Raw genomic sequence first — 113,006 nt, 5'->3', positions numbered from 1 at the left:
GTCAGGCAGGCGGTGATCGACGCGCTCACCTCGGATCCCGGCCTCGACGCCGCCCATATCGGCGTTGCGGTGGATGCCGGCATCGCGACCCTCACCGGCCATGTCGCCTCCTATGCCGAGCGAGAAGCCGCCGGGGCCACCGCCCGCCGGGTGCCGGGGGTGCGCGGCGTGGTGGAGCAGGTGACGGTGCGCCTGCCGGCCGCGCGGCGTCCCCGTGACGAAGACCTCGCCCGCCGGGCCGCCCAGATCCTCGAATGGACCATGGCGGTGCCGCCGGACGCGATCCGCGTGAAGGCGCGGGAGGGCTGGATCACGCTCACCGGCACGGTGGCCGGGCCATCCCAGAAGACCGAGGCGCAGGCGGCCGTCGCGAAGACGCCGGGCCTGCTCGGCCTCATCAACCTGATCGAGGTTGTCTGAGGCCCAAAGGACATCCGCCCCGGCAGGGCCGGGGCGGATCGGAACGCGCGGGTCGTGGCGGACGGGCTTACTCGGCCGCGTGCAGGACCGGGGCGGCGGCGGGGACCGGCTTGGTGCCGAGCGTCGCGGCGAGCTTGGCCTCGTCGACCTCGCCCTCCCAGCGGGCGACGACGACACAGGCGACCGCGTTGCCGATGAAGTTCGTCAGCGCGCGGCACTCGGACATGAACCGGTCGATGCCGAGGATGAGCGCCATGCCGACCACCGGCACCGAGGGCACCACCGCGAGCGTCGCGGCCAGCGTGATGAAGCCCGAGCCGGTGACGCCGGCCGCGCCCTTCGAGGAGAGCATCGCCACGAGGAGGAGCAGCGCCTGCTCGCCGAGCGACAGCGGGGTGTCCGTCGCCTGGGCGATGAACAGGGCGGCCATCGTCATGTAGATGTTGGTGCCGTCAAGGTTGAACGAGTAGCCGGTGGGAACCACGAGGCCGACGACGGGCTTCGAGCAGCCGGCCCGCTCCATCTTCTCCAGCAGGGACGGCAGCGCCGATTCCGACGACGAGGTGCCGAGGACGAGGAGCAGCTCTTCCTTGATGTAGCGGATCAGCCGGATGATCGAGAACCCGTTGTAGCGGGCGACGAGGCCGAGCACGCCGAACACGAAGATCGCGGAGGTCAGGTAGAACGCGCCGACGAGGTAGGCGAGGTTGGCGAGCGAGGAGATGCCGTACTTGCCGATGGTGAAGGCCATCGCGCCGAACGCGCCGAGCGGGGCGACCTTCATGATGATGTTGACGACGCCGAAGATGGCTTCCGACAGCACCTTGATGATGTCGAGCACCGGCTTGCCGCGCTCGCCCAGGAAGGCCAGACCGAAGCCGAACAGGATCGAGAAGAACAGCACCTGAAGGATCTCGCCGCCCGCGAAGGCGCCGACCGCCGTCGAGGGGATGATGTTCATCAGGAAGTCGACGATGCTCTGCTCCTTCGCCTTGCCGGCGTAGGTGGCGATCGCCTTCGGATCGAGGGATTTCGGATCGATGTGCAGGCCGTTGCCCGGCTGAAGCACGTTCGCGACGATCAGGCCGACGATGAGGGCGAGCGTCGAGAAGGTGAGGAAGTAGATCAGCGCCTTGCCGCCGACCCGGCCGACCTTCTCGAGATTCGTCATGCCGGCGATGCCGGAGACCACGGTGAGGAAGATCACCGGGGCGATGATCATCTTCACGAGCTTGATGAACGCGTCGCCGAGCGGCTTCAGGTCCGCGCCGAGCTGCGGGTAGAAATGGCCGGTGAGGATGCCGAGCGCGACGGCGACGAGCACCTGGAAGTACAGCGTGCGGTAGAACGGCTTCGGCTTGGCCGGCGGATGCGGCGCGGTGAGCGGGGACGGGACGACAGCCATCGAGGCGTTTCCTCCAATGCGGGAATCGGGACGCTTCGGTTGGCCTCGGCTGACGCGCCCAGGCTTCCGTCGCACTTGCTTTTGGCCCCGGGGGCGGCAGTCATGCGCGGATGGCAGGACTGCGTTACGTCCGGGGAATGGCAACGGGTGTGCCAGTGGCCGGACACGCGGAAGGAATTTGTAAACCATTGTGATGGCTGCGTTTTCTGCACGAACGGCTGAGACGCCGGAAACACCCGTTCCGGGATCCCGCACGGGCGGCTCGAAACCTTTCCGGGGTTTCGCACCGGGAACTGTCCCATGAGTGCCGCGCCGAACACCGGAACGGGGCGCGTCCTCGCCCTCCTCGCCGGCTTCGCGGCGATGGTCCTGGCGGCGTGGCTCGCGGGGCGGACGGCCGAGCGCTCGGCCCTCGCCGACCTCGGCCGGCAGGCCCGCGCCACGCTGACCCTGCAATCCGGGGCGCTGCGATCCGAGATGCAGCGCCAGACCGCCCTGCCCCTCGCCCTCGCCTCCGATCCCGAGATCGTCGACGCCCTGCGCAAGGGCGCCGCCCCCGAGATCGCGCAGCGGGTGAGCACCCGCCTCGCGGAGATCGCGACGGCGACGGGGGCGGCGGTGATCTACGTCATCCGGCCGGACGGCCTGACGGTCGCGGCGAGCAACGCCACCGAGGAGCGCGGCTTCGTGGGCCGCAACTACGCCTTCCGCCCGTATTTCCGCGATGCCATGGCCGGGGGCTCCGGCTCGCAATTCGCTCTTGGCACGGTGAGCGGGCGACCGGGCTTCTACCTCTCAAGGCGGGTCGGGGACCGGCTCGGCGTGGTGGTGGTGAAGATCGAGTTCGACGGGGTGGAGGCCGCGTGGCGGGCGGCGTCCGAGGCGGTGTTCGTCACCGATCCGCGCGGCATCGTGCTGGTGGCGAGCGACCCGTCCTGGCGCCTGCGCAGCCTGCGCCCTCTCGATGCCGAGGCGGAGGCCGAGATCCGCGCGGCGCAGGATTTCGGCGACGCGCCGCTGAGCCTCCTGCCGCTCTTCCCGGCGCAGGACGGGCTCGTGCGGGTCGGCCGGGGGGCGCAGCCCGCCGCGCTCGCGCTGCTGCGCGACGCCCCCGTGGGCGACACGCCCTGGCGCATCCACAGCCTCACGCCGATCCCGAAGGCGGTGGCGCGGGAACGGGCGCAGGCGCAACTGATCGCCGTGCTGGCGACGGGCCTCGCCGGGTTCGGACTCACCGTCTGGCTCGCCCGCCGCGCCCGCACCCGCACCCGCCTCGCCGAGGCGGCGGCGCGGGGGGCCGAGTTGGAGGCGCGGGTGGAGGAGCGGACTCGCGCCCTCAGCGCCGCCAACGGCCGCCTGCGCGAGGAGATGGCCGAGCGCGAGCGGCTAGGCCGCGAACTCGCCCAGGCCGGGCGCCTCACCGCGCTGGGCCAGTTCGCCGCGAGCATGGCGCACGAGATCAACCAGCCGCTCGCCGCGATCCGCTCCTATGCCGACAACACCGGCAAGCTGATGGAGCGCGGCCGGGTGCAGGACGCGGCGGAGAACGTCGCGGCGATCGGGCGGCTCACCGACCGGATCGGCGGCCTGACCCGCCAGTTGAAGGGCTTCGCCCGCCGCGCCTCCGGCCGCCGCGAGCCGGTGCCGGTGGACGCGCTCCTGCGCGGCGCCCTCGAAGTGGCGGCGGCGCGGGCCGAGGCCGACGGCACGCCCCTCACCGTCGAGGCCGTGCCCGACCTCGCGGTGATCGGCGACGCGTCCCGCCTGGAACAGGTTCTCGTGAACCTGCTCCAGAACGCCCTCGACGCCGTGGCCGCGCGGCCGTCCCGGCGGGTCGCGGTGTCGGTCGCGGCGGAGGGCGAGCGCGTCGGCATCGAGGTCCGCGACGACGGGCCGGGCATCCCGGAGGCGGCGCGAGGGCAGATCTTCGAGCCGTTCTTCACCACCAAGGCGGATGGGCTGGGGCTCGGCCTCGCCATCAGCCGCGGCATCGTCGAGGAGTGCGGCGGCGCGCTGAGCGTGCGAGACGCCCCCGGCGGCGGCACGGTGTTCCGGGTGGAACTGGTGCGCGCGGCGCCGGCCGAGAGCCGCGCCGAGGAGACGGAGGCGAGCGCATGAGCGGGGACGGAGCGGAGCGCGTCGTCTTCATCGACGACGAGGAAGATGTGCGCCGCGCCAACCGGCAGAGCCTGGAACTCGACGGGTTCGCCGTCGAGACCTTCGGGGATGCCGAATCGGCGCTCGCCGCGATCCTCGCGGAGGCGCCGGGCGTGGTGGTGAGCGACGTGCGCCTGCCCGGCGCGGACGGGCGCGCCCTCCTCGAACGGCTGCACCGGATCGACCCCGACCTGCCGGTGATCCTCATCACCGGCCACGGCGACATCTCCATGGCGGTGGCGGCCCTGCGGGGCGGGGCGGTGGATTTCCTCGCCAAGCCCTACCCGGCCGACGCCCTGGTCGCCTCGGTGCGCCGGGCGCTGGAACGGCGGCGGCTCGTGGTGGAGAACCGCCGCCTGCGGGCGCGCCTCGACGCGGCCCTCGACGAGGACCCCGCCTTCCTCGGCCTCTCGCCGGAGATCGTGCGCCTGCGCCGCCTCGTGCGCGACGTGGCGGCGGCGGATGTGGACGTGCTGGTTCTGGGGGAGACCGGCTCCGGCAAGGAGGTGGTGGCGAGCGCCCTGCACCGCTGGAGCCGCCGGGCCGAGCGCAACTTCGTCGCCATGAATTGCGGCGCCCTGCCCGACAGCGTGGTGGAGAGCGAACTCTTCGGCCACGAGGCCGGCGCCTTCACCGGGGCCCTCAAGCGCCGGATCGGGCGGATCGAGCACGCGCACGGCGGCACGCTGTTCCTCGACGAGATCGAGAGCATGCCGCTGCCGCTTCAGGTGAAGTTCCTGCGGGTGCTGCAGGAGCGGACGGTGGAGCCGTTGGGCACCAACGAGGTCCGCCCCATCGACATGCGGGTCGTGGCCGCGACCAAGGTCGATCTCGGCCTTGAGGCCGCCCAGGGCACGTTTCGCGATGACCTCTACCACCGGCTGAACGTCATCACGATCGCTATCCCGCCGCTGCGCGACCGGCGGGAGGACGTGATGCTGCTGTTCCAGCACTTCCTGGCGAAGGCCGCGACCCGCTTCGGCCGCGAGCCGCCCCCGGTGACGCGGGCGGTGCGCGACCATCTCCAGCGCCACCCCTGGCCCGGCAACGTGCGCGAGCTCGGGCATTTCGCGGAGCGCTGCGCGCTGGGCTTCGCGCCGGAGGACAAGGCGGCCGAGGCCGCGCCGACCCCGACGCTGGCCGAGCGCGTCGAGCGGTTCGAGCGCGACCTGATCCGCGACGAGCTGATCGTCGCGGGCGGCGACGTCCGCCTCGCCGCCGAGGCGCTGGGCGCCCCGCGCAAGACGCTCTACGACAAGATCGCCCGCTACGGACTCGTGCCCACCGATTACCGGTAGCTGGAACGGCACCGCCCCTGGCCGGTTCTGTCCTCGCTTCGGCCGAGGAGAGACCCGTGCAAGCACCCGTTCGCTATAGCCCGGACGTCGAGACTGTTAAGCCCGACGAAGACAAGACCATCGAAGGCCTGTGCCAGACCTTCGACACGATCCTTCAGCGGGTCGCCGACGATTCCGGCCACGCCGTCCGCTCGGTCCACGCCAAGTCGCATGGCATCCTCGAAGGGACGATGCGCATCGAGGCCGGTCTGCCGCCCGAGCTGGCGCAGGGCCTGTTCGCCACCCCCGGCGATCACAAAGTCTACCTGCGGATGTCCACCAATGCGGGCGACATCCTGCCGGATTCGGTCTCCCTGCCGCGCGGCCTCGCCCTCAAGGTGCTCGACGCAGCCGGCCCGCGCCTGCCGGACGCGGAGGGGACGACGCAGAACTTCATCATGGTCAACGGGCCGGTCTTCCAGGCGCCGAGCGCCGACAAGTTCCTCGGCAGCCTGAAGCTGCTGGCCGCCACCACCGACCGGGCCGAGGGCCTGAAGGTGTTCGGCTCCACCGTGCTGCGCGGGGTCAACAAGGCGCTGCAGGCGGTGGGCGTCGAGAGCACGACCCTCGCCTCCCTCGGCGGGGCGCCCAACGTCGATCCCCTCGGCGAGACCTATTACAGCGTCACGCCGTTCCGCTACGGCGACTACATCGCCAAGTTCTCGGTGCGCCCCGTCGCCCCGGCGCTCACCGCCCTCACCGGCACCGAGATCGACGCCTCCGGCCGCCCGAACGCCATCCGCGAGACGGTGCAAGCCGAGATGCGGGGCATCCAGGGCGTCTGGGAGTTCCGCGTGCAGCTCTGCCGCGACCTGGAACGCCAGCCGGTCGAGGATCCGACCGTGCAGTGGGACGAGGAGGAGGCACCGTTCCAGACGGTCGCCACGATCACCGTCGGCCCGCAGGACAGCTGGGACCCGGCGCGGGTCCAGGCGGTGGACGAAGAGATGCGCTTCAGCGTCTGGACCGGGCTCGACGCCCACCGGCCCCTCGGCAACATCAACCGCGCCCGCAACGCGCCCTACAAGCACTCCGCGCAGTTCCGCGAGCGCTTCAACGGCTGCCCGATCCACGAGCCCGCCGGGCGATAGATCCCCCAGGGGACCGACGACCTCGCGGCTTCGAACGTGCTTCTCCGTCTTTGCGAGCGCAGCGAAGCAACCCAGGGCAGCGGGACCTGACCGGATGTGGCGGATCCCTGGATTGCTTCGCTCCGCTCGCAAAGACGGGAGACACGGCATAAGCCGCCTCTCCCCGGCAATGCCCTACCCGGACCAGCCGAGCGCCCGGCTGATCGTCCGGGCGGTGGCGCGCACTTCGCCGGTCAGGTGCTCCATCCGCTCGGCATCCATGTATTGCGCCGTGCTCGACACGCTGAGCCCGGCGACGATGGCGCCCGAGGCGTCGCGGATCGGCGCCGCGACGCAGCGCACCTCCGGCTCGTTCTCCTCGTGGTCGAAGGCGATGCCCCGCTCGGCGTAGTCGCGCATCCGCGTCAGCCACGTGTCGAGGTCGCGGGGCGGATGCGCGCCGCGCGCCTCGCCGACCCGGTAGAAGTCGCGCCAGCGCGCCTCGCCGAGATCGAGGATCAGCGCCTTGCCCAGGCCCGTCGACCAGACCGGCTGGCGCTCGCCCACCCGCGAACTGATCTCGACCCGCCGCCGCCCGGGGATCTTGTCGAGATAGAGGGCCCATTCGCCGTCGAGGACGCCGAGATGGATCGTGTCCTCGCAGGTCTCCGACAGGCGCTCCAGATGCGGCCGGGCCACCTGCGCCACCGCCATCGTCGCCTGGGCGCGGAAGCCGAGTTCCATCAGCTTCGGCCCCAGCCGGTAGCCTTCGCGCGGCACGAAGGTGAGGTAGCGCCGCTCCACCAGGGCCGCCGCCAGCCGGTGCGTGGTCGAGCGCGTGGTGCCGAGTGCCGCCGAGAGCGCCGGCAGATCGCTCGCCCCCGCCGCCACCGCGTCGAGCACGTCGAGCCCGCGCAGCAGGGTCTGGCTGCCCGATGCGGGCTTGGACATTGACGCCACGCCTCTCTCGCCATTATCGTCCCATATAGAAAAACGCTATCCCACATTATGGGATTAGGCAAGGACAGGGAGAGACGCGATGAAGCTTCTGCGCTACGGCCCGGCGGGCCAGGAGAAGCCCGGCCTGCTCGATGGCGAAGGCCGCATCCGCGACCTGTCCAGCCATCTGCCCGATATCGATGGCCGCAGCCTCGGGCCGGACGCCCTCGCCAAGCTCGCGGCTCTGGCGCCGGAGAGCCTTCCCGTGGTCGCGGGCGAGCCGCGCCTCGGCGTGCCGGTGGCGGGCATCGGCAAGTTCATCGCCATCGGCCTGAACTATGCCGACCACGCCGCCGAATCGAACCTGCCGATCCCCTCCGAGCCGGTGATCTTCACCAAGGCGATCTCGTCCCTCAACGGGCCGAACGATCCGGTGATGCTGCCCAAGGATGCGGTGAAGGGCGATTGGGAGGTCGAGCTCGGCATCGTCATCGGCCGGCGCGCGGCTTACGTCTCCGAGGCGGAGGCGCTGGATCATGTCGCCGGCTATTGCCTCGTCAACGACGTGAGCGAGCGCGAATACCAGATCGAACGCGGCGGCACCTGGGACAAGGGCAAGGGCTGCGACACGTTCGGGCCGGTCGGTCCCTGGCTCGTCACCGCCGACGAGGTCGGCGACCCGCAGGCGCTCGACCTCTGGCTCGACCTCAACGGCCGGCGGATGCAGACCGGGAACACCCGGACAATGATCTTCACCTGCGCGCACATCGTCAGCTACGTCAGCCGCTTCATGACGCTGATGCCCGGCGACGTGATCACCACCGGCACGCCCCCCGGCGTCGGCATGGGCATCAAGCCGAGCCCGGTCTACCTGAAGCCCGGCGACGTCATGACCCTCGGCATCGAGAAGCTCGGGCAGCAGCGCCAGGACGTGCTGGCCTGGCAGCGCCGGGAGGCCTGAGCCATGGCCTTCGCGAACCGCTTCCAGGGCCGCAGGGCCATCGTCACCGGGGGCGCCTCCGGCATCGGCCTCGCCGTCGCCGCGCGCCTGCGGGACGAGGGGGCGCAGGTGAGCCTGTGGGACCTGAACGCCGAGGCCCTGGCCAAGGCGAAGGACGCGACGGGGGCCGCCGACGTGCAGGCCCTCGACATCGCGGAGGCCGACGCGGTGGCGCGGGCGATGGAGGCGAGCCTTGCGGCGCTCGGCGGCCTCGACGTCTTAGTGTGCAGCGCCGGCATCACCGGGCCGAACACCACCGTGAAGGCCTACCCGGCGGAGGCATGGCGCCGGGTCATCGACGTGAACCTGAACGGGCTATTCTATTGCAACCAGGCGGCCGTGCCCGCCCTGGAGCGGAACGGCTACGGGCGGATCGTCAACGTCGCCTCCATCGCCGGCAAGGAGGGCAACCCCAACGCCTCCGCCTATTCGGCCTCGAAGGCGGCGGTGATCGGCCTCACCAAGTCGCTCGGCAAGGAGCTCGCCAGGACCGACATCCGCGTGAACTGCGTCACCCCGGCGGCCGTGCGCACGGCGATCTTCGACCAGATGACGCAGGAGCACATCGACTTCATGCTCTCGAAGATCCCGCTCGGCCGGTTCGGCGGCATCGACGAGGTCTGCGCGCTGATCTGCTGGCTCGCGAGCGAGGAGGCGTCGTTCTCCACGGGCGCGGTGTTCGACGTCTCGGGCGGTCGCGCGACCTACTGAGAGCGGATCCCGGTCAGGCGGCCTCGGCCGCCCCGGCCGGGACCGGCACCAGCCGACCGCCGCGCACGGTGAGCACCCGGTCGGCATAGGGCAGGACGTGGCGGCTATGGGTGACGAACACCTTCGCCGCCGGGAAGCGCAACAGCGCCTGCACCAGTTCCGCCTCCGAGGCCGGGTCGAGATTGGCCGTCACCTCGTCGAGGAGCAGCAGGCGCGGCCGGCGGCACAGGGCGCGGGCAAGGATCAGCCGCCGCCGCTGCCCGGTGGAGAGCAGCGGGCTCTCGTCGGAGAGCATCGTCGCGAAGCCCTGCGGCAGGCCGTAGACGGCATCGAGCAGGCCGACCTCGGACAGGGCCTCCTCGATCTGCGCCTGGGTCACGTCCGGCGAGTAGAGCGCGACGTTCTCGGCCACCGTGCCGGCGAAGAGCTGGTCGTCCGCAAAGACGCAGCCGATATTGGACCGGTATTCGTGGACGCCGAAGGCGTCGAGGGCGCGCCCGTCCACCAGCATCCGGCCCTTCGGCACCGGGTGCAGGCTCGCCAGGATCCGCAGCAGCGAGGACTTGCCGCAGCCCGAGGGGCCGACGATCGCCAGGGTCTCGTGGCGGGCGATGTCGATGGTGAGGTCGATGTCGGAGATCAGCGGCCCGTCGTTGGCGGCGAATTGCACCGAGAGCCCTTCGAGGGCGACGGAGCGGCGGATGGCGCGGGCGATGTGGACGCCCTCGCTCGCGGGCTCGGGCGCCTCGTTGAGCACGTCGTCGAGCCGGCCGAAATGCACGCGCATCACCGAGAGCTGCAGGAGGCTCATGATCAGCGTGTTCATGGTGGTGAAGAACGAGCCGCGCAGGGCGAAGAAGGCGTAGAGCACGCCCACCGACAGGGTGCTCTTCATCACGTCGGTCACGCCCATGTAGAGTGTCGCCACGGTGCCGAGCGTGAAGATCAGGTGCAGGTAGAGGTCGGCGTCGATGGAGAGCTTCTTCGAGCGGTAGCTGAAATTCGCGAAGCGGGTGAAGCTTTCGAGCCATTTCAGCGCGAAGAAGCTGCCGGTGTTGCTCACCTTCAGCGTGGCGATCTGCGCGAGCCCGTCGAGGAGCCGCGCCTGCTCCTCGGACCGCGATTCGAGGGAGAGCGTCGTGGCGCGGGCGATCTCGGGGTAGGTCGCGAAGCGCACGAGGATGGCGAGAAGCAGCGTCAGCACCGACACGCCGGCCATGGCGGGCGCGTAATAGTACATCATGCCGACGAGCAGCACCGACATGATCCCGTCCGCGATGGACGAGACGAAGCCGGTGACGAGGAAGGTCTTGATCTGGTCGATCGAGGTCAGCCGCGTGACGAAATCGCCGGGATGGCGGGTCTCGAAGAAGGAGACCGGCAGCCGCATCGCGTGGCCGATGATGTTGCGGGTGAAATGGATCTCGAACATCGTCGCCGCGCGCAGCGTGATGAGGTCGCGCAGCCACCGCGACACCGCCTCGAAGGCGGTGAACAGCAGCAATCCGATGATGACGACCGTCAGCAGGTCGAGGTCGTATTGCGGGATCACCGTGTCGATGGCCGTCTGCAGGAAGATCGGCGTCGCCAGGGCGAACAGCGTCGCGGCGAGCGACATGACCGCGATGAGCCCGACCGTGTGCTCGATGCCCCGGCAGGAGCGATAGACGCTCCAGAACAGCGATTTGCGCGAGGCCTTCACCGCCTTGAAGTCGAGGCGCGGCTCGAATTCCAGGGCGACGCCCGCGAAGTGGCGTTCCATGTCCTCGCGGGCGTAGGTGCGGGGGCCGAAGGCCGGATCGTGGACGTGGAAGGTGCCGCGCACGACCTTTTCGAGCACGACGAAATGGTTGCCGTTCCAGTGCAGGATCGCGGGGCCCTTGAGCCCGGCGAGTTCCTCCACCTGCGAGACCGCGAGCCCCTGCGCGTCGAGGCCGATCTGGCCCGCCACCTCGACGATCTCGGCGAAGGACATGCCCCGCCGCGAGGGCGGGAACAGGGCGCGCAGGTAAGGCAGGTCGAGGTCGTGCCGGTGGGCGTTGGCGACCATGGCGAGGCAGGCGAGCCCGCATTCCATGGTCTCGCTCTGCAGCACCGTGCGCACGGTGCGCTTGTGCAGTCTTCCGCCGAACATCGGGGGCGCTCCGGGCAATCCTATCAGCGGCCGCGCAGGGCGCGGATTGGGTCGAGCATCCAGTCGATGAGACGGCGGCGCTCGACGATGATGTCGGCCGAGAGGGTCGAGCCGATCTTCACCGGCACGCGCTCGCCATAGGCATCGACATCCGGCCGGTCGGGGGCGATCTCGATGCGGTAGGTCGATTGGCGCACCACGGGGCGCGGGTCGAGCCCCGAATCCGATTTCGCCTCGGGCGAGCGCACGGCGGCCTCGGAGATGGAGGTGATCGTGCCGTGGTAGATGCCGAACGTCTTGTAGGGGAAGGCATCGTATTTCAGGATCACCCGCTGCCCGACCTTGGCGAGGCCGATGGCGCGGGCCGGCGCCTCCACCACGATGAGCGGGGCGGCGTTGGGATCGCCGATGGCGGCCAGGAACTGCCCGGCCTCGACCGAATCCCCCACCTTTCCGGCGAGCGCCAGCACCGTGCCCGCATTCTGGGCCTGGATTTCGAGCGCCGATTCGGTGCGCAGGGCGGCGAGGCGGCTGTCGGTGGCCTCGATCTGGTTCTGGGCGGTGACGCGCTGCGATTGCTTGGCGGCGATGAGGTTGCGGAAATCGCGCGTGCGCTCGGCATCCTGGCGCTGGAGATCCATGCGCTTGAGCCGGAGGTCCGAGGTCAGGCGCTCATAGTCGAAGGTCGTGCGCTCGTGCGCTTCGAGCAATTCGCGGGTGGCGTCGCCCTGCCGGACATAGGCCGCCACGCGCTTCACCGTGGCGCGGCTGCGCTCGGCCGCCGATTCGGACCGGCGGATCTGGTCGGCGAGGCCGCTGTAATAGGCCGTCTGGTCCGCTTCCATCCGCGCCTGCTGCCGGGTCGCCTCGTCGATGAAGGCGGTGGCGCGGTCGACCTCCTCCTTCAGCGCCTTGCGGGTGAGGGTGAGGGTCCGGGTCTCCGCCTCGACGGCCGATTCGCCCCCGGCGGTGGCGGTACCCATGCGCAGGGCCAGGATCGGCTGGTCCACCCCCACCGCCTCGCCCTGGCGCACGGCGAGGCGGGTGATGACGCCCGCGCGGGGGGCGTCGATGCGGGCGAAGCCACTGGTGGCGGCCACGATCCCGCGCACGCTCTCGGTCTGGGCGAAGCGGCCGAACCACAGGCCGGCACACACGGCCACCACCACCGCGACCGTGAGGAGTCCCGCGAAGGTCGCGATGCGGTTCTGGCGCAGGTCGATGGTCTGGAGCACGCGCGCGCTCGGCAGGGCCGAGGCGACGCGTTCCGGCTCGGCCTCCGGCGCGGCCTGCTCCTCGACGGGCTCCGCCATCGCCTCGTCCGTCTCCCGTTCGGACAGCGTCATCCCACGGCTCCCCAGGTGACGGGCTCGCACAGGTACTCTTCAAGGCGCGGCCACATGAACCACTGCTCGGGCGCGCGCAGGATCGAGCGCTCGATATGTCGCCGGACGCCCTCCGCGACCCGGTGGCGGGTCTCGGGATGACTGTCCGCGACCTCGAAGGGCTGGCCGACATGGATCGTGTCGCCCGCCAGCGTCGAGGTGATGGCGAGCGGGACCACCGTCGCCTCGGTCAGGCGCGCGAGCTGGTCGATGCCCATCGCGATCCGGGCCGGCTGGCCGAACAGGGTCGTGTCGAACGGCGCGCCGTAGCTCCCGGGCAGGTCGATGAAGCTCACGATCACCGCGCCCTCTCGGGCGAAGCGGATCGCTTTCAGGAAGTCCTGTTTCCGGTTGACGTTGAGGAAGCGCATGTCGACGCCGACCTCGCGGATGCGCTGCATCACGGCGGTCTCGACGGGCCGGTCCTCACGGTTGCGCAGGATCAACATGCGCCGCCCGGCGAAGAGCGTGTCGATGATCGCGGCGAAGGCCAGGGCGAAGCAGCCCATGTGCATCGGCGCGAGGATGACCGGCTTGTCGCCGGAAGCGATGGATTCGATCAGCCGGCGCTCGGGCATCGCCACGCGGCGCATGTCGGCGCGGATGGCGCCATGGGAGCGCACGAGAAGCGACAGCCATTCCAGCTGGACGAGGCGATCGGAGAACAGGGCCTCGGCATCGAGGCTTCGCGCCTCGGCGCGGGAGACCCGCAGCGTGCGCTCGAAGACCGGAGCGAGGCCGAGGGTGGGGCGCCCATGCCGGAGGCGCCGTGCCGGCCAGACGGCCTTGAAGGCCCGGCGGCGGATGGGCAGGGGCAGCCTCGCCGCCATGGCTTGCGAGCGCGGCACCTCGATCATCGTCAAGCCCCCAGCGCCTGCAAGGGGCGGCACGAGGGGCGGCACGAGGGGCGGCACGAGGGGCGGACCACCGGGCTGAACCGGGCCCGGCGGTCCGTTCCTGCTCGGCTTACGAGCAGCAGGAATTGCAGCTCTTGGGAGCCGGGGCGCAGGGCGCGGGCTTGCAGGGCGCGCAGGGGATGCAGCAGCCGCCGGAAACGGTCTTCAGGGCCTTGAGGTCGAGCTTCTTCACGAGATGCCTCCTTGATGCGGCGCGGCGCCGCCCCCGCTTCAAGGGTGCAACCCGGCCGTGAGGCGACGGTAGGTTTACACAACCTTACCAACAAGCGCGGAAAACTACGGATAAGCACTGAATCTGCTCAAGAACGGACCTATGGCGCTTACTATCAACAACATTCATGGGTTAAATTTCGCTGAATGCCCCTGTTGGCATTCAGCCTAATATCGAAAGTGTTGATAGCGTCAGGACCAAAGGCTTCTCATGATTGTGTTGGTAGCGGTCCGTGAGTCGTCGGCTCGGTTGGAAACAATCGTTTCCGAGATCTTTCGTCTTAACCTCGCGACGATCCCTTCCTCCCATGCGGGGGCGTCCCCTTGAGGCGCCCCCTCGTCATGATGGTTGCCCTCGTCTCCTTCCTCGCCGTCCTCTACCTCGCGGCAACGGCGGGGTTGGTCTTCGTCCAGCGCGCGATGCTGTACCGGGCGGAGGATCTCGACCTCCCGCCTGAGACCTTGGGCCTGCGCGGCGTCACGGTGGAGCGGATCACCGCCGAGGACGGCGTCCGCCTCGTGGCCTGGGACGCGCACGGCAAGGGTCGGCGGCTGATCCTCTATTTCCACGGCACAGGCGGCTCGCTGGTGCGGCGGACCGAGCGGGTGGAGCAGTTGGCGCGGTTCGGCCGGGTCCTCGCCATCGATTACCGCGGTTTCGGCGGCTCCGAGGGAAGCCCGAACGAGGACGGGCTGCTGCGCGATGCCGAAGCGGCCTATCGCGACGCCCTCGCCAAGGGCTACGCCCCCGCCGACATCGTGGTGCTCGGCGAATCCCTCGGATCGGGAGTAGCCCTGAAGCTCGCTGCCCGGCATCCCGTGGGTGGGGTGGTTCTCGCGGCCGCCTACGATTCGGTGCGGGCCATCGCGGCGGAACGGTTCTGGCTGTTCCCGGTGCGCTGGGTCCTGCGCGACCCCTTCGACGTCGAAGCCGAGATCCGGCGCATCGCCGTGCCGATCCTCGTGCTCCACGGCACGGACGATCCCGTCATCCCGATCCGCCATGCCGAGGCGCTGATCGCCGGGGCCGGGACGAACGTCACCTTCGTCCGCGTCGAGGACGGGCCGCACCTGATCCTCTCCGATCCCGATGCGGTGCATAGCCTCGCGGACTGGCTCAGCCACCTGCCGTGAACGATTTTCGGCAGTGATCGTGCCGCCCCGCTCCGGCCGCCGGCAATGTTCGGCGCATGACGGCCGCCCCGGATCTGCACATCTAGGCACAACCGCTAATTTATGCGGTTCACACCGGCTTAACCCAGGGCGAGCATTGATAACCTTAACAGCGTTGAGTCGAGAATAGCAGGATAGCCTCCATGAAGCCGGAGCGCCCCGGTTTGCGGCCAGGACCATCCCTGGCAATGCTCTCGCTGGCGGCCCTTCTCGTCGGCGTCGCGGGGCCGGAGACCGGTGGGGCCATCGCCCAAACCCTCAACGAGACGATGCATTGGGCGCTGCGCTCCAGCTTCGACAAGAAGGCCGACGACGAGAGGCAGGCCGCCGTCGAGGCGCGCGTGGTGAGCAGCTACGAGGCGTTCCTGCCGAGCGTGGGCTACGCCCTGAACCACCGGCTCGACAGCAAGATCACCTACACGCCCGACATCTACACCGATCCCTCGAACCCCACCGGCTCCGATACCGTGGCCCGGCGCGCCCCGCATAGCGACGGGTTCCAGCTGACGCTGCCGATCTTCGACGGGTTCAAGCGCTACAACGACGTGCAGGCCGCCCGCAGCGCCGCCGCCGCCGGGCGCGGCCTCCAGGCCGAGAAGACACAGCAGATCCTGCTGGAGACCGCGAGCGCCTACCTCGCGGTGCTGCGCGACCGGATGGTGGTGCGCCTGCGCGAGGCGGCCATCGCGGACGTGGCGAAGGTTGCCCGCAGCGTCGCGGCGCGGCGGGAGACCTACGACGCCACCAACGCGGAAGTGGCGCTCGCGCAGTCGCGGGTGATCGCCGCCGAGGCCGCGCTCGAACAGGCCAAGGCCAACCTGCTGGCCTCCGAGGCCGAGCTGGAGCGTCTCGCCGGCCCCGCCGCCAACCCGAGCGGATTGCCGGACGTGCCGAACGGCCTCCTGCCCAAATCCCTCGACGAGTTGCGCGCCGCCCTCCTCGGCGAAAGCCCGAAGCTCATCGCCGCGCGCCTCGATGCCGAGGCCGCGGATTACAACGCCAAGGCGGCCTATGCCCGGTTCTCGCCGCAGCTGAACCTTCAGTTCAACCACACCCGCCGCGGCTGGGTCTCGAACACGCCCTACAAGACGACGGACACGACAACGATGCTGCAGGCGGTGGTGCCGATCTACCAGCCCGGCGAATTCGGCGACCTCGCTCGCGACCAGGCCCTGGCCCGGCAGAAGAATTACCAGACCCTCGACCTCGAGCGCCGGGTGGTGGCCGAGGCCACGGTCGCCTTCACGCAGCGCCGCTCCTCGCTGCGGCAGGTGGCGCAGGCGAACGAGCGCGTGCAGAAGCTCGTCCGCGCCATCCAGGGCCGGCAGATGGAATTGCGGCTCGGCACGATGACCCTCGTCGACGTGCTCAACACGGTGAGCGAGCTCGCCGAGGCGCGGGTCGCCAAGATCAACCTCGAATATTCCCGCGACCGGGCGACCTACGCGCTGGCGGCGGCGATGAACCGCCTGCGCGTCTGAGCGCCCCTCCCCTCAGCGTCTGGCCGGAAAGGTCGCGTCCGCCTCCGTCATTGCGAGGAACGAAGCAATCTAGGGACGCGCCACGGTCGTAAGCGGCCCTCCCGCCCCTGGATTGCTTCGCTCACGCTCGCAAAGACGGTGAGGTGTGAGGCGCCGTCGCGACGTTTTCGGCCGGGCTCTTAGGTGGTGAACTCGTAGGCCCGCTCGCCGTGGCTCGCGAGGTCGAGCCCATCGTGCTCGGCCTCCTGATCGACGCGCAGCGGGGTCGCGAGGCCGACCGCCCGCCCGAGCCCGTAGGTGAGGACGCCCGACCACAGGGCCACCACCGCCACCGCCAGCGCCTGCACCGCGAACTGGCCGAACACCGTGCGCCCCTCCGCGAGGCCGATGCCGCCGAGACCGGCGGGGAGGAAGACCGGCAGCAGCAGCGAGCCGAGGATGCCGCCGACCCCGTGCACGGCGAAGACATCGAGGGAATCGTCAATGACGAGGCGGTGCTTCACGAACAGGGTCACGAAAAAGCAGACCAGCCCGCCCGCGAGGCCGATCGGCAGGGCCGCCGCCGGCGAGACGTAGCCCGCCGCTGGAGTGATCGTCGCGAGCCCCGCCACGCAGCCGGTGACGATGCCGATGGAGGTGGGCTTGCGGATCTTCACCCATTCGGCCGCCGTCCAGGCCAGGGCGCCCGCCGAGGCCGAGAGATGGGTGACGAGGATGGCGTTGCCCGCGCTCGCATCCGCCGCCAGCGCGCTGCCGCCGTTGAAGCCGAACCAGCCGACCCAGAGCATCCCTGCGCCCATCATCGTCATGCCGGGGCTGTGCGGCGGGGTGAGCGTCGTCGGGAAGCCCCTGCGGCGGCCCACCATCAGGGCGAGCAGCAGCGCCGAAACGCCCGCCGTGGTGTGCACCACGATGCCGCCCGCGAAATCGAGGGTCCCGAGCCCGGCGAGCCAGCCGCCGCCCCAGATCCAGTGCGCCACCGGCACGTAGACGAAGAGCAGCCACAGGGCCGAGAACAGGGCGACGAAGGGAAAGGCCACCCGCTCGGGGATCGCGCCGACGATCAGCGCGGGCGTGATGATTGCGAAGGTCATCTGATAGAGGGCGAACACCGATTCCGGCAGCACCGTCGCCGACCGCACCGGATCGAGATGGGCGAGGAAGGCCTTGTGCAGGCCGCCGAGGAGCGCGCCCTCGCCGTCGAAGACGAGGCTGTAGCCGCAGACCGCCCACAGCACCGAGACGATGCAGCAGATCGCGAAGCACTGCATCAGCACCGACAGCACGTTCCGCGCGTGGACCAGCCCTCCGTAAAACAGGGCGAGGCCCGGCAGCGTCATGAACAGCACGAGCGCCGAGGCCGTGAGGATCCAGGCCGTGCTGCCGGCCTCCGGCGCGGCGGCGGTGGCGGCGAGCGCGGGGGAGGCGGACAAAGCGAGGAGCGTGACGCCGGACAGGATACGCGCGGGCAACGGCAACATGCGGGGCAACCTTCGACTGGACTGCCGCGCTCTCAAGCAGGTTGCCTAGCGATGAGGCAAGCGCGCCGATGCCCGCAGGAGCGCGCCGCTCAACACAATCGCGTGCCGCCGGTGCCTAGGGCGGCATCCGATCATGTTGGTTCAGCCAGCCTTCTCCAGATCGTCCCCTCATCCTGAGGTGCCGTCGCAAAGCGGCGGCCTCGAAGGCCTCATCCTGAGGTGCGGCGAAGCCGCCTCGAAGGAGGGCTCCAGGGATCGCGCGGCAGGCTGGAGCCCTCCTTCGAGGCCCGCTGACGCGGGCACCTCAGGATGAGGTGAGAGGGTTGGAGCCGCCTCACCGTGATCGGTCGCTGCTCTAGAAATAGGCGCGCGTCGCCTCGTGCCCGCGCAGGGCGTCCGGCCGGTACGGCTTCGTCACGTCGTATTGCTGCACGCCGGGCGCCGGCAGCGCGAGGCGTTCGAGGACGGAGGGGTGCAGCGGGGCGTCATGCGGGATGTGACGCACCCAGGGTGGCCAGCCGAGGGTCTCGCGCGCCCAGACGCGGGTGTGCAGCCAGACGAACCAGCGCGGCCAGCCCGCGACCGTCGCCTTGCGCTCGTCGTGCTGCATCCCGGCCGCCGCCGGCCAGAGGCTCAGCACGGAACGGTCAACCAGCAGCGGCTCCGGCAGGTCGGCGGCTTCGTCCACCATCCACCGCAGGGCGATGTCCGACAGGCGCGCCTCGGTCTCGCCGTAGCCGCCGCCCACGTCGGAATGGACCCCCGCGAACCAGAGTTGCGCCAGCCAGATCCGGCCGTCCTTCCGCTCGACGGCGGCGAGGTCGGCGTTCACCGTCCAGGGCACCCGGTCGAAATCCTTGCGGTTCTCGTCGATCGCGAGGGCGTGGCGGGCGTGCTGGACATGGGTATCGAGCGCGGTGTCGTAGAACTGCATCTGCCAGCCGGTGACGTGCAGGGTCTCCCACCAGGGCCGCGCCGTCTTCGTCGTCCACTTCACGTAGGTGCGGAACCACGCCACCGCCGCCACGGCGGCGCCCGCCAGGAGGACGAACAGGCATGCCCGCCAGTAGGATTCGGCCGTGAACCGGTCCTCCGGCACGGCGAGCGCGCGGAGCAGGTTGCCGACGAAGGCGATGAGAGCCACCACCACCGCGAGGACGAGGCCGAGCCGCAGGGTGCGCTTCGTATTGAGGCCGAGCGCCGCCACCGTGTCCCACACCCCGATGAAGTACGGGTAGGCGTTCGACCGTTCGAGGTCGCCCGGCGCGGCCGAGGCGTAGCGTTCCCGGAACCGGCGGGCGAGATCGAGGCGCACCGGCCGCAACCGGTCGCCCTTCAGCGCGGAGCCGAACTGGTAGACGTCTTTCACCGCCTCCCTGGCCAGGGCCTCGGCCGAGGCGGGATCGCGCTTCAGCAGGCCGCCATCGGCGCTCCGGGTCGGGATGCCGCAGAGCTTCAGCACCCCCGCGACGCAGCGCACCGTGTAGGCGCCCCGGCTGAACCCGATCAGGTAGATCCGGTCCCCCGGCTCCCAGACGCGCAGGATCGCCGCGTAGCAGTCCATGATGTTGCGGGTGATGCCAAGCCCGGTCGCCTGGCTGAGGATGGAGTAGATCCGCCGCCACCACGCGAGCTTGATGCCGAGGCTCGCCGCCTGCGAGCCGAGGCCGGGATCGTAGAAGGCGACCTGCCGGGCCGGGTCGATCCCCATCTCCGGGCCGACCCGCGCCGCCCGGAACAGCTTGTAGACGTTGCTCCGGGTCTCATCCGGGAGCAGTCCGCCGCCCTGCCCGGTCCCGTCGGAGAATACGACGATGTTCTTCGCCACGATCCCCTCCCCGACTCGACTGAGTCGCGGCGGTCAGTATTGCACCGTCGCGCGCATCCCCAGCACCACGGCGTTCTTCACCCGCCCGCCCGTGGCGTCGCGGGGGTTGGCGATGCCGCCGCCGGGATGGAGCACGAGCTGCGCGTCGGGCTGGAGGGTGAAGCCGGGGACCACCACCGCCTGATAGGTCGCCTCAACGATGCTCTCCGCGCGGCGGCGCGGCATCGCCTGCCCGGTGAAGCGGATCATGTCATTATCGGCGCGGCGGGCGTCGTCGCTGAGGCGGGCATAGGCGACGCTGAGGCCGACGGTGTCGTCGTCGCGGCCGGGGATCAGCCCCTTGTAGGCGAGGCCGGCGTCGAGATACGCGCTCACGAGGCTCGACGGGGTGGGGGAGTAGGCGGCGCGCACGAAGAAGCCGAGGCCCTCGTCGTCCTTGCCGGCTTCCCGGTAGAGGGTCTGGTCGTAGATCGCGTAGATCCCCGCGTTGCCGCGCAATTGCCGCCCGATGCCGGTGGCGTTGGGATCGGCGAGCGAGAGCCCGGTGATGTCCGTCCGCAGGGAATCGAACCGCCCGAAATGCTGCCAGCCGCCGAGGGTGATGTCCCCCGGCAGGTCCCGCGAGCCGGCCTCGGTGTTGTAGGCGTAGGTCGCCTCCGCCACGACCAGGGCGGGATCGCCCAGGCGAAAGTTCGTCCCGGTGCGGTTGAGGCGCTGGGCCTCGGGATCGTCGCCGGGGCGGTTGGCCCCGGCGGGATCGCCGTCATAGAGGCCGACCTGCAGGGAGAAGCCGTTGCCCGGCACGTATTTCGCCCGGATCGCCGGGGTCGCCAGGGGATAGGCGGGGCCGCCGCTCGGCAGGTCGAGACCGGTGATGGCGGGCCAGCCGAAGGTCGAGTTCACGAACAGCGTCGCGGTCTGGCTGACGAAGAACTCGGTGTCGGCGGCCTGCTGGCCGATGCGCAGGCCGAGGGTGTTGTCGAACAATTGCTGATCGAACCACAGCACGTAGAGGCGGCTCGACGGCAGCGCCTCGATCACGCTGACCGGCAGCAGGTTGCCGACATAATACCGCGACAGGCCGGTGCCGTGGATGAAATAGGCGTTGGCGTGGATGGTGGCCCCCTCCCAGCCCGCCAGCCGCTCCAGGTCGAGGTTGAGCCGCAGGTTCAGCCGGTCCTCCACCGCCGCCCCCCGGCGCACGCCGCCGACCGGATTGCCGAGGACATCGGCGACGTAGGTCACGCTGTACTCGATGCCCCTTTGCTTCAGCACCGGGCGCAGGCCGAACGGATCCCCGAGCGGCCCCAGGGAGGGCTCGATGGAGCGGATGTAGCCGCCGGAGGCTTGGCTCGTCGTCTCGGGTTGCGACACGGAGATGCGCGGGTCGCCGCCGGCCCCCTCGAAGACGGGGCGACTCTCTTCCGCCTGCGGTGCGGCAGCGGCGAGACAGAGCCCGAAGGCGCCGCCGACGAGGGAGACCCCACCATGTGCGCGTGCGACGCGCCGGTTGGGCATGACGACACCCTCGCCCGTTCCGAAACGGGAGATCCTTAGCGCGCGACGGGAATCTTGCCTATCGCGCCTGTACCACAGCTTGCACGGCCGACGCGTTCGACGCGCCCCGCGCGGGACGCGACGCATTGAACGGGGCGAAGGCCGGATAGATGCAGACCGAGACCGCCAGCACGAGGAGGATCATCTCCGGCAGGGTCAGGCTGCGGGACAGCGCCTTCGGAGAGGGCTTTTCGGCTTGCACGAAACTCCCTCCCGGCGGCCTGGCGCCCTGAGTTAATCGACCGAAAGTTAATCCTCTCTTTCAGAGCGTATCTGCGGTTGCATCAGCGCCCGCGCGAGAGGGCCTCGTCACGGATGGCATCGAGGGTCCGGGTCGGGGTGAGGGCCTGCGGATCCACGAGGCAATGGAGCATCGCGGGCAGGCCGGAGGCGAGGGCGCGCTCGAAGGCGGGGGCGAAATCCTCGGTGCGCTCGACTCGCTCGCCGTGCCCGCCGAAGGCCATCGCCAGGGCGCGGAAATCGGGGTTCCTGAGGCTCGTCGCCGAGACGCGGCCGGGATATTCGCGCTCCTGGTGCATGCGGATCGTGCCGTACATGCCGTTGTCGAGCACCACGACCACGATGGCCGCGCCGTATTGCACGGCGGTGGCGAATTCCTGCACGCACATCATCACGTCGCCGTCGCCCGCGAAGGCCACGACGATCCGCTCCGGGTTCATGCGCTTGGCCATCACGGCTGCGGGCAGGCCGTAGCCCATCGAGCCGGAGGTCGGGGCGAGCTGGGTCCCAAAGGCGCGGAAGCGGTGGTAGCGGTGGACCCAGGTCGCGAAGTTGCCCGCGCCGTTGCAGATGATCGCCTCGGGCGGCAGGCGCCCGCGCAGCCACAGGATCGCCTCGCCGTACTGGAAAACGCCGGGCTGGGGCGCGGGCGTCTCGGACCACGCGCGATAGGCCGCATGGGCCTGCGCCGCCCGCCCGCCGCGGCCCTCCGGCGCGTCGAGACCGGCGAGCGCCGCGCAGAACGGGCCGGGGGCCGACTGGATGGAGAGAGCCGGCTGGTAGACCCGCCCCAACTCCTCCGCATCGGGATGGACATGGACGAGGGGCACGCCGGGCTCGGGGATGCCGAGCAATGTGTAGCCCTGCGCGGGCATCTCGGAGAGCCGCCCGCCGACCATCAGGAGCAGGTCGGATCGCCGGATGCGCTCCAGAAGTGCGGGGTTCGGGCCGATGCCGAGTTCGCCCGCGTAGTTCGGGTGATCCGCCGGGAACAGGCCGGCGCGGCGGAAGGAGTTGGCGACCGGCAGGTCGAACCGCTCAGCGAAGGCCGCGAGCGCCGCACTATCGGCGGCCGTCCAGCGGGAGCCGCCGACCAGCACCAGCGGCGCGCGGGCCTCTGCCAGAAGGGCGGCGAGCCGTTCCATGTCGGCGGGGGACGGCGCCGGCGCGGCGGGCTCGACGCGGGGGGCGTCGCCGACCTCGGCTACCTCGTCCAGCATGTCCTCCGGCAAGGCGACGACGACGGGGCCGGGCCGACCCTGCATCGCCACACGGAAGGCGCGGGCGACGATCTCCGGGATGCGCGCGGCCTCGTCGATCTCCACCGCCCATTTGGCGAGGTCGCCGAAGGTGCGGCGGTAATCCACCTCCTGGAACGCCTCGCGCCCGCGCATCGACCGGGCGATCTGGCCGACGAACAGGATCATCGGCGTCGAATCTTGGCGGGCGATATGCACGCCCGCCGCCGCGTTGGTGGCGCCGGGTCCGCGGGTGACGAAGCAGATGCCCGGCCGCCCGGTGAGCTTGCCGGCGGCCTCGGCCATGATCGCCGCGCCACCCTCCTGCCGGCAGACCATCACGTCGACGGCGGCATCGTGCAGAGCGTCGAGCACCGCGAGGTAGCTCTCACCCGGCACGCAGGTCAGCCGCTCGACCCCCTGGGCGACGAGCTGGTCCACGAGGATGCGGGCACCGGTGCGGGGACGATGGGCCGTCATGGATCCCTCTCAACCTGTCTCGATCCCTCGCTGCCACCGCCCGTGCGGCAAAGCAATGCGGGCGGCGCGACTTCGCGAGAGCGGTATTGTCTCGCAGTTGCGAAGAGAAAGCGTGACGGAATGACCGACCGGGAAACGTCATCGAAAACGCGATCAGGCTCTTGCATCCCACAACGGAGGGTTTCACACAGATCGCCAAAATAAAGAATGACGACGTAGTTCAGGGGAAGCGCCATGTTCGACAAGGTCGGGCGGATTCTGTCCGCTGCGGTGACGGCGACGCTCGTTCTCAATGCGTCCGCGCAGGCGGCGGACCCGATCAAGATCGGCGTCATCGCCGAGGCGCAATCGGTGGCGGGCGCCTCGATCCCGCAGGCGGTGCAACTGGCCGCCGACGAGATCAACGCCAAGGGCGGCGTCGACGGCCGGATGATCCAGGTCGTCACCTATGACGACAAGAGCTCGGCGGCCGACGCGGTGCGCGCCTTCCAGCGGGCGGTGAGCGAGGACAAGGTCCAGGTCGTCATCGCGAGCTACATCTCGGAAGTCGTGCTGGCGCTGATGCCCTGGGCGGCGCGGCTGAAGACCCCCCTGATCACGCCGGGCGCGGCCTCGAACGAGATCAGCGTGAACGTCCACAAGGACTACGCGCGCAACAAGTACACCTTCCACGGCTACCTGACCTCGCACGCCCTGGCGCAGGCGGTGTGCGATTCCGCGAAGGAGACCCTGGTGGGGCTCCTGAAGGCGAAATCGGCGGCGATCATGAGCGAGGACGCGGCCTGGACCCGGCCGCTCGACGCCGCCTACCAGGAATGCCTGCCGAAGGCCGGGCTGAAGGTGGTGGAGCATGTCCGCTTCTCGCCGGATACCGGCGATTTCACCCCGATCTACAACAAGATCGAGGCGGCCAAGCCCGATCTCATCGTCACCGGCATCGCCCATGTCGGCGTGCAGCCCACGGTGCAATGGCAGAACCAGCAGGTGCCGATCGCCATGACGGGCATCAGCGGGCAGGCCACCTCCTCGACCTTCTGGGCCAACACCAACGGCGGCACGCAGGGCGTGCTGTTCGACAGCGTGGCCCTGCCCGACGTGGCCCTGACGGAGAAGACGATCCCGTTCACGCAGACCTTCACCAAGCGGTTCGGCGGCGCGCCCTCCTACGCGGGCTACATGGCCTACGACGCCACCTACTACACGGCGGAAGCGGTCAAGCGGGCGGGCTCCACGGAGACCGACAAGCTGATCGAGGCCCTGGAGAAGACGGATTATACCGGCACGGTCGGCCGCATCACCTTCTACGGCAAGGACGAGACCTTCACCCACTCGATCCAGTACGGGCCGGGCCTGATGACCAGCGTCCTCGGGCAGTGGCAATCGGGCAAGCAGGTGGCGATCTGGCCGGCGAACGTCGCCACGGGCAAGATCGTCCTGCCGCCCGCCGTCAAGCCGGCGGTCCAGTAGCGGGGCCGCACCGATGATCGGCCTCCAGATCCTCGTCGACGGCTTCGCGATCTCGGCGCTCTACGCGCTCGGCGCGATGGGCTTCACCCTCATCTTCGGCGTCTCGGGGGTGCTGAACCTCTCCCACGGGGCGCTCATGGTCACGGCGGCGGTGGCCGCCTGGGCGGCGTCCGCGCAATACGGCTTCGGCTCCTATGCCGGCGCCGCCATCGGCGTGGTCTGCGGCTTGCTCGGGGCGCTCGTCACCTATTTCGCGGTGGTCGCGCCCATCGAGCGGAGCAAGGCGATCCCCCGCGCCGAGAAGGAGATCTTCATCCTCACCGGCACGCTGCTCTGGGGGATCATGATCCAGCAGCTCGTCGCCTATTTCTACACCGACAACCCCAAGACCGTGCTGCCGCTGATCGAGGGCGTGGTGGAGTTCGCGGGCGTGCGGACGCCCCGCAACGAGTGGTTCACGGCCCTCGTCTGCTGGGTGGTGATCGCCCTGCTCTGGGCCTTCGTGAACAAGGCGAGGGCCGGCAAGGTGCTGCTCGCGGCCTCCATGAACCCGCGCGGGGTGACGCTGCTCGGCCACGACATGGGCCGCATCTACATCGCCGTCTGGGCGATCTACGGGCTGCTGGCGGGGATCGCCGGGGTGCTGCTGGGCATGTTCCTCGGCGTGTCGTCCTATTCGGTCGGGCCGCTGACCGCGAGCGCCTTCTCCATCGTGGTGCTGGGCGGGCTCGGCAGCGTCACCGGCTCGCTGATCGCGGCCTACGTGGTGGGCTACCTCGAAACCGCCACCGCCTACCTCGTCTCGCCCGCCTACCGGGTGATCCCGGCGCTCCTGCTCCTCGTGGCCGTCATGTACCTGCGCCCGCAGGGCTTTTTGGGGAGGCGGTGATTATGGGCCGATCTTGCTACTCCTCCGTCTTTGCGAGCGCAGCGAAGCAATCCAGGGCAGCGCCACGCTCGCAGAGGTCCCGCATCCCTGGATTGCTTCACTCCGTTCGCAATGACGGCGGTGGCGTAGGCACGTCTTCGCGGAGGCCGTTCACCGCATGACCTTCCCCTTGCGCGGGCTCCTGCTCATCCTCCCCCTGCTCGTCGTCGCGGCTTTGTTGCCGCTCGGCGTCTCCGGCTACATCCTCGGGCTGCTGACGGTGGCCTATTACTTCGCCGTGTTCTCCATGGCCTGGGACCTGCTCTTCGGCTTCGCGGGCGAGGTGAACTTCGGACCCACCTTCCTCATCGGCCTCGGCGCCTACGGGGCGGGCATCCTCAACAACCGCTACGGGCTCGACATCCCCCTCTGCCTGCTCGCGGGCACGGCGCTCGCCGTGATCGGCGGCCTCGCCCTGGCGGTGCCGGCGCTGAAGCTCAGCGGGCCGTATTTCGGCCTCGTGACGTTGGTCGCCGTGCTGCTTCTGCAGAACCTGATCGTGGTCTTCTCCGACCTGACGGGGGGCGAGATCGGCCTCACCGTGCCCGACGTCATCTCCATCGACGCCGACACGAATTACTGGATCGCGCTGGGCTTCATGGCCGTCTCGGGCCTGATCCTCACCGCCATCGCCCGCTCGCCCGCCGGACTGATCCTTCAGGCGGCGGGGCAGGATCCGGTGGTGGCCGGGGCGCTCGGCTTCAACGTCGCCAAGCACAAGATCGCGGCGTTTGCCGTCAGTGCCGCCTTCTCCGGCCTCGCGGGTGGGCTCCTCGTCTTCTACATGGGCACCGCCTCGGTCGGCACGCTGATTGACACGGCGGTCGGCGTGCAGATCATCATCGCCGCCGTGCTCGGCGGACGGCGCACCATCGTCGGTGGGGCGCTCGGCGCGGTGTTCCTGATCGCGGCGGGCGAATTGCTGCGCCCGCTGGGTTCGCTCTCGACCTTCGTCGTCTCGGCGGCGGCGCTGGCGGTGATCCTGTTCGTACCGACCGGGCTGCTCGGCCTCGCATCCCTGCGGAGGGCGTCATGACGGTGGCCGTGAAACCGCCCGCCGCCGCGTCCGTCAGGGCCGAGCCCTGCCTGACCGTGCGCGGCCTGACGAAGCGCTACGGCGGCCTCGTCGCGGCCAAGAACGTCGATCTCGACCTCCGGCCCGGCGAGATCCTGGGGCTGATCGGCCCGAACGGCTCGGGCAAGTCCACGGTGATGAAGCTGGTGATGGGGCTGGAAAAACCCAGCGCCGGCTCGATCCGCCTCGACGGCACCGAGATCGCCGGCTGGCCCGCCCACAAGGTCGCCCGCGCCGGGATCGGCCTCGTCTTCCAGCACGCGAGGCCGCTGATGCGCCAGACGGTGCTGGAGAACATCGTTCTCGCCCTGCTGCCCGACAGCCTCCTGCGGCTCACGCCCGATTCCTCCGTGACGGACAGGGCGCGGGCCATCGCCGAGCGGGTCGGCCTCGGCGCCGTCATCGACCGGCGGCCGGGGACGCTGGCCTTCGCCGACCTGCGGCGGCTCGAACTCGCCAAGGCCATCGCCCGCGATCCCAAGGTCGTGCTGGTGGACGAGCCCTTCGCCGGGCTCACCGGCCCGGAGGTCGCGACCTTCTCGGCGCTGATCCGGGGCTTTCGCGATGAGGGCAAGGCGGTGCTCCTCGTCGATCACAACGTGAAGAGCGTCGCCGCCCTCGTGGACCGGGTCTTCGCCCTCTATCTCGGCGAGCGCATCGCGGAGGGCAGCGCCGAATCCGTGATGGCCGACCCGACCGTGCGGCGGGTCTATCTCGGCGGCAGCATCGAGACGGCGGCCCGGCCGGAGGCGGCCTTCAAGACGGAATCACTCCTCACCGTCGAGGGCGTGGACGTGCTCTACGGCAAGGCGCAGGCCCTGCGCGGCGTGTCGATCCATGTCCATGAGGGCGAGTTCGTCTCGGTGGTCGGGCTCAACGGCGCGGGCAAGACCACCCTGTTCAACGCGGTCTCCAACCTCGTGCCCCATGCGGGCACGATCCGCTTCGGCGGACAGGACCTCGCCCGCATGACCCCCGCCGCCATCGCGCGGGCCGGCATCGTGCAGGTGCCCGAGACCCGCGAGCTGTTCGGCGACCTCAGCGTGCTCGAAAACCTCGACCTCGGCGGCCATCACCTGTCGAAGGCCGACGCCGCCAAGGAGCGGGAGAAGCTCTACGACCTGTTCCCGATCCTGAAGGCCCGCGAGGGGCAGAGCGCGCGCACGCTGTCCGGCGGCGAGCAGCAGATGCTGACCATCGCCCGCGCCCTGATGATGCGTCCGCGCCTCCTGATCCTCGACGAGCCGACGCTGGGCCTCGCGCCCGTCATCCTGGAGCAATTGTCGAAGGCGCTGGAACGCCTGCGGCAGACCACGCCGATCACCGTGCTCCTCGGCGAGCAGAACGTGACCTTCGCCCTGCCCCATGCCGACCGGGTCTACGTGCTGGAACAGGCGAAGATCGTCTGGGAAGGCCCGCCGGACCGGTTCGCCACGGAGATGGGGGCGGCCTACTTGTGAGGGCCGAACCTCCCTCCCCCCTCTGCGGGGGAGGGTGGCCCCCGCCAGGGGGTCGGGAGAGGGGAGCGACGGCGCAGAACGTGGCTCTGGCCCACACGGCTGTCGCGCCCTCTCCGGACACCGGGTTCCCCTCTCCCGACCCCGGCTCACGCCGGGGCCACCCTCCCCCGCAGAGGGGGGAGGGAAAACGCCGCGCCAGGAAGAGGAAACGAGCCCTTGGATTTCACCCCCTCGCCCACCCAGCGCCACTGGCTCGACCGCGTGCAGGCCTTCATCGCGCGGGAGATCGAGCCGGCCCAGGGCGCCGTGGCGGTGGAGCGGGCGACAGGCCCCTCCCCCACCATGGAGCGGCTGAAGGACAAGGCCCGCGGCGAGGGCCTGTGGAACCTGTTCCTGCCGCCCTCGCCTGAGCACGACACGCCGGAGTATCGCGGCGCCGGGCTCACGAACCTCGATTACGCTTTGTGCGCCGAGGCGATGGGCCGGATCGGCATCGCCTCCGAGGTGTTCAACTGCGCCGCGCCCGACACCGGCAACATGGAGGTGCTGCACCGCTACGGCACCGACGCCCAGAAGGCGCGCTGGCTGAAGCCCCTGATGGCCGGCGAGATCCGCTCGGCCTTCCTGATGACCGAGCCGGATGTCGCGTCGTCAGACGCCACCAACATCGCCACGTCGATCCGGCGGGAGGGCGACGAATACGTCATCGACGGCCGCAAGTGGTGGTCGACCGGCGTCGGCGATCCCCGCTGCCACATCGCGATCCTGATGGGCAAGACCGACCCGGAGGCCCCGCGCCACCAGCAGCAATCGCAGATCCTCGTGCCCCTCGACACGCCAGGCCTGCGGGTGGCGCGCCTGCTGCCGGTCTTCGGCTACGAGGACACGCCCAAGGGCCACGGCGAGGTGGTGCTGGAAGGCGTGCGAGTGAGCGCCAACAACCTCATCCTCGGCGAGGGGCGCGGCTTCGAGGTGGCGCAGGGGCGCCTCGGGCCGGGGCGCATCCACCATTGCATGCGCACCATCGGCGTCGCCGAGGCGGCGCTGGAGGCCATGGCTCGGCGGCTCGTGTCGCGGGTCGCCTTCGGCAAAAGGATCAGCGACCAATCGGTCTGGGAGCAGCGGGTGGCCGAGGCCCGCACCGACATCGAGATGACCCGCCTCCTCTGCCTTAAGGCGGCGGACATGATGGACAAGGTCGGCAACAAGGGCGCCAAGCTCGAAATCGCGATGATCAAGGTGGCCGCGCCGCGCATGGCGCTGAAGGTCATCGATGACGCGATCCAGGCCCACGGCGCGGCGGGCGTCAGCGAGGATTTCGGCCTCGCCCACGCCTACGCCCATATCCGCACGCTGCGCCTCGCGGACGGGCCGGACGAGGTCCATAACCGCTCCATCGCCCGGCTCGAATTCGCCCGCCACACCAATGCGAGGGCGGGGGCGTGAGCGCGGCCCTCGACTTCACGGGGGTGAAGCCGGTCGAGCCCCGCCACCGGATCGACGAGGCCCGCCTCGCCGGATGGATGGCCGAGCATGTGAAGGGCTTCGCCGGCCCGCTGACCGTGATGCAGTTCCGGGGCGGCCAATCGAACCCGACCTACCGATTGGAGACGCCGGGCGCGGCCTACGTGCTGCGTCGAAAGCCCTTCGGGACGCTGCTGCCCTCGGCCCACGCGGTGGAACGCGAGTTCCGGGTGATCGGCGCCCTCTACGCGGAGGATTTCCCCGTGCCCCGCCCCTTCGCCCTGTGCGAGGACGCGGGCCTCATCGGCGCGGCCTTCTACGTGATGGAAGCGGTGGCGGGCGCGGTGCATTGGGACGGGGCGCTGCCCGGCCTCGACCCACACGCCCGACACCGGCATTACGCGGCGATGATCGGGACGCTTGCCCGGCTTCACGCCATCGACCCGGATTCGGCCGGGCTCTCGGATTACGGCAAGGCCGGCAACTACTTCGCCCGGCAGGTGGACCGCTGGACGAAGCAGTACCGCGCCGCCGAGGACGGGCGGCTCACGGATGTCGAACGGCTGATCGCGTGGCTGCCCCGTACCGTGCCGGAGCAGGCGGGCACGTCCATCGTCCACGGCGACTATCGCCTCGACAACCTCGTCTATCGCCCGGACGGCACGGTGGCCGCCGTCCTCGACTGGGAACTCTCGACGCTCGGCGACCCGCTCGCCGACTTCAGCTACCTGCTGATGCAGTGGGAACTCCCCGCCGACGGCCGCAGCCCGCTCGGCGGGCTCGACCTGAAGGCGCTGGGCATCCCCGACCGGGCCGAGGCGGTGGCGATCTATTGCCGGGCGGCGGGCCGGGCCGACATGCCCGCCCTCGACTGGTACTTCGCCTACAACCTGTTCCGGCTCGTGGGCATCCTGCAGGGCGTGGCGGCCCGCGCCCGGGCCGGCAACGCCGCGAGCGAGCACGCCGCCGCCATGGCCGCGCGGGTGCCGACGCTCGCCGCCGCCGCGTGGGCCTTCGCCGAGCGGGCGGGGGCGTGAGGGAGGATCGATGTCGCTGTTCGACCTGACCGGCAAGGTCGCCCTCATCACCGGCTCGTCGAAGGGCATCGGCCGGGCCATCGCCCTGCGCATGGCCGAGCAGGGTGCCAAGGTGGTGATCTCCTCCCGCAGGCGCGAGGCCTGCGAGGCGGTGGTCCGCGAGATCGAGGAAGCCCACGGCCCCGGCCGGGCGGTGGCGATCCCGGCGAGCATTTCCGTGAAAGAGGAGTTGCAGGCCCTCGTCGCCGAGACAGAGCGGAGCCTCGGCCCAGTGGATATCCTGGTCTGCAACGCGGCGAGCAACCCGTATTACGGGCCGCTGGCCGGCATCTCCGACGAGCAGTTCCGCAAGATCCTCGACAACAACGTGCTGTCGAACCACTGGCTGATCCAGCTCTGCGCGCCGGGGATGGTCGCCCGGCGGGACGGGGCCATCGTGATCGTCTCGTCCATCGGCGCCCTGAAGGGCTCGCCGGTGATCGGCGCCTACAACGTCTCGAAGGCCGCCGACCTGCAACTCGCGCGGAACTACGCGGTCGAATACGGCCCCCACAATGTGCGGGTGAACTGCCTCTGCCCGGGGCTCGTCCGCACCGATTTCGCCCGCGCCCTCTGGGAGGACCCCGCCATGCTGGCCCAGACCGAGGGCGCCGCGCCGCTGCGCCGGATCGGCGAGCCGGACGACATCGCCGGCGCCGCCGTGTTCCTCGCCTCCCCGGCGGGACGGTTCGTGACCGGACAGGCCCTCGTCGCCGATGGCGGCGTGACCATCGCGCGATGAGCGGCCCGGCCCTCCCCCCCGGCTGGCCGGCGATCCCCTTCGCGGAGGCCGAGGCGCGGCTGACCGCGCCGGGCTCGCCCTACGCCGTCGAGACCCGGACCATCCGGGGCGTGCCGACCCGGATCTGGGTGAACGCGCCGGGGACGCTGCGCGACCTGTTCCTCCGTGCGCAGGGCCACGGGGACCGGACCTTCCTTGTCTACCGCGACGAGCGGACGAGCTTCACGGGCTTCGCCAAGGCGGCGATCGCCCTGGCCCATCACCTGAACGGCCTCGGCGTCACGAAGGGCGACCGGGTCGCCATCGCCATGCGCAACCTGCCGGAATGGCCGGTCTGCGCCTACGGGGCGCTCCTCGCGGGCGCCGTCGCGACGCCGCTCAACGCATGGTGGACCGGGCCGGAACTCGCCTACGCGCTGGCGCATTCCGGCGCGCGGGTGCTGATCGCCGACGGCGACCGTCTCGCCCGCCTCGCGCCCCACCTCACCGAATGCCCGGCGCTCGCGGCGGTCATCGCCACGCGCGCCGAGCCGGGCGCCTCCCCAGCGCTCGCCGAGATCATCGGCCCCACGGGGGCGTGGGCGTCCCTGCCCGAGCGCCCCCTGCCGGGCCTCGTCCTCGACCCCGAGGACGACGCCACCCTGTTCTACACCTCCGGCACGACGGGTAAGCCGAAGGGCGCCATCGGCACCCACCGGGCCGCCGCCTCGACGGTGATGGCCTATCCCTATTCGGCGGCGCGCACGGCCCTGCGCAAGGGCCTGGAGCCGCCCAAGCCCGATCCGAACGCCCCCCAGCGGGCCGCCCTGCTGGCGATCCCGCTGTTCCACGTCACCGCCTGTCACGCCTCCCTCGGCAGCGCCCTGTTCGGCGGGCACCGGCTGGTGATGATGCACCGCTGGGACCCACAGGACGCCCTCGACCTCGTGGAGGCGGAGGGCTGCACCACGGCGGGCGGCGTGCCGACCATCGCGTGGCAATTGGCAGAGGCCGCCCGCGCCGCCGGGCGCCCGCTGCCGAGCCTGGAGAGCGTGTCCTACGGCGGCGCCCCCGCCGCCGCCGACCTCGTGCGCAGTCTCGGGGACGCCTTCCCGCAGGTCGTTCCGGCGACGGGCTGGGGCATGACCGAGACCTCGGCCACCTTCACCCACCACCAGGGCGAGGATTACATCGCCCATCCCGGATCCTGCGGCCCGCCCCTGCCGGTCTGCGAGATCCGCATCCGCGATCTCCTCGGCCGCGACCTGCCGCCGGGGGAGGTCGGGGAACTCTGCGTGCGGGGGCCCGGCATCGTGCGCGGCTACTGGGACGACCCCGAGGCCACCGCCGAGACTTTTCGCGAGGGCTGGCTCCATACCGGCGACCTCGCCTTCGCCGACGCGGAGGGCTTCGTCACCATCGTCGACCGGATGAAGGACATGCTGATCCGGGGCGGCGAGAACATCCACTGCATCGAGGTGGAGGATGTCCTGTTCGCCCATCCCGACGTAATCGACGCCGTCGTCCTGCCGGTGCCGCACCCGACCCTCGGCGAGGAGCCCGGCGCCGTCGTGACCCTCGCGGCGGGCTCCGACGCCACGCCGGAGGCGATCCGCGCCTTCGCCGCCGGGCGGCTCGCCGCCTACAAGGTGCCCGTCCGGGTGCGGATCTGGGACGGGATGCTGCCGCGCAACCCGGCCGGCAAGATCCTCAGGTCGGCGCTGCGGCAGGTGTTCGAGGATGCCGCGCCGTCACCGCCATCGTCATCACAAACACCGCCGTCATTGCGAACGCAGTGAAGCAATCCAGGGATGCGCCACGCTCGGAAACGGCCTGCTGCCCTGGATTGCTTCGCTTACGCTCGCAATGACGTGTGTGGCGGGTCATGCCGAGGGCCTTGAACAATGACGATCCGGCCCGTTTCCATTCCTGATGCATTGCGCCGTGCGGGCAATGGATACAGAATTCGCCAAGACGACCGCAGCCGAAGTTCAAGAGAATCGGCGCGGCGTCAGGAGGAAGCGACATGTCCAACGCCGCCGGCCGCCGATTTTTCCTAAACAGTACCGCCCTCGCCGTGATCGCCGCCCTCGCTGTCCCGGGCCCGGCACAGGCGGCGGACCCGATCAAGATCGGCGTCATCGCGGAGGCGCAGGCGGTGGTCGGCGCCTCTATCCCGCAGGCGGCGCAGCTCGCCGCCGATGAGATCAACGCCAAGGGCGGCGTCGATGGCCGGATGATCCAGGTCGTGACCTACGACGACAAGTCCTCCGCCGCCGACGCGGTGCGCGCCTTCCAGCGGGCGGTGAGCGAGGACAAGGTCCAAGTCGTCATCGCGAGCTATATCTCGGAAGTCGTGCTGGCGCTGATGCCCTGGGCGGCGCGGCTGAAGACGCCGATGATCACGCCCGGCGCCGCCTCGAACGAGATCAGCCTCGCGGTCCACAAGGACTATGCCCGCAACAAGTACACGTTCCACGGCTACCTGACCTCGGCCGCGCTGGCGCAATCGATCTGCGACGGCAGCAAGGCGGTGCTCACCGACCTGCTCAAGGCGAAGACGGCGGCGATCATGAGCGAGGACGCCGCGTGGACCCGGCCCCTCGACGTCGGCTACGAGGAATGCCTGCCGAAGATCGGGCTGAAGGTGGTGGAGCACATCCGCTTCTCGCCCGATACCGGCGACTTCACGCCGATCTACAACAAGATCGAGGCGGCCAAGCCCGATCTCATCGTCACCGGCATCTCGCATGTCGGGGTGCAGCCGACGGTGCAGTGGAAGAACCAGCAGGTGCCGCTCGCCATGACCGGCATGAACTCGCAGGCCACCGCCTCGACCTTCTGGAACGACACCAACGGCGGCACGGACGGGGTGATCTTCCAGAGCCTCGCGGTGCCCGGCGCGGCCATGACCGACAAGACCGTGCCCTTCGGCGAGGCGTTCAAGAAGCGCTTCAACGGCGCCCCGTCCTACGCGGGCTACATGGCCTACGATCAGGTCTATTACATCGCCGACGCGATCAAGCGGGCCGGATCGAGCGAGGCCGACAAGCTCGTGGACGCCCTGGAGAAGACCGACTGGACCGGCGTCGCCGGCCGCATCCAGTTCCAGGGCAAGGACGATGCCTTCACTCACTCGATCAAGTACGGCGAGGGCTACGTCACCGGGCTCCTGGCGCAGTGGCAGGGCGGCAAGCAGGTCGCCATCTGGCCCTCGAAGATCGCCAGCGGCCAGGTGATCCTGCCCGCCGCCGTGAAGGCCGCTGCGCGCTGACCGCTAACGCGGGGCGCCGGGCCTCGGGGAGAGATCCCCGACCCGGCGGCCCGCCTCGCCGAGGCCGAGCTTCACCGCCTGCCGGTTGGCGAGGCCGAGGCGCAGCACCGCCTGTTCGAGATAGTCGATGGCATCCACGAGGCCGGCGCGGGCGGTGTCGATCTCGTCTTCCTCGTCGGGCGGCGTCTCCGCGAGCTTGACGGCGGCGATGAGCACCCGGTCGCGCTCGTCCTCGATGCGGGGGTCGCGCTCGAGATAGCCGCGCACGTCGGCATCGTAGGCCTCGATCACGACCCAGGGGAGCCTGTCCTTGGCGATGACGCCGGGGAAGCGCTGGGCGTGGCGGCGGGCCGTGGTGGCGGCGCGGGCGACGAGGTCGGCAAGCATCGTGACCATTCCCGTTCCCGCGCAGCCGGCTTACCCCGCAAGTGGCAGCGCGGCCCGCTCTTGGCAACCGCCCGTCACGGCTCGCGGGTGAAGGCGAGGCCGGACAAGGGCTCAGTCGCCCCCGGCGAGATAGCCCATGCGGGGCGGGAACGGGCAGCGGAGGGTCCAGTGCAGCCCGTCCGGCGCGAAGGCGAGGGTCGTCCGTCCGGCGAGGTCGTGGCCGACCATCTGGCTCAGCACCTCCGCGCCGAAGCCGCGCCTCGCCGGCATGGCGAGGCCCCCCGGCCCCCTCTCCTTCCAGGCGAGGGTGAAGAGCGGATCGGGGTCGCCCGGCTCCACGTGCCAGGACACGGCGATCCGGCCCGCCTGCGTCGCCGCGCCGTGCTCGACCGCGTTGACCGCGAGTTCGTGGATCGCCAGCCCCAGCACCTGGGCCGCCCGCGCCCGCAGGCGGATCGCGGGCCCGGTCAGGTGCAGGCGGTCGCCCTCCTGCATCGTGTAGGTCAGCAATTCCTCGGCGATGGCGGCGTGCAGGTCCACGTCGCCGGTATGGTCGATGGCGACCTGCATCCGCACGATGGCATCGAGCCGATCACGCAGATGCGCCGCGTAGTCGGCGGCCTCCTCCCGCGCCTCGGCCGAGCGCTGGATCACCGCGCGCAGCAGGCCCAACGTCGTGCGCAGGCGGTGGCGCAGTTCGGCGGGCGTATCCCTCCGGTCGAGGAGGAGGCGCAGCCGCGCATTGTCGGCCTCGAGTTCGGCGTTGCGCTCGGCCAGGGCAACGATCGACATGTCGGGGTCCATCCGGGCCTCGCTGATACGCCGCCTCCCAACCCCACGATGCCGCGGTGTCGCGCCTCGTCAACCGGCCGGTCCGGCGAAGCGATCCAGGGGAAACGGCGTCGCCATCACCGCACCCGGACGAGTTGGTTCAGCCAGCCTTCTCCGGATCGTCCTCTCATCCTGAGATGGGGCGAAGCCGCCTCGAAGGCCTCATCCTGAGGTGCGGCGAAGCCGCCTCGAAGGAGGGCTCCAGGGATCGCGCGGCAGGCTGGAGCCCTCCTTCGAGGCCCGCTCAAGCGGGCACCTCAGGATGAGGGGAGAGGGTTGGGGCAGCCTCACTATGATCGGTCGCCGCCCTAGATCGCCCGAGCCAGCAGCCCGCGTTCGGCGAGGTTGCGCATCAGCGCGCCGATGCCTTCGGTCCAGGCCGGGGCCGCCTTCGAGGTCGTGACCCGGTTCACCAGCCGCCCGAGCTTCGGGCTCGCGATGGTCACGCGGTCGCCCACCTTGTGCGTGAAGCCCCGGCCCGGCTCGTCCCGGTCCTGGATCGGCGCGAACAGCGTCCCGAGGAACAGCACGAACCCGTCCGGGTATTGGTGCTCGCTCATCGATTGCCGGACCAGATCGAGCGGATCGCGGCTGATCTGGTTCATCGAACTGGCGCCCGCGAGGCGATAGCCGTCCTCGCCCTCCACCACGAGTTCGAGCTCGGCGGCGCGCACGTCGTCCATGGTGAAGCGGTCATCGAACAGCCGCACCAGCGGACCCAGCGAGCAGGAGGCGTTGTTGTCCTTGGCCTTGCCGAGGAGCAGGGCCGAGCGGCCCTCGAAGTCGCGCAGGTTGACGTCGTTGCCGAGGCTCGCGCCGACCGAGGTGCCGTCGGAGGCCACCAGCAGCACGATCTCCGGCTCGGGGTTGTTCCAGGTGGAATCCGAGCGGATCCCGATCTCGGCGCCCCATCCCAGGGTCGAGAGCACCGGCCCCTTGGTGAAGATCTCCGCGTCCGGCCCGATCGCGACTTCGAGATATTGCGACCACAGCCCGTCCTCCATCAGCGCGCGCTTGAGGGCGGCGGCCTCCTCGGTGCCGGGCACGACCGCGCGCAGGCTTCCGCCGATCCGCGATTCGAGGCTGGCGCGGACGGCGGCGGCGGCGGCCGGGTCGCCATCCGCGCGCTCCTCGATGACGCGCTCCAGCGCGGAGACGGCGAAGGTCACGCCGGAGGCCTTCACGCATTGCAGGTCGATGGGGCTGAGCAGCGTGAGGCCGTCCGGTCCGTCGATGGGTCGCCCGCCGTCGCTGGTGAAGTGCCGGGCCTCGACCAGCGCCGAGACGGTGGGCGCGATGGCGGCCATGTCGTAGGCGCGTCCGCCCTCGATCAGGATCGGGGACGGCCCCTCGGCCAGTCGCGCGCGGCCGAGGAAAAGCCCCTCCCGCCAATCCGCCGGCAAGGCCTCTGTCGCCTGGAACGTCATGCGCGTCGCTTTCCCTGTTCGGCGGCGCCGACCGGCTTCCGCCTCTGTGATGGCGCCAAGGGAGGGATCCCCCGGCCGGACCTGTCAAGCCGCGCGCGTGACCGAAGGCGCCGCCTGACAGACCCACGGTATTCTGCATAATAACGCAGACAAGCGCTTGCTTTCCCCCATCGCCTCCAGTGTACTGCCACCATAGTGCCGCCGTCAGAGCGGCCGTGATCGGGAGGAAGCATGGCCTCGGTGGGAATCCGCGAGGTTCGCAAGGCTTTCGGTTCGACCAATGTCTTGCACGGCGTGTCCGTCGACATTCGGGACGGCGAATTCGTCATCCTGGTCGGCCCGTCCGGCTGCGGAAAGTCGACTCTGCTCCGCATGATCGCCGGGCTGGAAAACATTTCCGGCGGCGAGATTCGCATCGGCGAGCGGGTCGTCAACGATGTCCCCCCCAAGGAGCGGGACATCGCCATGGTGTTCCAGAACTACGCGCTCTATCCGCACCTCACGGTGCGCGAGAACATGGCCTTCTCGATGCGGATCCGGAAGGCGGCGGCCTCCGAGATCGACCAGCGCGTCGCCAAGGCCGCGCAGATCCTCGGGCTCGGCGCCCTCCTCGACCGCTACCCGCGCCAGCTTTCCGGCGGCCAGCGCCAGCGCGTCGCCATGGGCCGGGCCATCGTGCGCGACCCGCAGGTCTTCCTGTTCGACGAACCGCTCTCGAACCTCGACGCGAAGCTGCGCGTCGCCATGCGCACCGAGATCAAGGAGCTTCACCAGCGGCTGAAGACCACGACGATCTACGTCACCCACGACCAGATCGAGGCCATGACCATGGCCGACCGGATCGTGGTGATGCATGACGGCGTCGTGGAGCAGATCGGCCCGCCGCTGGAACTCTACGACCGGCCCGACAACCTGTTCGTCGCGGGCTTCATCGGCTCGCCGGCCATGAACTTCATCCCCGGCAAGGTCCGGGCGAACGGCCATCTCACCTTCGTCGCCGAGGGCGGCCTGACCATCCCGCTGACATCCGCGCCGTCCGGCACCGACGGGCGGCCGCTGATCCTCGGCATCCGGCCGGAGCATTTCGACCTCGCCCCCGATGGCCTCGCCGCCGAGGTGGTGGTGGTGGAGCCGACCGGCTCCGAGACCATGCTGGCCGTGCGGGCCGGGGGCCAGGACCTGACCTGCGTGCTGCGCGAGCGCGTGAGCGAGCGGCCGGGCGAGACCGTGTCCCTGCGCCCGAACCGCGTCCACTTCTTCGACGCCGGGACCGGCCGTCGCCTGCCGAGCTGAACAGCCCCGAGGGAGAAGCCCCACGATGAGTGTTCTCGACCGCCGTTCCCTCCTCGCCGGCGCCGCCGCGACCGGCCTCGCCGCCGGCAGCGACCTGTTCGGCTTCGCCAAGGCCTGGGCGCAGACCGCCGAATGGAAGCCCGAGCCGGGGGCGAGCCTCTCGCTCCTGCGCTGGAAGCGCTTCGTCCCCGCCGAGGACGAGGCCTTCATGAAGATGGTCGAGGCCTTCACCCAGGCGACGGGCGTGAAGGTGAACGTCACCAACGAATCGTTCGACGACATTCAGCCCAAGGCGTCGGTGGCCGCCAATACCGGCCAGGGGCCGGATCTGGTGTGGGGCCTGTTCTCCTTCCCCGCCCTGTTCCCGGACAAGTGCCTGCCGCTCGAGGATGTCGCGGCCTCGCTCGCCAAGAAATACGGCCCGTTCTTCCCCTCGGCGGAAGCCTACGGCAAGGTGAAGGGCAAGTGGATCGCCATTCCCGTGGCGTTCAACGGCGGCTACCCGAACTATCGCATCTCGGCGATGAAGAAGGCCGGCTTCGACAAGTTCCCCACCGACACGGGGGGCTTCCTCGACTTGTGCCGGGGCCTGAAGAAGAACAACACCCCCGCCGGCTTCGCGCTGGGCCACGCCACGGGCGACGGCAACACGTGGTGCCATTGGGCGCTGTGGTCGCACGGCGCCAACCTCGTGGACGCCAACGAGAAGATCGTCATCAACTCGCCGGAGACGGCCAAGGCGCTCGAATACGTCAAGAACCTGTACGAGACCTTCGTGCCGGGCACGGTGTCGTGGAACGATTCCTCGAACAACAAGGCGTTCCTGGCGGGCGACCTCTACCTCACCAACAACGGCATCTCGATCTACGCCGCCGCCAAGAAGGACAACCCGAAGCTCGCCGAGGACATGGACCACGCGGTCTGGCCGATCGGCCCCGTCGGCAAGCCGACCGAGTTCCAGCTCGCCTTCCCGATCCTGGCCTTCAAGTATTCGAAGGCGCCGAACGCCTGCAAGGCCTTCATCGCCTTCATGATGGAAGCGGCCAACTACAACAAGTGGCTCGAATCGGCGCAAGGCTACCTCTGCGAGCCGCTGTCGAACTATCCCAAGAACCCGATCTGGACGAGCGACCCGAAGAACGCGGTCTTCGCCGAGGCGGGGCGGCGCTCCCTGGCGGCGGGCGGGCTCGCGCCGGTGAGCGAGCGGATCGCGGCGGTGCTGGCGGATTTCGTGGTGGTCGACATGTTCGCGAGCCACTGCACCGGCCGCGAGGACGTGAAGACCGCCATCAAGAACGCCGAGCGCGCGGCCCAGCGCATCTTCCGCAACACCTGAGCCCGGGGGCCGGAGGCGAGACCATGGCGCACACCGCCCTGACACGGCCCGCCCCGGTCGCGGTTCCGACCCGTTCGGCCTGGGCTCGCCTGCGGGCGAGCCGGGGCTGGGCGGGCTTCTGGTTCATGCTGCCGACCGCGCTGATCCTCGGCCTGTTCCTGGCCTATCCGCTGCTGAAGGGCATCTGGCTGTCCTTCACCAACACGCGGATCGGCCGCGAGGGCGTGTTCATCGGCCTCGAGAACTACGAGTGGCTGTGGGACGACGACGTGTTCTGGCTATCGGTGTTCAACACCTGCCTCTACACGGCGGTCGCGTCGGTCGCGAAGTTCGGCATCGGGCTCTACCTCGCCCTGTTGCTCAACAAGAACATGCCGTTCAAGTCGATCATCCGCTCGATCGTGCTGATCCCCTTCGTGGTGCCGACCGTGCTCTCGGCCATCGCCTTCTGGTGGATCTTCGACAGCCAGTTCTCGATCATCTCGTGGTCGCTGCGCCATCTCGGGATCATCAACGGCAACATCGATTTCCTCGGCGATCCGGCGATGGCCCGCGCCTGCGTGATCTTCGCCAATATCTGGCGCGGCGTGCCGTTCATCGCGATCACACTCCTCGCCGGCCTGCAGACCGTCTCGCCGTCCCTCTACGAGGCCGCGACCCTCGACGGCGCCTCGAACTGGCAGATCTTCTCGCGCATCACCCTGCCGCTGCTCACGCCGATCATCGCCGTGGTGATGACCTTCTCGGTGCTGTTCACCTTCACCGATTTCCAGTTGATCTGGGCGATGACCCGCGGCGGCCCCGTGAACGCCACGCACCTGATGGCGACCCTCTCGTACCAGCGCGGCATCCTGTCGGGCACGCTCGGCGAGGGCGCGGCCATCGCCACCGCCATGGTGCCGTTCCTGCTGGCCGCCATCGGCATTTCGTGGTTCGGCCTCCAGCGCAGGGCCTGGCAATCCGGGGGGAACGACCGATGAGCGCGCCCGCACCCCCCGCCCATGTCGACCCGCACCTCAACCCCGTGATGGAGGCGAGGCCGGCGGGGATCACCGACAACTCGGAGGGCATGGCCTATCTCGACCGCCTGCCCCGGCGGCTCGTGACCACCTACCTGCCGCTCCTCGTGATCCTCGCGGTGCTGCTGTTCCCGTTCTACTGGATGGCGCTCACCGCCATCAAACCGGACGAGCAGTTGATCGACATGGAGCGGTTCAACCCGTTCTGGGTCGTGGATCCGACCTTCAAGCACATCCACAAGCTGCTGTTCGAGACGCAATATCCCCGCTGGCTCTGGAACACGATGTACGTGTCGGTGGCGGCCACCGTGCTGTCGCTCTTTGCCAGCGTGCTCGCGGCCTATGCCTGCGTCCGCATCCGCTACCGGGGCGCGAGTTGGGTCGGCGCGGCGATCTTCCTCGCCTACCTCGTCCCGCCCTCGATCCTGTTCATCCCGCTCGCCACGATCGTGCAGGCCTACGGCCTGTTCGATTCGCCCATCGCGCTGATCCTCGCCTATCCGACGATCCTGATTCCCTTCTCCACGTGGCTGCTGATGGGTTACTTCAAGACCATCCCCTACGAACTGGAGGAATGCGCGCTGATGGACGGCGCCAGCCGCTGGCAGATCCTCACCAAGATCATCCTGCCGCTCGCCTTCCCGGGGCTGATCTCGGCGGGCATCTTCTCCCTGACGCTGTGCTGGAACGAGTTCATCTACGCGCTGACCTTCCTGTCCTCGACGCAGAACAAGACCGTGCCCATCGCCGTGGTCAGCGAGTTCGTGGATGGCGACGTCTACAAGTGGGGCTCGCTGATGGCCGGCGCGCTGCTCGGCTCGCTGCCCCTGGTGATCCTCTACTCGTTCTTCGTGGAATACTACGTGTCCGCGCTGACCGGCGCCGTGAAGGAATGACGTGACGCCACACCGGGGCGGCGGCCGTCGCCGTTTGCCCCGGTCTGGCCAATCTCTTGGGACACATCCCGAGACCATGATCCGCATTCGCGCCTTGGCCGCTCTCCTGATCGGCCTGACCGGGCTCGCCGGTTGCCACGAGGCCTCGACGAGGCATCTCGATCCGATCCCGCCCCGGACGCTGTCCCTGATGGCCAAGGCCGGCCTGAGCCCGTCCGACCCGATCCTGATCCGCGCCTACAAGAAGGAATCGGAGATGGAGGTGTGGAAGCGCGGCCCCGGCGGGCGCTACGTGCTTCTGAAGACCTATCCGGTCTGCCGCTGGTCCGGCCAGCTCGGCCCAAAGGTGAAGGAGGGGGATCGCCAGACGGTCGAGGGCTTCTACACGATCACGCCGGGGCAGATGAACCCGAACTCGTCCTACTACCTGTCCTTCGACACCGGCTTTCCAAACGAGTTCGACCGCGCCAACGGGCGCACCGGCAGCTACCTGATGGTCCACGGCACCTGCTCGTCCATGGGCTGCTTCGCCATGACCGACCAGACCATCTCCGAGATCTACGCGCTGGCGCGGGAAGCCTTCGCGGGCGGCCAGCGGAGCTTCCAGTTCGAGGCCTTCCCGTTCCGCATGACCGCGCAGAACCTCGCCGCGTTCCGCAACGATCCGAACATGCCGTTTTGGAAGAACCTGAAGGAGGGCTCGGACATCTTCGAGGTGACCGGCCAGGAGCCGCAGGTCGGCGTCTGCAACCTGCGCTACACGTTCGGCGGCCCCGAAATCGCGACCGACCCCTGCGCACCCGTGGTCGATCCGGCCGTCGCCGCCAAGCAGGCGGCCGACGAGCACCGCGTGGCGGAACTCGCCGCCGGCATCGCGGCCAAGCGCCTCGTCTACAAGGATGGCGGGCAGAACCCGGTCTTCAACGGGAACTTCGCGCCCCCGGCCGAGGAATCCGCCCTCCCCTACAGCGCCAAGGAATACGGACAGCGCGATCTCGGCACGGTCAGCCGCCCGGATGCCCTGGTCGGCGGCCCGCAGGAGATCGCCGCCACGCCCGCCGGCCCCGTCGCGGCCCGGCGATAAAGCGGGTTCAGCGCACCCGGAGGGACGGCCGGCCGATCAGGTCGGCCAGACGCTCGATCCCGTCCTCGACGATGGCATCGACCCGCCGCAGCCAGGTGGGCGGCGGGTGGTAGCCCGCATGGGCCACCACATCCGCGACCAGCGCCTCGACCGCCGTCTCGGTCTCGGCCGGCAGGGGCCGGCTCGCCAGCTCGTTCGGGGCGCCGCCGGGTTCGCGCGCCACCACCGCATCCCAGCTCCGGCCCCAGCAGAGGGCGGCGAGCCTCTCGTTCGCCTCGCCGTGATAGGCCTCGATGGCGGCGAGGGCTTCGCGCGCCTCGCCCTGGAACGTCTCGGTGTCGAGGCCCCGCGCCCGGGCGAGATCGTCGAGGAGATGGCCGAGCCGCCGCCGGTGGCTGGCGACGCGCCGGTGCAGACCGAGCGCATGCAGCCGCCGCGATGCCTCGACGGCGAACGGACCGGTACCGCATGTCATGCGGTGGAGCGGGTCGGCCGGGGCGCGCAGGGGATCGAGCCGTCCGGCCAGCCCCAGTTCCGCGACGAGGCGTGTCGGCAGCGGCGCGGGCGAGCGCCGGTCGCGGACAGGCACGGCGCGAATCCTCTCCCCGGCGGCGCGGCGCCAGGGGTCGAGCAGCGCGGCGTGATCGTAGCGATCCGAGAAGCCCTCCCGCCGGACGAACCCCCGGAACGTCCGTCCCTCGGCGAGAACCTGCGCGCGCCGGACGTAGGCCGAGGCCAGCCGCTCGGCCTGCGGCATCACGACGATGACGATCTCCATGGCGAAGCCGAACCGCCGGAAGAGGTCGGCCAGGAGGGCGGGAACCCCCACATCCGGCCGCTGCACGGCGACATCCTCCGCGGAGACGATGACGGTCTCGGCATCCGTCTCGGCCAGGATCCGCGCGAGGCGCTTCAGGGCCGCCCGCTGCATCGCCTCCGGTTGGCGGCCGCCGGGAGTTCGATCAAGCCCGTGCGGGTGCCGATCCGCGCAAGCCGACGAACCGGCCGGGGCGAGGTGCGGGCAGCAGACCCCCACGCCGCCGAGGTCGGGACGGGTCCATCCCAGCACTTCTCCGAGGGAGGTCGCGCCCGTTCGCGGCATGCCGATATGGACGATCGCCCGACGCATCAGTTCATCTCCCACGATCACGGGATATCTTGTGGGATTAAATCCCACTCTCTCTGGACGCGATCACGCCTCGGCAAGCCCTCGCGCTTGCCGACATCGTTATGAGTGGGAAATTTGCCCACGTAAAGGGTTGGCCGATCTCAGGGTGCGCCACTGCACCTAAGGGCGACGCCGACGCGCACCGACGGGGAACCGGTGGCCGGCGCATGGGTTGACCTGAGGTTGATGGAGGCCGCCATGCCCGCTTCGTCCCGCTCACCCACCGATGTCAGCGCGGAAGGGCGGCACGCCCTGGAACGGGGTGACCCCATCACGGCCAATCCCTACCCGGACGGCTCGGCGGAGCATCGGATCTGGCGGCGCGGCTACGAGCGGGTCGACCGCGAGGCGGAGGAAACCCTGGGCGCGGCTGCCAGGGATGAGGATGGCCGCATCAGTTGACCGTCGTCGTTTTTGAACGAGGGACTCGCTACGGTCATCCGGCGCCGACACGCGATGAGGAGGTCCCGTGGCGAGGTCCCGTCAAACGTCGCTGCCGCCGCCCTACCTGAGGAAGGTCTGGCTCGACGAGGGGGCGGATGTCGATCGCACGGCCTACCCCTACTGCCTTCCGCTGTTCAGGGGCGGCGCGTTCGAACTGGCGTTCGACCGGCCGATCACCATCATCGCCGGGGAAAACGGCGTCGGGAAATCGACGCTCTTGGAGGGGATCGCCGTTCTCGCGGGCTTCGATGAGAGCGGCGGCGGTCCGGGCTATCGGGCGGTCGACAATTCCCAGGCGCGGGAAGCCGGCGGCGGGGGATTGGCCCGCGCACTGAGGGCCAGCTGGCTACCCCGGATCGGACGCGGCTGGTTCTTCAGGGCAGAGAGCTTCTTCGCCGTGGCCCGCTACCTCGACGAGGCCGGGAGCACGTCGGCCGACTTCCTCTCCCACTCGCACGGAGAAGGCTTCATCCGCTTCTTCGAGGAACGCTGCACGCGGCCGGGTCTCTTCCTGTTCGACGAACCGGAATCGGCGCTCTCGCCCAAGCGTCAGTTCGAGTTCCTGAAGCTCCTCAACCGCATGGAGGAGGGTCGGCAAAGCCAGGTCCTGATCGTCACGCATTCGCCGATCATCATGGGTCATCCGGGGGCGCAATTGCTGCGGATGAACCGGTACGGGCTGGAGCCGGTCGCGCTCCAGGATACCGAGCATTTCCGCATCATGCGCGAATTCACCCTCGATCCGCATGGCGTGATCAAAGCCATGATCGAGGAGTGAGGCACCCGCCATCAACCCTGGCGCGAGCCGTTGGATTTCGTGCCCTCGCTCTTGGCCGCGCCCGCCGCCCGCTTCTGCCGCCGCCCCTCGGCCTCGATCCCGGAATCGCCGGTGAGCTTGCCGAGGGCTTCCTTGACCGAGCCCTTGAGCTGCTCGGCGGAAGCGGATTTCCTGTTTTCGGGCATAAACACTCCGTCGTCTTCGAGAACATCCGAACCGACTGTCAGATGCGGCCCTAACTCCGAAGATCAATGAGAGATCTATACCAGTAACTTGGTCATCACGTTTCAGGCGGTCGCTGGCGGGACGTGGAAGAGCGGGGATCGGCTCGCCTCAGGCGCTGACGCGCGGGCTTCCGTTCGACCTGGGCCGCAAGCCGGCACGGAGCGGGGCCGCTCGGCATGGGGGGCATCTGCACTGAACAGGGGCGGGCCGCGCCGCCAGCCGCGCTGCCGCGCTCCGCTGTCAGGAGGTCCACTCGCCAGCCACCTCGACCTTGGCACGGAAGACACGCCTGCCCGCCTCGTCGCGCACGTCGACCGTGTAGACGCAATGGTTGTGAAGCGGAGGCTGGTCGTTGGCGATTCCCACGATGGCTTCCAGCGCGAGGTGGCGCGCCACCTGCGGGTCGGATGCTTCGCATCCGTCTTCATCCCGCATGAAGCTCCGGCCATCGTCCGTATCGAAGAAGAACAGTGGCATCTACGCCTCGCACCTGCGACGCCCACATCTTGCATAGGTCGGCATGCGGCTCGGTCGCTACGAAGGTTCAACCAGCGAGGAGCCGAAAGGTCACTGCCCTAAAGGGCTGCCGAAAAAGCCTTGCGGAGGAGAAGACGATTCTCCACCGTTGGCGGCATCCTCTCCGTCCTTGCGAGCGGAGGCGTGCTCGCCCAGCATCCTGAGAACGATCATCTCCCTCACCGGATTTTCGCAGCAGCCTGCCAGGAGCACGATGATGGTCCAGCGATACGATGCGATCGTGATCGGCGCGGGTCAGGCGGGTCCGGCCTTGGCCGGGCGCCTGACGGGCGCCGGCCAGCGCGTGGCGGTGATCGAGCGGAAGCTGTTCGGCGGCACCTGCGTGAACACGGGCTGCATGCCGACGAAGACCCTCGTCGCCAGCGCCTACGCCGCCCACCTCGCCCGCCGGGCCGCCGAATACGGTGTCGTGCTTCAGGGAGGTGTCGGCATCGACGCCAAGGCGGTCGCCGCGCGGCAGCAGGGCGTTTCCGCGCAGGCGCGGGCTAACGTCGAGGCGTGGCTGCGCGGGATGCCCGGCTGTACCGTCGTCACGGGGCATGCCCGCTTCGTGTCGGCGCACTCTGTAGCGGTGGGGGACGAGATCCTTGAGGCGGAGCGCCTCTTCATCAACGTGGGCGGGCGCGCTCACGTGCCGGAGATGCCCGGCATCGACGCGGTCCCGTTCCTGACCAACACCTCGTTGCTGCAACTCGATACGATCCCCGAGCACCTCGTGGTGGTGGGCGGCAGCTATATCGGGCTGGAATTCGCCCAAGCCTACCGCCGCTTGGGCAGCCGGGTGACGGTCGTCGAAAAGGGGCCGCGCCTGATCGGCCGCGAGGACACCGACGTCTCCGAGGCCGTCGCCGGGATCCTGCGCGACGAGGGCATCGCCCTCAGGCTGAACGCCGCGTGCATCCGGTTTGCCCCTCACGCCGATGGCATCGCGGTCGGCGTGGACTGCACCGAGGGCCGGCCGGAGGTCGTCGGTTCCCACGTGCTGCTGGCCGTGGGCCGACGCCCCAACACCGACGATCTCGGCCTGGAGGCCGCCGGTATCGCCACGGATGCGCGCGGGTTCATCACCGTTGACGACAGCCTGCAGACCACCGTGCCGGGCGTCTACGCGCTCGGCGATTGCAACGGACGAGGCGCCTTCACCCACACCGCCTATAACGACTTCGAAATCGTGGCCGCCAACCTCCTCGATGGGGCGAGCCGTCGGGTCGGCGACCGGATTCCCGGCTATGCCCTCTACATCGATCCGCCGCTGGGACGCGTGGGGATGAGCGAGGCGGAGGTGCGTGACAGCGGCCGCCCGGCGCTCGTGGGGACCCGCCCGATGACCCGCGTGGGCCGGGCGGTCGAGAAGGGCGAGACCAAGGGGTTCATGAAGGTGCTGGTGGATGCCGAGACCCGCGCCATCCTGGGTGCGGCGATCCTCGGCACCGGCGGTGACGAGGCCATCCACGGCATCCTCGACATGATGAACGTGGGCGCCACCGCGACGGCCCTGCAATGGGCCGTTCCGATCCATCCCACCGTGTCCGAGCTGATCCCGACCGTGCTGGGCGACCTCAAGCCGCTGGCGTAGCGGAGCGGCGTACCGAGCGTCCCGACCGGGGATTCGTCGCGCGCGCGCCGGCCATTCCGGGCGCCCTCAGTGCGCGAGCGCCCGTCCGGTGGGGCCGGGCGCCGTGCTCTCCACCCGCTCGGCCAGCCCCTGTAAGTCCCTTCGCAGGTCGGCGAGGGCCTCCTCGGCGAGGCCCGTACGGCAGACGACCGCTTCCTGTGCCTTCGCGGCCCTGTGCTCCAGCCTTCGGCCCGCCTCGGTCAGCGAGACCACGACCACGCGCCGGTCCCTGGCCCGGGTGCGGGAGACGAGGCCCGCCGCCTCAAGCCGGTCGACGAGGGGGGTCACGGCGCTCGGCCCGAGTTGCAACCGTGCGGCCAGGTCGGACCCGGCCATCGCCCCGTCCTGCCAGAGGGCGAGCATGACGAGGTATTGCGGATAGGTCAGGCCCAGCTCACCGAGCAACGGCTTGTAGGCCCGCGTGACCGCGTGGGTGGCCGCGTAGAGGGCGAAGCAGATCTGATCGTCGAGCCTCAGGCCGGTTCGCTTCGGAAACACCATTCGTAGACTAAAGCCTCATGACGGATCATGTCTGAAAGGTTCATGCGTGAATGACAAGGGCCGTCAGCCGTGATAGTCGCGGAGAAGTCGTAGGCTCTTGGAAGAGCGGCAACCTGAGGTGCGGGGACCCCGCGCCCGGATGCCCGGCCTCGGGCGCCTGGGAGCCGGCGGAGCGGGTTCATGGACAGCGTCAGCGCGCAGGACATCATCGACACCGTCGCGTCGAGCCTGCTCGTGCTCGACATGGACCTGCGCGTCCACTCGGCCAACCGCGCCTTCTACCGGACCTTCGCGGTCGAGCCGGACGCGACCATCGGGCGGCCCCTGTTCGCGCTCGGGAACGGCCAGTGGGACATCCCCGACCTGCGCCGCCTGCTCGTCGAGATCGTGCCGCGGGACGGAACGGTCGAGGGCTACGAGGTCGGGCACGACTTCCCCGGCATCGGGGTGAAGTGCATGCGCCTGAACGCCCGCAAGGTCTTTCGCCCCGGCAACCACGTCCCGTTCCTGCTGCTCGCCATCGACGACATCACCGCCGAGCACGAGGCCCGCGACGACGCCGAGCGTCAGGGGCGGCTCGCCCGCAGCATCGTCGACACCGTGCGCGACCCGATGGTCGTGCTGGAGGGCGACATGACCGTCGCGGCGGCGAGCCGGGCCTTCGTGCGCCTGTTCGGCGACGAGGGGGGCGACCTCGTCGGGCGCTCGCTCTACGACCTCGCGCACGGCAAGTGGAAGGTCGGGCGGCTGCAGGACCTGCTGGCCCGGGTCGTTCCCGACGACACGGCCCTCGACGGATTCGAGGTCGAGGACGAGTTTCCGGGTCTCGGTCGGCGCATCTTCAAGCTGAACGCGCGCAAGGTTTATCGCCCGGGTAATCACGTCACCCGGCTGCTGCTGGCGTTCGAGGACGTGACCGAGGCGCGCCTGCTCGAGCGGCATCGCGATCTGCTCGCCGCCGAACTCGCCCACCGCATCAAGAACAGCCTGCAGATCATCACCTCGTTCGTGTCCTACGAAATCCGCCGGGCGGCGGATCCGTGCATCGCGGGCTATCAGGCGATGCAGGCCAGGATCGGCGCGGTGGCGGGGCTCTACGACGTGATCTCGCGCTCGGCCTCGCTCGGGCCGGTGCCGGTGGGCCCGTACCTGGAGGGCATCGCCGACAGCTTGCGCGCCAGCCTGCTCGGCGCGGAGGCCGGCGTCGTGGTCGGGGTCGCGGCGGAGCCGTTGTCGATCGTGTCCGACCATGCGGTGACGATCGGGCTGATCGTCAACGAACTGGCCACGAACGCGGTGAAGCACGCCTTCCCGGACGGCCGCGGCCGCATCGTGCTCGGCTTCGCCCGGCGCGACGACGCCGTGGTCCTGACCGTCGCCGACGACGGAATCGGCCTCGCGGCGACCACCGGCAGCAATCCCGCCTCGGGCAAGGGCTCGCGCTTCGTCGAGGCCTTCGTCCGCCAGGTCGGCGGCACGCTCGCCACCGCCTCGGGCAAGGCCGGCACGACCTACACGGTCAGGCTGCCGGCATCCATCCTCGCCGGGGACTGACCGCCTTCGGCCAGGATCCGCCGGAATGGCCGCGTCAGACCCGTATCTCGCGCACCTGGCCGGGCTGGAGCGCGAGTGCGGAGACCTGGTCGCTGTTCAGGACGCGGTGCGACAGCACCGCGTGATGGTCGGAGGGAATGCACTGGCGCACCGCTCCAATCGCGGCCGTTCGGGGGACGAGCGCCACGAACAGCCGTGCGGCGGCATCCCGTTTCTCGGGTGCGAAGACCTCGACGAGGTGCGCACCGACGTCGTCGAGATCATCTGCAATCGTCATGGCCCGGTCGCGATACTGCTTTTCGATTCACAAGCGCCGCGACACATTGAATGCCCGCGGCCGGGACGGCAACCTGCATACCCCCGACGAGTTGACCTCTGCGTTGGCGAACCGACGGACACATGGTCCTGGACGCGGAGCTTCGGTGACGACAAGGCTTGGGGGCATATCGGGGTGTCGGCACCACATGACGGTTCGGGCGAGATCGACCTGAGGCTGCTCCAGGCCGCGGTCGAGGCGGCCGGCGAGGCCATCCTCATCACCACGGCCATCATCGACGAACCCGGCCCCGTCATCGTCTACGCCAATCCGGCCTTCACCCGGCTCACGGGCTACAGCAGGGACGAAGCCATCGGGCGCAACCCGCGCTTCCTCCAGGGACCGGAGACCGAACGAGCCTCCCTGGACGCCGCGCGCGGCTCCCTCATCGCCGGCGAGGCCTTCCAGGGGGAAGCCTTCAACTACCACAAGGACGGCTCGACCTACCGGGTCGAGTGGCTGATCACCCCGGTTCGGAACGCCGACGGACAGATCACCCACTGGGTCTCGGCCCAGCGCGATATCACCGGGCGCCGGGCCTTCGAGGATCGGCAGGCGCTGATGGTGCGGGAACTCCACCACCGCGTGAAGAACACCCTCGCCACCGTGCAGGCCGTCCTGAACGCCACGATGCGGTCGTCGGCCTCGATGGACGAGTTCTCGCAGGCCTTCGGCGGCCGCATCCTCTCGTTGGCCCGGACGCACGCGCTGATCACCGAGGACGAGGGACAGGTCGTCTCGTTCGAGGATCTGATGCGGGCGGAACTCGACCCCTACTTCGAGAACGGCCGAATCAAGCTCGAAGGGCCGCGCCTCATGCTCCCCTCGGAACTCGCGGTGCCGGTCGGCATGGCCTTGCACGAACTGACCACCAACGCCCTGCGCCACGGCGCGCTGGCCCATCCGGCCGGGCGGGTCACGGTGACGTGGTCGGTCGAGGACGGCGAGGCCGGTCGATGGCTCGCCTGGACCTGGAACGAGCAGGACGGGCCGCCGCCGACGCATCCCACGCGGGAGGGTTTCGGGAACCGCCTCCTGAACAGGATCCTGACCGCCCAGGTCGCGGCCGAGGTCGAGACCGAGTTCGACGATGACGGCCTGCGGATAGACGTCCGGCTGCCGTTGGGCAGGCGGTAGGCGCGACGAGGCCGCCGGCCGGCGTCGGAACTCCCTTGTGACTTCGGAACCGCTCCAATACTCCGTCGGGATGCCCCATTCCTGACCGGGTGGATGGCTGGGTGGAGACGCGCTCCGAGGGGTCCCCCCCGACGCGCGGCGTCTCGGCGAATCCTGTAGCTTGCCCCTGTGATGGACCGTAGCCCCAGAAGCGTGGACGACAACGCACGCCTCCGGGCGCTGGACCGCTATCGCTTGGTCGATACCCCGCGGGAGCAGGATTTCGACGAGATCGCGGAGGCCGCCGCCGAGCTGTGCGAAACGCCCATCGCCGTGGTCAACCTCGTCGGCGACCGGCGGCAGTTCTTCAAGGCAGAGGTCGGCCTCGGAATCCGTGAAACCCCCCTGGAAAGCTCGTTCTGCCGGCACGCGCTCCTCCAGGAGGACTTCCTGTACGTGCCCGACGCGACCAGCGACGCGCGCTTCAAGGGCAACCCCCTGGTCCAGGGCGAGCCCGGCCTGCGCTTCTATGCCGGCGCCCTGCTCAAGACGCCGGAAGGCCACCCCATCGGCACGGTCTGCGTGCTCGATACCAAGCCGCACGCGCTCACCGAGCGGCAGCGCAAGGGCCTGATGCGCCTGGCGCGCCAGACCATGGCGCAGATGGAGTTGCGCCGTTCGCTCCGGGAGCAGGCCGAACAGCGGCTGCTGCACGAGCGCATCCTCGACAGCGCCATCGACTACGCCATCATCGCCACCGATCCCGACGGGCGGGTCACCCGCTGGAACGTCGGCGCCGAGCGCATCCTGGGCTGGACCGAGACGGAGATGTTGGGCCGCCCCGTCGACACCCTGTTCACGCCCGAGGATCGCGCCGCCGACCGGCCCGAAACCGAGATGCGCCTCGCCTGCGAGTTCGGCGCCGGCGACGACGAGCGGTGGCACCTGCGCAAGGACGGGACGCGGTTCTGGGCATCCGGCGAGATGATGCCGCTTCGGACCGAGGCTGGCCAGACCATCGGCTTCCTCAAGATCCTGCGCGACCGCACCGGCCAGCGCGAGGCGAGCGCCGCCCTGCAGGCCAGCGAGTTGCGCTACCGGTCGCTGGTCGAAGTCAGCCCGCAGGTGGTCTGGTTCGGTGATGCGGCGGGCAACGTCACGTACTGCAACGCCTATTGGTACGACTACACCGGCCTGCCGGCGGGGGAGACCGGCGAGGCGAGCTGGATGGGGGTGATCCATCCCGACCACCGCGAGGCCACCCGCGCGGCGTGGCTCGCGGCCGCCGGATCCGGGCGCCCCTACGAAGTCGAGTTCCTGCTCAGGCGGTTCGACGGCCAGTACCGCTGGTTCCTGTCGCGGGCGCAGCCGGTGCCGGACGGAACCGGGGTCAACGCGAGCTGGATCGGCACCTCCCTCGACATCCACGACCGCCGCCAAGCCGAAGACGACCTGCGCCAGGCGCGGGAGCAATTGCGGCTGGCGGTCGAATCGACCGGGACCGGCATCTTCGACTACGACCTCGTGACGGACAGGCTGGTGTGGGACGCGCGCACCTGCGCGCTGTTCGGACTGCCGCCCGATGCGACCGTGACCTACGACACGTTCCTGGCGGGCCTCCACCCGGACGACCACGACGGGGTGGACGCGGCTGTCCGGGCCGCCATCGATCCGGCCGGACCCGGAACCTACGATATCGCCTTCCGCGTCGTGGGGCTGTCGGACGGCGTCGAGCGCTGGGTGGCGGCCAAGGGGCAGGCCTTCGTCGAGGAGGGCCGCACCGTCCGCTTCATCGGCACGACGCGCGACGTCACCGAAAGCCGGCGCGCCGAGCAGGCCCTGCGCGATGCGGAGGAACGCTACAGGCTGGCGGCGCGCGCCACCAACGACGCGATCTGGGATTGGGACCTCACCACGAACCACGTCCTCTGGAACGGGGCGCTCCAGACCGCCCACGGGCATGCGCCCGAGGCGGTCGAGCCGACGGGCGATTGGTGGATCGCGCAGATCCATCCCGATGACCGGGAGCGCGTCGACCGTTCGATCCACGCGGTCATCGACGGCAGCGGGACGGCCTGGACGGACGAATACCGGTTCCGCCGCGCGGACGGCACCTACGCCGACATCCTCGACCGCGGCAACATCATCCGGGACGCGGCGGGCAAGGCCGTCCGGATGATCGGCGCCATGTTCGACATCAGCGAGCGCAAGCGGGCCGAGGAGCACCAGCGCCTGCTCACGGGCGAGTTGCAGCATCGCGTGAAGAACACGCTGGCGATGGTCCAGGCGATCGCCGCCCAGACCTTCCGCAACGTCACCGACACCAACGCGGCGCGCGAGGCGTTCATCGCGCGCCTGATCTCGCTCGGGCGGGCGCACGACATCCTCACCCAGGCGAGCTGGACGGAGGCGCCGATCGCCGAGGTCGTCGAGGGATCCCTGTCCGTCCATCGCGGCGGGGCGGTGTCCCGCATCCGCGCGAGCGGCCCCGACGTGCCCCTCTGCGCCAAGGCGGCCCTCGCGCTGGCGCTGTCCCTGCACGAACTGGCCACGAACGCGGCCAAGTACGGCGCCCTGTCCGTGGAGGCCGGCAGCGTCGACCTGCGCTGGCACGTGGTGCACGAAGGCGAGGTTCCCCGGTTCTCCCTGACATGGTCCGAGCAGGGCGGCCCGCCGATCCTGGCGCAGCCGACGCGGCGCGGCTTCGGCTCACGCCTGATCGAGCGCAGCTTCACCTCCGAGGTCGGGGGCGAGGTCAGGCTGACCTATGCCCCGACCGGCCTGACCTGCCGCATCGAGGCGCCCCTCGCCGCGATGCAGGAAGCGGGAGGTGACGTCGCCGCCGCTCAGCCTTCCCGCGTGCGGTCGGATACCAGCCTCAGCCCCGGCTGAGTTCGGGCGGCCAGCGCCGTCGCGACCTTGCGTTCGAGCTCGCCCTCCCGGAACGGCTTCAGAACCACCGCGTCGGAGCCGCTTGCGCCGGCCAGCGTCAGGGCGGTGGTGTCCGCGAACCCGGTGACGAACAGCACCGGCATCCCCGGCCAGCGCTTGCGGATCTCGATGGCGACCTCCGCCCCGTTCATGCCCGGCATGGCGAAGTCGAGGACCACGAGGTCGACGCAGGGGTCGGCCTCCAGGGCGACCAGGGCCTGGAGACCCGAGGCCGCCTCGCGCACCTCGTGCCCCGCCTCCGTGAGCCTCGTCACCGTGACCTCCCGGACCTCCGCGTCGTCGTCCACGACGAGGAGCGTCGGGCGGCCCCCCGGCGGGTGGGTCAGGGTACAGTCGATGGGCTTGGCCTTCTCGGTCGAGGCCGATCCCGCACCGTCCACCCGGGGCAGGTAGACCTTGATCGAGGTGCCCTCGCCGAGCACCGTGTCGATGCGGATGCCGCCGCCCGACTGCTTCACGAACCCGAACACCTGCGCCAGCCCGAGGCCCGATCCCTTGCCGACCTCCTTGGTCGTGAAGAACGGCTCGAAGACCCGGGCGAGCACCTCCGGCCGCATGCCGGTTCCGGTGTCGCTCACGGCCACCATGACGTACTCGCCCGGCTGGGGCTGCTCCGGCCGGCTCGGGGCGCCCGTGACGATGATGTTGGCGGTCTCGATGGTGAGGCGGCCGCCGACCGCCATCGCGTCGCGGGCGTTGATGGCGAGGTTCAGGATGACTAGCTCGATCTGCGTCGCGTCGACCAGGGCCGGCCAGAGGTCGGCCTGGAGCGTGGTCTCGATCTGGACCGCGCCGCCGATGGAACTCTGAAGAAGGTCGCGCATCGAGGCGACCGTGTCGTTCAGGCCGACCGGGGTCGGCTCCAGCCGCTGGCGACGCGAGAAGGCGAGGAGTTGCGCCGTCAGCCGGGCGCCACGGTCGGCCGCCCCCTTCATCATCGAGAGCCGGCGCTTCGCGCGGTCGTCGGAGACCGCGCGCTCCAGGAACTCGATGTTGCCGGAGATGACGGTGAGCAGGTTGTTGAAGTCGTGCGCGACGCCGGAGGTCAGCTGCCCGACGGCCTCCAGCCGTTGGTTGAGCCGCAGGGCGTCCTCGGCGCGCTCGCGTTCGCCGATCTCGCGCTTCAGGTCGGCATTGGCCTCGGCGAGTTCGCGGGTCCGTTCGGCGATGCGCGCCTCCAGCGTTTCGTTCAACGCCTGCAAGGCCGCCTCGGCGGCCGCCCGGTCTCGCCTGACGCGGGCCTCGGTCAGCGCCCGGACGATCGTCCGGGTCAACCGGTCGAGCCGCTGCTTGCCGACGAAGTCGGTGGCGCCGTTCTTCAGCGCTTCGACCGCCACATCCTCCCCGAGGGTGCCCGAGCAGAAGATGAAGGGAATCTCGGGGCATTGCTCGCGCGCGATGCCGAGCGCGCTGACGCCGTCGAAGGTCGGCAGGACGTAATCGGCCAGGATGATGTCGTGACGGCCGGACACGGCCGCCGCCGCGAAGGCCTCGCGCGTCATCACCCGCTCGATCACGACGGGATGGCCGAGATTGTCCAGTTCCGCCTCGATGAGCTCCGCGTCGAGATCGCTGTCTTCCAGGTGCAGGATGCGCAGCGGACCGGCGGAGGGTCCGATCACCCGTTCGATGGCCAGCCTCCCCTGTGCGGCGGCGCCTCGTTGAGGAGCGCCCAGAACACGCCGAGTTCCTTGATGGCGGCAAAGAACTCGTCGAAGGCCACCGGCTTCACCACGAAGGCGTTCACCCCCAGGTCGTAGGAGCGCACGACGTCGGTCTCCTCGCGGGAGGAGGTCAGCATCACCACCGGGATGCCGCGGGTCGCCGGATCGCCCTTCACCTTCGCCAGCACTTCCAGACCGTCGATCTTGGGGAGCTTCAGGTCGAGCAGGACCACGGCCGGGTCCTGCACTTGCCGCGCCTCGTGTTGACCACGGCGCAGGATCCAGTCGAGCGCCTCGGCGCCGTCACGGCAGATGACGATCTGGTTTGCCAGTTGGCTCGATTCAAGGGCGGCCAGGGTCAGCTCGATGTCGTTGGGGTTGTCCTCGACGAGCAGGATCGGCTTCAGACCAGCCATGTCAGCGCGCCTCCTCTCGAAGCGGTAAAGTGAAGGTGAAGATCGCGCCCTCTCCGAGCTTGCCCTCGGCCCAGGCCCGGCCGCCATGGCGCTCCACGATGCGGCGCACATTCGCGAGGCCGATGCCGGTGCCCTCGAAATCCTCGACGCGGTGCAGGCGCTGGAACACGCCGAACAGCTTGTCGACATAGGCCATGTCGAAACCGACGCCGTTGTCGCGCACGAAGAACACCGCCTCGCCGTCCTGGGGCGGCAGCCTCCCGACCTCGATGACCGCCTCCGGCTTGCCGCGGGTGTATTTCACCGCGTTCGACAACAGGTTCTCGATCACCAGCCGCAGCATGAACGGATCGGCGTAGACGCGCCCGAGGGGGCCGATCTCCCAGCGCACGGTCCGTTCGGGGCCGATGTCGCGCTCGACCTTGCGGCGCACCTCGTCGACCAGGGCGTTCATGTCGCCCGTGTTCTTGTTCAGGGCGTGCCGGCCCATCTGCGAGAAGGTCAGCAGGTTGTCGACGAGGGTGCCGGCCGAGAACGCCGCCTCGATGATCGTCTCGACATAGTGCCGGCCCCGCTCGGAGAGGTTCTGGCCCTCCCGGTTCTTGAGCAGGTTCGAATAGCCCACGATGTGCCGGAACGGCGCCCGCAGGTCGTGGCTGACCGAGTACGAGAACGCCTCCAGCTCCTTGTTCGACCGCTGAAGCTCCTCGCTCATCGCGGCGAGTTCCTCGGCCCGGCGCAGCACGATGCCGAGCACCGAGGCGCGCAGATCCTTCGCCGCCTCGACCTCCGGGACGGACCACGGCAGGGACCGGCCCTGAACCGTCTCCTTCCAGATCTCGAAGGACTTGCGCGGGTGCAGGCGGTCCGGCCCGCCTGCGGGATCGGGCACGGCCGGCTTGACCGGGTTGCCGCCCCACTTGACCGTGCGGACCACCTCGGGCCTGAACCAGAGGATGTAGCTCGCGTATTTCTTCGAGACCGAGATCGCGAGGAGCCCGCTCGCCCGGTCGGCGAAGGCCGCCGCCCCGGGGATGGCCTCGGACAGGGCCTCCGACACGAAAACGTCGTCGGTGTCGCCGCGCGCCGCCAGCCACTCGTACAGGGTGCGGACGTCCGGCTCGTCCGGCGTCGCGCCCAGAAGGCGGCAGCGGTCCGCCGTGACGACGGCCGCGCCGTCGGCGTTCACCAGCGCGAGGACGTCGTCGGGATGGTTCAGGAGGCCGTCGACGAAGCTGTCCTCCTCGGCCATGAACCCGAGGAGGCGGGCCTGCACCTGCCCGAGCGCCAACCGCTGCTCGGCCTGGGCGCCGCGCTCGCGCGCCGACAATTGCAGGGCGAAGATCTGGGCGAGCACGTCGCAGGCATTGCGGGCGTGCAGGGGCACGCGCTTCGGCGCGGCGTTGTGGCAGGAGATCAGGCCCCAAAGGGCGCCGTCGATCAGGATCGACACCGACATGGACGCCATCGTGCCCATGTTGCGCATGTACTCGACATGGACCGGCGAGACGGAGCGCAGCACGGACTGGCTGAGATCGAGGGGCTGTCCCGCAGGCGTCGTCGCCGGCAGGATCGGCACGGGCACGTAGCCCGCATCCGGGATGATGCGCAGGCGGTTGCGGCGGTAGAGTTCCCGCGCCTGGGCCGGGATATCCGAAGCCGGGAAGCGCAGGTCGAGGTAGGAGGGCAGCGTGCCGTTGCCGTCCTCGGCCAGCACGGTGCCGTGCCAGTCCCGGTCGAACCGGTAGACCAGGGCCCGGTCGAGGCCGGTGACGGCGCGGATGTCCTGCGCGACGAGATGGCAGAGCTCCTCGATGCTGCGGGCCGCGTGCAGCCGCTCGACGAAGGAGCGCAGCCGGGGCGTGAGCACGTCGAGGCCGAGATCCGCCGCGGCGGCGTCAACCTCCTCCAGTTCCAGCACGACGAGATCGTCGACGCGGTGGGCCGCGACCTCGTAGGTCAGGCGCGCGGCATCGGATGTGAGCGTCACGGTGCGGAGATAGGATGCGCCGGCCTGTGCGCCGGCCTCGCCGAGATGGCGCCGGACGATGGCGGCGAGGTGCGGGAACACCGTGTCGAGGGACGCACCGACGGGCGCCTCGGCCGGGGCGTTCGCGCTGGCCTGCACGATCGTCAGGGACGGAGGTTCGAGCACGAGCAGGAAGCCGTGCGGCTGGACGCTGCCCACGATGTGGATGGGCTCGCGGTCGCAGGCCGACAGGTCTACGTTCTGGTGGGCCGCATCGATGCGCTGGTTCAAACCGGGGTCTCATTGCCGTTCCGGCCGCCATCGGACCGGACATGTCGGATTACCAGCCGGGGCCGCGTCCCGATATGGGTCAAAAGAACCGGTAGCCGCGATCCTGCCGGGGATTTCCCCACCATCAGATGCGTCCGGCGGCGAGGGATGGAAGCCGGTTCGCCGCAGTCATCGACCGATGGCCCGCGCGGAACCGATGCTTTCAATCCCGGGGCCGGACCCTAGCTTGCAGGGGACAGGCGGACGAGGTTTATGGAACGGTCAGCACCCCCGACGGACACACCGACACCGACCGACGAGCGGCAAGAGGGGGTCATCCAGGCGGCCGAGGAGGCCGTCCTCACGCCCCTGGCCGACTTTCCGCGCATCGACCTGCGTTCCGGCGTGGAGCCGTGGGACAAGCGCCGCGCCGCCGGGAAGGTCCTTCGCACGGAAATCCCCCATGCGGCCCATGCGACCCTCGTCGGGAGTTCCGATCGGCCGGACCCGGTGGCCCTCATCGAGGCCGCCCACGAGGGGCGGCAACCCCACCTGATCCCGTTGCGGGTGGCCCGCATGGCCTCCTCGCCCTTCGCCTTCCTGCGGGGGGCCGCGCAGGTCATGGCCTGGGACCTCGCCCATGGACCCCGAACCGCGATCGACGTGGTGATGAACGGGGATGCCCATATCTCGAATGTCGGATTGTTCGGCTCGCCGCAGGGCGACGTCGTGCTCGATCTCAACGATTTCGACGAGGTCACGGTCGGCCCGTGGGAATGGGATCTCAAGCGCCTCTGCGCCAGCATCGAGGTCGCCGCACGGGATGCCGATGTCCCCTCCGCGGAGCGCAGGGACGCGGTGCTGAGCGCGGCGGCCGGCTACCAAATCACGATGGATGATCTCGCCCCCCGGGGATCGCTCGACGTCTGGCAGCGCGCGTCGCGGGCCGACGCCCTCGCCTTCGCCGGTGTCGAGATCGACGCGCGCTCGCGGGCGGTCGTCGCCAAGGCCGTGGAGAAGGCGCGGCGCAAGAACAACCGCAGCCTGCTCGACCGGGTGGGCGAGCGCCGCATCGACGGCGGCTGGCGCTTCCGCGAGGAGCCGCCGATCCTCGTCCGCGTCGACGGGGACACCCGCGAGGCGGTCACGACCGGCCTGGAGCGCTACGCCGAGACCCTGCCGCGCGAACGGCGATTCATGCTCAGCCGCTATCAGGTGGTCGACGTCGCGCATCGCGTCGTCGGCGTGGGGAGCGTCGGCACCCGGGCCTACGTCGCGTTGCTCTGCGGCAACTCGGATCAGGACGCGCTCTTCCTGCAGGTGAAGGAGGCGGTGCGCCCGGCCCACGCGCCCTACCTGCGCGGCATGCCCGAGCCCTATGCGAGCCACGAGGGGGAACGGGTCATCTACGGGCAGCGCCTGCTCCAGGCGGTGGGAGACCCGTTGCTCGGCTGGACCACGATCGACGGGCGACCGTTCTACGTGCGCCAGATGAAGAACATGAAGGGCGAGATCCCCATCTCCCGCATGACGGGGCAATCGCTCCTGTACTTCTCCCACGCCTACGGAGCCCTTCTGGCCAAGGCCCACGCGCGGACGGGCGATGCGGCGGCGATCGCGGGCTATTGCGGGCACGAAGGCCGTGCCGACCTGCGGACGGCCCTCGCCGACTGGGCCGCCGCCTACGGCGACCGGAACGCGGAAGACTTCGAGACCTTCCGGGAGGCCATCGCGTCGGGCCGGCTCGCGGCGGCGGACGATCCGCATCTGTGACGGGCGGGGGGCGGCACCCGCCGGCCTTCAGTCCTTCTCGATGACCGAGACCTTGCCGTCCCGCTCGACGATGGCGACGGCGACCTTGTCGAGATCGTCCAGCCCCTGCTGGCGCGCCGCCGTGCGCACATCGGCCTGCTGCATCCGCAGGCGCCGCATGTTGGTCTCGTCCCAGTCGCCGTCGCGGTAGACCACGATGGGCGTGCCGTCGACGATGCGCTCGAACCAGACGAAGCGCAGCTTCAGCCACGACACCGAGACGTGCATCAGCCCGACGGTGAACAGCGCGCTCATGGCACCCGTGAAGGAATGGTCGTCGCCCAGGATGGCGCTGACGCTCAGGCCGCCGAACAGGAACAGCACCACCATGTCGATGGGCGCCTGCTGGCTGGCGGTGCGCCGCCCGATCAACCGGATCACGAACAGGACGACGAGGTAGGCGGTCGCGGCCTTGAGGACGGTGTTCATGGCTATGGCACCGCGTATTGCGACCAGGACAGGGTCTCGCCGCCGTCGAGCCGGGCGGTGAGATTCACGCCGCCGCGGAAGGCGGGCGAGCCCGTGAAGCGGATCAGGGCATGGCTCTCGCCGGCCTGGACGGGGAAGACGAGCCGGACGCCCCCACCCGCGACTTCCCAGGTCGCCGGTCGCGGCGTGATGGTCTCCAGCCCGAACCGGTCCACGAGGTCCTTGGCGATGGTCACCGCGACCTTGTCGCCGCCGGGCGGGACCCTGGTGTCGAAGCGGATGATGGTGGGGGCGCCGAAGCGCACCACCGGTTCGTAGCGGATGCGGATCGACCCGTCGCCGTTGGAAAGCTCACGCTCACTGAACGGCCCACGTCCGAGCAGGCCGGCGGCGCAGACCAGCACGAAGGCGAGCATGGCGAACCGGCCCGCCAGCTCGGCCTTCCGCCAGCGTGTCTCGAAGGCCGGGTAGAATCCGTTCGCGATCTCCTCCGGCATCGGCGGGTCGTCGTGGATGACTTCCAAGGCGGTTCGCTCCCTCTCGCCCACATCGCGGCGACAACGCGGGCGAAGACGTTTTCGTGAATCGGACGGCCGACGATTTCGCCGTCCCCCGGGGCGGGAGCCCGGGGGACGGGTCCGCCTCCTCAGGCCGCGACCGGCTTCACCTTGCGGATCGTGCCGTCGAGCTCGATGTGCAGCTCGTGGTGAGCCCCGTCCTTCGCGCCGACGATCTCGAAATGCTTGGGCTTCCGCTTCGGCTCCCCGGCGACGACATAGCCTTCCGCCCGTGCTGCGGCGATGGCGAGGGAGGGGTCGGCCTCGCCGTGGTCCGGCTTCGTCGGCCACGTGATCTCGCGGGCGGCACCCCCGTTCACTGCGATGGCGGTTACCTTGATCTCCGTCGGCTTGCGCTCTCCCTTGAGCGAAACCTCGTCGCCGACGGCGACCGCGATGCCTTTCGCGTCCTTCGGGCCGAGGTCGGCGAGGACGCGCCCCCTGGTTCCCTCGATGGCCAGGCGATGGCCGAAGACGGCCCAGACCGTGCCCGAGACTTCCTGCATGTCGTTCATGTGAGGTGGTTCTCCAAAAAGCGGGGAAGGGACCGTGCCTGACCGCGCGGTCCCGGCCGGTCCGGCGTCAGCGCGCGTCGGACGGCTTCAGGGTCGACAGCTTGTCGAGGAGTTGCAGGGTGATGTCGGCGCAGCCCTTCATCGGCTCGTCGTCGGCACACTTCACGTCGATGCGGGCCTCGCCACGCTCGACGATGAAATGCGCGCCCTTCGACGGCGGAGGCGGCGGAGGGGGTGGCGGGGCGTCCGGCCCACGGCGAGGGCCGCCGGGGGGCGGGGGCGGCGGCGCCATGCTCCCGCCGCGCGGTGCGTCGGGCGGGGGCGGAGCCGGCTGCGCCACGGCGGCGGTGGCGAACAGCAGCGCGGTGGCGCCGAGCAGGGCGGCGGTCTTCGTCATGGTCTTGTTCTCTGGCTGTCCCAAACCCTCTCGGGTGTGACAGCCTTCTAGGACACACCGCGCGCCCGACCCTGAACCGCGCCGTTCAGCTCCAGTTGGGGCAACCTCGGCGCCTGCGGGTCACGCCCGCGATGTGCGCGCTGTCCGGTCTCGGGACGCGCAGACAATCCGCTAGGAATCGCCGGACGTCCCGACACCAGCTCAAATGAAAGTGTCGTCTTCACACCGGGACATCCGTCCTTGTCGTGACACTTCCGTGCATCCCGTCAGTTTTCAATGCGGTACGATTGATTTGCGCAACGTTCTCGCGCAACGTTACCCCTCGATAATGAAGCACGACCGCGAGTCGCGCCGGATCGGGAGAGACGCACGATGGGGCGCGCGGGCAAAGGTGCCTGGGCCAGCGTTTTATGCTGGGTTGCACTCGTCGCGCCGTCCGGCGCCGAAATCGCCGTATCGGGCAACGACGGGAAGGCGACGCTGGAGGCGGGCGTCCAGGTCGTGCCGGCCGAGATCGTGCCGGACACGGTCTCCATCATCGACCTCTCCGTCTCGCCACCGCGGGTGATCGGCGAGGTCGAGGCGCCGGCGAGCGTCGTCGGCCCGCCCCTCTCGGTGGCCGTGGCCCCCGATGAGAGCTTCGCCCTCGTGACCGCCGCGCAGAAGGTCGATCCCGCCGACCCGCGCAAATACGCCCCGGACAATCGGCTCAGCGTCGTGGACCTGAAGGCGAGCCCGCCGAAGGTGGTGGCCACGCACATCGTGGGCGCCGGCGCTGCGGGCGTCACCCTCAATCGGGCCGGGACGCTCGCGCTGGTGGCCAACCGGGGCGAAGGCACGGTCTCGGTCTTCTCGATCCGTGACGGCACGCTGACGGAACGCGGCAAGGTCCGGCTCGGCGACGAGAAATCCGGCCCCAGCGCCATCGCGTTCACCCGCGACGGCCGCACCGCCTACGTCACGCGCGACGGCGACTGGCGGATCTCCGTGCTGTCGGTCGAGGGCGACACGGTCACCTACACGAAGCGCGACCTGTTCGCGGGCATCCGGCCCTACGGAATCGATATCGCGGGCGACGGCCGGTTCGCGGCCATCGCCAATATCGGGATGGGCATGGGTGACGCCGACACGGTCAGCCTCGTCGATCTGCGGGCCGACCCCTCGCGGGTGGTGAACACGGTGACGGTCGGCCAGACGCCGGAGGGCCTGAAGATGTCGCCGGACGGCGCCTTCCTCGCGGTCGGCGTCATTAACGGCTCGAACAAGGCCACGACCTCGCCGTTCTACAGCGATCACGGCCTGCTGAAGGTCTACCGCATCACGGATCACGCCTTGACCCAGGTCGCCGAGGCGCCGACCGGACATTGGTGCCAGGGCATCGCCTGGAGCCGCGACGGCCGCACCCTCGTGACCCAGTGCATGATCGAGCACGAGATCCGATCCTTCGCCTTCGACGGCGCGTCCCTCACGCCGATGGGCGCGATCACGATGAAGAACGGCCCGGCAGGGATCCGCACGGCGGAACCTTAGGGCGAAACCACGGGCGACGGCCTGACGTCTGTTGGCCCGGCCGGACCCTGCGCAGGGCGGGTCAGCGCGAAGAAGCCGAAGGCCGAGGCGACGATGACCGCGCCGAAGCCTGCGGCAATGGCGAGCACGAGGCCGAAGCCGCCGCGATCGTGCAGGATGGCGATCATCGGCACGACGAAGCCGCTCACGGTGAAGCCCAGGAAGTAGCGCACGCTGTAGGCCCGCGTCCGGTAGGCCGCCGGCACGTAGCGCGCCACCATCGCGTCGTTGATCACCACTTGCCCGTAGAGCGCCGCCATCGTCAGCACCAAGCCGGTCAGCAGCGGCAGGCCGGTGCTCACGGCGGCGATCCCGAGCCCGAGCGGCTGCAGGACGGACAGGCCGAGGAAGAGGGCCGGCAGGCTGAAGCGGTCGATCAGCCGCCCCATCGCCAGCTGGGTCAGGGCGCCGAACGCGAAGACGAGGGTCGCGACCGAGCCGATCAGGGCGAGCGGAAGATCCGCGCCGACGCGCTCGTCCACGACCTTCGGCAGGGCGATGGTCGTGATGTTGAAGGTCATCCCGCCCGCGATGATGGCGCAGGCAAAGACGACGAGAAGGGGAATCGGCCGCGCCACGGGGATGACGGGAGCGCCCCCCGCCTTGCCCTGGCTCCCCTCGCCGTCTCCGGGGACCAGGGCCAGGAACGCCGCGCCGCAGCCGAGGCACAGCAGGCCCGGCACGATGAAGGCCGCCTGCCAGCCGAGGCCGGAGGCGAGCAGGGCCGTCACGCCGGAGGCAGTGGCGGCTCCGGCATTCCCCCAGACTCCGTTCAGGCCGAGATCGCGGCCGAGGCGGCTCGCATGGGTGACCAGCATCGCCGAACCGACCGGATGATAGATCGCCGAGGCGAGCCCCAGCACGCAGAGCCAGACCGCGAAGGCGGTCGGGCTCGCCGCGCTCGCCACCCCGAGGCAGGACAGGCCGTAGCCGAAGAAGAAGATCGCCAGCATGGTGCGCCGGCCGAACCGGTCGGCGAGCCAGCCCATGGGCAGCGAGCAGAGCCCGAAGGCGACGAAGGCGCCGGTCGCGAGCCCGATCAGTTCGCCGTAGCCCAACCCCGTCTGCGCCGCGATGGCGATGACGGCGGTCGGGTAGATGAGCAGGACGAAATGGTCGAGGGCGTGCGCGACGTTGACGAAGCGCAGGGTCCGGCGGGACAGGATTGCGGCATCCATGGGTCGAGCATCTCTGTGAGCCTCCCCTCCCATACCTGACCCGTTGCAAGCGGTCGGGCCGAAGTTGTACGCAATCGGGCCAAAGTGGATGGGGCTGGCACCATGCGGTCGATCCGGGCGGAGGATTATCAGGACGTGCCCCGCGCCGTCGCGGTGATGCCCAAGACCTACGCCGCCGGCAGCCGCATCGACCCCCACTGCCACACGCGGGCGCAGCTGCTCTACGCCACCGCAGGCCTGATGATGGCCACCGCCGAGGACGGGACCTGGGTCGTGCCCGAGGGCCATGCCCTCTGGATCCCGCCGCGCCTGATGCATGCGGTGGCGCTGCACGGGGCGGTGGCGATGTGCTCGGCCTATCTCGCCGTCGAGGCGGTGCGGGACTTTCCCCTCCGCGCCCGGGTCATCGAGGTCTCGTCCCTGCTCGCCGCCGCGCTCGCCTCCCTCGGGGCGGAACCGGTGCTCTATGACGAGGCGGGTCGTGGCGGGCATCTCGCCGCCCTGGTGCTCGACGAGATCCGGCGGGCGCCGGAGACCAAGCTGACCTTGCCCCTGCCGAGGGATATCCGCCTGCGCCGGATCTGCCTCGGCCTCATCGAGGCGCCCGCGACGGATCTCGATCTCGACGAATGGGCCGACCATTGCGGCCTCAGCCGCCGCACCCTGACGCGCCGGTTCCGCAGCGAGACGGGCCTGACCTTCGGACAATGGCGGGCCAGGGCGAGGGTCGTCCGGGCCTTGGCCCTCTCCGCCGACGGATGGTCGCCGCGCCGCGTCGCGGCTTCGGTCGGCTACCGCAGCATCCAAGCTTTGCGGGGACGCACGGAGAGTTTGTTGCCGACTCACGCCATGGATTCGCGGCCGCTTCCGCGCCTGTCGCGCGCCGAGTCCTGAGCGCGGGCGGGGTGGATGTCCGCCCGAAGTTGGCGTTGCGGGCGATGATCGCCGCAGCGTCGGCTGCGATCCGCTGCCCGGCGACGTCGGCATCGGTGAGGCCCGCGAACCGGCGGCCCCTTTGGGATGCGAAAGACGGACCGGCAGGATCACCCGCGCTGTCGACACGCGGGGAACCGCATCGTCGGCCGGTAGTTGGTTCGATAGATTGAAACCATTCCAATTCGCAACTGGCGGCGCGAAGCCGTCATCCGCCACAGGAGTCCCCGATGGCCAACGCCAAGTGTGAGACCTGCCGCTTCTTCGACGAGCACAAGGGCAACGGCGCCGTATCGCAAAGCGATTCCGGTCTGTGCCGGTTCAACCCGCCGGTCAGCCAGCCGAAGGCCGACACCAAAGGATTGTGGCCGGTGGTGTCCGAGAGCGATTGGTGTGGCCACTACACCGCCGAGATGACCGCCGCCGAGTAGGTCGCATCGTCGGTGACGTGATGAAGGGTTGGCTGAAGGGCCGACCCTTTTCTTGTGTCGCGATCACCAAGCGGGTTCCGGCCGGGCGGCCGGACCGCATCGGACCGAAGTCGGTCCGGTGGCCGTCGCTCGACGCCTTCGACGGCCCTAACCCGGCTTGACGAACTTGCACTTGCCCCGAAGCGACCACGGCCCCTGAACACCGGCCTCGCGGCAGAACGCGTCGACCGCCCGGGTCACCCCCGGGAAGCGGCCCCCCAGGCGGTCGTAATCGTCCGCGATCAGAAGGCCTCCGGGTCGCAGGATCGGCCACCACGCGCGCAGGTCCGCCGCGACCGACGCCTCCTCGTGGCCGGCATCGAGGTGAATGACATCGGCCGTGACGCCGCGCAGCCGCAGGAGTTCGGCGGCGTTCACCGAGTCGAGCGGCAGCGGTACGATCCGGTCGGTCATGCCGGCCCGCACCACGTTGGCCAGGAAGGTCCGGTAAAGGCTCGGATAGCCGTGCTCGGTGGCGAGTTCGGCGAAGAGCCCCTCGTCGGCCCAATGATCCACGGCTCCGAGCCATGTATCGACCGCGATCACGGTGCCGGAGACGTTTCGCCCCGCCATGGTCTGCGCGAGGAAGAGGGCGCTGGCCCCTTTCCAGGTGCCGATCTCGATGACCACGCGCGGCGCGTAATCGATCACCGCCTCTTCGAGGTAGGGATGGATGCTGCGCCAGCCCTGAAGGTCGGCGGGGCGCAAGTCCGCCGGGGGCTCCGCGAAGGGGTCGCGACCGTGCCACAGGGCGGCGATCAGATCCTGTCGGGTCATGCTTGGGGTCCGAATGGGAGGAAGGGGGAAAGGCGCGGGATCGGCGGGCAGCGGAGGACGCCGCAGGGGTCATCCCCCGGCAGGGTCATCCCTCGGTCCTGGCCTGCGCGTAGAGCGCCTCGCAGCGGTCGAGCCAGCGCGCGTGGGTGAACAGGCGCAGGACCCGCGCGTGCGGGACCATCCGCGGGATCGCGAGCGCCGTGGTGATGGCGTCGGCGAGGGCCGCCTCGTCCCCCGGCGGGGCCAGGGAGCCGGCCTCCCCCACCACTTCCGGCACGGCGCCCCGCGCGAAGCCGGCGACCGGCAGACCGCAGGCCATCGCCTCGACCGCCGCCAGCCCGAACGGCTCGTCCCAGCACGGGGTGGTCAGGAACACGGACGCGCGGCCGACCTCGGCGGCCAGGGCCGCACCGGAGAGCCGGCCGCCATAGCGCACAGCGCCGCCGAGCAGCGGTGCGACCTGCGCCGCCCAGTAATCCGGCTCCTCGATGGGGCCGAACAGGGTCAGGGGCAGCCCGACCCGGCGCGCCGCCGCGATCGCGTGAGGCGCGCCCTTGTCCGGTGCGATCCGCGCGCACCAGACGGCGCTGCCGTCGCCGCGCGGTTGGAAGGGCCACGCAGCGGGATCGACGCCGTTGTGAAGCACCAACGCCTCCGGGGGCGCCCCGTCCGGCCACCACGCCTCGCGCTGTGCCCGGGACGTCGTGGTGATCCGGTGCCCCGGAGCGGGGCTCGCCTGCACGAACCAGCGCAGGGCGTCGTAGGGGGGCACGTGCAGCGAGGTGACGGTGGGCATGACGGCGGTGCGGCGCCTCTCCAGGGGAAGGCGGCTCAAGCCGTTGTTGTGCAGCACGTCGAACCCCCCGGCGGCGATCCGGTCGCAGGCGGCGGCGTAGCCGGCATCGAGATGATCCTTCAGGCCCGCATCGCCCCGATGCTCCAGGCCGGCATGGCTTCGCTCGTGATGGACCGGGATCACGGGATCCAGGGCGAAGCGCGGATCGCTGTCGCCGGAGGCGAACAGCGTGACTGCATGGCCCCGGGCGGCGAGGCCGTCCGCGAGGTGCCAGGTGTAGGCTTCGAGGCCGCCCGCGAAGGGCGGGGCGATCGGGTGTCGGCAATGGGCGAGGAGCGCGATCCTCACGCCGTCACCGAGGCCGCACCGTCGGCGTGGGTTTCGTCGGCCTGCCGGGCCTCGAGGGCGCGGATCACCGACGCCGCGTTCGTGTAGGGCTGGTGGCTCTGCTGGCCGGTCAGCGCGAGGTCGGCGGCGTCGGGCCGGCGCAGGATGCGGATCGGCCGGTCGGGCGTGTCGTCGATCAGGCCCATCACCTTGAAGGCGTAGAGCCAGTGGCCCATGGTGCGGTAGCCCCACTTGGCCTCGAACAATTCGGCGTTGCGCACCACGCTCTCGAGGTGATGGACCGGGGGCATGTGATGCGGGTGGTACTGGTGATAGGCGCGCGCGCCCTTCATCCAGGCGATCGGGATGCCGCTCCGGTCGAGGAGCTTGCCGAAGTCGGTGTCCTCGCCGCCATAGCCGGTGTAGCGCTCGTCGAAGCCGCCGGTCGCCAGGAAGGTCTTTCGCCGGATCGCGAAGTTGAGCGACCAGAAGCACCGGTAATCGTGGCAGATCTCTATGCCGGAGGCCGGCGGGCCGCGCCGGTCGGAATGCTTCTCCGCCACGGCGTCGAGGCCGTCGTAGTCCCAGGCGCCCGCCGTGGCGTGCTCGGGCAGGTGCAGCACCTCGCCCATCAGCAGCCCGTCGAGTTCGGAGAGGCCCCGCGCGTAATCGGCGACGAGGTCGGGCGCCGGGATGCAGTCGACGTCGAGGAAGACCACGGCGTCGCCGTCCGTCGCCGCCACGCCACGGTTGCGCGCCGCCGCCAGGGGCAGGTCGCGGCCCGGCACGAGGATCTGTCGGACCGGGAAGCCGACCTCGGGCAGGTCGTAGGGCGTGTCCTGCATCACCGCGACGATGAAGGCGGCGGGGGTTTGCGTCTGGCGCTCCAGGCCCCGGAGGACGTTGCGCAGGTGGGCTGGCCGGCCCTTCGCGAGGGTCACGACGGAGACGGTGGACATGCGGTGATCGGGCTCCGGCTGAGACGGGGAAAGGGCGGCGCTCACGCGGTCGCGACGCCCCGGAGCGGGGCGGGTCCGACGTCCCAGAGGGCGTCGGTCAGATCTTCGAGCCAGCCGGCGGCGCGAGCGGCGGCGTCGGGGGCGTAGAGGCCGGACAGGGCGGTCCCGTCGAGGGCGCGGGCTTGGGCGAGGAGGTCGCGCCAGCCCTGGAGGTCGCCGGGCCAGACGGGGGCCTGCACGGCGGCGCCGAGGCGGACCAGCGCCTCGGCCTTGCGGGTCTGCTCGGCGAAGTAGCGCCATTCCGGCATCACGATCAGGCGCCCGCCGACCCGCGCGACCTCATGGACCGTGTTGTCGCCGGCCGAGGCGATCACGATGTCGGCGGCGGCGAGGTAATCGGTGACCGACGAGACCCAGCCGAGTTCGCGCAGGTTGGAGAAATCGGTCTCGTGGCCCTCGCGGTGGGTCGGCCCGAGGGTGAGCCACAGGGCATCCGGGGCGGCGCGGGCCGCGACCGTCAGCGGCGCATAGGGCGTGCCGCTGCCGCCGCCGCCCGTCACCGCCACGACGATCTCCCGCGCCGGATCGAGGCCGAGCCGCGCGCGGGCCTCGGCGCGGTCGGGCACCCGGTCGATGCTGGTGCACAGGCCGCCGCTGTAGAAGGTCTTGGCGCGCAGATGCGCCGGATAATCGTCCTGCTCCAGGCGTTCGTCGAAGGGGGCGAGCATCCCGACGCAGGCCTCATAGGCGCCGACATGGCCGATGTCGGACCGGTCGCCATGCATCCGGATCTGCACGGCGGGCACGCTGGCGATCCGCGACAGGAGCGCGATCTCCGCCGAGACGTCGACCACGAACAGGCCGATTTCGCGCGCGTCGAGATGGTCGAGGATGGCCCGCATGGTCCGGCGCATCGCGTCGAGGCCGAGGGGGACGCAGTGCATCACCTGCGGCGTCGGCTCGGCGTAGAGCCGCGCGGTCGGGACGGCGGCGCCGATCATGTTGGGCAGCGCGACGATCTCGAGCTCGCGTGGGAAGCCGTCGAACAGGCTCGGATCGGCGGTCAGGACCGAGACCGGCCGGTCGCGGGCGAATTCGGCGGCCACCGCCATGGTGCGGTTGGCGTGGCCCCGGCCCTGGTGATGGACGAAGAACGCGATCGGCTTCTTCATGGCGGTGGGTTCTGGCTCGATGTCAGGAGAACAGGGCGTCAGGCCGCAGGGCGGCGGCGATCTCGGATCCGGTCGGAGGGCGGATGAGGCGGATCGCGGGGGCCTCGGCGTCCCAGTCGATCAGCCCGGCCGCGCGGAACTGGTCGAGCCAGTAGGTCATGCACCAGCGCCCGTGCCGCGCCCGGAAGCGCGTCGCGTTGTCGAGGATCGGCCCGAAATGCTGCAGGGGCGGCACATGGACCGGGTGATGCTGGTGGTAGGCACGGGCGCCCGCGACCCAGAAGGTCGCCAACCCCGACGCCGCGAGCCGGGCGGCGAGGTCCGTCTCCTCGCCGCCGTAGCCGGCGAAGGCCTCGTCCATCCCGCCGACCGCCCGCCAGGAGGCGGCGGGCAGCGCGAAGGACAGGCCCCAGAGCTGGCCCGCATCGGGTTCCGGCCGCAAGCCGGTGGCGGGCAGGCTGGGCCGGGCCGGATGGGCTCGGCCCAGGCGGTCGAGCACATCGGAATCAAGTTCGCCGAGGACGGCCCCGGGCGGCAGATAGAGAACCTCGCCGAGGAAGAGCCCCCGCGCCGTCTCAGCAGCCCGCGCATAGGCGGCCGTCAGCGTCGGTGAGGGAATGCAATCCGCGTCCAGGAAGACGAGGAGGTCCGCGCGGGCCGCCTCGGCGGCGCGATTGCGCGCGGCGGCGAGCGGCATCGGCTCGCCCGGCACGTGGACATGCCGGACCGGGCAGCCGGGATCGGGCAGATCCGGCGCACGCTCGGGCTGCATCCAGGCGATCACCAACTCCCGCGGAGGCAGGGTCTGGCGGGCGAGCCCCCGCATCAGGTTGCGCAGCCGGTCGGCCCGGCCGCGAACCAGGGTCAGGACGCTCGGAGGCCCCTCCGCCCCCGGCTCAGCCGACATCGGCCAGCATCCGGCGGAAATGCGAGACGCCCTCGATGATGCCCCGGGCATGGGTCCGGCGGGCCACGTAGGAGTGTTTCAGGGCGGCATGGCTGGCGAGGTCGTCCGAATAGTTCGCCACGATGATCGCCTGCACCCGGGCGCCCAGCATCTCGACGTCGTTCCCGGAATCGCCGGCCACGTACACGGCGTGCTCCGGCAGGTCGTAAAGGGCCCGGACGTGATCGACCGCGGTGCCTTTCGAGGCCGCCTCCGGCAGGACGTCGAGATACCGCCCGTGGCTGTGGATCACGTTCGCGGCGAGTCCGGCCTGGGCCAGACGCGCGCGGACGCGCCGCTCGGCCGCCTTGTCGCCGAAATAGCTCAGCTTCAGGGCCCGCTGCTCCAGAGGCCCCTGGGGGGTGAGCCCATCGAGCCCGTCGAGCGCCGCCCGCACGGCGGCCCGGTCCCAGCCGGCTTCGATGGTCCGCCGCCACGCGGCATCCGCCGTGTAGGTCACGCCGTTGGCGTCGAGGTGGTAGATCTCGGACCCCACCGAGGTGATCATCACCTGGGGCCGGGGGCTCGCCTGCTGCTCCAGCACCGCCATGGCGCTGTGGAAGGACCGGCCGGTGGCGACGCCGAAGGCCAGGCCCTCCTGCCGGCTGCGCCAGCGGCGGAAGATGCCGAGCCCCGCGTCGCAGCCGACCAGCGTGTTGTCGATATCGCAGACGAGGAGTTGCCGGGGCGCCGGAGCGGGCGGTTCCGGGTTGAGCAGCGCGCGCAGCAGGACGTGATAGCGGGCGGCATGCCGGTCCCAATCGTAGGCGGCCGCCGCCCGGCCGCCGCCGGCCACGCAGCGTGCGTAGAGCGCCGGATCACCCAGGATCCGCAGGCAGGCCTCGGCGATGGCGCCGGGGGCTCGGGGATCGACCAGAAGGCCGTTGCCGCAGGTTTCCACGATGTCGTTGGGCCCACCGCTGTCGGTGGCGACCAGCGGGAGGCCGGCCGCCGAGGCTTCCAGCAGCGTCAGGCCGAAGGGCTCGTTGAGGGCCGGGTTGACGAACAGGCCGCCACGGGTCCGGGCATGGGCGTAGATGGCCGGAACGTCCTCCGGGCGATGCGTCTTCGGGTAGGCGACGCGCCCGTAGAGGTCGTAACGGTCGATCAGCACCAGCAGGTCGCGCATCGTCGCGGCCATGTCGCCGTCGAGGGTGTCGATATCGTCGCGGATGCCGGCGACGATCACGAGATTGGCGCGGGCCTGGAGAGCCCGGTTCTCGCCGTAGGCGCGCACCAGCGCCGCGAGGTTCTTGCGCGCGACCGGCCGGGCGAGCGCCAGGATCGCCGGCTTGCCGGGATCGTCGAGGAAGCGGTCGATCGCCGCGTCGACGCGGGGGTGGGTCTGGGCTGCGGCGAAGCGGGCGAGGTCGCTGCCGGGAGGGAGAACGCGGATGCGGCCGGGATCGTAGGCCGCGTAGCCGGCATACTGGACCTCGGCCTCGTCCCGCGAGGACGCGATGACGAGTTCGGCGCGCGCCAGGGCCTCCTCCTCGGCGGCGATCCGTCGAACGAGGTCGGGCCGGACGGGGACCGCGCCCAGCATCGATGCCTTGACCCGCCCGAGGGAATGGGCGGTGAACACGAAGGGGATGCCGAGGCGATCCTGCACCAGGGCCGCGACCGTCGCCGCGTCCGCGTAATGCGCGTGGATGAGATCCGGCGCCCGGTCCTGCGCGGCGATCCAGGCAACGAGATTCTCCGCGAACGAGGCGACCTCGGTGTGCATCGCCTCCTTGTCGCGGTAGTCCGGGGACGCGCTCGCGAGCCGCACGAGCGTCACCTTGTCGGCGATCGGCTCTTCAGGCACGGCGTAGGCGGCGCCGAGGGGGCCGTGAAACAGGCGGGTCGCCACCACGATCCGCGTGAGGTCGCGGTCCTGCTTCGAGGCCGAAACGAGATCGAGCAGGTAGCGGATATGGCCGCCGGTATCGGCGGTGAGCCCGTAGACGACGCCGTCGCCGCGCAGGCAGCCCTGCAGGGCGATATGCAGAACGAACATCAGGCGCAGGCTGCGGCTCTCGGACGGGCCCTGCCATTTAACCTATGTAAAGAGCCTGCTGCGATTCGGGCTAACATATGTAAAGAGGTTGCCGTGCTCCGCGTTGCCCAGATCGCGCCTAACATTTTTCCCGTTCCCCCAAATCATCATGGCGGCACCGAGCGGGTTGTGCACGATCTCAGCACGGCGCTGCGAAGCTTGGGTGTCGAAGTAACATTGTTTGCTTCCTCGGACAGTGCGACAGACTTACCGCGCGTCGGCAATTACCCGAGTCTCGCAGCGCTGGAACGGCAATTCGGGCGCGTCGCACCCGGGGTGCCGGCGGCCCTGGACGCCCTGCAACTCGAGGCCCTGCGCGGGCGGCTCGACACGTTCGACATCGTCCATTGCCACGGCGAATTCGCCCATGCCGCGCTCCTGGGTGAGCGGCGTCGGCACAGTCTGACCACCATCCATTGGCGGGTGGACGAACTCGACCGGGCTCTGTTCTTCCAGGGCTTCCCGGACCTGCCGGTGGCGGCGATCTCGGCCGCGCAGGCCGCCGGCATCCCGGCCGGAAATCGGGCCGGCATCGTGCATCACGGCATAGACCGGACCCGCTACGGCCTCCGCACCGCGCCGGACGATCACGTCGCCTTCGTGGGCCGCATGACCGACCAGAAGCGGCCCGATGTGGCCATCCGCGTCGCGCGCGCCGCCGGCCTGCCGATCCGGCTCGGCGGCACGGTCGATGTCGGCAACCCCGATTATTTCGACCGGCGGGTGCGTCCCCTCCTCGGCACCGAGGCGACCTATCTCGGACCCGTCGACGATGCCCGGAAGGGCGAACTCCTGGGGAGCGCGCGGGCGCTCCTGTTCCCGATCGACTGGCCCGAACCCTTCGGTCTCGTGATGATCGAGGCGATGGCCTGCGGAACCCCGGTGGTCGCCTGGAATCGCGGGTCGGTCCCCGAGATCGTCGAGGACGGGGTGACGGGCTTCATCGTCTCCACCGAGGCCGAGGCGGTCGCCGCCCTCGCCCGGATCGGGCAGCTCGACCGCGTCGGGATCCGCCGCCGGTTCGAGGCGCGGTTCACCGCCGAGCGCATGGCCGGAGACTACATCGCGCTCTACCACCGCCTGCTCGACCGCTGATGCGCACGGCCCTCCTGGCTTGGGACTACCCGCCATCCCCGAGCGGGCTCTCCACCGCCGCCCGCGAGATCGCCGAGAGCCTCGTCGAGGCCGGCGCGGAGGTCACGGTCTTCACCCTCGACCGCACCGGACGCGAGCGGATCGGCGGCGTCACGGTGGTGGGCCTCGCCCTGGCACCTGGGAGTTCCCTGGCGCGGCTGCGTCGGTGGGGTTCCGCCGGTCATCTCGCCGCCCCGCTCGCGTTCCGGCGCGCCGTGCTCGCGGCACACGATGCGTCCCCCTTCGACGTCATCGAGGCGACGAACTGGTACGCGCCGGCCGCGCTGCTCGTGGGCCGCCGGGATCTCCCGCTCGTGACCCGCAGCTCGACGCCGGCCGCCTTCACCCGTGACGCCGCCGACAGCCTGCGGAACCGCCTGGACGGCTGGGCCGCCGACGGGCTCGAAAGGCGGCAGGCCCGAGGGAGCGCCGCCCTCATCGCCAACACGGCGGTGCACGGGGCGGTGATCGCCCGAGCCTACGCGCTGACCGGGCGGCAGCCGGACGCCGTGATCGGCCTCAGCCTTCCCCCCGAGGCCACCGCCGCCGCGCACAGCGCCGCCTACCCGGAGGCGGCGGAACCGGTGCGCCTGCTCTTCGTCGGGCGGGCGGAGGCGCGGAAGGGGTTCGACGCCCTTCTGGGCGCGGTCGCGATCCTCGGTGCCGAGCGGGAGGGAGGCACGCTGCCGGCTTTCCACCTCGACCTCGTCGGCGTTCCGCCGGGCGATCTCCCGGCCGATCTGCCCGCTGTGGCGCGGCGGCATCTCCGCGCCCTGGGCCGGATCGACGCCCAGGCCCTGTCCGCGGCCTATACCGAGGCCCACGCGGTGCTCGCGCCCTCCCGCTATGAAAGCTTCGGCCTCGTCTACCAGGAGGCCCTGGCCTATGGCCGCCCGGTCCTGGCCTGCGCCGAGGATGCGAGTGCCCGCGCCTTCGTCGGCGCGCCCGATGCCGGCCCCCTGGCCTCGGCGGCGACCGGACCGGCCCTCGCCGAGGCCCTGCGTCCCCTCCTCGCCGATCCGGATTTGCGCCGCGCCTACCGCGCCCGCGCCCTGGCGGCGGCCGGGCGCTTCAGCCGGGCGAGCCTCGGGCGCGAGACACTGGCGCTCTATGAGCGGGCCATTGCGGCGGCACGGGGCGGCTGACGGCGCGGTCGCGTCGGAGCCCGGCCTGTCAGTCGGCGTAGGGGCGCAGCAGCGCGGCCTCTTCCTCCGGGCGTCCGCGTCCGGGATCGAGCGCCTCGTAGCGCCGCGACCGGGCCCGCACATGGGCCGCGTTCAGCCGGTGCTCGATGCACCCGTGCAGGGCGATCATGCTTCCGGGCCATCCGGCGGCGAGTACCGGGCGCTCATGGACGCGACCGGCATAGCGCAGGTGAGCGCGGTTCAACCGGTACTGGACGTCCGGGAAGACGTCCGAGAGGACATCATCGACCCGGTTCGCACGGGCGAGGCCGACGGAAACGACATCCTCCGCCTCGGCGAGGGCCGCCAGCGCGGGCAGCAAACCGGCGGTCGCGGGGCCGAGCGCCTCGTCGGCATCGAGCTGCAGCATCCAGCCATGGCGGGCGAGCGCCTGGAGGGCATTGCGCTGCGCGGCGAAATCCCCGTCCAGGGGCCGGGCGGCGACGCGCACCGCCCCGGCGGCCAAACCCGCGACCGTGACCGGCTCCGCCGCCCGCGCCGGCCCGTCGATCAGGATGACGACATCGTCCGTCCAGCCGGCCTGCATCGGCAGCGAGGCCAAGACCGCATCCCGGTCGGCCGGACGGCAGATGAGGCCGAGAGAGACCGGACGCCGCTCGGCGGTTTCGAGGGCGAAGAGTTCGGCTTCGGCGGCCCGGGTGCCGTGGGGGTGCCGGAGTTCAAAGCGGCCGGCTTCGTCGCGGGGACGAACGCCGAGCCGCCACCGGTTCGCGGCGCTGCGCAGGGTGTAGAGGTCGAGCCCGTAGGGCGCCTCGCGGTCGGGCGCGAAGACGGGACCGGCGAGGCTTCGGGCCAGATGCGCGTGGCAAGCCTCGGCCTCCCCTCCCTCCGTGAGCAGGACCCCGCAGGCGTTGCAGGCCAGCGGAAAGGCACGGCGCTCGCCGCATGGATAGGACAGGGCGCGGTCGCTCGGCCCGATCATGGCCGCCGCACACACGAAGCATCGGCGCATGATCCCGTCTCCCGCACCCGCGATCCGGCCGAGGCCTGGATGCCTCGGGCCAGCGCCTTACCTTGGCGTTTCCCGACACCCCTGCCGCACGTGTTCCCGGACGTCGACCCCCTCTCCACCGGCCGCGCCGGCCTGCCCGCAGACGGGTCCCTCGCCATCGTCGGCAATGCGCCCGGGACGGGCGTGTGCGGACCCGTGATCGACGCTGCGGACAATGTGGTCCGCTTCAACAACGCATCCGGCTTCGGCGGGGCCACCGGGGGCCGCGTCACGCATCTCGCTCTGGTCAATCGCGGCGGCCAGCCGCGAGAATGGCTGGCGGACCGGCATTTCCTCGACCGCCCGGTGATCCGCGCCGCGCGGACCTTCATCCTCCCCTTCCCGATGCTGCCGGCGGAGCACAATGTCCCCGAGCCGATCTGCTGGACCCGCGAGATGCTGGCGCTGCTGCAACCGCTGGGCCGTCCGGTCCTCCTCCTGCCCGAGGCGGTGCACAGGCAGGCCCATGCCCTGCTCGGCGGTGGCACGGCGGGACGTCCGAACCCGAGCACCGGCTTTCTCGTGACCCTCGCGCTGCTGCTCGGCCGCCCCGAGGGTGCGCGGTCGGCGCAGGCCTACGGCTTCGGTTTCGCCGGCTGGCCCGGCCATCCCTGGGCGGCCGAGCGCGCATGGTTCGCCGAGGCCGAGGCGGCCGGACGCATCCGTGTGCATCGGCCATCCCCGACGGAGCGGTAACGTCATGTCCACGCTGATCACCGTCCTGAAGGGCGGCGGGCGCTACGACGCCACCTGGGTCGCCCGCCTCGCGGGGGGCATCCGCCGCCATGCCCCGGCCTTCGAGCGGATCCTCTGCCTCACCGACCTGCCCGTGGCCCTTCCGGGGGTGGAGACGATCCCGCTCTTGCACGCGTGGCCTGCCTGGTGGGCAAAGATGGAGGCGTTCCGCCCCGGTCTCAGCACCGGCCCGACCCTGCTGTGCGACCTCGATACGGTGCTGACCGGCCCGGCCGACGCCTTGGCCACGCCCGGCTTCGCCGCGATGGAAGACTATTTCCACAAGGGCCGGCTTTCCAGCGCCCTGATGCGCTGGTCCGGGGACGAACTCTCGTCGCTCTACACGACGTTCGCCGCCGACCCCGACCGATGGATGACACCGGGGTCCTGCGGCCCCGTGCCGAACGCGGTGCACGGCGATCAGGTCGTCATCGATCGATTGCTGCGCCAGTGCGGTCGGCAACCGGATTTCATCCAGCGCCTCCATCCCGGCCTCCTCGATTTCTACGATCCCCGGCGCGACATCCACGGCCCGGTGGTGATCTTCATCGGAGAGGCGAAGCCGGACACCGCGACGGGTGCCGTGCAGGCTGCGTGGACGCGTGGCTGATGGGACGCCTGGCCCCGTCATGGCCGGCGGCATCGAGCGCGGTGTCGTCGCCGGGTCGGCCGGAAAGGTCCGGCGTGGGGGCGTGGTGCAAATCCGCGCTCGATGCGCCCGATGGCAGCGCCTGTCGCGCCGCAGGCCTCGTCTTTCGCGAGGTTCGACCTACTGTACTGCCGGGAAAGTGACAGCTTCTCGGGGGGCGGCGTCTGTCCATGACTCGGCCGACAATTGCGACCGGCCCGCTTTCGTGCGACGGCCAGTGATGTTCGGCATCCCGATCCGCTGCACCGCGTCCACCGTCGTGCCCCTACGGCCGATGACCGCGCCGGGTCCGGTCTGAGCGGCCATGCCGACGACGACAGACGCTCTTCGGGACCCGGACCGGCTCGCGGCCCTCGACGCCCACGAGATCCTCGACACGGTCCCTGAACAGGGTTTCGACGACATCGCGCGCTTGGCGGCCCGCTTGTGTGCGACCCCGGTCGCCCTCGTCAGCTTCGTGGCGGTGGACCGGCAGTGGTTCAAGGCCCGCGTCGGCTTTCCCGATTGCGAGACCGACCTGAATTCCTCGGTCTGCCAGTTCGTCCTCACCGAGCCGGACCTGCTGGTGATCCCGGATCTCGCCGTCGATCCCCGCACCGCCGCCAACCCGCTGGTCGCCGGGCATCCCGGCATTCGCTTCTACGCCGGGGCACCGCTGCGCTCCCCGGAGGGCGAGGTGCTCGGCTCCCTCTGCGTGATCGACCTCGTTCCTCGCCCGAACGGCCTTACAACGGAGCAGGCGGACGACCTGAAGGCGCTCGCACGCCAAGTCGGCGACCTGATGGAACTGCGTCGTGGGCTCCGGCAGCGTGACGGTCTGATCGTCGAGCAGCAGGCCCTTCTGCGCGAGCGCGAGGCCTATGCGCGCGCTCTGGCGGCCGTGTCGTCGAGCAAGGGCGATCTGGATGTCATCCTCGATGCCGTCCTGGCCGGAGCCATGGACGCCCTGCCGGCCGCCGAGGGCGGGGTCATCGGGCTGATCGAAGGCGACGAATTGCAGTACCGCGCCGTCCGCGGCAGCCTCGGCGCGCACAGGGGCCTGCGCGTGTCCCTGGAGGGCAGCACGTCCGGGGTCTGCGCCCGCCTGAACGCGCCGGTTCTTCTGGCCGATGCCTGCGGTGATCCGCGCGTCAACCAGGAATTGATGCGGTTGATCGACATGCGTTCGGCCGTGCATGCGCCGATCGCCCGTGCCGGCCAGGTCCTCGGCGTGCTCAAGCTGCAGGCGGCCAGGACGGACGTGTTTTCGACGCGCGATCTGGATCTGGTGCAGCGGTTCGCCATGGCGGCCTCGGCCGGCCTCACCGAGGCGCGCGAGGTCGCGATCCAGCGGGCGCTGACGATCAGCGAGGACCGGTACCGCACGCTGTTCGACACGATCGACCAGGGCTTCTGCGTCATCCGGTTCTTCGACGGTCCACACGGACCCCTGAGCGACTACGTGCATGTCGAGGCCAACCCGGCCTTCGCGCATCACCTCGGGATCGCGCATGTCGCCGGCCAGACCCTGCGCGACATCGCCCCCGACAGCGAGACCGGCGGCTGGCTCGAGCGCTACGGCGAGGTGCTGCGCACCGGGCGTCCCGCCCGCTTCGACCGCCTGTTCGCGCCCACCGGCCGGCACCTGGAAGTGTCGGCCCATCGCGTCGAGCCGGCGAGCCGCGGCGAGGTCGCGGTGCTGTTCACGGACATCACGGCGCGCAAAGCCGCCGAGGCCGCGCTGCGGGCCAGCGAGGCGGTGGCCCGGGAGAACGTGCAACGCGTGCAGCTGGCGCTGGCGGCCGGTGCGATCATCGGCACATGGTTCTGGGACCTGCCGAGCGACCGCTTCACGGTCGATGAGGCGTTCGTCAACGCCTTCGGCCTCGACCCGGCGCTGGGCCGGGACGGGATCCCGCTCGCCCAAATCGTTGCGACCGTCCACCCCGAGGATCGGGAGGGGTTGTCCCAGGCGATCTCGGAGGCCATCGCCCGGGGCGGCGCCTACGCGCACCAGTACCGAACACGGCGCGCGGACGGGAAGTACTATTGGCTGGAGGCGAATGGCCGGGTCGATCACGCCCCCGACGGCACGCCCCTGAGCTTCCCGGGCGTGCTCATCGACGGGGAGGCCCGGCGCGCCGTCGAAGCCGAGCGCGACAGGGCGGCGTCCGAATTGCGTGCCCTCAACGAAACGCTGGAGCAGCGCGTCACCGAGCGGACGGCGGAGTTGATGCAGGCCGAGGAACTCCTGCGTCAGTCGCAGAAGATGGAGGCGGTCGGGCAACTCACCGGCGGCCTCGCCCACGACTTCAACAATCTGCTCGCCGGCATCTCCGGGTCGCTCGAACTGATGCAGACCCGGATGGCGCAGGGTCGGTTGACGGATATCGACTGGTACATGACCGTGGCCCAGGGGGCGACCAAGCGCGCGGCGGCGCTCACCCATCGCCTGCTCGCCTTCTCCCGGCGCCAGACCCTCGATCCCAAGCCGACCAACGTGAACCGCCTGATGGCGGACATGGAGGAACTGATCCGGCGCACCATCGGGCCGGAGATCGCGCTGGAGGTGGTCGGCGCGGCAAGCCTGTGGCCGACGCTGGTCGATCCCGGCCAGCTCGAGAACGCCCTGCTCAACCTGTGCATCAACGCCCGCGACGCGATGCCGGACGGCGGACGCATCGTCATCGAGACCGCCAACAAGTGGCTGGATCGGCCCTCGGCCATCAAGCACGAGATCCCGGAAGGGCAATATCTCTCGCTCTGCGTATCCGACACCGGAACCGGCATGCCGCCGGACGTGATCGCCCGGGTGTTCGAGCCGTTCTTCACGACCAAGCCGATGGGCCAAGGCACAGGCCTCGGCCTGTCGATGATCTACGGTTTCGCCCAACAATCGGGGGGTCAGGTCCGGATCTACTCGGAGGTGGGCCAGGGTACGACCGTGTGCCTGTACCTGCCGCGCCATTACGGGGAGACCGAGGAGGACGAGGCCGTGGACCGGCTCACCGAGGCGGCCCGCGCCGACCGTGGTGAGACGGTGCTGATCGTCGACGACGAGCCGTCCGTGCGGATGCTGGTCACGGAGGTGCTGGAAGATCTCGGCTACACCGCCATCGAGGCCAGCGACAGCGTGGCCGGGCTGAAGGTGCTGCGGTCGGACGTCCGCATCGACTTGCTGGTGACCGATGTCGGCCTGCCGGGCGGGATGAATGGGCGGCAGATGGCCGACGCGGGGCGCGTCCAGCGCCCGAACCTCAAGGTCCTGTTCATCACCGGCTACGCCGAGAATGCAGCGGTCGGCAACGGGCACCTCGCGCCGGGCATGCAGGTGCTGACCAAGCCGTTCCCCATGGAGGCCCTCGCCGCCCGCATTCGGGACCTGATCCACGCGCCGTGAGCGGGCCGCCGGTCCGATCGGGGAACGAACCGTCTCCCTCTCTGTTCGGCATCGAACACCGGAGACGTCGCACCCATGGTCATGATCCTCATTTGCATCCTCGCGCCTTGGCTCGCGATGTTCCTGCGCGGAAAGGTGCTGCAGGGGATCCTGTGCATCATCCTGCACATCACGCTGATCGGCTGGATTCCGGCGACGATCTGGGCGCTGATCGTCACGCGGAAGGAAACGGCCTGACGCGCGTTGACCATCCGAACCTGAAGGTCGGAGGTCCTGTCATGCGGTCCCGTCGCAGATCATCGAAGACGTCGGCGACGATGCTGGCGATGGGCACCGAACTCGCCATGCTCGGCCTTGAGGCGCAGTTGGTGATCGGCCAGCGCATGGCGATGTTCATGCTCGGCGGCCCCAAGGCGCGCAAGGAAGCGCGGCTGATGGTGACCGAGAAGGTCAAGGCGGCCGGCGAGTCGGCGATGACCCTCGCCACGGGTGGAAACCCCCGCAAGGTCGTCCGCGCTTACCGGCGGAAGGTCCAGGCCAACCACCGTCGCCTCTCCAGGGGCTGACCGCGCTCGCTCAGGTTCCCCTGCTCGGGACGGCCTAGATATTCTCTCGGGCGGCTTGCTCGGCGCATGCCTTCGCCACGTCCGAGATCGGCAAATTCGAGTGGCCGGCTGCGCTCGATGTTTCGTCGAGGCAGGCGCGCACACGATTTCGGGACGCATCGCCACCGCTCGCCGCGTCCAGCGTCCGCAGGAGCGCGTCTTTCTCCGTGGACGAAGCGCCACTCCAAGCCTGCATCGTGTCGCCTTCGCTCAACGCGAAAGCGGGTGTTCCGAGAACGAGCAAACTCACGACAGTGATGGATAGAAAGCGCATTGCCATAGCCTCGGATGATGAAGCCCCTGCGCCTGCTCCCGGCGGGCGGGATTTCGAGCCTGCGAACGGAAGTCCTCACCAACAGAACTAGGTCCTGAAGCCCGTTCGCGGATTGCCTTCGGCTTGGGTCAAAAACGCACAGCTCACTGCGGCGAGCGAGGCGTGCAGCGTGGTCGCCCCGACGCGAGAATGTTCACGGCGCGCGCCGCGACCAGCCCCACGGTCAACAGCGAGACCATCGCCTCGGCATCCGCGCAGCCCCTTCCGGTCCCTGAGCCGGCTCGTCGGACCGCTAACGCTTCTTGCCCAACTCGGCGGCGATGTCCTTGGTCATGCGGCCGACCTTCCGATGGGCCGCCGTAAGCTGGTCCTGGGTGACGCCCCACCGCTTCATCCAGAACTCGACAGCCTTGCGTTCCGACAGATCGAGCCGGTCCTTATCGATGAAGCCGCGCTTGTCCTTGAGACCGGCCATGGAGGGTCCTGTGGGGTTGCTGACACGCCGTTCGGCGCTCGCGCGCACGAGGCCGCAATGTCCGCTACAAACCGTTCGAAAATGTGGGTTGCAAGGGGGCTTGGCCCGCGACCAAATCGGATATCGACAAGCGGGCCTGCTGCTTTGCGCCCAGACCGGCCATGAAACCGGCAGTGATAGGATCCCCTCAGCGGGCACTGCCGGCCTACCACGGACGAACGCGTCTTGTGCGCGGCACGAACCGCCCGCATGAGGCGCGACCAAGACCCTGGACGGCCACCGCCCGGTACTTGCGCTCTACTGCGCACTCGCAGACGAACCGCACCTGCGCGACGGCATCCCGTTACGCAAATGGTCAGACCGATGGGACGGGCCTAGTGCCGCTGGTGCTCAGGGCCGGCCGCCTCCTCACCGTGCCGACGATCCGCCCCCTCCAGCCCCGACGGCCGCATGCGAAGGGCCGGGGCCGCTGCCGCCTCCCCTGCCGGCATCGGGTCTCCCGGCGCCCGCGCTGCGTCGCCGATCTCGTCCATCACCAACTGGTTCAGCGCGCAGATGAAGGAGGAACGCCGGTAGCCGTCGTGGCGCGAGAGGGCGTTGTCGAAGGCGCGCACGTTCCAGAAGGGATCGTTGCCGGACGTGATCGGCGCGATGCCGGTCAGCGGGAGCCCGTGTTGGAACCGCACGGCGGGCGCTCCCTGGCCGTCGAGCCCCGGCTCGGGCGGGGTAAGATCCGCGCTGTCCCACCCCTGACCGCCCTGCGACGCCCGTCGCCGCCGCGCACGGCTCAGCCAGCGGTCGGCGCGCGGACAGTCGATATCCGCGTCCGCCAGTGTGCCGTAAGCGTGCTGCACTTCGGTCGACATGGCCGCGAGTCCCAGCATCTCGTGCGTCGTTCCGAACGGGGCCGCCGACGGCTGCGCGTCGGCGAGCACCCCGGCGGCTGGCCGCGGCGGGTCGAGATTGCCGATCGTGTGGGATTCCTCCGGCAGGCTCACCTGGAACGGGAACGTCGCCGCCAGGAGCGAGAGCGCGCGCAGGGGCAACGTTAGCACGCTGTCGAGGAGGTCGGGCGCGCGTGGGGATGCGCAGCTCATGCCGCGCGGCTGCACGCGTTCGATGCGTGCGGCCGTGCGGTCCAGAAAGTCCGCGGCGGGGCGGAAGTCGAACTTGAAGGTCGGGAACAGGTCGTGGGTCGCCCAGTCATACTCGACGCCGTCCCCGAACATCGCGTCCGTGCCGGCGAGGCGCTCCCGGATGTGGCGGCGGGCCCCCTGGAACCCGTCCTCGACATCGAGGCCGATCCAGGCGCAGTCGCCGGGTCGCAGGCCGCCGGCGGGAAAGGCCAGGGCGGCGGTCACCGCCATGACGATGGGGCGCTGCGTCACCGGAAACAGGTCTTCGCCGCGTCCGTCCCCGCCCGGCCGGGCGGGCATACGCTCCCAGACCGCCCGCTGGACGGCGGTCCACTTGTTGGCCTCCGAGGCTGGGTTGATCAGGATCACCAGGTTGCCGAGGACCGGCGACAGGGTCTCGCCGGACCGGTGGCGCCGGACAGCCTTGAGCAGATCGTCCTTCAGACCGGTGGCGAGCATGTTGCCGCCCAGGCTGTGCCCAGCGACGACCAGCTTGTTGTGCCGGTCGGTGCCATCCGGTGAGGGTCGCGCCAAGACCGCTTCGAGGGTGCGCAGGGCCGAGATGGCGGCGGGTGCGATCGCCTCGCTCACGGGCTTTCGGTCGAAAAGGGTCGCCGCCGCGGAGAGGGTGCCGAAGAAGCCGCCGAGACGGTCGCCGAACGCGGCGCGGAGGCCGCGCTCGTCGACCCTCGCACCCCGCCAACCCACGTAGATCGCCGTCACGTCGGCATCGCAGGCGTGGGGGTCGGCCGGGCAACGCTGGCGCAGGAAGCGTGCGGCGTGGGCCGCGTAGTACCGGAGGTCCGCGACGTTGGCGTCACCGATACGCGCATCGTGCCGCCAGCCGTGGACGAAGGCGATGACGTAATGCGTACCGGTCGAGAGGTGCTGCGTCAGGGCATCGAGCTGGGTGATGACGGGGCGCAGCCCGGTTGCGGGTTGGCTCCGGGCGCGCATCTCGCCCTCCATGGCGTGGCGGAGCATGGCGCTGTCGATGGCCACATCGGTGTCGCCCGAGCGTGACACGAGGGCGTAGGGCTCGCCGTCCTCCTTGAATTCCAGGAAGCCGAGGGTGTAGGCGAGCGGCTCACCGCCGCGCGCCGAAGGGATGACGTGGCGCTGCAGGGCGCACCGCAGGCGGGTTCGCCAGCGCGGATCGGCGGCGATTGCGTTCTCGTCGTTTGTGGGATCGAGCGAGCCATCGGCGTCGGGACCCGCCCTCGCTCGACCGGGCTCGCTGAGGACGGTCCAGCCCGAGGCCAAGCCCTCCCGGCATTCCGGCACGGCTGGATCGAGGTCGCGGTAGGCCCGCGCGCGGGGCGTCGAGAGGACGCCGTAGTTCAGGAACAAGATACACAGCGACAGGACGACGAGGGTCGTCGCGAAGACCGTGATCCCACGGACGGCTCTCCGGACAATCTGCGAGATCGTTGAAAGCAGGGACCGAAACGGCTTCGGTCTTCTCGCGCCATCGTCGGCCGTACTCGGCTGTCTGCCAAGATCGCTCATCGGCCCGCAGATGCGCGCAGATGGGCCGAGAGATGGCGGAGGGCGGTTCCGCTCGCAAGGTGCCCGAGGCCGAAGCGCAGGCGATCGCCCGGGATGGGGGCAAGGGGCGACCGCCACAGCCCCGAGGGCAGGACGAGGAGGCCGGCCTCCGCCGCGATCCGCAACGCGAAGCGTTCGGCGCCCTCCGGGCCTCGGAAGCGCGGGAAGGCGAAGGCGAGATTGCGGGGCGATTCCATCTCGAAGAACTCCGAGTGGCGGTCGATCAGCGCGTGGAGTCGACGGTGGTTGCGTCGGCCGATCGCCCGGGTCCAGGCAGTGATACGCCTCTCCGACCGTAGCGCAACGTGGGCGAGAACCTCGCTCGGGGAAGAGACACAGCTCGACAGCAGGCTTTTGGCCGCGAGGACCCGCGCGAGCACGTCGCGGTCTCGACAGCACGCCCAGCCGACGCGCAGCCCGGGCAGTCCGAAGCCCTTCGAGAGACCGTTGATCGATATCCCGCGCTCGTAGCCTTCGACGACCGGGTACGCCGAGCCTGCGATGTCGGTCTGGCGATAGACCTCATCGTTGACGAGCCAGAGCCCACGCTGCCGGCATAAGGCGATCAAGCCGTCCAGCGTCGCCGCGTCGATGGCCGCACCGGTCGGGCTGTTCGGGAAGTTGATCAGGACGAGATTCGTGTTCGGGCGAAGCACCGCGGCGAGCCGATCGAGGTCGAGGGTCCAGCCCCGATCGGCGTCGAGGGCGACGCCGCTCGCCGCGCACAGGCTCGTCACCGCGAGTTCGGATGGCCGATAGATCGGCACCACCACGACGGCGTGATCGTCCGGCCCGAGCAGCGCACGCAGCACGCAGGTGACGGCCTCCTGCGCACCCGCGCAGACGAGGACGTCATCGGCCGCGAGCCCCGCATGGCGTGCGGCGATCGCCCCGCGAAGCCAGTGAGCCCCCCGCGGATCGCTGTAGCCAAGCTCCAGACCGGACCAGCGGCGGAGATCGTCGGCTTCGGCCAAACGGAGCAGCGAGGCGAGCGGCAGGGTCTGCGAGTCGGAGGCGGCCAGGGCGTGATGCGCGCAGTCCGTCCAGCGCGCGAGGAAGTCCGCGAGCGCGAAGGCCTTGTCGCCGCCGGACTCGCGATTGTCGTGCGGCGGTGCCTCGGACCCCGCTCGGCAGGCCATATCCGGGTCGAGGGCGGCGGCGGGGGACACGCTCACGGGCGGGGCGCCGGGTTCGCCGCGACGCGGAGGTAGGTCGAGATGATGCGGGTGGCGGCCCGTAACGTCCCCCGCAGCGAGCCCGCAACCTTGGAGACGCCGCCGACGCGGCATCGATAGGGCATCGGCACCTCGTGGATCCGCAAACCGGCGCGTGCGGCCTGCATCTGCATCTCGATGTTCCAGCCGTAGGTCGGCTCGCGGAGGTCGAGGGCCTGCAGCGCGGCGCGGTCGATGGCACGGAAGGCGCACATGTCGGTGTAGCGGACGCCGTAGCGCAGGCCGATGCCGAGGCCGGCGAGGCGGCCCGCCAGCACTTGGTGCCACAGCATCGCTCCCGGCTCGCGGCGGCCCAGGGTGCGCGAGGCGAGGACGAGGTCGTAGCGGCCCGCCAGCACCGGGTCGGCGATCCGGTCGATCAGGTCGCCGCGGTCCGCCCCGTCGCCGTCGAGATAGACGATGACGCGCGAGGCCGGATCGGCCGCCGCCGCCCCGCGCGCGCAGGCCCGGCCGTAGCCGCGGCCGGCCTCGATCACCCGGGCGCCCGCGGACCGGGCGATGTCCTGCGTCCCGTCGGTCGAGCCGCTGTCGGCGACGATGACATCAGCCGCGTAGGCCGGCGGGATCTCGCGGATCACCGCGCCGATCGCTTCGGCCTCGTTGAGGGTCGGTATCACGATGCTGACCGGGTGCATCGCTCAGAGGCTCCACCGCAGGCCGCAGTTCCGGCACGGGGCCGGCGGCGCATCGGAAAGGAGCGATGAGCGGAAGTCGCGGTAGGCCGCGCCGTTCCAGATCTCGCGGAGCGTCGCCTGCGTCGCGTCGCCCAGCGTGTAGTGGGAATAGCCGCGCACCGAGAAGGGCGCGATGCAGCAGGGCAGCGCCCGCCCATGGGCCGTGAAGTACATCAGGGACCAGGGCCGCCGGCAGGTGGCCCAGGCCCGGTCGTCCTGCCGCTTCAGGCTGATCCCCGGCTCGGTCGCGCCCGAGGCGTCGAGTGTCACCCCCAGCGACCGGCCCAACGCCTCGGCCTCTGCGATCGCGGCGGCCTCCACCGCCTGGGTGCTTTCGAACAGCGACAGGTCGGCGCGGGCCATGCCGTACCCGTCCTCGTCGAAGACGAGGCGCTGAAGGTGAACCTCGGTCACGCCCATCTCGGCCGCCAGCCGGACGAAGGCCGGGAGCTGATCCACGGTTTCCTTGAGACCCGTGAGCCAGAGCGAGACCCGGGGCGTCGTGGCGCCGGTCGCCTTCTGGAAAGCGATGAACTTGCCGACATCGCGCACGATGCGGTCGAAGAAGTCCTTGCCGCGCACCCTCCGGTAGGAGGCCCGGTCGGCGGCGTCGAGGGAGACGCGCAGCTCGTCGAGACCGGTGTCGATCAGTTCCCGGAAGCGCTTGGGCTGCATCAGGGTGCCGTTCGTGTTGAACAGGACGTAGGTGCCACGGTCCTTCAGGTAGCGGACCATCCGCGGCAGGTCCTTCACCAGCATCGGCTCGCCGACCCCGTGGAGCACGACCCGGGCGACGTTCGGCACCTGGTCGACGATCCGCGTGAACAGAGCCCAGCTCATGTCGGCCGGGGGCTCAAGGGTCTCGAAGGTGCGCGGGCAGGTCTCGCAGAGCAGGTTGCAGCGGTTCGTCACCTCCAGGTAGAGGCAGACCGGCGGCGTCTCGGCCTCGGATGCGCGGTCGGGACCGACCTCCTCGAAATAGCGGCGCGGGTCCTTCAGGGCGGCTGTAGCCGTCATCGGGCGGTTCCTTGCGGGAGGGCGGCCAGGGGCGCGGTGCGGGCCTGCCACACCGAACGGGCGGCCAGGACGAGGGCCGGGACGAAGACCAGCGACGGCCACAGGAAGCGGTCGTTGAACGGGTCGATGAGGAACACAATCGGCGCCGAGCCGAGCCAGATCAGGGCCGGGGCCGGGGCCACCACCGCAGGCAGTGTCAGCCAGGGATAGTACCAAGCGTAGTGCGGGCTTGCCGCGCAGGTCGTGAGGGCCGCCAGGATGCCGGCATCGCGGCACAGCGCGACGGCATCGGCCTGGACTCCCCGGCCGCGGCCGAAGGCAATGCGCAGCGAGAGGGCGGCGAGCGCCAGTCCAGCGCAGACCAGATAGGTTCGCAGCAGGCCCGGGGGGCTGAGCCCGAGATGGCCGAGCCCGGCCAGCAGCCAATAGCCCACGCCGACGTCGTAACCCTCCTCGGCCCCGTAGCCCCCGGCGAAGCCGAGCACGTTCGCGCCGGCGCCGAGGTAGGGCAGGTAGAGGACACCGATCACGGCCAGCCCGGCGAGCATCGGCCGCCACAGCCGGCCGCCGCGGACGAAAGCGGGCGCCACCGCGACGGGGAGAACCTTCACCAGCGTCGCGGCGGCCAAGAGCGCGCCCGCGAGACCGTCGTGACGGCGGGTGCGGGCGAGCAGCGCCAAGCCGAGGAGGCCGATCGCCACGGCATCGACATGTCCGTCGCAGGCGAAGGACCACAGGGCGAGCGGGTTCCAGGCGTAGATGAGGATGCGGGTCGACGGCAGGCCGGCGCCGCGCAGGATGGCGAGCATCGCCAGCACGCCCAGGGCCTCGAAGCCCAGCATCGCGAGCTTCATCCCGGTGACGCCGTGCGAGACCTGTCCGACGGCGGCGAAGACCAGCTGCGCTGCGGGCGGATAGATCGTGCGGGCGTAGTCCTTCCGGTTGACGAGCGGATACACCTCCGGGTCGCGCAGGGCCTCCAGGGCGGAGTCGGCCGGGATGTAGCGGTAGGGGTTGATCCCGGCACCCTGGACCTGCCCGTCCCAGACGTAGCGGTAGATGTCGCTCGACAGGAACGGCGGCGCCGGCAGCAGCGCGGCCCGCATCAGGACGGCGACGCCCAGGATCAGCCACAGGGCCGCACGCGGCAGCCGCTCCCGCAGCACCACGCGCACGGCGAGGAGGTAGACGACGAGACCCATCGCGACCACGCCGACGAAGACGTTGGCGCGGGCCGCCGAGCCGACGGTGTCGGCGCCGGGCACATGGATCGCGAGCGCGCCGACATTGACGGCCAGCAATCCGAGACCGAGAACCGCGAGGCGATGCGCGGGGCTGGCGAGGAGCCGGGTCATGCCGGCACGGACTCAGACGTCTCCATGAGGCGCGCCAGGACCGCGCGCGTCGCCGGGGCCGCGTAGCCGGTCCTGTCGGTGGAGAGCCGGGCGAGGGCCGCCGCGTCGTCGACGTCGTACCAGGGCTCCAGCTCGACGAGATCGAGGCCGATCTCGCGCGCCCGGACACGGGTCGCCTCCGCGACGGTGTCGGTGCTCCAGGCGATGTCGGCGAAAAGGCGGGCATGGGGCCGCTTCAGGCCGAGGATGTAGTAGCCGCCGTCGTCGCAGGCCCCGAGCACCGCCCGGTCGCCCGGCTCGAGGAGAATTCGGGTCGCCTGGACGAGGAGGCGCGTCGGCAGGGTCGGGATGTCGGAGCTGAGCACGCAAGCTGCCGCATGGCCGCGCGCGAGCATGGCTTCGATGGCCTGGAGCAGGCAGCGGCCGAAGCCTTCGACCGACGCCGGGGTCGGGAGGCTGCCATCCGCCAGGACGAGTTCCGTTCCGGCGGTCAGATGGGGGCAGACCAAAGCCTCGGCGCCGTGCGGCGCATAGGCAGCGTAGGCGGCGATGGGCGCGGCGCGGGCCGCCCCCAGGATGTTGGCGGTCGTGTCGCGCAGGAAGGCAGCACTCAGGAGGGCCGCCTGGTCGGGAGTCAGCGGCGGGCACAGCCGTGTCTTCGAGCGGCCGCTGCGCGGCGCCTTGGCCATCACCCCGATGGCGCAGGTGGCGGACGATCCGGACGTGGGTCCTGGTGTCATCTCGGAGACTCCCCCGTCATCAATGGAAGGGCCGGACGATCCCGATGCGGAGCGTCTCGTCAGGTGGGATCGCGGCGACCGAGCCGGGCGCGAAGGTCGGCAGTGCGCGCAGGCGCTCCGGCGTCAGGCCCATGAGCGCGACGTGCTCACCCAGCAGCGCCACCGCCTCGACCGGCACGGCCACGAGCCGGGGTCCGACCCCGCTCCAGGCGATCGGTTGGAGACCCAGCCAGGTCAGCCCGGCGATTCCGTCGAGGCGCACGATCACGTCGGTGCCCCCGTCACCACGGCGGACGAGCCCCGTCACCCAGCCGAGGACGGGCTGCGATTCCGCCGGCTGGAGCAGGAAGCGGCCGGCGAGGTCGCCGACGCGCACCGGCTGCGGAAACCGCTTGGCCGCACGCCCGGCCATCGCGGGCGCGTCCATTCCCGGCACCGGCATGTGGTCGGGAGCGGGCGAGGGACCCGCCGACTGGGCTCGCCCCAGCCCGGTGAGGGCCAGCGTGAGCAGGACAGCGCCGGAGGCGCGGAGGATCGCGCGGGCGCTCATAGGCCGGCGAACCAGTTGAAGCCGCGGCTTTCCCAGTAGCCGCCGGGATAGGTGTTGGTGACCTCGATGGCCGTGATCCACTTCGGATTCTTGAAGCCGAGCTTGACCGCTGTCCGCAGGCGCAGCGGATAGCCGTAGGGGTCGGGCAGCTCTGCGCCGGCGTAGCGAGTCGCGAGCAGCGTCTGCGGGTGCAGCGCGCTGGCCATGTCGATGCTGCTCGGGTAGTCGTCCGCCGTCTTGAAGGCGACGTACTTGGCGGTGAGGTCGGCGCCGACGCGCTCCAGGAACGCGCGGAGCGGCACGCCCGACCATTGGCCGATATAGTCCCAGCCCTCCACGCAGACGTGGCGGATGATGATCTCGCGCTCCGGCAATTCGGCGATCTGGCGGCGCGTCCAGGGCCGCTTGTCGGATATCAGCCCGGCGAGTTCGAGCCGCCACGCGTCGCCATCGACCGGCTTCACATCCTCGACGTCGTAATAGGCGTTGAAGCGCGGCGGCTTCAGGACCTGTGAGGCGGGATATTCGGGCGCAAGCTTGCGGGGATCGAACAGGGCGGCCTGGACGCCGTCGTTGAAGTTCGACACAGCGCGGAGCGCGCGGCCGACTGCGGTCGTGTCGGTCACGTCGCAACCGGTCAGCATGGTGAGCGCGCCGAGCGACAGGCCGCCGCGCAGGAAACCGCGCCGCTCGATCCGCCGGACCAAGGAGCGGTGATCGTCGAGGATGCCGGGATCCGGCACCTTGAGGGGACGGAACGGGGACCTCATCGCGCGGCCTCCGTCGTATGAACCGAGCGCCGCGCTTTGACCTGCGGGCCGCCGGCCACCATCGCCCAGAGCGTCCGCGGCACGAGCAGGGAGAGCACGACGTGGATGGCGAGGAAGCCGACGAGGATCGCCATGCCGGCGAAGTGGACGACGCGCGCGCCCTGGAAGCCGCCGAGAAGCGCGACGAGTCCCGAGAATTGGACCGGCTTCCAAATCGCCAAGCCGCTGACGACTTGGCTGATCCCGGCCAGAATTGCGACGATGTAGAGGATCTTCTGAATAGCGTTGTAGGTCGTCAGATCTTCGTGCGCGAGCTTGAAGCGGAGCGTATCGCGCACCGTCTGCAAGATGTCGCGCGGACGGATTGGAAGCAGGCGCTCCCTCAGGCGTCCGGTCGCCACGCCATAGACAAGGTAGGCGGCGCCGTTGGCCATGAGCAGCCACATCGCTGCGAAGTGCCAGAGCAGGCTTTCCGCCGCCCAGGACCCAAGTCGGATCGCCTTGGGAAAGTACACGCCGTGGACGATGACCGAGTCGTTATAGATGCCCCATCCCGAACCAATCAGGATGATCATGGCGAACGCATTGAGCCAGTGCATGACCCTGACCACGCCCGGATGAAGGCGGCGCGCTGCGGGGATTTCGACTGCGGTCCTGTCGCTTCTCGCTGGGGTATTCATCGACATGCTACCGCGCTCCTGCGAACGGCGACATCTGGACACCGAGACTGCACCGCAAGAGCTATCCGAGAGGACTGCTCATGCGTTGCGTCGAAAGGGCTTTCGTATGGAATCGCGGCCCGTTACGCGTCCGGAGTCGATTTTAGGCTCGCGATGTTTCGGCAGGCAAGGCGTATAATGAATACGCCGCCTTCAAGCGCGGTACGCACCCATAATTACTGAAATTATGATTGGCACAACTAAAAGATGGGCAATGTGGAGCAGATTTCGGATTTATCGCGCGAACTTATTTTACATGTAGCAAATATTCATTGTCATAATTTGCTGTACCAGAGGTTAAATTTATCTTATGCTTATTGATGCGCGTAATATTCCGTATATTATCAACCTATTAATGATCTATACGAATTTTATAAAACAATTGGCGCCCGTGGTGATTCTTAGTCAAATTGAGGTGGGCGCTATCCGTCGTATATCTGGAAATCGTTTTGAACCTCGCCGCGCAGTGCTGGTATATATATCAGTAATTGCTCAATGGGATGCGCGACGCGGTGCGATTCAGCGTAGCTTAGGAGGCCATATCCCACGATCTACCGACCTGCTACTCATGTGCGAGCAAACTCGACGTTGGCTGAGGGCGGGCTCTTATGGGAGGTTAGTCGACGATCTATTCGCCGGGATACGCTGAACTTCGAGCCGTCACAGCATGACGGCTCGGGTCAATTGGCGATTGTCTGCTCGTTCAAAAGGTCTGCTCCGAAACGGACCATCCGCGTACGGCAATCAATCGGCGCCAGCTTAAAAGCCTCAGATGGGTGGATTGCAGTTAGCCCGCTCTGGTAGCAGCGTTTCAGGGAAGCGGACATCGTCGCCTTACCGCCTTCCGACCCATGCCAGCGTCAGAATGGCCAAATCTGCTTCCAGTAAGCGGATATGGTTCAGCGACTTGGCGCATCCGCTGCGGTTCGTCGATCCGCCATCTAATTGTGCCTTCGTCGATACGTCAGGTTTTTAACCCCGACCGCCACGACCGCCTTTCTGTCTCAACAGAATGATCGCGGGTGGGCGTGGTCGGCGGAGACCAAAGCCTCAATTCGTCGAAGACCGACCGTGCGCGTCACGGTTGCGCTTTCTCGTTTTGCTTTTGCTGACCTTTGTCATCTCGTCCGCCTTATCGCCGGCGATGCGTTCGGTCGGCGCGAAATTATGGAGCTCATTGGCATCGGGATACCGCGCCTTGATGGCGGTGCGCAGTTCCTTCGGTTTCATTCCCAGCGTTGCGATGCTGCTTAAGGCCGATGCGATGTCCCGAGTGGACGCCATCGCTAACCCTTCGGTTCGAACCACGTTCGACGAGGGGGCGGCATCGCGGAGATGACAGTTCGATGACACGGCCACACCTCCGGCTTCTTCTTTAGGGCATCTTGTTCACGCAAACGTGAGGTCGTACCGAAGCAGCACGTTCTTCCCGAGACAAGAACGCACTTGGGGCGCGCCATCTGTATGGCGCGCCCTCTCTTGTTTGTACGGGCTTCGAATATACTTGAATACCGCGAATACTTGGATTTGTAAAAAGCCTCCGTTGGGGCGCCTTACTTGGCACTTAGTCGGCACATGAACTTTCTTTAAACGTTGGAAATGCTTCCGTGTACTTGATCTGGAGCAACGCTTGTATGTCCTCCCACGTTTCATCGGTGACGCGGTCTGCCACGCTCGCCCGGCTCTGGCTCGATAGTCGCCGCCCCGGGGGCGATCTGCCGACTTACGAGAGGGTGGTGCTCGGGCGGCTCGGACGCCTCGCGGATTGTTGCGCCCTCATCTCGACAATCGAGGGAAAGGCTCAATCGGTCATCTGGGCGGGCCCCGATTTCGCCGAGTGGATTCACGACGGGCGGCCCGACATCCATCTCTCCGATCTCTCGGACGAGACGCGCGAGCCCATCGAGAACCTAGTCAAGGCCTCCCTCGCGACAGGGGAGCCCGCCTCCGCGCGGAGCCATCGAATCGCCGATGGTATCGTGATGACCCACCGCCTGACGGGCGTCCCCCTCGCGCGGGAGCGGACGGAGGAGCGCGTCGTCCTTCTGCATCTCGATCTGGAGGCGGAGCGCACCGAATTGGCCCGCGCTCTGTTCGGTGCCACCGAGCTCGGCATGCTGGCGCTCACCGGCCTGCGGGATTCAGTCGGTGCCGTGGTGGATTTCAAGATCGTCGCCTTGAACGACGGTGCCGCCCGCATGTTCGGCCAGCCCGCCGCCGCCCTGCAGTGGCGGCGGCTCGGGGAGGTGATCCCCCGTCGGCCAGGACTCGATCCGGTCTGGCGCTTGGCGGAGGCCATGTCGGGCTCCGACCGGGCCACGTACGAAATGAGCTATCCGCGCTCCGACGGCACGGTCCTGCATCTCAAGGTCGAGGCCGGGTCCATGGGCGACTTGGTCGCCCTGACGGTGACCGATGTCGGCGAGATCAAGCAGCGCGAGGCCTCGTTTCGCCTGCTCTTCGACCATAACCCGATGCCCATGTGGCTCACCGATCCGGAGAGCGGGACGTTCGCGGCGGTCAACGAGGCCGCCCTGGATCATTTCGGCCATGACCGGCCGACCCTGCTCTCGCTCCGCCTCGCGGACGTGTCCGTGGCGGAGCTGGGATCGGTCCATGGGGACGTAGCGCTGCGCCGACAGCGCCGGGCCGATGGCAGCCTGATCGAAGTGACCCTGTTCGAACGGGCGATGGTCTTTGAAGGACGCGCCGTTCAGCTCGGCGCCGCAGTCGACGTCACCGAGAGCAGGCGTAACGCCGCTCGCATCGCTCACATGGCCCATCACGATGCGCTGACGGGCCTTCCCAATCGCGTCCGCTTCTCCGAGCGCCTCACCGAAGCCCTCGACCGCCACAGGCGCGGCCACGGCTCGTTCTTCCTCCTGTGCCTCGACCTCGACAAGTTCAAGATTATCAACGACACCCTCGGCCATCCCGTGGGCGACGCGCTGCTCTGCGAAGCTGCCACACGCCTCGGCGGATGTTTCCGGGAGGAGGATTGCGTCGCGCGCCTCGGCGGTGATGAGTTCGCGGTGCTCGTGGCCCGGCCCGCGCGACCGGAATTGATCCGCGCCCTGGCCGATCGGATCATCGGGGAGATGGGACGCTGTTTCTCCATCAGCGGCCACGACTGCCACATCGGAACGAGCATCGGCGTCGCCTGTATGGGCCAGGACGGCGAGGATCCGGACACGCTCCTCCGCAATGCCGATCTCGCCCTCTACCGGGCCAAGTCGATGGGCGGCAACACCTTCTCATGCTTCAAGCCGGAGATGGACGCTTGGGTGCAGGCGCGCCGGAAGCGGGAGAACGACCTGCGCGAGGCCCTCGCGCGGGGCGAGTTCACGCTGGCCTATCAGCCGCAGATTGACTCGGCGACGAACCGGATCTGCGGGTTCGAGGCGTTGCTGCGCTGGAACCACCCGCTCGACGGGCTGGTGTCCCCGACCGACTTCATCCCCCTGGCCGAGGAGACGGGCCTCATCAATCCGATCGGTGCCTGGGTGCTTCGGCAAGCCTGCGTGGAGGCCGCGGGATGGCCCGGCGCGCTGCGCATCGCCGTGAACCTCTCACCGATCCAATTCCGCAATCGCGATCTCGTCGGCAGCGTCCAGAGCGCGTTGCGCGCCTCCGGCCTTCCGCCGGAGCGGCTCGAACTGGAGATCACCGAGGGGGTCCTGCTCGCCGACAACGAGGCCAACCTCGCGACGCTCCACGAACTACGCGCCCTGGGCGTGCGGATCGCCATGGATGATTTCGGCACCGGTTATTCATCCCTGAGCTACCTGCGTGCGTTCCCCTTCGACAAGATCAAGATCGACCGGTCCTTCGTCAGCCAGATCGGGGAAAGCCTGCACTGCACCGCCATCGTGAAGGCCGTGACCGGCCTGGCCGCCAGCCTCGGCATCGTCACGACCGCCGAAGGCGTCGAGACGGCGGCTCAGCTCGCGCATCTGCGAGCCGAGGGGTGCAACGAGGTTCAGGGATTCCTCTTCAGCAGGCCGGTCGACGCCTCTCAGGTTCTGGACCTCCTGTCCCGAACCGATCGGGGCTTGGTACCGACGGCGGCGTGACGCGGTCGAGGATGCGAAACATGATGCACCAAGACCGCATCAAAGCAAGATCGGATGTAATTATCCATCATCCGAAGTATAATCCATAGCTTAAAGAGAATTTACTCGGCTAATCTTAACTAGACAGCAACGTCGCATTTTGTATTTGGGCGACGACACCTGCTGATTGCCGACGGTCTTCACATGCGCATCACCCTTGGTCACAAGCTCACCGGCGTTGTGGGCCTGCTCGGCCTCGTCGCGATCGGCATCTCGGGCTTCGCTCTCCGCCAAGCCGAAGGCGAGCGGCAGCGCATCATGGCGACCGAGGCCACCTGGAACGCCAGCCTTCAGGCCAAGACCCTGGCCCAGGCGATCGAACACGCCGTGGTCCAGGCTACCGCGATCTACATCGCTTCCGACACCGAAGAAGCCAAAACCCGACTCTCAGCGCTCCAGGGCGCCCTGACGGAGGTCGAACAGGCCCGTGTCCCGTTCCTCGCCGCGATGGACGCGCAGGTCGCTCCAGAACACAAACGCAAACTCGATCTCGCGGTGAAGGAGTTCATCGCCTACCAGACCGACACCGCCGAGATGGGCCTGACCCTTTCCCCCAAGGCTGCCCTGATCCAGGCCACGGACGAAGCCACGGTCAAGAATCGCGAACGCATGGTGGCCGAGATCGGGGCGCTCGGGCGTGAGACCCTCGCACGCCTCGATGTCGAGCGTGCCGCTGCGGAAGAGGCACGGCGCTGGACGACGCTGATGCTTCTGGCGGTGCCGGCCGCCGCCCTGGTCCTCGGCCTCCTCGCCGCTTTCTGGATCATCTTCGCGCAGGTTCGGCGCCCCCTGCATCGCCTGCGGGCGACGATGATGGCGCTTGGGGCCGACAAGCTCGATGAGACGGTCCCCTTCACCGAACGCCGCGATGAGATTGGGGAGATGGCGTGTGCCATCGAGGGGTTCCGCTCGTCCCTGATCGAGAAGCGGATGCTCGATGCGGTGGCCACCGCTCGCTCGGGCCAGGATGCGTTGAGGGCGGACGCCCTGGCGCAGGCGACGGAGGTATTCGAGATCGAAACGGGGCGCACCCTTGCGGATCTCGCGGGCTCGGCCCAAGCGATGCAGCGCGCGGCCGATACCCTGTCCGCCACCGCGCGAAGGACCACCGAGGAGGCCGGCCGGGCCAGCTTCGCCTCGGGGCAGTCCGTCGATGTCGTCAACAGCATCGCCGGCGCTGCCGAGGAACTCTCCAGCTCGGCGAAAGCAATCGAGGAGCAGGTCCGCTATACGAGCGACATCGCGGGCGCTGCCCTATCGGATGCGCGAGGCCTCGAAGCCACCGTCGCGGGGCTCGCCAAGGCGGCTACCGAGATCGACGCCGTAGTCTCCCTGATCCGCAGCGTCGCGGGGCAGACCAACCTGCTCGCGCTGAACGCGACCATTGAGGCGGCTCGAGCCGGATCGGCCGGCAGAGGGTTTGCCGTCGTCGCCGCCGAGGTCAAGGCACTTGCGGGCCAAACGGCGTCAGCGACCGATCGTATCACCGCGCAGGTGGCAGCGATCCAGGCGGCAGCCGACGGCACGGTCGATGGGATCGGCGCCATCGGCCAAACCATCGCGAAGATGAGCGAGGCCGCCTCCACGGTGGCTGCCGCCGCCGAGCAGCAGGGCCAGGCCAGCCAGGAAATCGCTCAGGCCATCGCGAATGCGGCGGTTGAGGCCCGCACGATCTCGGGGAGCATCGGCAGCGTTCGCGCGGCAGCGGCCTCGAACGAGGCGCAGGCCGGGACAGTGTGGGACGGGGCGAACCAGGTCGCGGCGAGCGCGGAGTGCATGCAAGCCGCGATCGGGACCTTTCTCCGACGCGTCCACGCCGCTTAAGGCAGGTGAGACCTCCCGTGGCAGGAAGCCGCCGAATACCGGGCAGGTGATTCCGGAACCTGTCGCGCCGCCGGGCGGATTCGATCTCATGCGCGACCCGATCGTTAGCCGATGCCTGCCGCCCCAAAGGAAAGCTATCATGTAGCCGCCGGAAACGAAATGTGACGTCCGTTTGACAGAAATTGCCCAGATCGGCTCCTCAACAAGAAGTTGTTGATAGATGCCAAGCGTTTCAAAAATATCACGCTGCCCAGAGATTCCACATTATTGATATAATATCGATCTTTTATTCTGCTAATAGCTCTTGAATTCAACGTGGTGTCACGGAGGATTGCTCATCTGGCCGCGATACCGCCCGATTTGCCGAACGGGCCCCGTGCTCTGCGTCGGAGACCGCCCGCCATGCCCTCACTGTGCCGTCACGGATCACGGATCTCGTTGCTCGCGGGCCTCGTCGCGGCAGCGGCCCCCCATCCGGCCTCGGCGCAGACCGTCGCCGAGATGGCCGCCCGCATGGATGCGATGCAGCGCCAGATGCAGGCGATGCAGCAGGAACTCGCGGCGCTTCGCCGGCAGGCAGGGACACAGAAACAGGCCCTTGTCGGCGAGGTGCGCGAGCGAAGAACCCTGTCACGCGAGCAGGCTCGCTTGGCCGAACGCCAAGCCCGGCAGCAACAGGTGGCGCAGGCCGGCGGGCCCGGCGGGGCGCGACCGGCGCCGAGCGAGCACACGCCGGTGATCCTCGCCAACGACCTCGTCTGCAATTCCGGCAGCTACGCCCTGGGATCGGCGATCTGCTTCACCCCCGGCGGCTTCGTCGAATTGGCCGGGTTCTACCGCAGCGCCAACACGGTCTCGGACGTGGCGACGGACTTCAACGGCATTCCGTTCCACAACAGCCCGCAATCGCGGGAGAGCGAGTTCCGCTTCTCCGCCCGCCAAAGCCGGCTCTCCGGTCTGTTCACCGCGCGCGTCGAGCCGACGCTCCAGATCTCCGGCTACTATGAGATCGACTTCCTGGCCGCAGGCGTCACCTCGAATTCCCGCGAGAGCAACAGCTACGTTCCCCGCATCCGCCAGATCTTCGCAACCGTCGATTCCCTCGATACCGGCTGGCATGTCCTGGCGGGGCAGGCCTGGAGCCTGATCACGACCGATCTATCGGGGATCACCCCGCTCAAGGAGCAGATCCCGCTCACCATCGACGCCCAGTACGTGCCGGGCTTCAACTGGACCCGCAATCCGCAGGTCCGGGTGGTCAAGGACATCGCGCCGGGCCTGTGGGCGGGCCTGTCGGTCGAGTCGCCCCAGAGCGTCCTGCCGCCGAACCCCTTCGCGGCGCCCTCCACGGTCAACGTCAACAACACCGGCGACGCGGCTGGGCTGCTGAACAACTCCACGACCTACTCGAACAACAGCATCCCCGACATCGCCGGAAAGCTCGCCTTCGAGCCGGGCTTCGGCCATTACGAGGTGAAGGGGCTGGTGCGCTTTTTCGACGATCGGATCGCGCCCACCACCTTGACCGGCGGGCTGCGCACCTCCGGTCGATCGGAGACTTCGGTCGGCTACGGCGTCGGCGGGGCGGCGACTCTGCCGATTATCGACAAGCGGCTCGATGTCCAAGTCAGCGGCCTCGTCGGCGAGGGCATCGGCCGCTATGGCTCGGCGCAGCTTCCAGATTTGGCCCTGCGCGCCGACGGCTCCATCGCGCCTGTTCCGGTGTTCCAGGTTCTGGCGGGTGGCGTCTATCACGTTCAGCCCGGGACCGACGTCTACGTCTATGCCGGCTGGGAGCATGCCACCCGGACGGGCGCGCTCAACACCACGGGCTACGGCTCACCGACCCTGGTCGTCACGGGCTGCAATATCGAAGGTGCCGCGAGCGGAAGCTGCCAGGCTGAGACCCGCGACATTCGCCAGATCACCGGTGGCTTCTGGCACGACCTGTACAAGGGGTCCTACGGCCGCCTCGTCGCCGGCGCGCAGGTTTCCTACACCGAACGCGACGCCTTCCGCGGAGCGCAGGGCATCCAACCCTCGACGCACCTCGTCACCGGCCTGACTTCCCTGCGCTACTACCCGTTCTGAGCCCCGCTGCATCCGACTGACATCAGACCGACGCCGGCATCTGGCAGGAGGTCCGCTCCTGGTGGGACATGCCGATGCGGATCGCCCTCGTCATCAACGCCGCCTCCGGCAGCCTCGGGAATGGCGTCGATCCCGCGCAGCTCAGGCAGCGCCTCGCCGATGCTGGCTTCGAGATCGTTGTTGAACCCAACGAAATGGCCCCCCTGCCTCGGCGCTTGGAAGAAGCCGCGAACCGGCCGGGGATCGAGGCGGTGGTCGTCGCGGGAGGGGACGGTACCTTGTCCTGCGCGGCGGCGACCCTGGCAGGACGCGAATTGCCTCTCGGGATCCTGCCCTCGGGGACGATGAACCTTCTCGCCAGGGATCTCGGGCTCCCCCTCGACCTCGACGCCGCGCTGGCCACGCTGGCGACGGGCGTCAGGCGAAGCATCGACATCGGCGAGGTGAACGGACACGCCTTCGTCATCAACTCGATCCTCGGCATGCCCGCGCGCCTGCAGCGCCATCGCGAGGCGCAGCGCGGAAGGCCGACCCTGCGCGGCGCCCTGCGCTGGTGCTTCGGGTTGCTGCGGCACCTCGGCCGGTATCCGAAGCTCTCGATCACCACCGAGGTCGACGGCTCGGTGCGACACCTGCGGATCCGGATGCTGGCTGTCGTCAACAACGACTATGGCGAGGGGCTCGGACGGATGCTGGTGCGCGACCAGCTCGATGGCGGGCGCCTCACCCTATACGCCGCGACGCGGATGTCTCCCTTTCGCGCCCTGCGCCTTGCCGTGGGTGTCGTGCTCGGCGACTGGCGGCGACAGCCCGGGCTGGAACGGATCGCCGCGACGGAGCTGTCCGTCGAGGCACAATCGCAGACCCTGCGAGTGATGAACGATGGCGAGGTGCTGATGATCGCACCACCCCTGCGCTACCGCATTCGCCCTCGCGCCCTGATCGTCATCGTTCCGCCGACGATCGAGGCGCGCCTGATCCAGGACGGAGCCGCCGCCGCGGTGCCCGTATGAGGCGGATCAGCCAGATCTCAGACCTGCACTTCGGTGCGACCGATCCGGACGTCGTCGCCGGGTTGGTGGCCGAACTCAACGAAGACAGGCCGGACCTGATCGTCGTCTCGGGCGACCTCACGATGGGGGCGCGTCGCTCGGAATATGCGCGGGCACGGGCTTTTCTCGAACGCCTGACCTCCCCTTGGATCGCGGTGCCGGGCAACCATGACATCTCGCCCTATCACCTCTGGCAGCGCTTCACGCGCCCATTCGCGCGCTTCCAGCATTTCATCGCCGCGGAGACCGAGCCGGTGTGGTGTGACGCGGAAGTCGGGATCGTCTGCCTCAACACGGTTCGCACCTGGGCGCCAGAGCGGAACTGGTCGCATGGGCGAATCCAGCCGCAGCGGATCGCGTCCGCCGAGGCACGCTTCAAGGCGATGCCGCCGCACCTATTCAAGATCGTGGTCGGCCATCATCCTTTCGCAGCGCCGCCGTGGGACGAGGAGGCGCGGATCGTCGGACGAGCCGACCTCGCCCTCGAAGCCTTTTCCCGCTGCGGCGTCGGCCTCGCACTCGCAGGCCATCTGCACCGGCATTACGTCCGCTTCGCAACGGCGGATCGACGCGAGACGCTCGATCACCCCGCCGCCATGAGCACCGGCGCCGGCGATCTACTGGTCGTCCAAGCGGGCTCGGCGACATCGACCCGGCTCCGGGGCGGGGATGCCAATGCCTACAATCGGATCCGTATTGTGGAGGGCCGCGCGACGGTGAGCGTGCGGCTCTGGTCAGGACGGGGCTGGACCGACGCCACCGGCCCGGACGTGGTGAACTTAGCGCCCGACGGGTTGCGTTGAACTGCTGAGCTGTCGCGCTTGAACCCGTGATCACTGGGCCACCAGACTCGATGAGGGGGTCGAAGCGGCGTCTTGGAACCAGCGTTCCTGCGCGGGACGCGACCGGAGGTTTATGAACGACCAGGGTCGCGCACCACTGGTATACAGCTGCGGAACTTGCGTCCGCTCTTATGTGCTGGTCAGCCGCGTGAACGACTGCATTCGGTTGGAAGTTGTATGTTCGCTTAGGGTACTTTCCTGCCCGTCCGCTCTTAGTGAGATATGCAGCGAAGCGGACGCCTAAGCATCCTGGGCAGGTGATCCGCAACGTGATCGAATCGGCTCCATCCCGACCTGTCTCATTGCGGCTTCGGCCTTGTCGGACTGTAGAAACGTGATCAGCCGTTTCGCCAGATCCGGGTTTTTGGCCGTCGCCACCGTCGCCGCGCTGAACGTTTGGACGAGTTGGACATCGTCGGGAAGAACTCCGACGGGCTCGATGCCAGGAATGTTGACGAGTTCGCTGATGGGCCCCAACGCAAGATCAGCCTCGCCTGCTGCGACCGCGGCGGCAGAGTCCGTTCCTCTTGGGTAGACCTTCAAACGAACTTTGTCGGCGATGCCGAGCGCTGGAAGGATTTCCCTCTGGATGAAGAGGCCACTGGTGCTGCCCGGCATCACGACGAGGCGGGCATCCAGCAAGGTCTGGGTTAGCGCCACAACTGAACTGATATCGGATTTCGGCGCGCCCGTGCGCACGGCGGCCGCGAGGGGAGCCGTCGCAAGCTCGGCAATCGAGCCTTCGACAATCAGGCTCGCAGCGATGAGTTCATGGAGCCCTTCGTTCGACAGGATGACGACATCGACCTCAGCACCATGGTCAAGCTGGTAGCGGATCGTCTTCGGGCCACTTCCTTGCGAAGCCCCCGACCGGGTCTCGATCTTGATGCCTGTCTCCTGCCCGAAGTCCGGGATCGCCTTTCGATAGGCTAGCTCGAAGCCTCCGGAGATCAGAACGGTGACCGTAGGTCTGCTATCGCTCGGCGATGTCATGGCGTGGGTTTCGTTGGGTATGAGGCGAAATGGCCGCCAGCTGCAATCTCGGTAACGTTTGACGGATTTGCTTGCCACCCCACGCCAGGGCTGATGCGTATCCAGGGCATGGCCGGTTTCAGGAAGCGGAGACACCTCGTCTACGCGACCGGGTTCGTTCGGAAGTAGAGGAACCGCTCGGGTCGGTTGTCTGCCCGTCCGCGTCCGGCGGTGGATGCATCGAAGCAGACGGAACGGCAGAGACCGTTCGCAGCCCCGCTGCACGTCCCGCGTGGCGGCGCACCGGAACTTGTCCCCCGTTTGCGAGATACGTCAGTCAATCCGAGGTCGCGCTCAGAAGCCCACTGCGATCCGAACTCGGGCCGGCGGGACCCCTTGTGCCAGAGGCGCCGGTCCGAACCCCTCACGGCAGTGAAGAGGTCACCCATGAGCACGAAGGTCGCCGATCTGTTCGTCCAGGCGCTGGCGCAGGCTGGCGTGAAGCGGATCTACGGCGTGGTCGGCGACAGCCTAAACGGGCTGACAGAGGCGCTGCGCCAGGACGGTTCGATCGCTTGGATCCACACCCGCCACGAGGAGAGTGCTGCCTTCGCGACCGGGGCCGAGGCCCATCTGACCGGCGAACTCGCGGTCTGCGCCGGCTCCTGCGGGCCGGGCAACTTGCACCTCATCAACGGTCTGTTCGATGCGCACCGCTCCCGCGTGCCCGTCCTGGCTATCGCCGCCCAGATCCCCTCCGCCGAGATCGGACGCGGCTACTTCCAGGAGACACACCCGCAGAACCTGTTCCAAGAGTGCAGCCACTATTGCGAGCTGGTCTCCTCCCCGGCGCAATTGCCGGGTGTGATCGAGACCGCGATCCGCGTGGCCGTGGCCGAGCGCGGCGTGGCAGTGGTCGTCATCCCCGGCGATGTCGGCCTCATGACCATGCCCGACGACGCGCCGGCTCTGTCGGGTGCCCTGGTGCCATCCCCGGCCGTGGTGCGGCCCCGGGACGCCGACCTTGACGCGCTGGCCGGGATGCTCGACGCGGCCGGCCGGGTGACGCTGCTCTGCGGGCGCGGATGCGCCGGGGCCCACGCCGAGCTGCTGCAACTCGCCGAGGCGCTGAAGGCACCCGTGGTGCACGCGCTCGGCGGCAAGGAGCATGTCGAGTGGGACAACCCCTACGACGTGGGCATGACCGGGCTGATCGGGTTCTCGTCTGGCTACCGGGCGATGCTCGACTGCGACACCCTCCTGCTCCTCGGCACCGGCTTCCCCTACCGCCAATTCTACCCGGAGAAGGCCAAGATCGCGCAGGTCGACCTGCGCGCCGGAAGCCTCGGGCGCCATTGCCGGATCGATCTCGGCCTCATCGGCGATGTCGGCGCCACGATCACGGCGCTGCTGCCGAAGCTGCGGCCGAAGACCGACCGGGCTCATCTCGACGACAGCCTCGCCCATTACCGCAAGGCCCGCACAGGGCTCGACGCTCTGGCGGTCGGCAAGCCCGGAGGCAAGATCCATCCGCAATACGTCGCTCGGACACTCAACGAGGCCGCTGCGGAGGACGCCGTCTTCACCTTCGACGTCGGCACACCGACAATCTGGGCGGCACGCTACCTCACGATGAACGGCAGGCGGCGACTGATCGGCTCTCTCAACCACGGCTCCATGGCCAACGCACTGCCGCAGGCGATCGGCGCGCAGGCGGCCTATCCGGGGCGGCAGGTGGTCTCCTTCTCGGGTGACGGCGGTTTCGCCATGCTGATGGGCGACCTGCTGACCCTCAACCAGCACAATCTGCCGGTGAAGATCGTGGTGCTGAACAACGGCACCCTCGGCTTCGTGGAGATGGAGATGAAGGCAGCCGGCTTCCTTGAGACCGGCGTGGCGCTGGTGAATCCCGATTTCGCCGCCATGTCGCGGGGGGCCGGCCTCTACGCTCGACGGGTGGAGGATCCGGCCGATCTGCCCGGCGCGATGCGTGAGATGCTCGCCCATGATGGACCGGCCCTGCTTGACGTGGTCTCGGCCCGCCAGGAACTCGCGATGCCGCCCAAGATCGGCATCGAGCAGGCAAAGGGCTTCGGGATGTGGCTGGCGCGTGCGGTGATCGACGGACGCGGGACCGAGATCCTCGATCTCGCCAAGACCAACCTGTGGCGGTGACTGGCCTCACGCCCTGCAGCCGCCGGACGTCCAGCGCGGTTCGGCAGGGGTAGATCTCGATCCGATAGGCGTCGAGAACTATGTCCTTCCGTGGGATTCCGAGGTGGCAGTCAGCGCCAGTTGCATCCCCGTCCCGAGGAGTCATTCCGCTTTCGGCCCGTTCAGCCAATCGCCGAGCGGCCTCTTTCGTCGAACCTGCTCCCGAAACCGGAACCGTCGCAACTCACCCAAAGCCGACGTGCAGGGCGGCTTGATCGCCTGGGTGTGCTTATCGGTGACGGGCTCCGCTACGCAGTTGCGGGATCCGAGTATCCGCGCGCGTTGCGCCGGATGACCTGCGGTGGCTGCCCGAACGCTCTGAGAAAGGCCCGGCGCATTCTATTACGGTCTGCGAAGCCGGTCTGATCGGCGACGGCGTCGATGGGATGCCGGCTGCGCTCCATCAACACCCGCGCGGCCTCGACGCGCAGGTTCTCGACCGCCTTGGCCGGCGACTGACCCGTCTCGGCATGGAAGACGCGGCTGAACTGGCGCGGGCTGAGGTGGGCGGCCTCCGCCAATTCCTCCACCGACAGCGGGCGGTGAAGGTTCTGCTTGGCGTAGGTCAGGGCCGCCTGGATGCGGTCCGACTTCGCGTCGAGGTCGAGCAGGGTCGAGAACTGCGACTGGCCACCACCCCGGCGATGATACAGCACGAGCTTCCTGGCGATCTCCTTCGTCACCTCGTGGCCGAGATCCGCCTCGATCAGGGCGAGCGCGAGGTCGATGCCGGCGCTCATGCCCGCCGACGTCCAGATCGGGCCGTCGTTGATGAAGATGCGGTCCGTGTCGGCCGAGCATTGCGGGAATTGGATCTGTAGCTCCCGCGCATGCATCCAATGCGTCGTGACCCGCCGCCCGTCGAGCAGTCCGGCCTCCCCGAGGACGAAGGCCCCCGTGCAGATGGCGGCGACGCGCCGGGCCCGGGCGGCCGCTCGCCGAACGAGCGCGACGAGGCCGGGCGTCGACGGTTGCACGAAGGTGCCGCCGCCGATGACGAGCGTGTCGAAGGGCGTCTCGCCGAATGCCTCCGTTTCCACGTTCATGCCGGCCGAGGTGCCGACCGGCCCCCCATGCTCGGAGATGAAATGGATGTCGTAGGTCGCTTCATCCGCCGCGAGGTTGGCGACCTCGAAGGCCGGCACGGCCGCCAGCGCCATCATCGAGTAGCCGGGAAAGACGACGAAGCCGACGCGCTGCATGTCCATCTCCTCTGGCCTAAATCGACGCAACTATGACATTTGCGCCGCGCTTGGGAAACGGTAGCGTCCTCCTATCGAACGCCGCCACCCTGTGGGGCGAAGAATGAGGAGTACGATGATGACGACTCAGACCAGCAAGGGCCTCGCCGTCGTGACCGGCGCATCCGCCGGCATCGGCGCGGTCTACGCCGACCGTCTCGCCAAGCGGGGGTATGACCTCCTCCTGGTCGCCCGCAACGAGGAGCGCCTTCAGGCGCTGGCCGACCGCTTGGCCCGCGAGACAGGGCGCAAGGTGGAGCCGTTCAAGGCCGATCTGGGGCGCAAAGACGATCTCGCGCGCCTGGAGGCTCGCCTGCGCGAGGACGCGAGCATCACGATGCTCGTCAACAACGCCGGCATCGGCTCCGTCGCCATGACCCTGCAGGCCGACGTGGAGACGATGGACGCGATGATCCAGCTCAACATCACCGCGCTGACCCGCCTGACTTTCGCGGTCGCGCCGGCTTTCGTGGCGCGCGGATCGGGAACCATCGTCAACATCTCGTCCGTCGTCGGCATCGCGGTCGAGATGCTGAACGGCGTCTACAGCGCCTCGAAGTCCTACGTCCTCAGCTTCGGCCACGCGCTGCAGAAGGACCTCGCTGACAAGGGCGTTCGCGTCCAGACCGTGCTGCCCGGCGCGACGGCGACCGAGTTCTGGGATGTCGCCGGCTATGCGGCGCAGAAGACGTCTGCGATCACCATGTCGGCGGCCGATCTGGTCGACGCGGCCTTGGCCGGTCTCGATCAGGGCGAGCTTGTCACGATCCCGGGCCTGCAGGACGTGTCCGACTGGACGAGATGGGAGGAGGATCGCCGGGCCCTAGCCGCCAAGTTCGGCAACGCCACGCCGTCGGCGCGCTACGGACTCGCGACGGCGAGCGCGGCCTGAGCCTGGGGACCCTCCATGCCGTACCTTCAGCTCGACGTCATCGGCCCGCATTCCGTGGCCTCCAAGAAGCGCCTCGCGGCGCAGATGAGCCGGACCTATGCGGAGATGATGGCGGTCGACATCAGGCGGATCAGCGTCGCCATCCGCGAACTCGGCGAGGGCGGCGTGTGGCGGATACCGGAAGCCGGCGGCGAGCCGGTGCCGGTCTCCGTGATGATGCTGGACATCCGCAAGGGACGCTCGGCCGAGTTGCGGATGGAGGTCGCCAAGGCGCTGTGCGCCCACTGCGTCGAGATCCTCGGGCTGAGCGAGGATCGCCTCAACGTGGAGTTCACACAGCATTCCGGCGACGAGATGTATCACCCGACCCTCGGGGGCTACAGCCCAGAGTGGTCGCCGGACGAACGGTGATCCGCACCACGTCGATCCCGCGCACACGCAGATGCTGTTGCTTGGACGGCCGCGACCGCCCGAGCCGGGCGGACCAGACGACAATCGGCAATCCGGGTCTGAGCGCACGTCCTAGAAGCCGGAAGCCGCGTCGCAAGAGGAGCACGACATGCCATTCGCTCGAATCGATCTCGCTAAGGGAAAACCCGCCGAGTACCGCCGAACGATCGGCGAGGTCGTCTACGACGCGATGCTCGACGCGCTGAACGTACCCAAGGATGACCGCTTCCAGGTCATCAACGAGCACGAGCCGGAGAACTTCGTCATCGATCCGAGCTACCTCGGCATCCACCGGACGGGAGATTGTGTCGTCATCCAGCTGACCCTCAATGCGGGGCGCGGGGTCGAGCAAAAGCGGAACTTCTACAAGGCGGTGGCGGATGGCCTGCATGACCGCCTGGGTCTGCGCCGCGATGACGTGTTCATCAGCCTCGTCGAGGTCGCCAAGGAAAACTGGTCCTTCGGCAATGGCGAGGCCCAGTACGCGACGTGATCGACTGGGGCATGCTGCTCCAGGGTCGTGCACATCCGGCGGGCTGTGGCGGCGACGAGGGCCTACGCGGGCGGCCTTCATCCTGCCGCGCCCCCTCGGGGCAACGGTGGGCGACTCCCTGGACAAACCGCTCGTCGATGGTGGACTGAGCCGACCGATCGCCTCAGCCGTGATCGTCGCCTCAAGCGTCGCCCTGATCGTGCTGCCGCCGCAGAGGCCGGGGCAGCACCCGGGTCCGCAACCTGCGAAGAAGCGGCAGTTCTGCGAAGCGGACAGCGGACGATGGGTTTTGCGAGGGATCAACGTTCATCGAAGTGCTCAGGGTGGGACGTAAAACGTCCGCTTCGGGATGAAAACTCATCGAAGCGGACGCTCTGTCGAGCCGGCAGCGGCCTCATCGAGCCACGATCCGAAATCGGTGCGGATCAGCGCAAGCCCCCGCCCGACGTGTTGCCGAGACGCTGCGCGATCGGCTCGCGCTCAGGAGCTTCGGCATTGCCGAGCACGCTGCTCCGAAAGGTCGGCGAGGGAGCCGGAACGATGCTTCCGGTCTGGACCGGATCGAGCGGACCGGCGGTGTAGCGCGCCGGCGGAAGGGCGCCTGGCCACGTGCGGGGACCGGCATGGGCACTCGTGAGGGGCAGGAGGCCGAGGACGGCGATCGCCCCGAGCAGGCGCGCCCGGCGGTTCTGAGATGAGCGAAGATTGTTCATGGTTCACTCCCGCGATCGGTCGGCCTCGGGGCTGCCCGATGCCGACCCGGATCGAGAGGCTCCGGGCCTCTCATTGCATCCAGATCCGGGGCGGATCCATTTTATTCCCGGCCACGTAAGTAGCCCGCTTTCATGCGAATACTGGTCGAACGGTGGTGATCGAACTTCGCGCGCGTCGTCTCGGCGCGCGGGAATAAAACCGGCCGCGCCGGGGTCCTGATGGTCAGGGACGCCGAAGTCCCGGATCTCCACGGAACGGGACCATGCAGGATCGCACCACCCTCGAAGACCAACCGCCTGGGTCGACCCGGCGCGGCACGCTCGAATGCATGCTGTGGGCCGGCACCGGCCTGCTCTGGTCCCTCGGGGGCGGCCTGCCGCGCGCGGTCGGGCTGGAGAAAGCCGTGGCGGCCGAGGCCGTGCCGGCGCCGTTCACCTTCCTCCAGATCAGCGACAGCCATGTCGGCTTCGACAAGCCGGCCAATCCCGATGCCGCCGGCACCCTGCGCGAAGCGGTCGCCAAGATCGCGAGGCTTCCCGAGAAGCCGGCTTTCATCATCCATACCGGCGATATCAGCCACCTGTCGAAGGAGCGGGAATTCGACGACGCCGACCAGATCCTGCGCGAGACCGGGTTGCCGCTGTTCTCCGTGCCGGGGGAGCACGACCTCCTCGACGACGGGCAGGGCCGGGCCTACCTCGACCGCTACGGCCGTGGATCGCGCGGGGCTGGCTGGTTCAGCTTCGATCGCGATGGGGTCCACTTCGTCGGCCTCGTCAACGTCGTCGACTTGAAGGCGGGCGGCCTCGGCAACCTTGGTGCCGAACAGCTCGACTGGCTGGAGCACGACGTGGCCGGGCTTTCTTCCAGCACGCCCATCGTCGTCTTCGCGCATATCCCGCTCTGGACGATCTATCCCGAATGGGGCTGGGGCACGCAGGACGGAGGCCGGGCCCTCGCGCTCCTGAGGCGCTTCGGCTCGGTGACGGTCCTCAACGGGCACATCCACCAGATCATCCAGAAGGTCGAGGGCAACGTTGCCTTCCACACGGCCCGCTCGACGGCCTTTCCCCAGCCGGCGCCCGGCACCGCTCCCTCGCCGGGCCCGATGAAGGTGCCGGCCGGCGCATTGCGCGGTCTCCTCGGCATCGCGAGCGTCAACGTGGTGCCCGGCGCGGGCCCCCTGGCGATCATCGATACGCCCCTCGCGGGGGCGAGCACGCCATGACCGCGATACGTCCCTCCCTTCGCCGCCGGGTTCGGTCCACCGCCGGCGCGGCCTTGCTCGCCGCGATCCTGCTCGGCGGCGCGGCCCTGGCAGGACCGACCGAGCCGGCCTCGGATCCCGTGGTCCGCATCGATAACTTCACCTTCAGTCCGGCGGTCCTCACCATCGCGCCGGGCACGACGGTCACCTGGATCAACGGCGACGACATCCCGCACACGGTCGTCTCGTCGTCCGGGCAATTCCGTTCCAAGACCCTCGACACCGAGGATCGTTTCGCCTTCACCTTTCAGGCGCAGGGAGAGTATCCTTACTTCTGCTCGCTCCACCCGCACATGACCGGGACGGTCGTCGTCCGGGACAAGCCGCAATGATCCGGTCCCGGAGCGCCGGATGGACGGGAGCGGTCTCGTGAAAGCGGGTGCGCTGGCGAGCTTCGAGGCGGCACGGCGGGTTCCCCCTCCCGGCGCGCTGCTGCTGGCCGCCGCCGAGGCGGCCCTCGCGCTCCATGCCGCCATCGCGTCCGCGTGGTCCGCCACCGATGCGGACCGTGCCGCCCGCCGGACATCCTCCGCGACGGCGGACCGGACCCCGGTGGGGGGGCCGCCCGCCGCCGCGTTCCGCGAGGTCGTGCTTCCGCATCTCGATGCCGCCTACAACCTCGCCCGCTTCCTCACCCGGGACGCCGACGCCGCCGACGACATCGTGCAGGACGCCTTCCTGCGCGCGTTCCGGTCCTTCGACGGTTATCGCGGCGGCGACGCCCGCGCGTGGCTCCTGGCGATCGTGCGGAACTGCGCCCGCACCTGGGCGAACGACCGCCTCCGCGACCGGGCACGCTGCGAGCCGCTCGACGCCCCCGTCCACGCGGAGGGGCAAGCCGAGGAGGCGGAGACCCGGGAGTTCTGGGACCCGGAAGCGGTCACGCCCGAGGCCGCCATCCTGCGCGATGGCGAGGCGGCCTTCCTCCGCCGGGCGATCGAGACCCTGCCCAGGGACTTTCGCGAGGTGCTGGTCCTGCGCGAGTTCGAAGACCTTTCCTACCGCGAAATCGCGGAGATCACCGCGGCACCGATCGGGACCGTGATGTCGCGCCTCGCGAGGGCCCGGACCATGCTCTCGGCCGCGTGGCGGCGCCTGGGCGGCGAGGACAACCGATGATTGAGGAGCCTGAAACTTCCTGCGGCGAGGCCATGCTGCTCCACGCCTTCCTGGACCGCGAGCTCGATGCGGCCCACACCCTGCGCTGCGAGGCGCATGTCGCCGGATGCCCCGTCTGCGCCGCCGAACTCACGCGGTTGCGCGCGATGCGGGATCGCCTCGCGGAGGGAGACGTCGCATGGCGGGCGCCCGAGGCGCTTCGCACCCGCATCCTCGACGCGCTGGCGCGGGAGGAGCACCGGGCCGCGCCCCGCTCGCCGGCGACGATGGCGTGGCTGCGCCCCCTGGCGACGCGCCGGGGAAGCCTGCCGGCGGGCCTCGCCCTGGCGGCGAGCCTCGCCTTCGCCGTGGTCCTGACCCGCCCCGAGCCGGCCACCGACCTTACGGGCCAACTCGTCGCCGGGCATGTCCGCTCGCTGCTGGCGGACCACCTCACGGACGTGCAGACATCCGACCAGCATACGGTGAAGCCGTGGTTCTCCGGCAAGGTCGACTTCTCGCCGCCGGTGATCGATCTCTCGGATCGCGGATTTCCGCTCGTCGGCGGCCGGCTCGACTACATCGACGGAAAGGTCGTGGCGGCCCTGATCTATCGGCGGAACAAGCATTTCATCAACCTGTTCGTCTGGCCTGCCGACACGCATCCGCCACGCAGCCTCGCGCAGGACGGCTACAACATCCTGGGCTGGCGACAGGCCGGACTGAGCTACTGGGTCGTTTCGGACCTCAACGCCGTCGAACTGAGGGAATTCAAGGACGACTTCGCCGAACGCGCGCCGCGATGACGAATGCGCGGTCTGTTTGATCCCCGGGTTCAATGGTGCAGTCTTCACGGCTGCGTGGAGGGACGCGCTGTGGGTCAGGTACTTCACGGGAGGGCCACCACGACGGAGCCAGTCCATTGCGCGATCCACAATAGTCGAGCGAGCCTGAGGACGCTGGCCAAGCGCTTCGGTCGACGATCCCTCACCTGATGCGCTCGTCATTGCACCGCTGCCTGCAACGCCACGGCATGGGCCGCTTGCCCGACACGGGCGGGGACAAGCCGAGGCGGTCGCGCTTCAAGGCCTACCCGCTCCCTCAAATGCCGGGATCAAACAGTTAAAGCGGTTTCGGTTTGATCCGGATCACCTGCTTCACCGTCTTTGCGAGCGACAGCGAAGCAATCCAGGGCAGCGGGACCTGAACGGATGTGGCGGATCCCTGGATTGCTTCGCTTCGCTCGCAA

100 protein-coding genes and 2 pseudogenes (1 of these 102 running past the window's edge) are annotated in these 113,006 nt (G+C 69.4%); 53 read left to right on the top strand and 49 right to left on the bottom strand.

The window, feature by feature from the left end; genetic code table 11:
• A protein-coding gene (locus ACS5Q7_RS21860; RefSeq protein WP_478341371.1) for a BON domain-containing protein crosses the window boundary here: on the top strand, positions 1 to 420 show its 3' portion. It extends 15 nt beyond the left edge of the window; the window shows 420 of its 435 coding nt (coding positions 16-435); the start codon falls outside the window, past its left edge; its stop codon occupies positions 418 to 420.
• 67 nt (positions 421 to 487) lie between these two features.
• On the opposite strand, the gene ACS5Q7_RS21855 is transcribed toward ACS5Q7_RS21860, so the two are convergent.
• The gene (locus ACS5Q7_RS21855) at positions 488 to 1,825 is read right to left on the bottom strand and encodes a dicarboxylate/amino acid:cation symporter (RefSeq protein ID WP_478341370.1); all 1,338 of its coding nucleotides are present in this window, start codon (positions 1,823 to 1,825) and stop codon (positions 488 to 490) included.
• Positions 1,826 to 2,125: 300 nt separating this feature from the next.
• On the opposite strand from ACS5Q7_RS21855, the gene ACS5Q7_RS21850 reads away from it, so the two are divergent.
• The 3 genes from ACS5Q7_RS21850 to ACS5Q7_RS21840 are packed head-to-tail and all read left to right on the top strand — an operon-like array spanning position 2,126 to position 6,410.
• Positions 2,126 to 3,943, top strand: a complete 1,818-nt coding sequence (locus tag ACS5Q7_RS21850; protein ID WP_478341369.1) for a sensor histidine kinase — start codon at positions 2,126 to 2,128, stop codon at positions 3,941 to 3,943.
• Positions 3,940 to 5,280: a sigma-54-dependent transcriptional regulator gene (locus ACS5Q7_RS21845; protein WP_478341368.1), complete on the top strand. Its 1,341-nt coding sequence runs from the start codon at positions 3,940 to 3,942 to the stop codon at positions 5,278 to 5,280. The genes ACS5Q7_RS21850 and ACS5Q7_RS21845 overlap by 4 nt, the downstream gene beginning before the upstream one ends.
• 56 nt (positions 5,281 to 5,336) lie before the next feature.
• Entirely contained in the window at positions 5,337 to 6,410 is a 1,074-nt protein-coding gene (locus tag ACS5Q7_RS21840) for a catalase family protein (protein WP_478341367.1), read from the top strand.
• A gap of 174 nt (positions 6,411 to 6,584) precedes the next feature.
• Here ACS5Q7_RS21840 and ACS5Q7_RS21835 read toward each other — a convergent pair whose 3' ends face one another.
• The gene (locus ACS5Q7_RS21835; protein ID WP_478341366.1) at positions 6,585 to 7,340 is read right to left on the bottom strand and encodes an IclR family transcriptional regulator; all 756 of its coding nucleotides are present in this window, start codon (positions 7,338 to 7,340) and stop codon (positions 6,585 to 6,587) included.
• An 88-nt stretch (positions 7,341 to 7,428) separates the two neighbouring features.
• Between ACS5Q7_RS21835 and ACS5Q7_RS21830 the strand changes: the two genes are divergently transcribed.
• Positions 7,429 to 8,289 carry a 2,4-didehydro-3-deoxy-L-rhamnonate hydrolase gene (locus ACS5Q7_RS21830; RefSeq protein ID WP_478341365.1) on the top strand — a complete coding sequence of 287 codons (861 nt, stop codon included), beginning with the start codon at positions 7,429 to 7,431 and terminating at the stop codon, positions 8,287 to 8,289.
• 3 nt (positions 8,290 to 8,292) lie between these two features.
• Positions 8,293 to 9,039: an SDR family NAD(P)-dependent oxidoreductase gene (locus tag ACS5Q7_RS21825; RefSeq protein ID WP_478341364.1), complete on the top strand. Its 747-nt coding sequence runs from the start codon at positions 8,293 to 8,295 to the stop codon at positions 9,037 to 9,039.
• Between the two features lie 13 nt (positions 9,040 to 9,052).
• On the opposite strand, the gene ACS5Q7_RS21820 is transcribed toward ACS5Q7_RS21825, so the two are convergent.
• The 4 genes from ACS5Q7_RS21820 to ACS5Q7_RS21805 form a co-directional block, all read right to left on the bottom strand.
• Positions 9,053 to 11,173 (bottom strand): peptidase domain-containing ABC transporter, encoded by a 2,121-nt coding sequence (locus ACS5Q7_RS21820; RefSeq protein ID WP_478341363.1) that lies wholly within the window; start codon positions 11,171 to 11,173, stop codon positions 9,053 to 9,055.
• 23 nt (positions 11,174 to 11,196) lie between these two features.
• On the bottom strand, positions 11,197 to 12,519 hold the full coding sequence (locus ACS5Q7_RS21815) for an HlyD family secretion protein (protein WP_478341362.1): 1,323 nt from the start codon (positions 12,517 to 12,519) through the stop codon (positions 11,197 to 11,199).
• The gene (locus ACS5Q7_RS21810) at positions 12,516 to 13,415 is read right to left on the bottom strand and encodes an LpxL/LpxP family acyltransferase (RefSeq protein ID WP_478341413.1); all 900 of its coding nucleotides are present in this window, start codon (positions 13,413 to 13,415) and stop codon (positions 12,516 to 12,518) included. The genes ACS5Q7_RS21815 and ACS5Q7_RS21810 overlap by 4 nt, the downstream gene beginning before the upstream one ends.
• A gap of 109 nt (positions 13,416 to 13,524) precedes the next feature.
• Positions 13,525 to 13,647 carry a hypothetical protein gene (locus ACS5Q7_RS21805; RefSeq protein ID WP_478341361.1) on the bottom strand — a complete coding sequence of 41 codons (123 nt, stop codon included), beginning with the start codon at positions 13,645 to 13,647 and terminating at the stop codon, positions 13,525 to 13,527.
• Positions 13,648 to 14,027: 380 nt separating this feature from the next.
• On the opposite strand from ACS5Q7_RS21805, the gene ACS5Q7_RS21800 reads away from it, so the two are divergent.
• Positions 14,028 to 14,819, top strand: coding sequence for an alpha/beta hydrolase (locus tag ACS5Q7_RS21800; protein ID WP_478341360.1), 792 nt, complete (start codon positions 14,028 to 14,030; stop codon positions 14,817 to 14,819).
• Positions 14,820 to 15,046: 227 nt separating this feature from the next.
• A complete protein-coding gene (locus tag ACS5Q7_RS21795; RefSeq protein WP_478341359.1) occupies positions 15,047 to 16,339 on the top strand; it encodes a TolC family protein in 1,293 nt (430 codons plus the stop codon).
• A 179-nt stretch (positions 16,340 to 16,518) separates the two neighbouring features.
• Here ACS5Q7_RS21795 and ACS5Q7_RS21790 read toward each other — a convergent pair whose 3' ends face one another.
• From ACS5Q7_RS21790 to ACS5Q7_RS21770, 5 genes are all read right to left on the bottom strand, one after another.
• Positions 16,519 to 17,820: an ammonium transporter gene (locus ACS5Q7_RS21790; RefSeq protein WP_478341358.1), complete on the bottom strand. Its 1,302-nt coding sequence runs from the start codon at positions 17,818 to 17,820 to the stop codon at positions 16,519 to 16,521.
• Positions 17,821 to 18,175: 355 nt separating this feature from the next.
• Positions 18,176 to 19,648 carry a DUF2235 domain-containing protein gene (locus ACS5Q7_RS21785; RefSeq protein ID WP_478341357.1) on the bottom strand — a complete coding sequence of 491 codons (1,473 nt, stop codon included), beginning with the start codon at positions 19,646 to 19,648 and terminating at the stop codon, positions 18,176 to 18,178.
• A 33-nt stretch (positions 19,649 to 19,681) separates the two neighbouring features.
• Positions 19,682 to 21,166, bottom strand: a complete 1,485-nt coding sequence (locus tag ACS5Q7_RS21780) for a carbohydrate porin (protein ID WP_478341356.1) — start codon at positions 21,164 to 21,166, stop codon at positions 19,682 to 19,684.
• A 58-nt stretch (positions 21,167 to 21,224) separates the two neighbouring features.
• The gene (locus tag ACS5Q7_RS21775; protein WP_478341355.1) at positions 21,225 to 21,407 is read right to left on the bottom strand and encodes a hypothetical protein; all 183 of its coding nucleotides are present in this window, start codon (positions 21,405 to 21,407) and stop codon (positions 21,225 to 21,227) included.
• Between the two features lie 82 nt (positions 21,408 to 21,489).
• Complete coding sequence (locus ACS5Q7_RS21770; protein ID WP_478341354.1) at positions 21,490 to 23,163, bottom strand: thiamine pyrophosphate-binding protein; 1,674 nt, start codon at positions 23,161 to 23,163, stop codon at positions 21,490 to 21,492.
• A 234-nt stretch (positions 23,164 to 23,397) separates the two neighbouring features.
• Here ACS5Q7_RS21770 and ACS5Q7_RS21765 point away from each other — a divergent pair, with 234 nt between their 5' ends.
• The 9 genes from ACS5Q7_RS21765 to ACS5Q7_RS21725 all read left to right on the top strand — a co-directional run bounded on the left by ACS5Q7_RS21765 (position 23,398) and on the right by ACS5Q7_RS21725 (position 34,628).
• Positions 23,398 to 24,630 carry an ABC transporter substrate-binding protein gene (locus ACS5Q7_RS21765; protein ID WP_478341353.1) on the top strand — a complete coding sequence of 411 codons (1,233 nt, stop codon included), beginning with the start codon at positions 23,398 to 23,400 and terminating at the stop codon, positions 24,628 to 24,630.
• A gap of 13 nt (positions 24,631 to 24,643) precedes the next feature.
• Positions 24,644 to 25,519, top strand: coding sequence for a branched-chain amino acid ABC transporter permease (locus ACS5Q7_RS21760; protein WP_243956639.1), 876 nt, complete (start codon positions 24,644 to 24,646; stop codon positions 25,517 to 25,519).
• A 157-nt stretch (positions 25,520 to 25,676) separates the two neighbouring features.
• Positions 25,677 to 26,594 (top strand): branched-chain amino acid ABC transporter permease, encoded by a 918-nt coding sequence (locus ACS5Q7_RS21755; RefSeq protein ID WP_478341352.1) that lies wholly within the window; start codon positions 25,677 to 25,679, stop codon positions 26,592 to 26,594.
• Positions 26,591 to 28,093 (top strand): ATP-binding cassette domain-containing protein, encoded by a 1,503-nt coding sequence (locus tag ACS5Q7_RS21750; RefSeq protein ID WP_478341351.1) that lies wholly within the window; start codon positions 26,591 to 26,593, stop codon positions 28,091 to 28,093. Before ACS5Q7_RS21755 ends, ACS5Q7_RS21750 begins: the two co-directional genes overlap by 4 nt.
• Before the next feature lie 216 nt (positions 28,094 to 28,309).
• Positions 28,310 to 29,539, top strand: a complete 1,230-nt coding sequence (locus ACS5Q7_RS21745; RefSeq protein ID WP_478341350.1) for an acyl-CoA dehydrogenase family protein — start codon at positions 28,310 to 28,312, stop codon at positions 29,537 to 29,539.
• Complete coding sequence (locus tag ACS5Q7_RS21740) at positions 29,536 to 30,594, top strand: phosphotransferase family protein (RefSeq protein WP_478341349.1); 1,059 nt, start codon at positions 29,536 to 29,538, stop codon at positions 30,592 to 30,594. Before ACS5Q7_RS21745 ends, ACS5Q7_RS21740 begins: the two co-directional genes overlap by 4 nt.
• 10 nt (positions 30,595 to 30,604) lie before the next feature.
• Entirely contained in the window at positions 30,605 to 31,375 is a 771-nt protein-coding gene (locus ACS5Q7_RS21735; RefSeq protein ID WP_478341348.1) for an SDR family NAD(P)-dependent oxidoreductase, read from the top strand.
• Positions 31,372 to 33,153, top strand: coding sequence for a class I adenylate-forming enzyme family protein (locus tag ACS5Q7_RS21730; RefSeq protein ID WP_478341347.1), 1,782 nt, complete (start codon positions 31,372 to 31,374; stop codon positions 33,151 to 33,153). Before ACS5Q7_RS21735 ends, ACS5Q7_RS21730 begins: the two co-directional genes overlap by 4 nt.
• Positions 33,154 to 33,380: 227 nt before the next feature.
• Positions 33,381 to 34,628: an ABC transporter substrate-binding protein gene (locus tag ACS5Q7_RS21725; RefSeq protein WP_478341346.1), complete on the top strand. Its 1,248-nt coding sequence runs from the start codon at positions 33,381 to 33,383 to the stop codon at positions 34,626 to 34,628.
• Positions 34,629 to 34,631: 3 nt separating this feature from the next.
• Here the strand turns inward: ACS5Q7_RS21725 and ACS5Q7_RS21720 are convergent, their stop codons facing one another.
• The 3 genes from ACS5Q7_RS21720 to ACS5Q7_RS21710 all read right to left on the bottom strand — a co-directional run bounded on the left by ACS5Q7_RS21720 (position 34,632) and on the right by ACS5Q7_RS21710 (position 37,273).
• Positions 34,632 to 35,024, bottom strand: a complete 393-nt coding sequence (locus tag ACS5Q7_RS21720; RefSeq protein WP_478341345.1) for a hypothetical protein — start codon at positions 35,022 to 35,024, stop codon at positions 34,632 to 34,634.
• A gap of 102 nt (positions 35,025 to 35,126) precedes the next feature.
• Entirely contained in the window at positions 35,127 to 35,807 is a 681-nt protein-coding gene (locus ACS5Q7_RS21715; protein WP_478341344.1) for an HWE histidine kinase domain-containing protein, read from the bottom strand.
• A gap of 347 nt (positions 35,808 to 36,154) precedes the next feature.
• Positions 36,155 to 37,273 carry a fumarylacetoacetate hydrolase family protein gene (locus ACS5Q7_RS21710; protein ID WP_478341343.1) on the bottom strand — a complete coding sequence of 373 codons (1,119 nt, stop codon included), beginning with the start codon at positions 37,271 to 37,273 and terminating at the stop codon, positions 36,155 to 36,157.
• A 231-nt stretch (positions 37,274 to 37,504) separates the two neighbouring features.
• On the opposite strand from ACS5Q7_RS21710, the gene ACS5Q7_RS21705 reads away from it, so the two are divergent.
• From ACS5Q7_RS21705 to ACS5Q7_RS21685, 5 genes and pseudogenes are all read left to right on the top strand, one after another.
• On the top strand, positions 37,505 to 38,566 hold the full coding sequence (locus ACS5Q7_RS21705) for an ABC transporter ATP-binding protein (protein WP_478341342.1): 1,062 nt from the start codon (positions 37,505 to 37,507) through the stop codon (positions 38,564 to 38,566).
• A gap of 25 nt (positions 38,567 to 38,591) precedes the next feature.
• A complete protein-coding gene (locus ACS5Q7_RS21700) occupies positions 38,592 to 39,902 on the top strand; it encodes an ABC transporter substrate-binding protein (protein WP_478341341.1) in 1,311 nt (436 codons plus the stop codon).
• A 23-nt stretch (positions 39,903 to 39,925) separates the two neighbouring features.
• Positions 39,926 to 40,882, top strand: coding sequence for a carbohydrate ABC transporter permease (locus ACS5Q7_RS21695; protein ID WP_478341340.1), 957 nt, complete (start codon positions 39,926 to 39,928; stop codon positions 40,880 to 40,882).
• 47 nt (positions 40,883 to 40,929) lie between these two features.
• Entirely contained in the window at positions 40,930 to 41,817 is an 888-nt protein-coding gene (locus ACS5Q7_RS21690) for a carbohydrate ABC transporter permease (protein ID WP_478341412.1), read from the top strand.
• A gap of 76 nt (positions 41,818 to 41,893) precedes the next feature.
• Positions 41,894 to 42,880: pseudogene (locus tag ACS5Q7_RS21685) on the top strand (L,D-transpeptidase family protein); the annotation flags it as partial.
• Positions 42,881 to 42,908: 28 nt separating this feature from the next.
• Here ACS5Q7_RS21685 and ACS5Q7_RS21680 read toward each other — a convergent pair.
• Positions 42,909 to 44,030 (bottom strand): hypothetical protein, encoded by a 1,122-nt coding sequence (locus ACS5Q7_RS21680; protein ID WP_478341339.1) that lies wholly within the window; start codon positions 44,028 to 44,030, stop codon positions 42,909 to 42,911.
• 237 nt (positions 44,031 to 44,267) lie between these two features.
• Between ACS5Q7_RS21680 and ACS5Q7_RS21675 the strand changes: the two genes are divergently transcribed.
• A complete protein-coding gene (locus tag ACS5Q7_RS21675) occupies positions 44,268 to 44,471 on the top strand; it encodes a ribosome modulation factor (protein ID WP_478341338.1) in 204 nt (67 codons plus the stop codon).
• 67 nt (positions 44,472 to 44,538) lie between these two features.
• The gene (locus ACS5Q7_RS21670; RefSeq protein WP_478341337.1) at positions 44,539 to 45,291 is read left to right on the top strand and encodes an AAA family ATPase; all 753 of its coding nucleotides are present in this window, start codon (positions 44,539 to 44,541) and stop codon (positions 45,289 to 45,291) included.
• Positions 45,292 to 45,302: 11 nt separating this feature from the next.
• Here the strand turns inward: ACS5Q7_RS21670 and ACS5Q7_RS21665 are convergent, their stop codons facing one another.
• Together ACS5Q7_RS21665 and ACS5Q7_RS21660 are read right to left on the bottom strand one after the other, a co-directional pair.
• Entirely contained in the window at positions 45,303 to 45,476 is a 174-nt protein-coding gene (locus ACS5Q7_RS21665; RefSeq protein WP_478341336.1) for a CsbD family protein, read from the bottom strand.
• Positions 45,477 to 45,756: 280 nt separating this feature from the next.
• The gene (locus tag ACS5Q7_RS21660) at positions 45,757 to 45,993 is read right to left on the bottom strand and encodes a DUF6894 family protein (protein WP_478341335.1); all 237 of its coding nucleotides are present in this window, start codon (positions 45,991 to 45,993) and stop codon (positions 45,757 to 45,759) included.
• A gap of 256 nt (positions 45,994 to 46,249) precedes the next feature.
• Between ACS5Q7_RS21660 and ACS5Q7_RS21655 the strand changes: the two genes are divergently transcribed.
• Positions 46,250 to 47,629, top strand: a complete 1,380-nt coding sequence (locus ACS5Q7_RS21655; protein WP_478341411.1) for an FAD-containing oxidoreductase — start codon at positions 46,250 to 46,252, stop codon at positions 47,627 to 47,629.
• Between the two features lie 66 nt (positions 47,630 to 47,695).
• Here ACS5Q7_RS21655 and ACS5Q7_RS21650 read toward each other — a convergent pair whose 3' ends face one another.
• Positions 47,696 to 48,169, bottom strand: a complete 474-nt coding sequence (locus tag ACS5Q7_RS21650) for a MarR family winged helix-turn-helix transcriptional regulator (RefSeq protein ID WP_478341334.1) — start codon at positions 48,167 to 48,169, stop codon at positions 47,696 to 47,698.
• A 180-nt stretch (positions 48,170 to 48,349) separates the two neighbouring features.
• Between ACS5Q7_RS21650 and ACS5Q7_RS21645 the strand changes: the two genes are divergently transcribed.
• On the top strand, positions 48,350 to 49,723 hold the full coding sequence (locus ACS5Q7_RS21645; RefSeq protein WP_478341333.1) for a sensor histidine kinase: 1,374 nt from the start codon (positions 48,350 to 48,352) through the stop codon (positions 49,721 to 49,723).
• Positions 49,724 to 49,757: 34 nt separating this feature from the next.
• Here ACS5Q7_RS21645 and ACS5Q7_RS21640 read toward each other — a convergent pair whose 3' ends face one another.
• Entirely contained in the window at positions 49,758 to 50,000 is a 243-nt protein-coding gene (locus ACS5Q7_RS21640) for a hypothetical protein (protein ID WP_478341332.1), read from the bottom strand.
• A gap of 174 nt (positions 50,001 to 50,174) precedes the next feature.
• Between ACS5Q7_RS21640 and ACS5Q7_RS21635 the strand changes: the two genes are divergently transcribed.
• Both ACS5Q7_RS21635 and ACS5Q7_RS21630 read left to right on the top strand, forming a co-directional pair.
• Positions 50,175 to 51,176: an HWE histidine kinase domain-containing protein gene (locus ACS5Q7_RS21635; RefSeq protein ID WP_478341331.1), complete on the top strand. Its 1,002-nt coding sequence runs from the start codon at positions 50,175 to 50,177 to the stop codon at positions 51,174 to 51,176.
• Between the two features lie 171 nt (positions 51,177 to 51,347).
• Complete coding sequence (locus ACS5Q7_RS21630) at positions 51,348 to 54,047, top strand: PAS domain S-box protein (RefSeq protein WP_478341330.1); 2,700 nt, start codon at positions 51,348 to 51,350, stop codon at positions 54,045 to 54,047.
• On the opposite strand, the gene ACS5Q7_RS21625 is transcribed toward ACS5Q7_RS21630, so the two are convergent.
• The 3 genes from ACS5Q7_RS21625 to ACS5Q7_RS21615 are packed head-to-tail and all read right to left on the bottom strand — an operon-like array spanning position 54,002 to position 58,447.
• Positions 54,002 to 55,729 (bottom strand): response regulator, encoded by a 1,728-nt coding sequence (locus ACS5Q7_RS21625; RefSeq protein WP_478341329.1) that lies wholly within the window; start codon positions 55,727 to 55,729, stop codon positions 54,002 to 54,004. The genes ACS5Q7_RS21630 and ACS5Q7_RS21625 overlap by 46 nt on opposite strands.
• A complete protein-coding gene (locus tag ACS5Q7_RS21620) occupies positions 55,726 to 56,187 on the bottom strand; it encodes a response regulator (protein WP_478341328.1) in 462 nt (153 codons plus the stop codon). The genes ACS5Q7_RS21625 and ACS5Q7_RS21620 overlap by 4 nt, the downstream gene beginning before the upstream one ends.
• A 1-nt stretch (position 56,188) precedes the next feature.
• Positions 56,189 to 58,447 carry an ATP-binding protein gene (locus ACS5Q7_RS21615; protein ID WP_478341327.1) on the bottom strand — a complete coding sequence of 753 codons (2,259 nt, stop codon included), beginning with the start codon at positions 58,445 to 58,447 and terminating at the stop codon, positions 56,189 to 56,191.
• Positions 58,448 to 58,699: 252 nt separating this feature from the next.
• Between ACS5Q7_RS21615 and ACS5Q7_RS21610 the strand changes: the two genes are divergently transcribed.
• Positions 58,700 to 60,199, top strand: coding sequence for a DUF2252 domain-containing protein (locus ACS5Q7_RS21610; protein ID WP_478341326.1), 1,500 nt, complete (start codon positions 58,700 to 58,702; stop codon positions 60,197 to 60,199).
• A gap of 27 nt (positions 60,200 to 60,226) precedes the next feature.
• On the opposite strand, the gene ACS5Q7_RS21605 is transcribed toward ACS5Q7_RS21610, so the two are convergent.
• The 4 genes from ACS5Q7_RS21605 to ACS5Q7_RS21590 all read right to left on the bottom strand — a co-directional run bounded on the left by ACS5Q7_RS21605 (position 60,227) and on the right by ACS5Q7_RS21590 (position 62,136).
• Positions 60,227 to 60,667, bottom strand: a complete 441-nt coding sequence (locus ACS5Q7_RS21605) for a DUF421 domain-containing protein (RefSeq protein ID WP_478341325.1) — start codon at positions 60,665 to 60,667, stop codon at positions 60,227 to 60,229.
• 2 nt (positions 60,668 to 60,669) lie between these two features.
• Complete coding sequence (locus tag ACS5Q7_RS21600; RefSeq protein ID WP_478341324.1) at positions 60,670 to 61,191, bottom strand: hypothetical protein; 522 nt, start codon at positions 61,189 to 61,191, stop codon at positions 60,670 to 60,672.
• Between the two features lie 122 nt (positions 61,192 to 61,313).
• Positions 61,314 to 61,739 carry a hypothetical protein gene (locus ACS5Q7_RS21595; RefSeq protein ID WP_478341323.1) on the bottom strand — a complete coding sequence of 142 codons (426 nt, stop codon included), beginning with the start codon at positions 61,737 to 61,739 and terminating at the stop codon, positions 61,314 to 61,316.
• Between the two features lie 67 nt (positions 61,740 to 61,806).
• A complete protein-coding gene (locus ACS5Q7_RS21590; protein WP_478341322.1) occupies positions 61,807 to 62,136 on the bottom strand; it encodes a hypothetical protein in 330 nt (109 codons plus the stop codon).
• 372 nt (positions 62,137 to 62,508) lie between these two features.
• Between ACS5Q7_RS21590 and ACS5Q7_RS21585 the strand changes: the two genes are divergently transcribed.
• On the top strand, positions 62,509 to 63,666 hold the full coding sequence (locus tag ACS5Q7_RS21585; RefSeq protein WP_478341321.1) for a YncE family protein: 1,158 nt from the start codon (positions 62,509 to 62,511) through the stop codon (positions 63,664 to 63,666).
• Here the strand turns inward: ACS5Q7_RS21585 and ACS5Q7_RS21580 are convergent.
• On the bottom strand, positions 63,663 to 64,883 hold the full coding sequence (locus ACS5Q7_RS21580; RefSeq protein WP_478341320.1) for an MFS transporter: 1,221 nt from the start codon (positions 64,881 to 64,883) through the stop codon (positions 63,663 to 63,665). The genes ACS5Q7_RS21585 and ACS5Q7_RS21580 overlap by 4 nt on opposite strands.
• A 102-nt stretch (positions 64,884 to 64,985) precedes the next feature.
• Here ACS5Q7_RS21580 and ACS5Q7_RS21575 point away from each other — a divergent pair, with 102 nt between their 5' ends.
• The gene (locus ACS5Q7_RS21575) at positions 64,986 to 65,777 is read left to right on the top strand and encodes an AraC family transcriptional regulator (RefSeq protein ID WP_478341319.1); all 792 of its coding nucleotides are present in this window, start codon (positions 64,986 to 64,988) and stop codon (positions 65,775 to 65,777) included.
• A 269-nt stretch (positions 65,778 to 66,046) separates the two neighbouring features.
• On the top strand, positions 66,047 to 66,247 hold the full coding sequence (locus ACS5Q7_RS21570; RefSeq protein WP_478341318.1) for a hypothetical protein: 201 nt from the start codon (positions 66,047 to 66,049) through the stop codon (positions 66,245 to 66,247).
• A gap of 147 nt (positions 66,248 to 66,394) precedes the next feature.
• On the opposite strand, the gene ACS5Q7_RS21565 is transcribed toward ACS5Q7_RS21570, so the two are convergent.
• The 6 genes from ACS5Q7_RS21565 to ACS5Q7_RS21540 form a co-directional block, all read right to left on the bottom strand.
• On the bottom strand, positions 66,395 to 67,063 hold the full coding sequence (locus tag ACS5Q7_RS21565; protein WP_478341317.1) for a class I SAM-dependent methyltransferase: 669 nt from the start codon (positions 67,061 to 67,063) through the stop codon (positions 66,395 to 66,397).
• An 85-nt stretch (positions 67,064 to 67,148) separates the two neighbouring features.
• The gene (locus ACS5Q7_RS21560) at positions 67,149 to 68,207 is read right to left on the bottom strand and encodes a glycosyltransferase (RefSeq protein ID WP_478341316.1); all 1,059 of its coding nucleotides are present in this window, start codon (positions 68,205 to 68,207) and stop codon (positions 67,149 to 67,151) included.
• Positions 68,204 to 69,145 (bottom strand): glycosyltransferase family 2 protein, encoded by a 942-nt coding sequence (locus ACS5Q7_RS21555; RefSeq protein ID WP_478341315.1) that lies wholly within the window; start codon positions 69,143 to 69,145, stop codon positions 68,204 to 68,206. Before ACS5Q7_RS21555 ends, ACS5Q7_RS21560 begins: the two co-directional genes overlap by 4 nt.
• Before the next feature lie 41 nt (positions 69,146 to 69,186).
• A complete protein-coding gene (locus tag ACS5Q7_RS21550) occupies positions 69,187 to 70,317 on the bottom strand; it encodes a glycosyltransferase (protein ID WP_478341314.1) in 1,131 nt (376 codons plus the stop codon).
• A gap of 22 nt (positions 70,318 to 70,339) precedes the next feature.
• Complete coding sequence (locus tag ACS5Q7_RS21545; protein WP_478341313.1) at positions 70,340 to 71,224, bottom strand: glycosyltransferase family 2 protein; 885 nt, start codon at positions 71,222 to 71,224, stop codon at positions 70,340 to 70,342.
• On the bottom strand, positions 71,214 to 73,265 hold the full coding sequence (locus ACS5Q7_RS21540) for an HAD-IIB family hydrolase (RefSeq protein WP_478341312.1): 2,052 nt from the start codon (positions 73,263 to 73,265) through the stop codon (positions 71,214 to 71,216). The genes ACS5Q7_RS21545 and ACS5Q7_RS21540 overlap by 11 nt, the downstream gene beginning before the upstream one ends.
• Positions 73,266 to 73,358: 93 nt before the next feature.
• Between ACS5Q7_RS21540 and ACS5Q7_RS21535 the strand changes: the two genes are divergently transcribed.
• Both ACS5Q7_RS21535 and ACS5Q7_RS21530 read left to right on the top strand, forming a co-directional pair.
• Positions 73,359 to 74,399, top strand: coding sequence for a glycosyltransferase family 4 protein (locus ACS5Q7_RS21535; RefSeq protein ID WP_478341311.1), 1,041 nt, complete (start codon positions 73,359 to 73,361; stop codon positions 74,397 to 74,399).
• Complete coding sequence (locus ACS5Q7_RS21530; RefSeq protein ID WP_478341310.1) at positions 74,399 to 75,583, top strand: glycosyltransferase family 4 protein; 1,185 nt, start codon at positions 74,399 to 74,401, stop codon at positions 75,581 to 75,583. The genes ACS5Q7_RS21535 and ACS5Q7_RS21530 overlap by 1 nt, the downstream gene beginning before the upstream one ends.
• Before the next feature lie 28 nt (positions 75,584 to 75,611).
• On the opposite strand, the gene ACS5Q7_RS21525 is transcribed toward ACS5Q7_RS21530, so the two are convergent.
• Positions 75,612 to 76,595 (bottom strand): glycosyltransferase family protein, encoded by a 984-nt coding sequence (locus tag ACS5Q7_RS21525; protein ID WP_478341309.1) that lies wholly within the window; start codon positions 76,593 to 76,595, stop codon positions 75,612 to 75,614.
• Between the two features lie 90 nt (positions 76,596 to 76,685).
• Between ACS5Q7_RS21525 and ACS5Q7_RS21520 the strand changes: the two genes are divergently transcribed.
• From ACS5Q7_RS21520 to ACS5Q7_RS21500, 5 genes are all read left to right on the top strand, one after another.
• A complete protein-coding gene (locus ACS5Q7_RS21520) occupies positions 76,686 to 77,330 on the top strand; it encodes a hypothetical protein (protein WP_478341308.1) in 645 nt (214 codons plus the stop codon).
• A 4-nt stretch (positions 77,331 to 77,334) separates the two neighbouring features.
• Positions 77,335 to 77,979 (top strand): hypothetical protein, encoded by a 645-nt coding sequence (locus ACS5Q7_RS21515; protein WP_478341307.1) that lies wholly within the window; start codon positions 77,335 to 77,337, stop codon positions 77,977 to 77,979.
• A 343-nt stretch (positions 77,980 to 78,322) separates the two neighbouring features.
• Positions 78,323 to 81,397 carry a GAF domain-containing protein gene (locus ACS5Q7_RS21510; RefSeq protein ID WP_478341306.1) on the top strand — a complete coding sequence of 1,025 codons (3,075 nt, stop codon included), beginning with the start codon at positions 78,323 to 78,325 and terminating at the stop codon, positions 81,395 to 81,397.
• Between the two features lie 75 nt (positions 81,398 to 81,472).
• Positions 81,473 to 81,634, top strand: coding sequence for a YqaE/Pmp3 family membrane protein (locus ACS5Q7_RS21505; protein ID WP_478341305.1), 162 nt, complete (start codon positions 81,473 to 81,475; stop codon positions 81,632 to 81,634).
• A 41-nt stretch (positions 81,635 to 81,675) separates the two neighbouring features.
• Positions 81,676 to 81,963, top strand: a complete 288-nt coding sequence (locus ACS5Q7_RS21500) for a hypothetical protein (protein WP_478341304.1) — start codon at positions 81,676 to 81,678, stop codon at positions 81,961 to 81,963.
• Positions 81,964 to 81,997: 34 nt separating this feature from the next.
• On the opposite strand, the gene ACS5Q7_RS21495 is transcribed toward ACS5Q7_RS21500, so the two are convergent.
• From ACS5Q7_RS21495 to ACS5Q7_RS21440, 12 genes are all read right to left on the bottom strand, one after another.
• On the bottom strand, positions 81,998 to 82,276 hold the full coding sequence (locus ACS5Q7_RS21495; RefSeq protein WP_478341303.1) for a hypothetical protein: 279 nt from the start codon (positions 82,274 to 82,276) through the stop codon (positions 81,998 to 82,000).
• 292 nt (positions 82,277 to 82,568) lie between these two features.
• A complete protein-coding gene (locus ACS5Q7_RS21490) occupies positions 82,569 to 82,751 on the bottom strand; it encodes a DUF3606 domain-containing protein (protein ID WP_003600567.1) in 183 nt (60 codons plus the stop codon).
• A gap of 374 nt (positions 82,752 to 83,125) precedes the next feature.
• On the bottom strand, positions 83,126 to 85,237 hold the full coding sequence (locus ACS5Q7_RS21485) for a hypothetical protein (protein ID WP_478341302.1): 2,112 nt from the start codon (positions 85,235 to 85,237) through the stop codon (positions 83,126 to 83,128).
• 155 nt (positions 85,238 to 85,392) lie between these two features.
• On the bottom strand, positions 85,393 to 86,610 hold the full coding sequence (locus ACS5Q7_RS21480; RefSeq protein WP_478341301.1) for a pyridoxal phosphate-dependent aminotransferase: 1,218 nt from the start codon (positions 86,608 to 86,610) through the stop codon (positions 85,393 to 85,395).
• Positions 86,607 to 87,305 (bottom strand): glycosyltransferase family 2 protein, encoded by a 699-nt coding sequence (locus tag ACS5Q7_RS21475; RefSeq protein ID WP_478341300.1) that lies wholly within the window; start codon positions 87,303 to 87,305, stop codon positions 86,607 to 86,609. Before ACS5Q7_RS21475 ends, ACS5Q7_RS21480 begins: the two co-directional genes overlap by 4 nt.
• Before the next feature lie 3 nt (positions 87,306 to 87,308).
• Positions 87,309 to 88,361 (bottom strand): radical SAM protein, encoded by a 1,053-nt coding sequence (locus ACS5Q7_RS21470; RefSeq protein WP_478341299.1) that lies wholly within the window; start codon positions 88,359 to 88,361, stop codon positions 87,309 to 87,311.
• The gene (locus ACS5Q7_RS21465) at positions 88,358 to 89,716 is read right to left on the bottom strand and encodes an MptA/MptB family glycosyltransferase (protein ID WP_478341298.1); all 1,359 of its coding nucleotides are present in this window, start codon (positions 89,714 to 89,716) and stop codon (positions 88,358 to 88,360) included. The genes ACS5Q7_RS21470 and ACS5Q7_RS21465 overlap by 4 nt, the downstream gene beginning before the upstream one ends.
• Positions 89,713 to 90,456 carry a TIGR04282 family arsenosugar biosynthesis glycosyltransferase gene (locus ACS5Q7_RS21460; RefSeq protein ID WP_478341297.1) on the bottom strand — a complete coding sequence of 248 codons (744 nt, stop codon included), beginning with the start codon at positions 90,454 to 90,456 and terminating at the stop codon, positions 89,713 to 89,715. The genes ACS5Q7_RS21465 and ACS5Q7_RS21460 overlap by 4 nt, the downstream gene beginning before the upstream one ends.
• 19 nt (positions 90,457 to 90,475) lie before the next feature.
• Positions 90,476 to 91,006 (bottom strand): hypothetical protein, encoded by a 531-nt coding sequence (locus tag ACS5Q7_RS21455; RefSeq protein WP_478341296.1) that lies wholly within the window; start codon positions 91,004 to 91,006, stop codon positions 90,476 to 90,478.
• Entirely contained in the window at positions 91,003 to 91,776 is a 774-nt protein-coding gene (locus tag ACS5Q7_RS21450) for a molybdopterin-dependent oxidoreductase (RefSeq protein WP_478341295.1), read from the bottom strand. The genes ACS5Q7_RS21455 and ACS5Q7_RS21450 overlap by 4 nt, the downstream gene beginning before the upstream one ends.
• Entirely contained in the window at positions 91,773 to 92,456 is a 684-nt protein-coding gene (locus ACS5Q7_RS21445; RefSeq protein WP_478341410.1) for a cytochrome b/b6 domain-containing protein, read from the bottom strand. The genes ACS5Q7_RS21450 and ACS5Q7_RS21445 overlap by 4 nt, the downstream gene beginning before the upstream one ends.
• Positions 92,457 to 93,545: 1,089 nt before the next feature.
• Entirely contained in the window at positions 93,546 to 93,779 is a 234-nt protein-coding gene (locus ACS5Q7_RS21440) for a hypothetical protein (RefSeq protein ID WP_478341294.1), read from the bottom strand.
• A gap of 350 nt (positions 93,780 to 94,129) precedes the next feature.
• On the opposite strand from ACS5Q7_RS21440, the gene ACS5Q7_RS21435 reads away from it, so the two are divergent.
• The 5 genes from ACS5Q7_RS21435 (at position 94,130) to ACS5Q7_RS21415 (ending at position 102,377) form a co-directional block, all read left to right on the top strand.
• Positions 94,130 to 96,568, top strand: coding sequence for a putative bifunctional diguanylate cyclase/phosphodiesterase (locus ACS5Q7_RS21435; protein ID WP_478341293.1), 2,439 nt, complete (start codon positions 94,130 to 94,132; stop codon positions 96,566 to 96,568).
• A 183-nt stretch (positions 96,569 to 96,751) separates the two neighbouring features.
• Positions 96,752 to 98,431: a methyl-accepting chemotaxis protein gene (locus ACS5Q7_RS21430; protein ID WP_478341292.1), complete on the top strand. Its 1,680-nt coding sequence runs from the start codon at positions 96,752 to 96,754 to the stop codon at positions 98,429 to 98,431.
• Positions 98,432 to 98,869: 438 nt separating this feature from the next.
• Positions 98,870 to 100,522, top strand: a complete 1,653-nt coding sequence (locus ACS5Q7_RS21425; protein WP_478341291.1) for a hypothetical protein — start codon at positions 98,870 to 98,872, stop codon at positions 100,520 to 100,522.
• A gap of 74 nt (positions 100,523 to 100,596) precedes the next feature.
• Positions 100,597 to 101,535, top strand: a complete 939-nt coding sequence (locus ACS5Q7_RS21420) for a diacylglycerol/lipid kinase family protein (RefSeq protein ID WP_478341290.1) — start codon at positions 100,597 to 100,599, stop codon at positions 101,533 to 101,535.
• Complete coding sequence (locus tag ACS5Q7_RS21415) at positions 101,532 to 102,377, top strand: metallophosphoesterase family protein (protein ID WP_478341289.1); 846 nt, start codon at positions 101,532 to 101,534, stop codon at positions 102,375 to 102,377. Before ACS5Q7_RS21420 ends, ACS5Q7_RS21415 begins: the two co-directional genes overlap by 4 nt.
• Positions 102,378 to 102,656: 279 nt before the next feature.
• Here the strand turns inward: ACS5Q7_RS21415 and ACS5Q7_RS21410 are convergent, their stop codons facing one another.
• Positions 102,657 to 103,409 (bottom strand): substrate-binding domain-containing protein, encoded by a 753-nt coding sequence (locus ACS5Q7_RS21410; RefSeq protein ID WP_478341288.1) that lies wholly within the window; start codon positions 103,407 to 103,409, stop codon positions 102,657 to 102,659.
• Positions 103,410 to 103,835: 426 nt separating this feature from the next.
• Between ACS5Q7_RS21410 and poxB the strand changes: the two genes are divergently transcribed.
• The gene (gene poxB / locus ACS5Q7_RS21405; RefSeq protein WP_478341287.1) at positions 103,836 to 105,563 is read left to right on the top strand and encodes a ubiquinone-dependent pyruvate dehydrogenase; all 1,728 of its coding nucleotides are present in this window, start codon (positions 103,836 to 103,838) and stop codon (positions 105,561 to 105,563) included.
• 287 nt (positions 105,564 to 105,850) lie between these two features.
• On the opposite strand, the gene ACS5Q7_RS21400 is transcribed toward poxB, so the two are convergent.
• Positions 105,851 to 106,804, bottom strand: a complete 954-nt coding sequence (locus ACS5Q7_RS21400; protein ID WP_478341286.1) for a GlxA family transcriptional regulator — start codon at positions 106,802 to 106,804, stop codon at positions 105,851 to 105,853.
• 118 nt (positions 106,805 to 106,922) lie between these two features.
• Between ACS5Q7_RS21400 and ACS5Q7_RS21395 the strand changes: the two genes are divergently transcribed.
• The 3 genes from ACS5Q7_RS21395 (at position 106,923) to ACS5Q7_RS21385 (ending at position 108,678) form a co-directional block, all read left to right on the top strand.
• Positions 106,923 to 107,735, top strand: a complete 813-nt coding sequence (locus tag ACS5Q7_RS21395) for an SDR family NAD(P)-dependent oxidoreductase (protein ID WP_478341285.1) — start codon at positions 106,923 to 106,925, stop codon at positions 107,733 to 107,735.
• 15 nt (positions 107,736 to 107,750) lie between these two features.
• Positions 107,751 to 108,146 (top strand): tautomerase family protein, encoded by a 396-nt coding sequence (locus ACS5Q7_RS21390; RefSeq protein ID WP_478341284.1) that lies wholly within the window; start codon positions 107,751 to 107,753, stop codon positions 108,144 to 108,146.
• A gap of 148 nt (positions 108,147 to 108,294) precedes the next feature.
• Positions 108,295 to 108,678 (top strand): tautomerase family protein, encoded by a 384-nt coding sequence (locus ACS5Q7_RS21385; protein ID WP_478341283.1) that lies wholly within the window; start codon positions 108,295 to 108,297, stop codon positions 108,676 to 108,678.
• 425 nt (positions 108,679 to 109,103) lie between these two features.
• On the opposite strand, the gene ACS5Q7_RS21380 is transcribed toward ACS5Q7_RS21385, so the two are convergent.
• Positions 109,104 to 109,391, bottom strand: coding sequence for a hypothetical protein (locus tag ACS5Q7_RS21380; RefSeq protein ID WP_478341282.1), 288 nt, complete (start codon positions 109,389 to 109,391; stop codon positions 109,104 to 109,106).
• Positions 109,392 to 109,654: 263 nt separating this feature from the next.
• Here ACS5Q7_RS21380 and ACS5Q7_RS21375 point away from each other — a divergent pair, with 263 nt between their 5' ends.
• From ACS5Q7_RS21375 to ACS5Q7_RS21355, 5 genes and pseudogenes are all read left to right on the top strand, one after another.
• On the top strand, positions 109,655 to 110,620 hold the full coding sequence (locus ACS5Q7_RS21375) for a metallophosphoesterase family protein (protein WP_478341281.1): 966 nt from the start codon (positions 109,655 to 109,657) through the stop codon (positions 110,618 to 110,620).
• 5 nt (positions 110,621 to 110,625) lie between these two features.
• Positions 110,626 to 110,991, top strand: a complete 366-nt coding sequence (locus ACS5Q7_RS21370) for a cupredoxin domain-containing protein (protein WP_478341409.1) — start codon at positions 110,626 to 110,628, stop codon at positions 110,989 to 110,991.
• A 220-nt stretch (positions 110,992 to 111,211) separates the two neighbouring features.
• Positions 111,212 to 111,778 (top strand): sigma-70 family RNA polymerase sigma factor, encoded by a 567-nt coding sequence (locus ACS5Q7_RS21365; RefSeq protein WP_478341408.1) that lies wholly within the window; start codon positions 111,212 to 111,214, stop codon positions 111,776 to 111,778.
• Positions 111,775 to 112,563, top strand: a complete 789-nt coding sequence (locus ACS5Q7_RS21360) for an anti-sigma factor family protein (protein WP_478341280.1) — start codon at positions 111,775 to 111,777, stop codon at positions 112,561 to 112,563. The genes ACS5Q7_RS21365 and ACS5Q7_RS21360 overlap by 4 nt, the downstream gene beginning before the upstream one ends.
• Before the next feature lie 69 nt (positions 112,564 to 112,632).
• Positions 112,633 to 112,856: pseudogene (locus tag ACS5Q7_RS21355) on the top strand (hypothetical protein); the annotation flags it as partial.
• Between the last annotated feature and the right edge of the window lie 150 nt (positions 112,857 to 113,006).

Source organism: Methylobacterium sp. Gmos3 (assembly GCF_056430985.1).
This window is presented reverse-complemented; position numbering and strand designations above follow the sequence as displayed.

Coding starts and splice junctions, on each gene's coding strand:
- ACS5Q7_RS21645 (WP_478341333.1), top strand. CDS start 48,350: ATGGACAGCGTCAGCGCGCAGGACATCATCGACACCGTCGCGTCGAGC.
- ACS5Q7_RS21430 (WP_478341292.1), top strand. CDS start 96,752: ATGCGCATCACCCTTGGTCACAAGCTCACCGGCGTTGTGGGCCTGCTC.
- ACS5Q7_RS21435 (WP_478341293.1), top strand. CDS start 94,130: ATGTCCTCCCACGTTTCATCGGTGACGCGGTCTGCCACGCTCGCCCGG.
- ACS5Q7_RS21700 (WP_478341341.1), top strand. CDS start 38,592: ATGAGTGTTCTCGACCGCCGTTCCCTCCTCGCCGGCGCCGCCGCGACC.
- ACS5Q7_RS21470 (WP_478341299.1), bottom strand. CDS start 88,361: ATGACGGCTACAGCCGCCCTGAAGGACCCGCGCCGCTATTTCGAGGAG.
- ACS5Q7_RS21760 (WP_243956639.1), top strand. CDS start 24,644: ATGATCGGCCTCCAGATCCTCGTCGACGGCTTCGCGATCTCGGCGCTC.
- ACS5Q7_RS21565 (WP_478341317.1), bottom strand. CDS start 67,063: ATGACCCGACAGGATCTGATCGCCGCCCTGTGGCACGGTCGCGACCCC.
- ACS5Q7_RS21555 (WP_478341315.1), bottom strand. CDS start 69,145: ATGTCCACCGTCTCCGTCGTGACCCTCGCGAAGGGCCGGCCAGCCCAC.
- ACS5Q7_RS21400 (WP_478341286.1), bottom strand. CDS start 106,804: ATGCAGCGCGTCGGCTTCGTCGTCTTTCCCGGCTACTCGATGATGGCG.
- ACS5Q7_RS21475 (WP_478341300.1), bottom strand. CDS start 87,305: ATGCACCCGGTCAGCATCGTGATACCGACCCTCAACGAGGCCGAAGCG.
- ACS5Q7_RS21575 (WP_478341319.1), top strand. CDS start 64,986: ATGCGGTCGATCCGGGCGGAGGATTATCAGGACGTGCCCCGCGCCGTC.
- ACS5Q7_RS21845 (WP_478341368.1), top strand. CDS start 3,940: ATGAGCGGGGACGGAGCGGAGCGCGTCGTCTTCATCGACGACGAGGAA.
- ACS5Q7_RS21550 (WP_478341314.1), bottom strand. CDS start 70,317: ATGAAGAAGCCGATCGCGTTCTTCGTCCATCACCAGGGCCGGGGCCAC.
- ACS5Q7_RS21620 (WP_478341328.1), bottom strand. CDS start 56,187: ATGGCTGGTCTGAAGCCGATCCTGCTCGTCGAGGACAACCCCAACGAC.
- ACS5Q7_RS21835 (WP_478341366.1), bottom strand. CDS start 7,340: ATGTCCAAGCCCGCATCGGGCAGCCAGACCCTGCTGCGCGGGCTCGAC.
- ACS5Q7_RS21820 (WP_478341363.1), bottom strand. CDS start 11,173: ATGTTCGGCGGAAGACTGCACAAGCGCACCGTGCGCACGGTGCTGCAG.
- ACS5Q7_RS21590 (WP_478341322.1), bottom strand. CDS start 62,136: ATGACGAAGACCGCCGCCCTGCTCGGCGCCACCGCGCTGCTGTTCGCC.
- ACS5Q7_RS21725 (WP_478341346.1), top strand. CDS start 33,381: ATGTCCAACGCCGCCGGCCGCCGATTTTTCCTAAACAGTACCGCCCTC.
- ACS5Q7_RS21530 (WP_478341310.1), top strand. CDS start 74,399: ATGCGCACGGCCCTCCTGGCTTGGGACTACCCGCCATCCCCGAGCGGG.
- ACS5Q7_RS21715 (WP_478341344.1), bottom strand. CDS start 35,807: ATGTCGATCGTTGCCCTGGCCGAGCGCAACGCCGAACTCGAGGCCGAC.
- ACS5Q7_RS21810 (WP_478341413.1), bottom strand. CDS start 13,415: ATGATCGAGGTGCCGCGCTCGCAAGCCATGGCGGCGAGGCTGCCCCTG.
- ACS5Q7_RS21825 (WP_478341364.1), top strand. CDS start 8,293: ATGGCCTTCGCGAACCGCTTCCAGGGCCGCAGGGCCATCGTCACCGGG.
- ACS5Q7_RS21375 (WP_478341281.1), top strand. CDS start 109,655: ATGCAGGATCGCACCACCCTCGAAGACCAACCGCCTGGGTCGACCCGG.
- ACS5Q7_RS21380 (WP_478341282.1), bottom strand. CDS start 109,391: ATGAACAATCTTCGCTCATCTCAGAACCGCCGGGCGCGCCTGCTCGGG.
- ACS5Q7_RS21595 (WP_478341323.1), bottom strand. CDS start 61,739: ATGAACGACATGCAGGAAGTCTCGGGCACGGTCTGGGCCGTCTTCGGC.
- ACS5Q7_RS21385 (WP_478341283.1), top strand. CDS start 108,295: ATGCCATTCGCTCGAATCGATCTCGCTAAGGGAAAACCCGCCGAGTAC.
- ACS5Q7_RS21395 (WP_478341285.1), top strand. CDS start 106,923: ATGACGACTCAGACCAGCAAGGGCCTCGCCGTCGTGACCGGCGCATCC.
- poxB (WP_478341287.1), top strand. CDS start 103,836: ATGAGCACGAAGGTCGCCGATCTGTTCGTCCAGGCGCTGGCGCAGGCT.
- ACS5Q7_RS21445 (WP_478341410.1), bottom strand. CDS start 92,456: ATGAATACCCCAGCGAGAAGCGACAGGACCGCAGTCGAAATCCCCGCA.
- ACS5Q7_RS21660 (WP_478341335.1), bottom strand. CDS start 45,993: ATGCCACTGTTCTTCTTCGATACGGACGATGGCCGGAGCTTCATGCGG.
- ACS5Q7_RS21545 (WP_478341313.1), bottom strand. CDS start 71,224: ATGTCGGCTGAGCCGGGGGCGGAGGGGCCTCCGAGCGTCCTGACCCTG.
- ACS5Q7_RS21710 (WP_478341343.1), bottom strand. CDS start 37,273: ATGACGTTCCAGGCGACAGAGGCCTTGCCGGCGGATTGGCGGGAGGGG.
- ACS5Q7_RS21690 (WP_478341412.1), top strand. CDS start 40,930: ATGGAGGCGAGGCCGGCGGGGATCACCGACAACTCGGAGGGCATGGCC.
- ACS5Q7_RS21505 (WP_478341305.1), top strand. CDS start 81,473: ATGGTCATGATCCTCATTTGCATCCTCGCGCCTTGGCTCGCGATGTTC.
- ACS5Q7_RS21735 (WP_478341348.1), top strand. CDS start 30,605: ATGTCGCTGTTCGACCTGACCGGCAAGGTCGCCCTCATCACCGGCTCG.
- ACS5Q7_RS21680 (WP_478341339.1), bottom strand. CDS start 44,030: ATGCGTCGGGCGATCGTCCATATCGGCATGCCGCGAACGGGCGCGACC.
- ACS5Q7_RS21610 (WP_478341326.1), top strand. CDS start 58,700: ATGGAACGGTCAGCACCCCCGACGGACACACCGACACCGACCGACGAG.
- ACS5Q7_RS21630 (WP_478341330.1), top strand. CDS start 51,348: ATGGACCGTAGCCCCAGAAGCGTGGACGACAACGCACGCCTCCGGGCG.
- ACS5Q7_RS21665 (WP_478341336.1), bottom strand. CDS start 45,476: ATGCCCGAAAACAGGAAATCCGCTTCCGCCGAGCAGCTCAAGGGCTCG.
- ACS5Q7_RS21570 (WP_478341318.1), top strand. CDS start 66,047: ATGGCCAACGCCAAGTGTGAGACCTGCCGCTTCTTCGACGAGCACAAG.
- ACS5Q7_RS21755 (WP_478341352.1), top strand. CDS start 25,677: ATGACCTTCCCCTTGCGCGGGCTCCTGCTCATCCTCCCCCTGCTCGTC.
- ACS5Q7_RS21720 (WP_478341345.1), bottom strand. CDS start 35,024: ATGGTCACGATGCTTGCCGACCTCGTCGCCCGCGCCGCCACCACGGCC.
- ACS5Q7_RS21765 (WP_478341353.1), top strand. CDS start 23,398: ATGTTCGACAAGGTCGGGCGGATTCTGTCCGCTGCGGTGACGGCGACG.
- ACS5Q7_RS21655 (WP_478341411.1), top strand. CDS start 46,250: ATGGTCCAGCGATACGATGCGATCGTGATCGGCGCGGGTCAGGCGGGT.
- ACS5Q7_RS21675 (WP_478341338.1), top strand. CDS start 44,268: ATGCCCGCTTCGTCCCGCTCACCCACCGATGTCAGCGCGGAAGGGCGG.
- ACS5Q7_RS21500 (WP_478341304.1), top strand. CDS start 81,676: ATGCGGTCCCGTCGCAGATCATCGAAGACGTCGGCGACGATGCTGGCG.
- ACS5Q7_RS21540 (WP_478341312.1), bottom strand. CDS start 73,265: ATGTTCGTTCTGCATATCGCCCTGCAGGGCTGCCTGCGCGGCGACGGC.
- ACS5Q7_RS21640 (WP_478341332.1), bottom strand. CDS start 50,000: ATGACGATTGCAGATGATCTCGACGACGTCGGTGCGCACCTCGTCGAG.
- ACS5Q7_RS21650 (WP_478341334.1), bottom strand. CDS start 48,169: ATGGTGTTTCCGAAGCGAACCGGCCTGAGGCTCGACGATCAGATCTGC.
- ACS5Q7_RS21585 (WP_478341321.1), top strand. CDS start 62,509: ATGGGGCGCGCGGGCAAAGGTGCCTGGGCCAGCGTTTTATGCTGGGTT.
- ACS5Q7_RS21815 (WP_478341362.1), bottom strand. CDS start 12,519: ATGACGCTGTCCGAACGGGAGACGGACGAGGCGATGGCGGAGCCCGTC.
- ACS5Q7_RS21465 (WP_478341298.1), bottom strand. CDS start 89,716: ATGACCCGGCTCCTCGCCAGCCCCGCGCATCGCCTCGCGGTTCTCGGT.
- ACS5Q7_RS21490 (WP_003600567.1), bottom strand. CDS start 82,751: ATGGCCGGTCTCAAGGACAAGCGCGGCTTCATCGATAAGGACCGGCTC.
- ACS5Q7_RS21855 (WP_478341370.1), bottom strand. CDS start 1,825: ATGGCTGTCGTCCCGTCCCCGCTCACCGCGCCGCATCCGCCGGCCAAG.
- ACS5Q7_RS21440 (WP_478341294.1), bottom strand. CDS start 93,779: ATGGCGTCCACTCGGGACATCGCATCGGCCTTAAGCAGCATCGCAACG.
- ACS5Q7_RS21525 (WP_478341309.1), bottom strand. CDS start 76,595: ATGCGCCGATGCTTCGTGTGTGCGGCGGCCATGATCGGGCCGAGCGAC.
- ACS5Q7_RS21770 (WP_478341354.1), bottom strand. CDS start 23,163: ATGACGGCCCATCGTCCCCGCACCGGTGCCCGCATCCTCGTGGACCAG.
- ACS5Q7_RS21705 (WP_478341342.1), top strand. CDS start 37,505: ATGGCCTCGGTGGGAATCCGCGAGGTTCGCAAGGCTTTCGGTTCGACC.
- ACS5Q7_RS21360 (WP_478341280.1), top strand. CDS start 111,775: ATGATTGAGGAGCCTGAAACTTCCTGCGGCGAGGCCATGCTGCTCCAC.
- ACS5Q7_RS21605 (WP_478341325.1), bottom strand. CDS start 60,667: ATGAACACCGTCCTCAAGGCCGCGACCGCCTACCTCGTCGTCCTGTTC.
- ACS5Q7_RS21455 (WP_478341296.1), bottom strand. CDS start 91,006: ATGAGCGCCCGCGCGATCCTCCGCGCCTCCGGCGCTGTCCTGCTCACG.
- ACS5Q7_RS21460 (WP_478341297.1), bottom strand. CDS start 90,456: ATGACACCAGGACCCACGTCCGGATCGTCCGCCACCTGCGCCATCGGG.
- ACS5Q7_RS21410 (WP_478341288.1), bottom strand. CDS start 103,409: ATGACATCGCCGAGCGATAGCAGACCTACGGTCACCGTTCTGATCTCC.
- ACS5Q7_RS21515 (WP_478341307.1), top strand. CDS start 77,335: ATGTCCACGCTGATCACCGTCCTGAAGGGCGGCGGGCGCTACGACGCC.
- ACS5Q7_RS21790 (WP_478341358.1), bottom strand. CDS start 17,820: ATGTTGCCGTTGCCCGCGCGTATCCTGTCCGGCGTCACGCTCCTCGCT.
- ACS5Q7_RS21830 (WP_478341365.1), top strand. CDS start 7,429: ATGAAGCTTCTGCGCTACGGCCCGGCGGGCCAGGAGAAGCCCGGCCTG.
- ACS5Q7_RS21795 (WP_478341359.1), top strand. CDS start 15,047: ATGCTCTCGCTGGCGGCCCTTCTCGTCGGCGTCGCGGGGCCGGAGACC.
- ACS5Q7_RS21495 (WP_478341303.1), bottom strand. CDS start 82,276: ATGCGCTTTCTATCCATCACTGTCGTGAGTTTGCTCGTTCTCGGAACA.
- ACS5Q7_RS21420 (WP_478341290.1), top strand. CDS start 100,597: ATGCGGATCGCCCTCGTCATCAACGCCGCCTCCGGCAGCCTCGGGAAT.
- ACS5Q7_RS21510 (WP_478341306.1), top strand. CDS start 78,323: ATGCCGACGACGACAGACGCTCTTCGGGACCCGGACCGGCTCGCGGCC.
- ACS5Q7_RS21415 (WP_478341289.1), top strand. CDS start 101,532: ATGAGGCGGATCAGCCAGATCTCAGACCTGCACTTCGGTGCGACCGAT.
- ACS5Q7_RS21695 (WP_478341340.1), top strand. CDS start 39,926: ATGGCGCACACCGCCCTGACACGGCCCGCCCCGGTCGCGGTTCCGACC.
- ACS5Q7_RS21390 (WP_478341284.1), top strand. CDS start 107,751: ATGCCGTACCTTCAGCTCGACGTCATCGGCCCGCATTCCGTGGCCTCC.
- ACS5Q7_RS21580 (WP_478341320.1), bottom strand. CDS start 64,883: ATGGATGCCGCAATCCTGTCCCGCCGGACCCTGCGCTTCGTCAACGTC.
- ACS5Q7_RS21780 (WP_478341356.1), bottom strand. CDS start 21,166: ATGCCCAACCGGCGCGTCGCACGCGCACATGGTGGGGTCTCCCTCGTC.
- ACS5Q7_RS21730 (WP_478341347.1), top strand. CDS start 31,372: ATGAGCGGCCCGGCCCTCCCCCCCGGCTGGCCGGCGATCCCCTTCGCG.
- ACS5Q7_RS21850 (WP_478341369.1), top strand. CDS start 2,126: ATGAGTGCCGCGCCGAACACCGGAACGGGGCGCGTCCTCGCCCTCCTC.
- ACS5Q7_RS21800 (WP_478341360.1), top strand. CDS start 14,028: ATGATGGTTGCCCTCGTCTCCTTCCTCGCCGTCCTCTACCTCGCGGCA.
- ACS5Q7_RS21750 (WP_478341351.1), top strand. CDS start 26,591: ATGACGGTGGCCGTGAAACCGCCCGCCGCCGCGTCCGTCAGGGCCGAG.
- ACS5Q7_RS21450 (WP_478341295.1), bottom strand. CDS start 91,776: ATGAGGTCCCCGTTCCGTCCCCTCAAGGTGCCGGATCCCGGCATCCTC.